The organism is Bartonella sp. TT110JLCBS (genome assembly GCF_042193405.1).
Lineage (GTDB): Bacteria > Pseudomonadota > Alphaproteobacteria > Rhizobiales > Rhizobiaceae > Bartonella.
The window spans coordinates 1-83,565 of sequence record NZ_JBHILT010000010.1; the positions used below are offsets into that span (position 1 = coordinate 1).

General features: G+C 37.9%; 49 protein-coding genes, 1 rRNA gene and 2 pseudogenes. 35 read left to right on the forward strand and 17 right to left on the reverse strand.

Going from position 1 to position 83,565, the window contains the following annotated elements; translation table 11 throughout:
- From ACFILW_RS05470 to ACFILW_RS05480, 3 genes are all read left to right on the forward strand, one after another.
- Nucleotides 1–321: autotransporter outer membrane beta-barrel domain-containing protein (locus ACFILW_RS05470; protein ID WP_375685304.1), on the forward strand; the 321-nt coding region annotated here is incomplete at its 5' end.
- Between the two features lie 627 nt (nt 322–948).
- Nucleotides 949–6,207, forward strand: a complete 5,259-nt coding sequence (locus tag ACFILW_RS05475) for an autotransporter outer membrane beta-barrel domain-containing protein (RefSeq protein ID WP_375685305.1) — start codon at nt 949–951, stop codon at nt 6,205–6,207.
- A 640-nt stretch (nt 6,208–6,847) separates the two neighbouring features.
- Nucleotides 6,848–10,621 (forward strand): autotransporter outer membrane beta-barrel domain-containing protein, encoded by a 3,774-nt coding sequence (locus ACFILW_RS05480; RefSeq protein ID WP_375685306.1) that lies wholly within the window; start codon nt 6,848–6,850, stop codon nt 10,619–10,621.
- Nucleotides 10,622–10,732: 111 nt separating this feature from the next.
- Here the strand turns inward: ACFILW_RS05480 and ACFILW_RS05485 are convergent.
- Nucleotides 10,733–11,319, reverse strand: a pseudogene (locus ACFILW_RS05485) (integrase arm-type DNA-binding domain-containing protein); the annotation flags it as partial.
- 1,868 nt (nt 11,320–13,187) lie between these two features.
- Here ACFILW_RS05485 and ACFILW_RS05490 point away from each other — a divergent pair.
- The 6 genes from ACFILW_RS05490 to rrf all read left to right on the forward strand — a co-directional run bounded on the left by ACFILW_RS05490 (nt 13,188) and on the right by rrf (nt 25,966).
- Nucleotides 13,188–13,310, forward strand: coding sequence for a hypothetical protein (locus ACFILW_RS05490; RefSeq protein ID WP_375646331.1), 123 nt, complete (start codon nt 13,188–13,190; stop codon nt 13,308–13,310).
- Between the two features lie 373 nt (nt 13,311–13,683).
- Nucleotides 13,684–16,200 (forward strand): autotransporter outer membrane beta-barrel domain-containing protein, encoded by a 2,517-nt coding sequence (locus ACFILW_RS05495; protein ID WP_375685307.1) that lies wholly within the window; start codon nt 13,684–13,686, stop codon nt 16,198–16,200.
- Nucleotides 16,201–16,832: 632 nt separating this feature from the next.
- Complete coding sequence (locus ACFILW_RS05500) at nt 16,833–19,181, forward strand: autotransporter outer membrane beta-barrel domain-containing protein (RefSeq protein WP_375623987.1); 2,349 nt, start codon at nt 16,833–16,835, stop codon at nt 19,179–19,181.
- Nucleotides 19,182–19,325: 144 nt separating this feature from the next.
- Nucleotides 19,326–21,404: an autotransporter outer membrane beta-barrel domain-containing protein gene (locus ACFILW_RS05505; RefSeq protein ID WP_375685308.1), complete on the forward strand. Its 2,079-nt coding sequence runs from the start codon at nt 19,326–19,328 to the stop codon at nt 21,402–21,404.
- 133 nt (nt 21,405–21,537) lie between these two features.
- The gene (locus ACFILW_RS05510) at nt 21,538–24,498 is read left to right on the forward strand and encodes an autotransporter outer membrane beta-barrel domain-containing protein (RefSeq protein WP_375685309.1); all 2,961 of its coding nucleotides are present in this window, start codon (nt 21,538–21,540) and stop codon (nt 24,496–24,498) included.
- Nucleotides 24,499–25,851: 1,353 nt separating this feature from the next.
- Nucleotides 25,852–25,966: ribosomal RNA gene (gene rrf, locus ACFILW_RS05515) — 5S ribosomal RNA — on the forward strand.
- A gap of 402 nt (nt 25,967–26,368) precedes the next feature.
- Here rrf and ACFILW_RS05520 read toward each other — a convergent pair.
- The 6 genes from ACFILW_RS05520 to parA form a co-directional block, all read right to left on the reverse strand.
- Nucleotides 26,369–26,773 (reverse strand): flagellar protein FlgN, encoded by a 405-nt coding sequence (locus ACFILW_RS05520; RefSeq protein WP_375623995.1) that lies wholly within the window; start codon nt 26,771–26,773, stop codon nt 26,369–26,371.
- 3,835 nt (nt 26,774–30,608) lie between these two features.
- Complete coding sequence (locus tag ACFILW_RS05525; protein ID WP_375614687.1) at nt 30,609–30,827, reverse strand: EexN family lipoprotein; 219 nt, start codon at nt 30,825–30,827, stop codon at nt 30,609–30,611.
- Nucleotides 30,828–30,830: 3 nt separating this feature from the next.
- Nucleotides 30,831–31,100, reverse strand: coding sequence for an EexN family lipoprotein (locus tag ACFILW_RS05530; RefSeq protein WP_375623754.1), 270 nt, complete (start codon nt 31,098–31,100; stop codon nt 30,831–30,833).
- A 189-nt stretch (nt 31,101–31,289) separates the two neighbouring features.
- Nucleotides 31,290–31,577, reverse strand: a complete 288-nt coding sequence (locus tag ACFILW_RS05535; RefSeq protein WP_375685310.1) for an EexN family lipoprotein — start codon at nt 31,575–31,577, stop codon at nt 31,290–31,292.
- A gap of 995 nt (nt 31,578–32,572) precedes the next feature.
- Nucleotides 32,573–32,803: a plasmid partition protein ParG gene (locus tag ACFILW_RS05540; protein WP_375623750.1), complete on the reverse strand. Its 231-nt coding sequence runs from the start codon at nt 32,801–32,803 to the stop codon at nt 32,573–32,575.
- A complete protein-coding gene (parA, locus tag ACFILW_RS05545; protein WP_375685311.1) occupies nt 32,800–33,429 on the reverse strand; it encodes a ParA family partition ATPase in 630 nt (209 codons plus the stop codon). The genes ACFILW_RS05540 and parA overlap by 4 nt, the downstream gene beginning before the upstream one ends.
- Nucleotides 33,430–34,398: 969 nt before the next feature.
- Here parA and ACFILW_RS05550 point away from each other — a divergent pair.
- Entirely contained in the window at nt 34,399–34,728 is a 330-nt protein-coding gene (locus tag ACFILW_RS05550; protein ID WP_375610590.1) for a TIGR01244 family sulfur transferase, read from the forward strand.
- 2,125 nt (nt 34,729–36,853) lie between these two features.
- Here the strand turns inward: ACFILW_RS05550 and ACFILW_RS05555 are convergent.
- The 3 genes from ACFILW_RS05555 to ACFILW_RS05565 form a co-directional block, all read right to left on the reverse strand.
- The gene (locus ACFILW_RS05555; protein WP_375623747.1) at nt 36,854–37,855 is read right to left on the reverse strand and encodes a bifunctional riboflavin kinase/FAD synthetase; all 1,002 of its coding nucleotides are present in this window, start codon (nt 37,853–37,855) and stop codon (nt 36,854–36,856) included.
- Nucleotides 37,855–38,700 (reverse strand): TIGR01459 family HAD-type hydrolase, encoded by an 846-nt coding sequence (locus ACFILW_RS05560; protein ID WP_375623745.1) that lies wholly within the window; start codon nt 38,698–38,700, stop codon nt 37,855–37,857. Before ACFILW_RS05560 ends, ACFILW_RS05555 begins: the two co-directional genes overlap by 1 nt.
- A 1,976-nt stretch (nt 38,701–40,676) precedes the next feature.
- Nucleotides 40,677–41,402, reverse strand: a complete 726-nt coding sequence (locus tag ACFILW_RS05565; protein WP_375623743.1) for a hypothetical protein — start codon at nt 41,400–41,402, stop codon at nt 40,677–40,679.
- A 398-nt stretch (nt 41,403–41,800) separates the two neighbouring features.
- Here ACFILW_RS05565 and ACFILW_RS05570 point away from each other — a divergent pair, with 398 nt between their 5' ends.
- From ACFILW_RS05570 to ACFILW_RS05680, 23 genes are all read left to right on the forward strand, one after another.
- The gene (locus ACFILW_RS05570) at nt 41,801–42,127 is read left to right on the forward strand and encodes a TrbC/VirB2 family protein (RefSeq protein ID WP_375623741.1); all 327 of its coding nucleotides are present in this window, start codon (nt 41,801–41,803) and stop codon (nt 42,125–42,127) included.
- Nucleotides 42,128–42,436, forward strand: a complete 309-nt coding sequence (locus tag ACFILW_RS05575) for a type IV secretion system protein VirB3 (RefSeq protein WP_212112790.1) — start codon at nt 42,128–42,130, stop codon at nt 42,434–42,436.
- Nucleotides 42,437–42,458: 22 nt separating this feature from the next.
- Nucleotides 42,459–44,813: a VirB4 family type IV secretion/conjugal transfer ATPase gene (locus tag ACFILW_RS05580; protein WP_375623739.1), complete on the forward strand. Its 2,355-nt coding sequence runs from the start codon at nt 42,459–42,461 to the stop codon at nt 44,811–44,813.
- Entirely contained in the window at nt 44,810–45,295 is a 486-nt protein-coding gene (locus ACFILW_RS05585; protein ID WP_375685312.1) for a type IV secretion system protein VirB5, read from the forward strand. Before ACFILW_RS05580 ends, ACFILW_RS05585 begins: the two co-directional genes overlap by 4 nt.
- Nucleotides 45,282–46,268: a type IV secretion system protein gene (locus ACFILW_RS05590; protein ID WP_375623756.1), complete on the forward strand. Its 987-nt coding sequence runs from the start codon at nt 45,282–45,284 to the stop codon at nt 46,266–46,268. Before ACFILW_RS05585 ends, ACFILW_RS05590 begins: the two co-directional genes overlap by 14 nt.
- Before the next feature lie 210 nt (nt 46,269–46,478).
- A complete protein-coding gene (locus tag ACFILW_RS05595) occupies nt 46,479–46,781 on the forward strand; it encodes a type IV secretion system protein VirB7 (protein WP_375623735.1) in 303 nt (100 codons plus the stop codon).
- Complete coding sequence (locus tag ACFILW_RS05600) at nt 46,735–47,439, forward strand: virB8 family protein (RefSeq protein ID WP_375623733.1); 705 nt, start codon at nt 46,735–46,737, stop codon at nt 47,437–47,439. The genes ACFILW_RS05595 and ACFILW_RS05600 overlap by 47 nt, the downstream gene beginning before the upstream one ends.
- A complete protein-coding gene (virB9, locus tag ACFILW_RS05605) occupies nt 47,436–48,302 on the forward strand; it encodes a P-type conjugative transfer protein VirB9 (RefSeq protein ID WP_375646340.1) in 867 nt (288 codons plus the stop codon). Before ACFILW_RS05600 ends, virB9 begins: the two co-directional genes overlap by 4 nt.
- On the forward strand, nt 48,295–49,455 hold the full coding sequence (virB10, locus tag ACFILW_RS05610; RefSeq protein WP_375685313.1) for a type IV secretion system protein VirB10: 1,161 nt from the start codon (nt 48,295–48,297) through the stop codon (nt 49,453–49,455). The genes virB9 and virB10 overlap by 8 nt, the downstream gene beginning before the upstream one ends.
- Nucleotides 49,452–50,522 (forward strand): P-type DNA transfer ATPase VirB11, encoded by a 1,071-nt coding sequence (virB11, locus tag ACFILW_RS05615; RefSeq protein ID WP_375685314.1) that lies wholly within the window; start codon nt 49,452–49,454, stop codon nt 50,520–50,522. The genes virB10 and virB11 overlap by 4 nt, the downstream gene beginning before the upstream one ends.
- Before the next feature lie 65 nt (nt 50,523–50,587).
- Nucleotides 50,588–50,803: an antitoxin VbhA family protein gene (locus ACFILW_RS05620; RefSeq protein WP_375623725.1), complete on the forward strand. Its 216-nt coding sequence runs from the start codon at nt 50,588–50,590 to the stop codon at nt 50,801–50,803.
- A gap of 10 nt (nt 50,804–50,813) precedes the next feature.
- Nucleotides 50,814–52,445: a BID domain-containing T4SS effector gene (locus ACFILW_RS05625; RefSeq protein WP_375685315.1), complete on the forward strand. Its 1,632-nt coding sequence runs from the start codon at nt 50,814–50,816 to the stop codon at nt 52,443–52,445.
- 154 nt (nt 52,446–52,599) lie between these two features.
- Entirely contained in the window at nt 52,600–54,516 is a 1,917-nt protein-coding gene (gene traG / locus ACFILW_RS05630) for a Ti-type conjugative transfer system protein TraG (RefSeq protein WP_375623721.1), read from the forward strand.
- Nucleotides 54,517–55,699: 1,183 nt separating this feature from the next.
- Nucleotides 55,700–57,298 carry a BID domain-containing T4SS effector gene (locus ACFILW_RS05635; RefSeq protein ID WP_375685316.1) on the forward strand — a complete coding sequence of 533 codons (1,599 nt, stop codon included), beginning with the start codon at nt 55,700–55,702 and terminating at the stop codon, nt 57,296–57,298.
- Nucleotides 57,299–57,607: 309 nt separating this feature from the next.
- Nucleotides 57,608–58,879: a BID domain-containing T4SS effector gene (locus tag ACFILW_RS05640; protein WP_375685317.1), complete on the forward strand. Its 1,272-nt coding sequence runs from the start codon at nt 57,608–57,610 to the stop codon at nt 58,877–58,879.
- Nucleotides 58,880–59,222: 343 nt separating this feature from the next.
- A complete protein-coding gene (locus ACFILW_RS05645; protein WP_375685318.1) occupies nt 59,223–60,041 on the forward strand; it encodes a BID domain-containing T4SS effector in 819 nt (272 codons plus the stop codon).
- A 354-nt stretch (nt 60,042–60,395) separates the two neighbouring features.
- The gene (locus ACFILW_RS05650; protein WP_375685319.1) at nt 60,396–61,679 is read left to right on the forward strand and encodes a BID domain-containing T4SS effector; all 1,284 of its coding nucleotides are present in this window, start codon (nt 60,396–60,398) and stop codon (nt 61,677–61,679) included.
- 304 nt (nt 61,680–61,983) lie between these two features.
- Entirely contained in the window at nt 61,984–63,942 is a 1,959-nt protein-coding gene (locus ACFILW_RS05655; protein ID WP_375685320.1) for a BID domain-containing T4SS effector, read from the forward strand.
- Between the two features lie 334 nt (nt 63,943–64,276).
- On the forward strand, nt 64,277–67,507 hold the full coding sequence (locus tag ACFILW_RS05660) for a BID domain-containing T4SS effector (protein ID WP_375685321.1): 3,231 nt from the start codon (nt 64,277–64,279) through the stop codon (nt 67,505–67,507).
- Nucleotides 67,508–68,295: 788 nt separating this feature from the next.
- Nucleotides 68,296–69,867, forward strand: coding sequence for a murein biosynthesis integral membrane protein MurJ (gene murJ / locus ACFILW_RS05665; RefSeq protein WP_375623703.1), 1,572 nt, complete (start codon nt 68,296–68,298; stop codon nt 69,865–69,867).
- 60 nt (nt 69,868–69,927) lie between these two features.
- Nucleotides 69,928–70,998: a tryptophan--tRNA ligase gene (gene trpS, locus ACFILW_RS05670; protein WP_375623701.1), complete on the forward strand. Its 1,071-nt coding sequence runs from the start codon at nt 69,928–69,930 to the stop codon at nt 70,996–70,998.
- 63 nt (nt 70,999–71,061) lie between these two features.
- On the forward strand, nt 71,062–71,553 hold the full coding sequence (locus tag ACFILW_RS05675) for a universal stress protein (RefSeq protein WP_375623699.1): 492 nt from the start codon (nt 71,062–71,064) through the stop codon (nt 71,551–71,553).
- A 59-nt stretch (nt 71,554–71,612) separates the two neighbouring features.
- Nucleotides 71,613–72,191 (forward strand): NifU family protein, encoded by a 579-nt coding sequence (locus ACFILW_RS05680; RefSeq protein WP_375646352.1) that lies wholly within the window; start codon nt 71,613–71,615, stop codon nt 72,189–72,191.
- A 353-nt stretch (nt 72,192–72,544) separates the two neighbouring features.
- Here ACFILW_RS05680 and ACFILW_RS05685 read toward each other — a convergent pair whose 3' ends face one another.
- The 3 genes from ACFILW_RS05685 to ACFILW_RS05695 all read right to left on the reverse strand — a co-directional run bounded on the left by ACFILW_RS05685 (nt 72,545) and on the right by ACFILW_RS05695 (nt 76,950).
- A complete protein-coding gene (locus ACFILW_RS05685; RefSeq protein WP_375646353.1) occupies nt 72,545–72,754 on the reverse strand; it encodes a hypothetical protein in 210 nt (69 codons plus the stop codon).
- 1,116 nt (nt 72,755–73,870) lie between these two features.
- Nucleotides 73,871–74,206 carry a zinc ribbon domain-containing protein YjdM gene (locus tag ACFILW_RS05690; RefSeq protein ID WP_375623695.1) on the reverse strand — a complete coding sequence of 112 codons (336 nt, stop codon included), beginning with the start codon at nt 74,204–74,206 and terminating at the stop codon, nt 73,871–73,873.
- A 1,115-nt stretch (nt 74,207–75,321) separates the two neighbouring features.
- Nucleotides 75,322–76,950 (reverse strand): alpha-D-glucose phosphate-specific phosphoglucomutase, encoded by a 1,629-nt coding sequence (locus ACFILW_RS05695; RefSeq protein ID WP_375685322.1) that lies wholly within the window; start codon nt 76,948–76,950, stop codon nt 75,322–75,324.
- A 217-nt stretch (nt 76,951–77,167) separates the two neighbouring features.
- Between ACFILW_RS05695 and ACFILW_RS05700 the strand changes: the two genes are divergently transcribed.
- Nucleotides 77,168–77,692 carry a peroxiredoxin gene (locus ACFILW_RS05700; protein ID WP_375613588.1) on the forward strand — a complete coding sequence of 175 codons (525 nt, stop codon included), beginning with the start codon at nt 77,168–77,170 and terminating at the stop codon, nt 77,690–77,692.
- Nucleotides 77,693–78,580: 888 nt separating this feature from the next.
- Here ACFILW_RS05700 and ACFILW_RS05705 read toward each other — a convergent pair.
- From ACFILW_RS05705 to pyrF, 4 genes are all read right to left on the reverse strand, one after another.
- Nucleotides 78,581–79,126 (reverse strand): replication protein, encoded by a 546-nt coding sequence (locus ACFILW_RS05705; RefSeq protein ID WP_375685323.1) that lies wholly within the window; start codon nt 79,124–79,126, stop codon nt 78,581–78,583.
- Nucleotides 79,127–79,709: 583 nt separating this feature from the next.
- Entirely contained in the window at nt 79,710–81,194 is a 1,485-nt protein-coding gene (hisS, locus tag ACFILW_RS05710; protein ID WP_375632472.1) for a histidine--tRNA ligase, read from the reverse strand.
- A 42-nt stretch (nt 81,195–81,236) separates the two neighbouring features.
- A complete protein-coding gene (locus ACFILW_RS05715; RefSeq protein ID WP_375685324.1) occupies nt 81,237–81,485 on the reverse strand; it encodes a hypothetical protein in 249 nt (82 codons plus the stop codon).
- 58 nt (nt 81,486–81,543) lie between these two features.
- A complete protein-coding gene (gene pyrF / locus ACFILW_RS05720) occupies nt 81,544–82,389 on the reverse strand; it encodes an orotidine-5'-phosphate decarboxylase (protein WP_375685325.1) in 846 nt (281 codons plus the stop codon).
- Between the two features lie 478 nt (nt 82,390–82,867).
- Between pyrF and ACFILW_RS05725 the strand changes: the two are divergent.
- Nucleotides 82,868–83,565: pseudogene (locus tag ACFILW_RS05725) on the forward strand (DUF3792 domain-containing protein); the annotation flags it as partial.

The window sequence follows — 83,565 nt, forward strand, 5'->3', positions numbered from 1 at the left end:
GTTGATATGAAAAATCCTTCTCAATGGTTGATCCGTGTTGGTGGACGTTTGACAAAAACTATTTCCACTGAAAACAACCGTCCAATGTCTTTCTATGGAAAAGTAAACTTGATCAAAACCTTTGGTGATAATGGTACCATCCAGATTGGCAGAGATTTTGACCTTGATCCTATGGGACCTGCAATTGAAGGCGGCGTTGGCATCAATGCACAACTCTCCCACAATTTCTCCCTTCATGGTGATGTAAGCTATCAGCAAAAGCTTCAAAAAACTGGTATCTCTGGAGCAAGCTTTTCAGGTGGCATGCGCTATCAATTTTAAATCAAGGCTGTAAAAATAGCCTATTCATTCTATTCAATTTAACAAAAGGGCAGCACAATATGCTGCCTTTTTATCTCTCCCCTATTCTTTTCTACCAATACACACCGCCAACATTTTTCTTTAAGAAAATTAGTTAAAAAACTCAAGACAATAAAATATCGCGCTTTTAACTAGTAAAAATATCCCTTGAAAAAACTAAAAGTCGATTGAAAAATCAATGAGCGCTATTTTATCGTAACCGTGTTAAAGAAAAACATGAAAGCTATGGTATCATCTTTGGTTTCATGATGTTGGAAGAGATCCCTATCAGGCTCAAGTATACAGTTTTTTGAAATTTTCTTGCCTATTTCTTTTCTTTAAGCATAAGCAACAAGTTTTATGCAAACATAACACATATCTTGAATAGAAAAACTTATAATACTTACATAATATTAACATAATGTATTCATTTAATACTAAATGAATTTAAATATAATACATTATATGCTAAATGTATAAGTTAATTTATACTTTACAAAAAAATAAAAATATCCTATTCACGTTCCATCTCTAAAATATCCATCCATTTGATATCCTTCTTATAAGCGGGGGAAGAGTGTGTGGCTCTTATAAGTTAGGAAAATCTTGATGTGTAAAAAATCCCTTTTATGCTGCACAGCTGTCATAGCTGTCATGCTATTCAACACCCATCTCAATGTATATGCTGAAACTCTTGAAGTTTCCGGCGAGAAAAAAGAAGTATCTAACACAACGTATGAGATTATTAATGCGAAAGACAACGGGAAAATCACCGGCACACATTTAACTGTGGTTGGGAATAAAGACACGGATATTTATGCTGTAACAGCTGACGGTCTTGGCAGTGCGATTACATTACTGCAAGACACAGCCATTAAAGGAACTGATTTTGACATTCGTCTTGGTCTTAATGCAAAAGATGGTGCTACAATCAAAATGACTGGAGGCATTATTACGGTTTCTGAAATTGGCGCTTTCTTCGAAAACAGTATGAATGATAAAAATAAGCTGGAAGGTGTAACAATATCAAGCGGTAAAGATGGCCACTTCATGGACAAGGGAATAAATGCCGACAACAAAAGCAAAGTTACTTTAGAAAACGTAACAGTTACGCAAGCAAACACCAGTATATTTGCAAATGATCATTCTGAAGTAACGATTTTAGGAGGAGAATTTGATGGAGAACTCAAAGGAATATCTGCTACGGAAGGCAGCGCTATTACTTTAACCTATAGTGAATTAGCCGATAATAAAAAAGGCAGTGTTCAAGTTACATCATCTCATGGTGACGGACTCTATGCAAATGGTGCACAATCCACAATCACAATGATAGGAGGATCAGTCACTGGAGAAAATACAGCATTACTTGCAGAAAATGGCGGACATATTGACGTCACAGATGTTACTTTAAAAAAAGATGGCACCGGAATCGGTGCAATAGCTAATGATGTTGACAGCACAATTGAACTACACGGAAATACGGTAATTAATGACGCTGTAATTGGGCTTTATGCAACAAACGGTAGCACAATCACAATGACTGGAGGAACCATTACGGCTTTTGAAACTGGTGCGTTCTTCAATGAGAGTAAAAGCGATAAAAACAAATTAGAAAATGTAACCATTACTTATGCAAATACCAGCATAAGTGATCAAGACAAGCTAGAAAGTGTGAAAACATCGGACAATGAATTAGACCCTGGATGGGAAAGTGAATTAGAAAATGAAAAAGAAGAGTTTTTATACACAGGAATAACGGCCTTTGCCGGAAGTCATCTCACTTTAGAAAATGTAACCATTACGCAAGCAGACACCAGCATATCGGCAGAAGATGGTTCACAAGTAACGATATTAGGAGGAGCATTTGATGGAGAACACACAGGGCTATACGTAATGAACGGCAGCTTCATTACTTTAGCCAATAGTAAAGAAGGCAGCGTTCAAGTTACATCATCTGATGGTGATGGACTCTATGCAGACGGTTTATTCTCTACAATCATAATGATGGGAGGGACAGTGACTGCGGGAAATAGAGCATTATTTGCACAAAAAGGTGGATATATTAAGGTCACAGATGTTGCTCTAACAACGATGGACGGAAACGGATACGGTGCAGCTTCCACCGATCCTTACAGCTTTATTGAATTGGATGGAGAGACAACGATTACTAATGCTATAAATGGACTTGATGCGGAAAACAGTGGTGTTATCATAATGACGGGAGGAGCTGTAACTGCAAAAAGCGCAGCATTGTTTACCATGAACGGTGGATATATTAAGATCACAGATGTTGCTCTAACAACGATGGACGGAAACGGATACGGTGCAGCTTCCACCGATCCTGAAAGCTTAATTGAATTGGATGGGAAGACAACAATTAATAATGCTCTCATCGGACTTTATACAGAAAATAGTGGTACTATCTCAATGGCGGGTGGAACTGTAACTGGGAAAAGCGCGGCAGTACTTACAAAAAGCGGTGGACATATTAAGGTCACAGATGTTGCTCTAACAACAATGGATGGCAACGGATACGGTGCCGCGACAAGCGATCCTAACAGCTTGATTGAATTGCATGGAAAGACAACAATTAATAATGCTTTCATCGGACTTTATACCGAAAATAGTGGTACTATCACAATGGCGGATGGAACTGTAACCGCAACAAACATGGCACTGTTTGCAGCAAACGGTGGACATATTAAGGTCACAGATGTTGCTCTAACAACAATGGATGGCAACGGATACGGTGCAGCTACCACTGATCCTGACAGCTTGATTGAATTATATGGAAAGACAATAATTGATAATGCTTTCATCGGGCTTAATACAGAAAATAGTGGTACTATCACAATGGCAGGTGGAACTGTAACCGCAACAAACATGGCATTGCTTGCAAAAAGCGGGGGACATATTAAGCTCACAGATGTTGCTCTAACAACGATGTATGGTAACGGATACGGAGCAGCTACCTCCGATCCTGAAAGCTTGATTGAATTGGATGGAAAGACAACGATTAATAATGCTTTCATCGGACTTTATACAGAAAATAGTGGTACTATCACAATGGCAGGTGGAACTGTAACCGCAACAAACATGGCATTGCTTGCAAAAAGCGGGGGACATATTAAGCTCACAGATGTTGCTCTAACAACGATGTATGGTAACGGATACGGAGCAGCTACCTCCGATCCTGAAAGCTTGATTGAATTGGATGGAAAGACAACGATTAATAATGCTTTCATCGGGCTCAATGCAGAAAACAGTGGTGCAATCACAATGACGGGAGGAACTGTAACCGCTGCAAACATGGCATTGCTTGCAAAAAGCGGTGGGCATATTAAAGTCACAGATGTTGCTCTAACAACAATAAATGGTAACTATGGCGCAGCGACCACCGATCCTGATAGCTTGATCGAATTGCATGGAAAGACAACAATTAATAATGCTTTCATCGGGCTTAATGCAGAAAATAGTGGTGCAATCACAATGACGGGAGGAACTGTAACCGCTGCAAACATGGCAGTGTTTGCAAAAAACGGTGGGCATATTAAGGTCACAGATGTTGCTCTAACAACGATGTATGGTAACGGATACGGTGCAGCTACCACCGATCCTAATAGCTTAATTGAATTGTATGGGAAGACAACTATTGATAATGCTGTAACCGGACTTGATGCAGAAAATAGTGGCACAATCATAATGACTGGTGGAACAGTAACTGCGAAAACCATGGCATTGTTTGCAATGAACGGTGGACATATTAAGGTCACAGACGTTGCTCTAACAACAATGGATGGCAACGGATACGGTGCAGCTGCCAGCAATCCTTACAGCTTAATTGAATTGCATGGAAATACAGCGATTAGCAATACTTTCATCGGACTTTATGCAGAAAACGGTGGCACGATTAAAATGAATGGAGGGACCGTAGCAGCAAAAGGATCAGCATTTGTTGTAAAAAATAGCGGATATATTGATGTAACAAATGTTTCTGCAACAGCAGAAAACAGTGGCATAACATTTGATAAATCCGAGGACGATAACGCCTTAGAAATCAACTTGACAAATACAAAGATTCGCACTGAAAATAGTATTGGAATTAACGCAGACCAATCAATCGGTATAGCCAATCTCAAAAATTCAGAAATCAGTGCCGATATTTTATTAGCAGCAAAAGCTTCAACTAAAGAAAATAATTTTGCTTTTACACTAAATGCTAATCACTCGGTATTAAAGGGAAGAGCAAAAATTGCAGAAAACAGAACCGTACGCTTTGATTTGACAAACAAGACAACATGGATATTGAAAACCAGTACAAAAGAAACCGATGATGATGGAAAACTGCTTGCTATTGCTCAAAGGTCACGTTCTGATATTTCTGTGCTCAATCTTAATGATAGTTCTATTGTTTTTAATGGACCGGTAGAAGATCATTATCATACATTGCATGTAGGATCTGGAATACCAACCATTCTAGCAGTCTATAATGCCTTTGGTGAGGCAGAAATTCATTTCAACGCTATATGGAGTGATGGTGTTGCAATAGATGCACAAAAAACCGATAGGCTTCTCATTCACGGTGATGTAGCAGGCACCACAACAGTTTATGTCAAAAGTGTTTCAGGGGATAAAGAGAGTGTAGAAAATGCTTCTCCTCCTTCAAATATAGGTGGACTTTCACTTATTCAAGTTTCTGGAGAAGCAAAAGAAGACTCCTTTAAATTGAAAAATGGCTATACCACCATAGGAGGAACTCCTTATAAATATACGCTAACTTCCTATGGACCAGTATCAAGTTATGGCAAGGCCAATGCTAACCAAAACTTATTCGATGAAAAGGATAAAGATTTCTGGGACTTCCGCTTGCAGCCTGAATTTCTTGACCCCGATTCAAAAGTAAGAGCAGTTGTACCACAAATGGCAAGCTATTTGGTTATGCCAAATGCCCTCTTTTATACTGGATTGGCCGATATGGCCAAGCAAAATGCACTTTTAGCCAATATGAGAACAACAGTCTTGGGAGAGCAGAAAAATCTAAAAAACAGTTTCTTCCTCTCTACCTATGGGGGTACAGGAACCTTATCCTCGAAACGCGGTCCCCTTAAATATGGTTATGGTGCTGATATTCGCTATGCTGCTCTCCAAGCCGGTGTCACATTAGCGGCATTAGAAGGACAAAATACCACGACACATTTCGGTCTTATAGGTACCTATGGGCAGCTGTCTTTCACTCCAAAAGAGATGCAGGATGCAAGTAAAAGCACCCTAGATAAATGGTCTCTCACTGCCTATGGTAGTGTACAACATGACAGTGGTTTCTATATCGATACGCTTTTATCCTATGGGATAATAAAGGGCGATATCACCAATGCTATCATTGGTAAAACCGCGAAATTGAACAATGTAAAGATGTTGAGTATTTCCACCACCGTTGGCAAACAATTTTCTACCGGAATGGAAGGTTTAACCTTCGAGCCCCAAATACAACTTGCTTATCAACATTTGATGTTTGATACCATTGAAGATGCTGATAATTTAAAAATTGATATGAACAATCCTTCTCAATGGTTGATCCGTGTTGGTGGACGTTTAACCAAAACCATTATGACCACTGAAAATGGTCCTGCCATTTCCTTCTATGGAAAAGCAAACTTGATCAAAACCTTTGGTGATGATGGTACCATCCAGATTGGCAGAGATTTTGACCTTGATCCCATGGGAACAGCAATTGAGGGCGGCGTTGGCATCAATGCACAACTGTCTCACAATTTCTCTCTTTACGCTGATGTAAGCTATCGACAAAAGCTTCAGAAAACTGGTATAAGTGGTGCAAGCTTTTCAGGTGGCATACGCTATCAGTTTTAAATCAAGGCTGTAAAAATAGCCTATTCATTCTATTCAATTTAACAAAAAGGGCAGCACAATATACTGCCTTTTTTGTACATTAAAGTCATCCTTTTTCCTTTTAAAGCACCCTTCCCTCTTTATACTTAGTTCTTTACGAAAATCCCCAAGACAAGACACAACAAACGCAACAGAGCACTTCTATCCCCAGTGAATGAAGAGTACTTCCTACTTTGAAAAAAAGAGAAGTCTATTAGAAATAAATTAATACCACTGTGTTGAAAGATGAAAGCCCACTTTAAGCCCAAGTAAGTTAGCTTTTTTACTAGCTTCTTCTACATCCTTTTTTGTTCCCTCATAACCCCAATTTGCGTCATCTACCATCAGGTAAAAGATGTTATGGTACCACTATATCAGTATCTCACAATATTTCTCTGAATAATAATATTCAAAATTATAATTCTTTAAATAAAATCAATTATAAATACATTTTGTATTAGACATAATTAATATCAATTATTTTTTAATTTTGACAAAAAACCAAAAATGTCTTACCAAATAAAGACAATTACTGAAATTAATAACAACTATCCATTTTCACTTCTTCTTATGAAGTTCGCGGGGAAATGAATATTTGGGGGCTATCATAAGGAGAATACTAGTGTATAAAACATCCCTTTTATCATGCACAGCTGCAGCCGCTATCATCCTGTTCAACATCCAGTTCAGTGCACATGCTGAAACCCTCGTAGTTTCTGGGGGAAAACAACAAGAAGTATCCGATAAAACCTACGAAACTATTCACGCAAAAGACGGTGGCAAAATCATTGGAAAACATTTAACCATTGTTACGAATAAAGATATAAACCAAGGCACAAACCAAACCGTCTATGCTGTAACAGCAGAAGGTGCTAACAGTGCGATTGAGTTACTGGATGGCACAACCATTAAAGGCACTGGTTCTGGTATTTTCTTAGGCCTTGAAGCCAAAGACGGTGCTACACTTCAAATGACTAAGGGAACAATTACATATTCTGGAATGGAGGCCTCCTCATCTGGCTTTTTATCTAGCACTGGTGCTTCCTTTTCTGACAGTAAGAGTAAAAAAAACAAGCTGGAAGACGTGGTAATATCGAGTGAAAACGATAACAGTTCACTATCCTTAGGAATAAGTGCTAAAAACAGCACAGTAACCTTGAACAATGTAACCGTTACTCAAGCACTAACAGGCATATCTGCAGATGATCACTCGACAATAACAATCTCTGGAGGATCATTTCGTGCAAAAAATACAGCAATATCTGCTCAAAATGGCAGCATCATTACTTTAAACAACAATGTTACAGTCGCATCACCTAATGGTACTGGACTCCATGCAGATGGTATAGAATCCAAGATCACAATGAAAGGAGGGGCTGTCATAGGAGGAAGTTTGAATGGACATGAAAACGCATTACTTACAAAAAATGGTGGACGTATTGAAATTACGGATGTTACTCTAACAACCGATAACTTCGGAAACGGTGCACTTGCACTTGGTTCTGATAGCATAGTTGAATTAAAAGGCAATACAAAGATTAACAATGCTTTGAACGGTCTTGGAGCATTTGATGGTGGTAAAATCACCAGCGAAAATTTAACACTCATCGGTTCTGGAGCAAAAGAAGAAAGCACTGGTGTAGGAGTTGACCTGCCTAACAGCAAGATCGAACTAAATGGAAAAACAACCATTGAAAAATTCACACATGGGCTTGAGGCACGAAATGGTGGACAGATTGATGTCACGGATATAGCTTTAACAACGAATGACGCGGGAACCGGTGCACTTGCACTTGGTCCTGATAGCAGAATTGAATTGCATGGAACGGCAACGATTAATAATATTTTGAAGGGTCTTAGAGCAATAAATGGTGGCAAAATTACCAGCGAAAATTTAACAGTAGTCGGTGGTAAAGCAATTAATGAAAATCTCGGCAAAATAAGCACTGGTGTACGGACAGAGGATTCTGGTAGTGAAATTCAGTTAACCGGCAAAACAACCATTCAAAATGTCGATGAAGGTTTTTATGCAGACGGTGGAAGTCAAATCATTAGCGGAGATTTAACAATAACCGGTGGTGAGTCCGAAGCAGCAACCGTTGGTGTAAACATTTGGGATGCCGATAGTATAGTTGAATTCAATGGCAAAACAACCATTCAAAATGTTGATGTTGGTCTTTTTGTCATTGAAGGTAGCACAATTAAAACGAGCAATCGTGCTATTGATACTAATTCTAAAAGCCTAGATACCCAATCCGATACTCCTCAGAAGGGGAAGAAAAATACAATAGAAGCAAAAATGGCTGCACTGGTTGTAATAAATGGCGGACATATTGATCTGACAGATGTTTCTGCCACAGCAGAAGTTGCCGGTTTACAATTCGCAACTTTCTCCGATAATAATCCGAATAGCTCGCATGATCCACAAAAATATCATAGTAATGAGATCAATCTGACCAATGCAGAGCTTCATGCTGAAAATGGTACAGGAATTTTCGTTAGAACTGTTGTTGAAAAAAGCATCGAAGATGCTACTGCTCCATCAATCGGCACAGTCAATCTTAAAAAATCAGAAGTCCATGCTGACGTATTATTAGGAGATGGTATTTTTTGGGACAAAACATCATGGAAAGATAAAGATTTGTGGGATGGTAAAGAGGTTAAAACGATCTCCAACGGCACCTTCACATTAAGCGCAGATCAGTCTATTTTAGAGGGCAGAGCAAATATTGCTAAAGACAGAAATGTGCACTTTGATCTAAAAAACAATACAACATGGACGTTGAAAATTAGCAAAAACGAAAAAGATGATGATGGCAATCTCCTTGATATCGCTCAAAGATCTCGTTCTGATATTTCCACGCTTAATCTCGATAACAGCTCCATTATCTTTAATGGACCAACAGAAGATCATTACAATGGACCAACAGAAGATCATTACCAAACATTGCATATAGGTTCTGGTAAACCAGACACGCAAGAAGTCTACAATGCAACGGGAGATGCAAAGATTTACTTCAACACGGCTTGGAGTGATGGTGCTGCAATAAATGACCAAAAAACCGATAGGCTTTTGATCCATGGGGATGTCTCTGGCAACACATCAGTTTATGTCACGGGGCGCTTAGAAGAGAACAATATCGAAGCAAATACCTCTGCTGCTGCCAATGTCCGGGGTCTTTCACTTATTCAAGTTTCTGGAAAAGCAGAGGAAAACTCTTTCAAACTGGTAAATGGCTATACCACAAGAGGTGGCTTACCAGATATGTATACACTACGTGCCTATGGACCAGACTCAAGCCAAGGCAACGCCGATATTGCACAAAACCTCTTTGATGAAAAGAATGAAAATTTCTGGGATTTCCGTTTGCAACCCGAACTGCTTGACTCCAATTCTGGTTCAAATCCTGATCCTGAAACAAATATCCCTACCGTTGCCCCTGTACCACAAACAGCAAGTTATTTGGTCATGCCAAATGCTCTCTTCTATAGTGGATTAACCGATATGGCTAAACAAAATGCACTTTTAGCCAATATCAGAACATCTGTCTTAGGAAAAGAAGAAGAAAAACAAACCGGTTTCTTCCTCTATACTTACGGAAACACAGGAACCTTATCTTCTGAACGCGGACCTCTCAAATATGGTTATGGTGCTGATATCCGCTATGCTGCTCTCCAAGCCGGTGTCACATTAGCAGCAATTGAAGGGCAAAATACCACAACACATTTCGGTCTTGTAGGCACCTATGGGCGGCTGTCTTTCACTCCAAAGGATATGGATGATGCAAGTAAGAGCACATTGGATAAATGGTCACTAACAGCTTATGGCAGCGTACAGCATAACAATGGTTTCTATATGGATACACTGCTATCCTATGGGATAATAAAAGGAGATATCGGCAATGCCATCAGAGGAAATACCGCAAAATTGAAAAACGCCAAAATGTTGAGTATCTCCACCACTGTTGGCAAAGAGTTTGCAACTGGAATGGAAGGCTTAACCTTCGAGCCACAAGCACAAATTGCCTATCAACATTTGATGTTTAATACCATTGAAGATGCTGATAATTTTACCGTTGATATGAAAAATCCTTCTCAATGGTTGATCCGTGTTGGTGGACGTTTGACAAAAACCATTTCCACTGAAAACAACCGTCCTATGTCTTTCTATGGAAAAGTAAACTTGATCAAAACCTTTGGTGATAATGGTACCATCCAGATTGGCAGAAACTTTGACCTTGATCCTATGGGACCTGCAATTGAAGGCGGCGTTGGCATTAGTGCACAACTGTCTCACAATTTCTCCCTTCATGGTGATGTAAGTTATCAACAAAAGCTTCAAAAAACTGGTATAAGTGGTGCAAGCTTTTCAGGTGGCATACGCTATCAGTTTTAAAACAAAACTGTCAAAACAGCGTATTTCTTTTCTATGCATTAACAAAAAAGGCAGCCACAATATGCTGCCTTTTCGCTTTATAAATCCTAATAACACTACACTATCCCTCCTTAAGAGAGCCCTTGCTTTTTCTACTACCTGTAAAATCAACATCCACGCCCAACGCCGCGGCATGTTTAAAACAAAGCTTGAGACGCATCAGTACTGTATTAGCAGCTCCAGCTTTTGTATGACAGATGGGAGCGAGGGTATTGCCTATTTCTGTTTGTGTAATCTCTGAAATAGACAGACAGCCTAATTTGAGGAGAATATGGAGTTTTAAAGGTGAAAACAGTTTCCATCTCCATCATTTTTTAATTCAGCTTTACAACTTTCAAAAGCATCTAAGGCAATGTCTTTTAAGTAATGGAGATTACGCATTGCCTCACGTTTTCGTTTCTCACGTTCTTTAATGGGGGCACGCCCCTCACGTAAAACAGCACGCCACCCAGTTGCCAATTCACGAGCTTGTTTTAAAGAGACATCTCTCAAAGCACCCAAGTCCATTTAGCAACAGCGCCCATGAATGGTATAACGATAAAGCATTGAGCACCCCCATCTTTACGTTTGTGAAGGAGCAAGCCGGCACCATCATTATATTTTCCAGCTCGTGGGTGTTGCTAAAGACCTTAGCTCTTGAGACGATTCATAAGAGCCATTTTAGACCTTTCTTATACATTTTTTACCCACACGCCAGCCCCGCTTGTGGTGTGCAAGAGAATGGTTTTTCTTGATTTAAGACAAACAGGTTTAAAATGAGAGAATCTTACGTTATTCAGAACTCTAACGCAATGAAAGTAACGATAAATTATCATTATAAATCATTACATTATACCATTTTTATCAAGATAAAAGATCAGGTATTTTTATCTAGAATATGTCACAAAGTTATGCAGCCTTTTCGTACATGAAATCCATTTTTTCCTGAAGTGTTTTCTTTTCCACTTAAATACGCTTTTCCTCCTCTTCACATGGGTTGCGCAGCTATTTATCATCGAATTTGCCCATAAAGCTAAGCAAAGTGTATTTTTAGATAATATAAAGATAACAGCATTAAGAATAAATCTTAAAAAATAGAAGATTTCTTGCTTTTTCACTTATGGAAGTACAGAAACTCTACCGTTTGATTATGCTCCTCTTTGAAGGTAGATATGGTGCTAATATGCCCCATGGAGCTATCCAAGCAAAGATGATATTAGAAAAATGAAAAGTTAACCACTGCACATTTGAAATAGATAGGAACCTACAGCCACTCTCATTCACTCCAAAGGATATAGAAAATGCAAAAAAAGCATACCGGATAAATCATCAATTATAGCTACAACATAACAGAGCATAATAGTGTTTTCATATGGCTACACTCTTCCCTTATGATATCTGGCCAGCAAATATCTCTAAAACTTCTATAAAAAAAATACTATTAAAATTATGCTGTAAAAATGTTAATTGCCTCAACAATCATTTGTCAAAAATTTGCAAAAAATCATCAGAGAACTAACCTTTTGAAGCACAAACATAATTTGTGTACTAAGGAATTGATTTTTAATGCCTTTTAACATATTGATGATCTTAAAATTAAATCAGACAGCCTCCCCAGTTAGTCCGGATAGGTAGGTATCTAACAAAAACTATTGTTAGAAGCGTAGAAGATCATACCCCATCCTTATATGAGAAAGTGAACTTCCTTAAAAAACTTTGATATTGATGATACTAAACAGATTGGTATTCATTTTTATCTTAATCCGATAGATTCTGCCGTTAAAGGTGCGTTTAGCACAATACACAATTATCTCACAATTTAACTCTCTATATTGATGTAAACTATCAAAAAATTTTTAAAAGACGTGTAGCCGAGACAAGTTTTTCTGATAGAATACGCTACCAATTTTAATATAAAATTATAAAAAAATAAGCATATTAATCCGTTTACTATTAACAAAAAAACGGACTGTATTTTTTTGTTATTTACAACCTATTATAGCAATAAAATAAATTCTTTCTTTACGATGTGTTGTCGCTATCTATAAAGATTTATTTACACTTCCATTGCTTGTTCTTCTAAACAAACAGTTTTGAGAAAATTAATGCATGAAAAGAAAATCTAACAACAAGCGCTTTATCTTTCATATACAAAAATGCTCAAGAAAGCTAATTTTTTCATTTATAAAATGAAATAACTCAATAAAGTTCTTTTTGTATCAATAAAAGATGTTTTAAATTGAATATTCAAAATATTGATTTATAATCATAATTTAGCGTTATTCCTATTGAATTAAAATCTTGAATATCGTAAATTTCTCTCATTTAAAATCTGTTCCATGTTGAACTAATCAAAATCATTCACTTGCACGTTACAAGCGGGGCTGGCGTGTGAAGCAAAGTTATATAAGAAAAACCTAAAAATTCTTCTCATGAACCGCCTCAAGTGTCAAGAGCTTGTCATAAACATTGAGAGCTAGCAAAGTGCGATGGGCTTGCTCTTTTATTAAGCGTAAAGGTATCGGCTTGCTCCTTCGTAAGCGTAAAGATGATGGGACTCTATAGCTTTAGCGTTATACCCTTCACGGGCCGCCGCCGCGAAATGGATGGTGCTGCCTTAGAAAAATGGACTTTGGTACCCTTAGCCTCTTTAAAGAAAGCCTGTGAATAGCCCCCTCATCTCTTCTTCTTATAGCAGAGAAAATTTGCTGATCGTTTTGGTTAGTGCATCAAATAATACATCTCAACGCTATAGAGCTTTTATAGCGATTATCTTTAATAGACAATTTTTAAATATCATACTTCATAGTGCTTTTAGCATAAGCTTAACCAAGCTAGGTTTTATGAAATCCACTTTTCTCGACTTTTTATGATCATGAAAAAAGTTTTTCTAAAGCAAAACTTCAAATCATAGAGTAGACCACCAATATAATTCGTTTTGTTATTTACAATAAAAACATAATGATATAGAAGCTGTTTGGGTACTTGCGCCATCAGGGGAATGAAGTAAGCATCAAAGCATACCAAATACTAAAGGCATATCTATGTGTAAGAAATATATTTATAAGAAAAATTTTTTGTTATGTACAATTGCTGGAACTTTGATTTTTTCTCATTTCGGTTCAACTTATGCAAACACATCGGCTCCTGAAACTCCTGCAATTTTGGGGAAGATTGAATTAAATAAGGGAGAAGAGAAGACTTTTAATAATGTTCTTGTCCGTGATAAAGGACCTGGAATATTAGCGCATGATAAAGCAGCTATCACAATTGTAAAATCAACAATACACACGGAAATGTCTGCACTTTCTGTATCAACAGGTGGACGCATTCATGCTAAAGAAATTGAAGCAAATACAGTGTACAAAGGTTTAGAAACAAAGAATGGTACAATCAACGTTGAAGATTCAACCATAACCGTCCAACGAGGAGGTGCCGGTGGTATCGTTTTTTATGAAACAAAAGATCGCTCTTTAAAAAATGGAGAAAAAGTTGTCAATAAGGTTGTTCTTAGCAATACAAAACTTCTTGTGAAAAACGGTACCGGTATCCTTGGTCCCTACTGCTCAAAAGCTGTTGTTGAAGTTCAACTTAAAGACTCAGAAATTCGATCTGACGTATTATTGAGAAATAAAACAAAACGTAAATATTATGACAACGATACTCTTCCTGTAACTTTAGCATTAACCGCTGATAATTCAACAATAGAGGGACGAGCAAGAACTTTAAAAGTCAATACAACGGTTTTGACTCTGAATAACAAGAGTAAATGGTACTTAAAGACCTCTCAAGAGGAAGTCGATACTGACTTTAATGCGTTTAACTATGAGCTCAGTGATATTAAACAACGAGCCCTTTCTACCGTTTCAGTACTGAATCTTAATAATAGTTCTATCATATTTAAGGTACCGCAAGGGCGGGAAAAAGATCATTATCATACCTTGTCTGTAGGGCGAACAGCTGAGGTTCGTAGACCTGAGGGAAGTACAATCCCCGATATAGAAAGTACTTACAGTACAGTTTACAATGCCACGGGCAATGCAAAGATTTATTTTAATATTGAATGGAGTGATGGTCTAGCAAAAGAACAGCAAAAAGCTGATCGTCTTCTTATTCATGGTGATGTATCAGGCAGCACAACAGTCCATATCAAGAACCTTGCGAAAGGTGAGATATTAAAAGCTGAAGATTCTGTTTCCCCGAATATGCGTGGTCTTTCACTCATTCAAGTTTCTGGAAATGCAAATGAAGATTCCTTCAAACTTGCACATGGCTACACCACAATGGGGGGCTTGCCCTATAAATATATACTCAAAGCCTATGGTCCAACATCCAGCCATGGGATAGCCGATAGCACACAAAGTCGTTTTAGCGGAATATCACAAGAATCAAAAGAAAATACCCTCAAAGACTACACAATCTACACAATATCCGGAAAAATGATTGAAGGCGTTTCACCAAAAGAGAAAGAAGCGCAAAATACCGGTTCATCATCCCTTGGACAAGCAAACAACGCACAAAACATCTTGGAAAAAAATCAGAATTTCTGGGATTTTCGCTTGCAAAACGCGACTCTCGATGATGAAGGAAAGATCAGAGCCCTTGTTCCTCAAGTGGCAAGCTATTTGTCCATGCCTAACGCACTATTCTCAGCGGGACTGGCTGATGTAAATAATCAAAATATTTTACTAAACTCGATGCAGGAAAACACCTTTGAAACAAAAGATCATAAAAACAAAGGAGTCTTCTTCTCGACTTATGGCAATAAGATGACATTATCCTCTCACCGTACACCATTACAATATGGCTATGGTGCCGATATTCACTATGCAGCTTTACAGGCAGGCATTACATTAGCAGCTCTAGAAGATCAAAACATGACCACCAATTTTGGTCTTTTGGGGACATATGGGAAATTAGCTTTCACCCCAAAAGACATGGAAGGAGCTGACAAGAGTACACTCAATAAATGGTCAATTGCTGCATATAGTGGGCTGCGCCATAATAATGGGATATACATCCATGCACTCTTCTCCTATGGAATGCTCAAGGGAGATATCACCACAGCTCTCATAGGAAAGACTACAGAATTGAAAAATGCTGATACATTCAGTGCATCGGCAACTATTGGACAAAAATTCGAAACCAGTAGGAAAGGATTGGTCATTGAACCACAAGCACAACTTGTTTATCAACGTCTCATGCTTGGCACACTCTCAGATGTCGATGGCTTTGATGTGGATATGGGAAATCCTCATCAATGGTTAGTGCGTTTTGGTGGGCGCTTAACGCAAACGAAGCTTTCTATTGAAAACGGCGGTATTCTTTCTTTCTCTGGTAAATTGAATATTGTTAAAGCTTTTTCTAACAATGGTACGATACAGATTGGTGAACCATTCCACCTTGATTCTATGGGAGTGTCTGTTGAAGGTGGACTTGGTGTAAATGCACAATTGTCACAAAATATCGCCCTTCATGCTGATGTTAACTACCAACATAAGCTTCAAAAAACTGGTATATCTGGAGCAAGCTTTTCAGGCGGAATACGCTATCAGTTTTAAGAAAAAGAAAAAAACAATTTATAGTCTATTCATTTTAATAAAAGGCAGTGCAAATGTGCTGCCTTTTTTACAATCTATCGGAAAGAACCGTCAACAACTATTCTTTCTACCACCTTTCTTGAGCCAATTAATCTCACTCATACCAACTGTAATAAAATCTGTTATCTCTAAATGAATACTGAATTCTCAAGAGAACTGCCTTTTTGATTTATAAAAATCAAATGCTTTTAATAAAATTTTTTGTATTATAAAACACGTAATGAATACTTATCTGTGTAAGAAAATCAATTAAAAGCTTTTTGTAAGCGCACAACAACAGCTTCTCCAAAAACTTTGTAGAGTTTCCATAACAACAGCCTTAAGCAATCAACATTCTTGCAAAATATTTTGTTTCTTAACACTTTTAAACGGAATACTTATCAATCTAGCTTTTCTGCAATTCATAGTTTCTAACTGCAATTTTTATTTTAAAAGCTCTTCTAAAATCATTTTTTTAACGATAAAGAACACGACACAATATTTCGTTTTGTTGTTTACAATAAAAACATAATGATATAGAAGCTGTCTGGGTACTTGCGCCATCAGGGGAATGAAGTAAGCATCAAAGCATACCAAATACTAAAGGCATATCTATGTGTAAGAAATATATTTATAAGAAAAATTTTTTGTTATGTACAATTGCTGGAACTTTGATTTTTTCTCATTTCGGTTCAACTTATGCAAACACATCGGCTCCCACCATGATTATGGCTCGTGCGGATAAAGCAGGAGAAGAAAAGACTTTTAATAACGTTTTTATCCGCGGCACATATACAACAGTGGTTGCTGATGACAAAGCCTTTATCACCATTACAAATTCAACAATGCGTTCGGATTCAAATTTATTTACCGCAACAACAGGTGGACGTATTCATGCTAAAAAAACTGTAGGAAAATCAGATTCTCGTGGTTTAGAAATTTCAAACGGCATCATTCATATTGAAGATTCAATCATAAATGTTTCTGGACATCACAAAAGTCGCGGTATTCTTTTCGATTACATCTCGAGTTCCCAAGTAAAAGAGGGTGAAAAAGTTATCAATAAAGCAATTCTTACCAACACAAAACTTCTTGTTGAAAATGGTATTGGTATTCTAGGACCAGATTATGCAAAATCTGTTGCTGAGGTAGAACTTAAAAGTTCAGAAATTCGTTCTGATATATTATTAAAAAATAAAATCCCAGAAAACTCTAAAGATATCGATCCTCGCACTTTTATATTAAGCGCTGACAATTCGATTATAGAAGGACGAGCAAAGACTTTCCCTCAAAATACAACGATTTTTACTCTCAACAATAACAGCAAATGGTCCCTAAAGATTAGTCAATTTGAAGTAGACAAAGAGTTTGACAGCTCTAAAGGATACTTGCTCACTGATATTAAACAACGTGCACAATCTATTGTCTCAGTATTGAACCTTAATAATAGCTCTATTATATTTAAGGCGCCGCATAAACTAGCAGACAATCAGTATCAAACCTTGCATGTGGGAAAACAGCCAACAGCTGAAGTTGCGAAATCAGAGCAAAACAGAAGCTCCGATGCAACAATGGTTTACAATGCATTGGGCAACGCAAGGATTTACTTTAATACCGAATGGAGTAATGGTCTTATAAAAGAACAACAAAAAACTGACCGTGTTCTCGTTCATGGTGATGTCTCAGGCACCACAACGATCTATTTCAACAATCTTTCAAAATGTGCAGAACCATTCGATGATGATGAAGATTCAATTCCTTTGAACACGCGTGGTCTCTCACTTATTCAAGTGTCTGGAAAAGCAGAAGAAACCGCCTTCACGCTGGCAAATGGCTACACTACAATGGATGGATTGCCCTATAAATATGTATTAAATGGCTATGGACCAACATCCAGCCATGGAAAAGCTGACAAACAGCAAAGTCTCTTGCAAGAAAGTGAAGAGTTTTGGGATTTCCGTCTACAAAATGCGACTCTTGATGATGAAGGAAAAATCAAAGCTCTTGTTCCTCAAATGGCAAGCTATTTGGTTATGCATAATGCAATATTCTCCTCTGGCTTGGCTGATATAAACAATCAAAATACACTGTTAGATAATATGCACTCAACAGTTTTTGGATTAGATGGTCATAAACAGCAAGGGATATTTTTATCGACTTATGGCAACAAGATGACGTTATCTTCCAGCCGTAGTCCATTGGAATATGGTTATGGTGCTAATGTTCACTATACTGCTATACAAGCAGGCATGACATTAACAACGTTAGAAAATCAAAATATAACCGCGAATCTTGGTCTTTTAGGCACATATGGAAAGCTCGCTTTTACGCCAAAGGACATGGAAGGTTCTGACAAAAGCATACTGGATAAATGGTCCTTTACGGCCTATGGGAACCTCCACCATGACAATGGTTTCTATGTTAATGCACTTTTCTCTTACGGCATTTTAAACGGACATATTACAACAGCCCTTATCGGCAACACTACAGAATTAAACAATACGAATACATTAAATATATCAGCTACCGTTGGACAAAAACTAGCAACTGGTGTTGAAGGGGTATCCTTTGAACCACAAGCACAACTTATTTATCAACATATTGCCTTTGGCACTCTTTCAGATATTGATGGCTTCCAAGTTAATATAAAGCCCCCTCATCAATGGTTGGTCCGTATTGGAGGGCGTTTGATAAAAACAAGGCTTCCCATTGAAAAAGATCATATTCTTTCTTTTTATGGTAAATTGAATGTCATCAAAGCTTTTGGTGAGAAGCGCACTATCGATGTTATGGAATCTTTCCATCTCGATTCTATGGGCTCTTCCCTTGAAGGTGGGCTTGGCATTAACGCGCAGCTTTCTAAAAATATCGCACTTCATGCTGACGTTAATTACCAACATAAACTTCAAAAAGCTGGGTTCTCTGGAATTAATTTTTCCGGTGGAATGCGTTATCGCTTTTAGAAATCTTAGCTCTCTATTTGACACATAAGCAGCCTGAGATGAAAACAGTGCTGCTTATATTTTGCTACATTACAAAAAAACGCAATGTGTCAAAAAGTGGTTCATTTTTAGCAAAACAAAGAAAATATCTTAAGGAACATCTCTATGCATAAGAATCTTTTGTTATGTACAGCCGCTTGTGCTTTATTTTTTTCTTCTTTTAATTTCACATCTACCAGCACCGCCTCTGGTCTAAGCCACCAAACACGCCATGCCATTGATTCAATAAGCACACCAACACAAGCAGAAAAAAATCTTGAGAAGATAGCCTCTGGCGCCATGATGCAAAATAATGCGCACTTCAACCAAGCACTTGAAAATCATATGGATCGTGTAAGAGATACGATTAACAACTCTTTTGCAGGTGCAAGTCGTTATGGCTCTGGCGCACATATGAACGTGGTGAAACGTGAAATGGATAATACACGTACCCAAGCCATGGCAAACAAACACCATAAAGATATGCAACACATGCTACAAGCCAATGCGCAGCTTGATCAATTACGTCAAAACAGGTTGATAAAAGCAGAGAATTTATCACGTGGCTATGAGAAAGCACTTTCTGATGCCGCAAAAGCAGCAGCAATCCTTGATGCTGATAACCAACAGCGTGTTAATGAAGCACTCCAACAATGGGTGAGCCAAGACAATCGCAATTGGTCTGAACTGCAAAATAAAGCAGAAATATTACATAAAGCAGCACAAGTGGATAGTGCATTACAAGAACACAACAAGGAACTTTCCAATACTGTACGCAAAGCGGTATTAGAGACTTTGAACACCGATGGAATAACCAACGTGGAGAGAAAAGGAGATATAACCTCTCCTTCATCTGAAGAGAATAAACAACCTCTTATTGTCTCCAGTACAAGACAAAGACGCTCTAGTGATAAATTACCACCCGCTCATGTTGCTGCCCAACACAAGGATAATTCAAAGGACAATTCATTCACAAGAACAGATCATGGAATGAGACAGCCTAAAATAAATGAAAATTCGCAATCTGATATTGATCATAAAACGAACACCACTTCCTCAGCATCGAAAACGACTCTTCCATCCGAAAAAGCGCATATGAATTTGCTCCCAAAGGTTGGAAATATCGCTACCGCGGCTACAGAGAGCACCTCTAAACTTACAGATGATGATGATAAAGCAACTGCAACTTCTACTTCTCTTGATGGGACAGCAAAAAGAACAATTCTTACACCACAAGAAGAAAGCTCTTTAGTCATGCCTATCGCGATGTTTGCTGTTGGGTTTAGTGATGTCAACAATCAAAATATTTTGTTAGACAATATGCAAATAACAATGTTTGAACCCAAAGATCATCTAGAAAGAAGCGTTTTCTTATCCTCTTATGGCAATAAGAGCACGTTTTCTTCCAAGGTTCAAGAAGAACAAGATGGTGTCCAAGCAGATATTCGCTATGCTGCATTGCAAGCAGGAGCAACATTAATAGCGCTAAAAGATGAAAATATCAGCAGCAACTTTGGTCTTTTCGGAACATATGGGAAATTATCTTTTACTCCTAAAAACAAGGAGAGTTTTCAAAAAAATATGTTTGATAAATGGTCACTCACCGCATATGGAAATATTCAGCATGACAGTGGCATCTATGCAAATGCATTTCTCTCTTATGGAATTTTCAAAGAAAATAACGCCACAGCTCTCATAAAACCTACCTCAAAAGTGAAGAATAGTAAAACATTAGGAGCCGCTGCAACTGTTGGTCAAAAACTATCAACCAGTTTGGAAGGTGTAATCCTAGAACCGCAAGCACAACTTGTTTATCAACGTCTCATGCTTGGTTCTTTATCAGATAGGAGCTCTTTCTCAGATGACGATAACTCTAAATCAGATGGCGATAACTCTAAATCAGATGGCGATAACTCTAAAATAGACATAAGCAAACCTCATCAATGGTTGCTCCGTATTGGTGGACGTTTGACACAAAACAAAGGCCATGCCCTTTCCTTCTACGGCAAACTGAACATGATCAAAACTTTTAGTGAAAACTTTCCGTTTGCTGCTATGGAATCTTTAGTTGAAGGTGGTTTTGGTATTCAGGCGCACTTATCGCAAAATATCGAGCTTCATAGTGATCTCAGCTATCAACATAAACTCAAAAAAGATGGCATATCTGCAATAAATATTTCCGCTGGAATGCGCTATCACTTTTAAAAATACTTATATTCCTATCTTGAAATATAACGTGCTCTCATTATGTTTCGTTTTGTCTCTTACAAAATAAACATAATGAGGCCAAGGTTTTATCTTTTATTAAGAGAGGGGAAACATTTAGGAATACATCCATATGAAAAAAAGTTTTTTACTATACACAGTTTCTGGAGTTCTGTTTTGTTCTTCCACCAGCTTGTCTAATGCTCTTCATGATACGAATACACAACCTACGATAGCTCTCTCTTCTCTGCAACCCACTCATCAAATAGGTGCATCCAGAACTTCTAATCCCTATTCAAATGCATCATCTTCGTATCCACCTTCAACATCTAGGTCTACAAGAACGACCAGAAGCTCTTCTCCTACAGGGAGTGAATCTACAACGCCTACTTCCACGAGCACTCTACCTCCAAAAACACAACTTGAAGAAAATACAGAAGATGTACAATCTACCCCTACAGCCACACAAGACACTATTACACAATCTTCAGCGATAGGAACAGCTTCAACGACAGGAATGGAAGCAAAATCTAGAAGACGTTCAGGGGCGCCATCCTCTTCTACAAACTCTTCCAGAAAAAAAACGCCCGAAAATTCTGCTGTATCCTCACAGTCAGAACCTACAAGCACGGAAGCTACAAGACTAACAACAGAGCTATCGCCAACGCCTAAAGAACCAGAACGCGCACAGCCAATATCTTTAAGAGTAGAAACTGGACAACCAGCATTACCGGTACCGCCAAAATCTATAAAACCAGCGCCCGTGCGATCTGCCTCTGCACAAAAAGTATCTGAAAAATCAGAGCTAGAAAAACCAATATCACCAATAAAACAACTTGAAAAGTCTACACAAATTGAGAATATAAACTCTGGAGTTGAGGCTACAAACGGTAAGACCATAACGCTACATAACAAAAAAATTCAAGACAATGGTTTTGCTGTACATGCAGATGGAAATAATTCAAAAGTCAACATGATAGGGGGAACAGTTGATGCGCGTTTTGTTGCACTAAGCGTATCAGATGGTGGAGAAATTGATGCTACAGGTATTACTGCAACAGCAGAAACAGCTGGTTTGGTAAACATGAAGGGCACAATCAAACTTAAGGATTCAAACGTACACGTCACGGGAAATTATGAAGCAGACGGTATTATTTTCCGCAATAATCAATACTATCCCCCTAGAAAAGGATATACACACAATGCTGAAAGGAATAACAATATCGCTCAAGAACAAGCTATTCCTAATAAAGTGACCCTAGAGAATACAAAGCTTTTCGTTGAACATGGTAGCGGTATCAGCCTTTATGGAACAGGCGTAAACGGGGAAGTCAACCTTAAAAATTCAGAAATTCATGCCGATATTTTATTAAAAAATATCAAGAACGAAAGTTCCTCCACAAACACCATTATATTCGTTGCAAACCACTCTTCTTTAGAAGGTCGGGTAAGAACTTCTAAAGATAACAGAACAGTTTTTGATCTAAAAGAGGGGACGAAATGGCTTTTAAAGGCGAATAAAAATGCCATAAATAATGATAATATTTTAAATGACTATAAACAGTTTGGTGTTGATGATAAATCATACTCTAATCTTTCTGAATTGCACCTTACAGACAGTGTCATTATGTTTGACAAGCCAATGGAGGGACATTATCAAACTCTGTTTATAGGACCTAATCTTTCGCAAGAAGACGAAACAACTCACACAGCAGCGATTTATAGTACAGCGGGTCTTGCAGAGATTTATGTAAACACTCAATGGGATAAACATTCTCCTATCACGGAACAACAAACTGATCGCATTGTGATTAATGGTGATGTCTCAGGAAGTACTGTTGTTCACATCAATCTCCAAACCGATAGCTCTGCTGTTTGGGAAGAGAAGATGGCTTCACTTCCTTTAGGGACACATGGGATTTCAATCATTCAAGTTTCCGGACAAGCAAATGAAAATTCCTTCACGTTAGCAGGAAACTATATGACAATAGGGAAACAACCTTATAAGTATGTACTTACAGGCTATAAACCTGGAACATCTCATGAGAGCCAAAATCTTTTTGGTAAAAACAGTAATTTCTGGGATTTTCGCTTACAGAATGCCTACATTGATAAGGATAAAAAGGTTCGAGCCCTTTTACCACAGGTAGCAAACTATTTAACCATATCTAATACTTTGTTTTCTGCTGGATTTACTGATGTAAACAATCAAAACGCGTTGTTAGATAATATGCGCACAACAGTATTTGGGGCAAAAGACAATAAAAAAAATGGTATCTTTTTCTCTTCCTATGGCGAGAAAGTCACCTTATCTTCCAACCGCGATCCATTACATTATGGCTATGGTGCTGATGTAAACTATACTGCTTTACAAATAGGTGTCATATTAGCCGCCTTGGAAGGCAAAGACATAAGCACACATTTTGGTCTTTTAGGAACATACGGAAAACTTGCCTTTACGCCAAAAGAGATGCAAGATTCTGAAAAGACAACTCTTGATAAATGGTCTCTTGCCGCTTACAGCAGCATCCAACATAGCAATGGTATATATCTAAACACACTTCTTTCTTACGGAACCTTAAAAGGAAATATTACCACGGCTCTTGTTGGGAATGCCGCAAAATTGGATGGTACCGAGATGCTTAATATATCTGCAACCATTGGTCAGAAATTAGCAACCAATACAAAAGGGCTGGTCTTTGAACCACAAGCTCAATTCATTTATCAAAATCTCATGTTTGATATTTTTTCAGATGCCGATGGCTTAAAAGTAGATATGGGCAATCCGCGTCAATGGTTGATCCGTTTTGGTGGACGTTTAACAAAAACAATAATGGCTGTTGAAGAAAACAAGGCTGTTTCTTTCTATGGTAAAATGAATATTATCAGAGCTTTTGGTGATGGTAAAACAATAAAAATTTCTGATACCTTTCATGTTGATCCTACCGGCTCTTCAATTGAGGGAGGTATGGGGGTGAATGCATATCTTTCTCAAAATATCGTACTAAACGCCGATATCAGCTATCGGCAAAAACTGCAAAAAGCCGGTGTATCTGGCACCAATTTGTCTGGCGGAATACGTTATCGTTTCTAAAGCAGAAGTTAATTTTAACTTAAATAAAAGGGCAGCACAAAGTGCTGCTTTTTTATTTAAATTTATATATTTTTTAAAATTCTCAAAAATCATTATCACATCACAGAAGATTTTGACTTATAATATTTCTTTTACATATTGAATAAAAAACTAAATACCATAACATTCTCTCATCAAAACACCCCATGCATAAAGTTTTATGTCTTATATCACCACACTCAAGCGATGATGTTTTTACAGCACAACAGAATAAGCATTCATGCAGATTTTTAAAAAAGTCAGCCCCTTCTTCGCTGTGGACACTCCATTTATTTTAGATGATGTGCATTTAATATACCTACTATAAAGACTTAGTATCTGTTATAAATTCTTAAAGGCATGTTTTTCCTCTAAAATCTCAATGCTACAGCAACTCCATCATAAGACAAGAAATTGATTTATAAAGACAATTAATTGTTGTGCATGTTAAATGAGAATCCAGAATATCGTAAGATTCTTTCATTTTAGACCTGTTCTAGGTTGAAACAACCAAAACCATATCTCTTGCAAGTGACAAGGGGGAAGAGCCTTGTGGATAAAAAACTATTAAGAAAGGATTAAAAATGCCTCTAATGAACTATCTCAAGTGCCAAGGGCTGTAGCAACATTGGGATCAAACAAAGAATATGACAGTGTTGAAAAATATAACAATATCAACTTGCTCTTTTATTAAGCATAAAGATGGTCGCGCCCTATAGATTTTATATTATTTCCATGGGGACTTTCTTATTATACCATTCACAAGCGCCGTTGCATCAAAGATGTCGTTGCGCCCCACAACCACCATCACGAAATAGACTTGAAAGCTTAGATATCTCTTTAAAACAAGGCCGTGAATTAGGAATAACAAATCCATTCTATTTTGAGTATTTTGTCGTGCATGAAGGACGTGCCCCCAGTAAAAAACACAATAAAAAAAGCGTGAAACAATACGTAATCTTCATTATTTAACAGATAGTGCTTTAGATACTTTTGAAAGACATAAAGCTAAATTAAAGGATGGCGGGCGGGACAGAGGGAAGCTGATTTCTACCCCTTTATTCTTTCCCAATGAGATTGCCGCCCCATTTCAAATATTACGCCAACAAAGATATACGCAATATATCCACTCAAATCTGGATGCTCTCTCCAATCTGGCATACAAAAACTAAAAACAGCAGAAGAAAATATTAAACCGCCTTAATCTTTGTCTCAAACATGCAGATTTCAGCAACTAACCGCTTCATATCACCACACTTCAAAGGACAGTGCTCCATGAAGCTTATAGGCAATATTCATCACATACTCTTCATCATCATTCATGCTTTTTGCTGATTTGGTGGTTATGGCGGAGTAAACGCACCCGATCCTATCTCGAACTCGGCCGTGAAACGCTCCAGCGCTGATGGTACTTTGCCTTCAGGCACGGGAGAGTAAGTCGCCGCTAGGTCTGCTAAATGCATGCAAAAGACTCAATGTATAAACCTTACATTACCACATTCCCAAGGAAGCTGCTTTTAAGGCAGCACAGGCTGGTCTAAATACCCCCTTGATCGCCTCCCTAAACTAAAGATGAAGCTCCCTACAGACTTAGTCTGCAAACAATTTTCTGTAAATAATCCGCCTTCTCTGAGTTCTCTTTCAGTCAGTTTCCCAAAGCATGTGGTTCACATCACGACACCTTAAAAGAAACTGTTTTAAGAACAGCATTTTACAGTACATCAGGATAATAATTTAAATACAAAAATGCGCTTAAAACAACTCTACTCACTAAACGCACTATTTATCCAAATCAACTGCCCTACCTAATCATTGTCATCACTTAGAACAGTCAACATTAATCAGATTTGAATCATTCCTCTGTTTCTTTTACGCGTCCAGATAGTTGCACAACCCGAGAAAGATCATTAACTGCATTTAAATGCGTTTGAAGTAATTCACTATTACGCTGTAATTTTTCTTGCAAATCAGACAACAAACTTTCAACCTCATGCTCAATATCTTGATTCATGTAGCGCTTCACATCACTCATGGATTTATTAAGATCACGCAAACCACGTATTTTACATAAATTTATTTCTTCGTAATCTGGAACACCACTGCTCTCTAGCATATTGCTTTCATAATCAACAACTTGAGCTAATCCTTTAACAGCAGCAACAAATTTCGTCATCGCCCAATCACGATCAATAAGATTATTATCAAGAACTTTTGCTTTTGCTGCAAAACTATCATCACCATATTGCACTACAGACATTTTTACTTCCCCTTCAACACTATTGTTCAATCTTACTTTCAAATGAGGGAGATTAAACAGGTTCTCTTCAATGCTGATACACTCAACCACGCTCGTGATGCGAACATTGCTACAACAGCACGACAATCCTTCAAAGTGTATACCACTTCAACTTTCAACGCATTCTCTTCAAATATTTTTCTTGCTTTGCTCCAAAACCATCATTGATGGCTATACTAATTCATCAAAACGCTATAAACTCAAACCTTACGGCAATATCGACACTTCCATATTTGCTCTGTCTATTTCGCCTTGCTGATTTTATTTTTGCCTATTTTATCACCAGTACGTCTTCAACAGAAAACAACAATTCTCTCACGAGAACTTCGGCCACAAAACTACCTGCCGACAAAAAACCGCAGCCTATAAAGACGTAAGCCCATTAAAAATTTCAGCATTTTACCGATAGAAGCACTTTACCCTCCATAACCTTATGGCTCTCTCTGCACTTAAACTTGTACACCTTCTGGCACCCCATAAGATGGCACCCGACAAGATCAGTTTGCACCCATTCAAAAGGACACCCCCTCTCCCATGCTCTTTCTGCACACATGCAGTATTTCGCATAAAACACAAAAAGAATGCTCTTTTAAACAGATCAGCCATACAGCAATATAAAAAAGACATCTTAAAATAGCTAAACAGCCATCAATCTTCCTTTTTTAAATTATCATTCGCTTTTCTTTGCAATAAACGACTATATAAGATTTTTTGAACCTTTTCAAGAGTTTCTTAGCCAATCAGTTCGATACGTCTTCAATCGCATATTCACACGCTTGTTTTAAAGAAATATCTCTTAAGTGCACCTAAGCCTATTTCGCGCCGCGACCCATCAATGGTATAATGATAAATCTTCCATGACATGTATAAAATCCATTGAGCACTTTTCATCTTTACGCTTAATAAAAGAAGCAAGCCAGCACCATCATATATTTTTCTAACCCCTTATGTTCTGATACCCTTGACACTTGAGATGGTTCATAAAAGCATACCTTTCTTGTATAGTTTCTCTGCGCATGGGAGCTCCCTGCTTGTAACTGCAAAAGACATGTTTTTTGTTAATTCACCACAAAACAGATTTGGAATGAAAAAATTTCCAGTATTCAGAGCTCTAATTCAAGTTGAATAACGATAGATTATCATTATAAATCAAAATATTATCCAATGCATAATGCTTAACGCTCCCCCATTGATATTTTCAGAATTTTCACAGCATCTTCCTATAGATTATTTCATTCCATAACACAGTTTGCTCTTAATATCGCGACTTTACATGCGCTACTAGTATAGAAACAGAGAAACAATCATTTTATAATCAAGGTGCAATTTTTGTTACAATCTTTCTCTCGTTTTCAACCTTCTAAATGCAGCTCTTCTCTTTCATAATCATCACATTTCAAATCTATTCCATGTTGAATAAATTAAAATCACTTGCTTGCACATCACAAACAACGCCCTGATGTGTTGATAAAATACGCTGAAAGAAAAATGCCTCTTATGAACCTTAGCAAATGCCAAGAACTATAATAAACATTGGAAGCAAGCGTACGATGATTGTGACTTGCTCTTTCATAAGTATAAAGATGATAGCATTCTATAGATTTTTATATTATTCAAATTTTATATTATTTCACGAGAGCTTTACTGTTATACTATTCACATTTACCGTTATACCATTTACGAGTATCATCGTAAAATGTCTGTCGTGTGCGTTGAGAGATGTTTCTTTAAAACAAGTAAATAAATATGCAATACAAATATACTAATATACAACATAAGTATATTTCGTTTGGAGCGTTCTTTACTTTTGTGCAACCCATGCCTCATGAGAGCAGCATTAACCAATCTTTCCATGAGATAAACGTTTAGAAAACCTTTTTGTCTTCCTCCACTCACCTTAAAGGACCAAGACCTTAACTCAATCAGCTCTGTACGCAGTCCGAATTTTTGTCAAAACGATCTTCTCTTGACTTCCACTCATGTGATTCACTTAAACGAAAACCTCAACAAATAAACCTACGAATATTCATCGTACACTAAAAAATACTTAAACGTTCCAAGAAAACTTATATGTCTTATATTACCGTTATAAATGACAGTGCTTTATAGCATAACAGGATAAAAAAGTTTTCAGCAACACAAAAACTACGAAGCCAATCAATAGTCCCTTTAAGGCTTTTCTTTTTACACTTCACAGCGCTCCAAATCCTCGAACTTTTATAAAAAAAGGAGCGACTTTAAGCTTGCCGAATATGTTGTATCAGCATATATTACAGATTGTAATATATTGTTATTCATAAAATCACCTCAAAAAGAACAGAAAGAGGTTTTTATGGCTGATCTCGTAAAAGCCGCTATGCTTTATTCGACCTTAATTATCACCATCAATGCTTTTGTTGTTATTTTAGTTCTCGTAATAGAAATATACTAAGCATACTCTTTTGGCTTTTTATAATCTGTACAAATGGGCATCTTAATTTCACATAAGAGCAAAGCAAAGTTTTAATTCTACAGATAAACCACACACCCAATTTCAAACATCGCTTGCAACTATTTGAGTATAAACTCTGCTTTTTATATGCATTTTTAACCATCAGTGTCCGTCTTTTCACGCTATCTTGAATCTCAACTTCACTCCCACCTTAAAAAACAAAATTTTCTATCAGATCCGATCTGTAAATAATTTATCTCCTTATTGAGTAAGTTCCCCCCTTCAGGGCATATCACAATTCTAAAGGATAATATTTCATGAAGCTTATGATAATCTATTGAACACCATCTTTACCCTTATGAGAGAATAAACCAGCAGCATCACACACTTTTCCAGCCCCAAATGTTGCCAACAAACCTTGAGCACTTGAGATAATTCATAAAAGGCATTTTTACGTCTTTCTTCAACAGTTTTTATCCACACGTCTCTCCCCGCTTGTACCATGCAAGAAAATGGTTTTAATTAATTCAACCGAGAACAGATTTGGAATAAGAGAATCTTACGTTATTCGAGATCCTTATTCAGTATAAAATAATTAAATTATTTTTATAAATCAAAGTGTTATTCAGAAAAACATTCATCACACACTCGAGAACAAAAAACACCTCATACGTAAAGTTTTATATGCGCTCCACCGCTCAACATGATAATATCACGACACAATTAAGATAAAAAAATAACAAGGAAAAACCTTGCAAACTCAGAAAAGAGAGGAGAAAAATAAAAAGATGTGGAGAGCGCTCAATTCCTCACACATCCGGCAAAACCGTCCTAGCAAAACGGCCTCACAACTTAACGAATATTATAATATTCTCAAATCAAAAGCAATTTTTTAAAAATAGTTTGAGAAAAACATTTGAGTATGAAACGATAATAATTCCATTCAGAATGCTTTTCTCTTTATAAAACAGAGAAAAGTAATTTCCAAACAAATGTTTCCTCCCAATTTTTCCGAAATTAGCCGCAACACTAAAAAACGATCTTAGTGTGATGAAACATTTATTTGTGATAAAGGCAAAAAAACACCCCAAATATAGATTTAATCTCATATTTTAAATACATGTAACCAAAACATTAAAAAATTAGCAGTAACACGTAACAACTCATTGGGAGGCAATACTATCTACAATTGGAAGCACTTTTGGGCCAAACAATGACAGTATAGCATCCGTTTACACAAAGAGTACAGATCGTAAACGACTAATTCTTGCAGCCATAACAAGACTCTCTAAAAGTTAGAGAGAGCCTAAAAAACGTAATAGAATCAATAACTAAACAATTCCTTATTTATTGAACTGTATGTTTTTAATTAATGCCGAACATAAGTTCCATATATGCTTGTCTGGCATGTTGGCAATTTTTAGATTTCTCCATAGAAGATTGATCCAGCTTTTCACATTTTTTTGCCCACTCTTCGAGTAATGTTTTATCTTTCTTAAATTCCGCTACGCTGTAGTTTTTTTCACACCCAGCAACAACAAGTCCAGTACAAACCAGCAATGCTGTAATAATAACTTTATTCATGATTTAATTCCCCTCCTTTTTATCTTCAGTTTTTTTCTCGTCATCATGTACAAAGCTTGAACCAGGCCAATCTCGGGCATGAACTTCACGATACGCTTTATCTGCGTTTTTACAATTTTGAGAATCTAAATCCCCTGATATCATGCATTTCATTGCCCATTGCTCGAGTAATTTGGGATCCTTCTTAAATTCCGCTACGCTATAAGTTTTTTCACAACCAGAAACGACAAGTCCAGTACAAACCAGCAATGCTGTAATAATGGCTTTATTCATCAATAAAATTCCCCTTTTTTCAAATTTACAAAGTTTAGGACACAATTTAGCACCCGATTAAAATTGTACATTCGGTTCATTGTGCATTTTCAAAAATTTAAAAATCTACTTCTGTACGCGATTTTTCCCAACCTATGATGATAAATCGCGTACAAAGAAAAATACCGCTATCAATATATTTTTTATGATTTAATTGTTGTCCTGCTTTTTTTCAGTTTCATTCCCCTTTTTGCTACTTTCACGAAGTTCCTTTGCAAGATTTCTATAATGCTCTTGAAAAAGTTCCATATCGGCTTGCATGACATTTTGACAATTCTTGGTTTCAAAAGCAGAGGGGCCCATTTTATCGCATTTCTTTCCCCATTCTTGCATCAATTTTTTATCTTTCTTAAACTCTGCTACGCTATAAGTTTTTTCACAACCAGAAACGATAAGTCCCACGCAAAGCAGCAGCGCTGTTATAATGATCTTGTTCATGATTTAACCCCTCTCTTTGTTTTATATTTTATTAACAATATCTTTGGGTTCACATCCCCTCCTATATTGTGACCTTGCGTCTAATTTTCCTTTGCAAATACGCACATTTTCAACGCAAACATATCAAATCATGAGAGCCGCTTTCATTTATCAGACTTGCATTTGTAACATTATCTGCACGGCTGCTCTTTGTATTTGAAGTGTTAAAACTTCAGCAAAAATACTGATCTCTTGACATTCTCAAAAAGCTTTTAATTATTTTTTTCAAAAATCTCTTGGCAACGAGAAGCAGCACGAATATCTTACCCAAAATTCGTCATGCCTATATCCATTGCAAATTCTCTGCAAATGAAAGAATATACTTTTAAATCCACTAATTACGCTCTTATCATTTCTAAACCACCGGAAAAAAAGAAAACTTTAAGTCCCCCTGCACTTTTTAAGTGCCAATAGAAATGCTAAAAAAGCCTATAAATATAAGAAATACTTTTATAATATGCTCAATGACTTCTTTTGTTTATTAGGAATAACTTATAGCGTGCCAATATCAGTAAATTTTACTTATTTTTATCCCCCCTTTATAAACATGAATATAATTTAATAAAACGGATTGCTGTGTAGCAGAAAAAAATAATCAACGCTACTCTTAATTACATTATTGACGCATGTATTAAGTACAATAAACAAAACCTGATGTTTAAAATCATTATCAAGATAGTTTTTATGGAAGAATAAACTTATCTATTCATCTAGAGATATAAGATCACAAATAGTATGATGATTATCACATTTATAGAGAAAAGTTTGAAGCGGAAAATTTTTCATAAGCTTATAACTCTTTCATGAGATGATATAGAACCTTGTGACAAACAACTTAAATGAAGCAACCATCGTGAAAAAGGAAGGGCGCTTTTATCATTATTAACTTCGTATAAAAACAACCAATATCATCTCTAGAAAAAGCATTCAAAGCAACGAAATTATCGTATCATTTTTTACACTTTTCCGTATTTTTGTGAAAGCAATTCGCGTACCTCATCAGCTATTTTAGTTCCACGACTTGCACAACTTACCTTAATTAACCGATGCAAATTTTCTGGTATATCAATTGTGAGGCGCTTCATACCTCCACTCATGCTCCCTTTGTGGCTTCCTATCCATGCATCCGCTGTTAAAGGAATTGATTTATTGGTTGGTTTTGTGCCAATTTTAATTTTTTTACTCATCGTGCTAACTCCTTGATTTCCGCTGCAACCGCTTCAATCTCTGCCGCTGCGGGTCCTTGCTTATCAACTTCATAAACGGCCTTCCCCTGTGCGGCAGCTTCTGCAAAAATCACGCGCTGCGCAACACTAGAAGAAAGAACATGCACAGGGTATATACCAAGAGCTTCGTTCACATCACGCCCTATCGCTGTATTGACGATTTTACGATTAATAACAAAAGCAGATTTGAGATTCTCTTTATAAACGCGTGCTTCATCAATCAGCTTTACAATTCCATCCGCTGCCCAAATATCATAGGGACTAGGCAAAACAGGGATAAGCACCAAATCCGAAGCCATAAGAGCACTACGAGCAAGATCCGTCACACGCGGAGGGCCATCGATAATAATATGATCATAACCATGACCAATCTGTGTAATCTCTTTGTGAACCGTTGCACGCGGTAAACCAATAACTGAAAACAAAGGAGCATCTTCACGTACAGCAGCCCAATCCAATGCGCTTCCCTGTGGGTCAACATCAATAAGCAATACCCGTGCACCAGTACGTGCAAAACTGGCGGCAAGATTAACACTCAACGTCGTTTTTCCGACACCTCCCTTTTGATTCAAAAGTCCAATGATCATCCATTACGCCTTTCAGTATTATCGTTTTTACGATTATACTGAAAATAACAAAAGAAGCAAGCATTCAACACATGAAAGACAACTACTTCTCCCATTTTTAGGATAAAAACGACACCACCCAATTTTATCTTTATAATATTTTTTTAACTTTTAGCATTGAGCAAAATATTATAAAAATAATATTCTTGAGAATAAGAAAAATTTAAACACGAGATATGCTCTTCTTCCCCACCCTAAAACAAAGATTTTTAAATCCATGTCGATCAGTAAACAATGCTCTGTAAATGATCCTGCTTCTTATCGCGCCTTCCACTTGGGCTTGTCCCCCTTCATGTGGTCCACTTGATACGCCTTTACAAACAGTCTCTACCCAGAATATACAACAAACTATAAGGAGAATTCATTGTTTTGCACGTTGAATGAGAGAGCCGAAATCAGTAAGATTCTCTCATTCCCTCCTCTTCTATGAATCACTTGCTTGCTCATCACAAGCAGAACGAGCATATGAGCAAAAAACACTGAAAAGAAAGGTCTAAAAATGCTTCTTATGCAAAATCTCCAGTACCAAGAACGATTACAATATTGGGGACTAGCAAAGTGTATGATAGTGTCGGCTTGTACCTTTTCTTGAACTAAAAATAGGAGTACATGATGAATTCTATACTCTTTGATGCTCGACAGGGTAAAATGGGCTTAAGAAAAGTAAGGATCCCTCTAGCAAGCGCGTAAACAAGCAATACAACGAATTATCCGCAGGAAAACAAGCTGTTACCTTTCATAAGATCGAATAACAAATATGTTGCAGAATGAGATATTTTGCATCTTACAACTCATTTTTCACCAATAGATCTTCTCGACAAAAAGAATATTTTTGTTAAGATGCCATTGAAAAACTTACCTTCATTATGTTCTTTCTATATACCAGACCAGAGGGTATCGTGAAGATCGTGCAATTGGGAATAAACAAAAATGAATTTACAACAAATTGAACCTGATATTTTTATCAGCGCCCAACTTAGCATAGAAAATATCAAAACATTGGCACAAGCTGGTTTTAAAACAATTATCTGTAACCGCCCCGATCATGAAGAGCTCCATCAACCTGACTTTTCTAGCATTAAAACGGTCGCAAATGAATATGGCATAAAAGCCTATCACATTCCCATTTCTCCTCCAACTATAGAAAAGTCAGCTGTTGAAGCCATGCAAACAATTTTAAAAACTGCCTCTCTGCCTCTTCTTGCCTATTGTCATCACGGATCACGCTCGCTGCATCTTTATCGTTTAGCGCGTCTTTAAACAGAGAGTTCGCACACTTCCTCCTCGCCTTAAAAGACGAAAATTCTTAAATACACATCGATTTGTAAAAAAATAATCAGTCAATAATCTTTGTCTTGCGCCTTTCCCTTGGCTTGCCACTTCATAAAACTCTACAAGCAAGCTTTGCTCCTCAATATACAACAAACATGCACACCCGAAGCCATAAAAATGCATGAAAATTCATATGATGATCAGAGAAAATTATTTTCACCTCACTTTTTATCACTGCTCCACCTTCTTTTTCTCTCCCTTTACCAGTACGAGCTTATTCGTACGCTACAGACACCTAAAACGACAGTAAAACCACTAAGGAAACCCTATATTCCGAATAAAAGGCATGCAAAGTATTTTATAAAAAAAGCCGTAAGCCATAATCTATGGTTAACTACAACATATTGATTTATAACAATTAATTATTTTTCACGTTGAATGATAAATCCTAATACCGTAAGATTCTCTCAAGCCTATTTATATTGAAGCAATCAAAAGCGTGTTTCTTGCATGTCACAAGCAGGAAGTATTCGTGTGAAATAAAACGAGTTAAGAACAAACTCTCATAAACGCTCTCAAATAGCCAAGACTGTACAACACTAAAGGCTTGTCAATATAACTGATGGTGTCGGATTGCTCTTTTATTAGGCATAAAGATGATAGCGCTCAACGAAGCTTGCACGATACCATTTATGAATGTCATCATGAAAATGAATATGGGAAGCGTTGAGAGATATTTCTTCAAAAGAAGCGCATAAATTAGTAAAACAAGGATATTCCAGTATTTTATTTTACCTGTAGGGCGTAATATCCTATTCAAAGAGCAACAAAAGCCTGCAGCTGTTATTTTCATGATTTAAGAGATATTGCTCTGGACCTTTTGAAAGTAGCAACGCCAAATTTAAAAAAGGCAGTCATCTGGACTGATTTTCCCCTTTATAACTTCATATTTTTTTCCAATAAGGCTGTAAACCGGTTTCAGAGATTACACAAATGGATAATGCAATAGGGGGTTCTCCTCATCTAGTATACAAAAGCTGTAACAGCAGAGAGAGCATTAAAGCGCCTTAATCTTTGTCTCAAACATATTTCTGCCATATTGCTGCGTTGGAGATCGCTAAAGAAAAAGTTTTATGAGAAAAATAATACGATAAAGTCACGAATAGACCGAACATAGATTGGAAAAATGTTCCAACTTTTATCCAATACTTCTATCAAAAAAACACACAACATTATTGGCTTTGCGTTTTCATATCCTTATAAGACTGCCTTCCCTTTGCATTATAGGCGTTATATTTGTCAAGGACAAAGGAAATATATGAATAGTTCTTAACTTGAGAATCTAAAAGATTGACATGTTACGACAACAAAATTATGCCTTTATCAATCCACAGCATTAGAAATTTTGAAACAAGTACACCTGCTTTCTCGCAATGATTTCTTTTTATCTGCGATCAATCGTAGTCTCCTTAATGTGAATTCCCCATCACAATATACAAGAGAAATGAGACTTAAAGCATTTTCAAGCAGCTTCATTCTCGTTTACATGATTGGTTAGCACGAAAACTGCTTCTAACCACTGATCTTCTTCACCAGATTCGCCAAACAAACCTTTTTTAAAAATATTCATGACATGATACAAAATATCACATGCGTAAAGTTACACGAACCAACTCTCATCATAAACGGTGATAAGGCATAAATGACATAATAAAACAAATGAGAAAAAAGAAACAATAAACTTTTAAAATAAAAAAGTCATCAATTAAATTTTATCAAACTATAAGCTTAAAATCGCAAGAAATTTTAAAAACAGCCTTTCTCCCTCTTCACGTCTATTATTGCTAAATAGGCTGGTTGCTTATTCTTTACTGCATCTTTTATGATGGGTTTTAACGGATCAGAAAGAAACATGCCGTAAACTTTGGGATGATAATAAAATCCCTCAAATGAACTTTGAAAAAAATGATGCTAAAATCAGATCTTCAGATATTCGATTCTCCCTCTCAACAACGGAAAAAACATATATTCCACGATGTTTTGGAATATATCTTTGTGATTATAATCACTTTAAGTGCTATTTTTACAGCTCTTCTCTCTTTTTCAGATAAGTTTAGGACATATTTTTAAAAGTAAGCAGCTTATCCAACTTTGATAATGGTTGTACTGTCTTTAAAATTTCTTTTGCTTTTTTTTCATCACGATGCATTTGTGCAATCAAAGGCTCAAGCCCATCAAATTTTTCTTGTCCTCGCAAAAACTGGAAAAAAGAAACGGTACAGCTTTCCCCATAAAGGTCATCGTTGAAATCAAACAGATAGGTTTCCAAAAGGGGCGCACCATCCTTAACAACCGTTGGACGACAACCAAAGCTTGCAACACCATCATACAAAACACCGTTCGCACGACGCAAACGTACCGCATAAACACCATGAGCCAAACGAACTTGTGGAGGCAATATTTGATTAGCGGTAGGAAATCCCAAAAGACGTCCAAGTTTTTCACCTTGAATAATATTGGAGCGTACCCGATAGTGATACCCTAACAAATGGGCTGCTTTTTCCACTTTTCCTTGTGAGAGAAGCTGCCGAACAAAACTAGAAGAAATGATCAAAGATTGTGAATCTTGAAAACGAGAAACGCAAGGAACGAGCACAACCTCAAACCCATATTGTTCTCCTCTTTGGCAAAGAAGCTGTGAATTTCCACTTTTCTGATGTCCAAATTGAAAATTTTCCCCTGTCACCACAACTGAAACATCAAAGGCCTGTTTTAAAATAGATTCGATAAATTCGTCCGCTGAAAGAGCAGCAAACTGTGCATCAAAGGGCTGTTCAATCACGCCGTCAAAGCCAAGGGTTTTAAAAATTTCAGCTTTTTCAGCTGCTTCTGTCAAACGATAGACAGGAGCTGAATGTTGAAAAAAACTTCTTGGATGTGGTTCAAAGGTTAAAACAACGGCTGGTTTCTTTTTTATCCGCGCGAAATCAAGCGCTTTTTGCAACACCACCTGATGCCCGCAATGAACACCATCAAAATTTCCAAGTGCCAACACTGCTCCCCGCCAAGCCGAGGGAAACATATGAATCCCCTGAAGACGCAAAAAATTAGTCATTACTGAAGTGCCCACATGATTGCTTGTGGTTTATAACCATGATGTTCAAGAAAAGAATGCAAAGCTTGCTTATCAACCACACCATTTTGCGTATAATCATAATGATGAATCCCCCCCATAATATAAAGGGCATCAAGACCAAAATGAGCCGCCCCCTTAATATCCGTTAAAAGACCATCACCAATAGCTAAAACTCGACTTTTTTCTACTGTTCCCCGTATTCTTTGAAGTTTTTCAAAAGCACATTCATAAATAGGTGCGTGAGGTTTTCCAGCAATGCGTACCTCCCCCCCTAATTGTTGATAAAGACGCGCCAATGCACCAGCGCACCAAAATTCCTTATTTCCATAATGGACAATCACATCTGGGTTCGCACAAATAAAAGGTAAATTCCGCGACCGCATGCGACGAAACATCTCCTCATAAGCAGAGGGTTCTTCATCAAAATCTTCAAGAAAACCGCTACAGACGACAACAGAAGCCTCCCATTCTTCAACAAATTCACACTCTAACCCTTCAAACAGCCTTAAATCATGCTGTGGACCAATGAAAAAAACTTTACGCGGAGCAGTCTGAATGAGATCGCGCGTTACATCCCCAGAAGTGATAATGGCATCATAATAGTCGCTATGAACATTCATGCTTTGTAATTGAGCAGCAACATCTTCCCGTAGCCGAGGGGAATTGGTTAATAAAATGACAGTTTTTCCCATTTGTCGGATTTTATACAACGCCTTCAACGCTGGTTCAAATGCATGTACACCGTTATGCACAACACCCCACACATCACAAAAAACAGCATCATAATGCGCTATAATAGTCTCAATATGGGTAACTTCATTCATGGTGCACCTATCTCTATTTGTCATTTATCAAGCTGTCTTTTACTTCAAAATTACTTATCGGAAGATAATAGTTCTGTCATCTGCTTTCTCAAACCATATTCCAACTTTTTATCGTCTATAGAGATCATAAAAAATCATAAAATAAATTTATCGTTAAGTCATGCAAAATTCTAAAACGCTTTATATCAAAAGCTTATCATTCCCAAATGCTCATTTTTCTCATAAAAATTTTAATTCTAACAACAACGGCATTGATAGAGTTTTTTATCTAAAGTACTCAAATTCTTAACAACGAACAAAAAACGCCTTAAAAAACGCTTCCTTAAGTATATAATAATTTGATTTATAATAATAATTTATTATTCATGCATCATGAAAAAGCCCAATATATTTTCTCATTTCAAATCTGTTTATATTGAATCAATCAAAACTATTCGCTTGCACATTATAAGTGGGGAGCGTACAAATAAAAACACTTGAAAATCAAGGAATAAAAAACTCTTATGCTCCCTTTCAAAGACAAAAACTGTCGTAATATTTTGAACTGGCAGAGAGTATGTGCCATTCGAGCATCTTTTTTTCAGTAAAGATAGGAATATAGCTTTTATCCCATTTACGAACACCGCCATGAAATAGGCTTGGAGCCTTGAGAAATGTTTCTATGAGACAACGCTATCCAGTTCTCTCATGATCATAATCCTCAATCTAACAAAGATGAAACAAACAATATCATTGAAATACAATTTTAGTTGATCATCTAGAATAAAAAATGATAGCAATTGCTTCTATAAAAATGAAAGAAGTCATAATTTGAAACGTACTTTATTGTTGAGAATATGTATTTATTAAAATGCATGACCACGGTCTGTAGAATCAAGCTTTGGCGAAAAAAACATTTCAGTATCTGCTTTTAAGCCATTGACAGTTTTTAGATTCCTTAACAGCTTGTTCTGAAAGAAAGCACTTCTTTCCTTACTCTTCTCTTAATTTTACATCTTTTTTAAAATCTTCTACGCTATAGTTTTTTACACCCCACGACGCATAATAGAGCCATGCATCATAAAATATTTTTTTCATTTTACCCCTCTTTAATACCTTATCTGTTAACATCATCCTCCAAATGGGTGTTGAATTTTCATATCGTATAAGAATACAGCCTTACCATCACTTGCTTGCTTTCAAAGTGAACACTCTGAGTAAAATAACGTAAAGAAGAGCTAACAATAGCCATCGTATGAGTTTGTCATAAAATACAATGAGAAGGAAAAAGCCCAAACTGTATACAAATGATGAAATCAGAAGGCGACGAATGCTTTTGTCCAACTAATTTCAAATAGTGACATTGCAATAGGCATCGCCCCTAGCCCTATAGAAAGTCTATGAGCATGATAATACTTAAGTGTCACGATCATTGCACCACAAAGCCATTACAAAAAAGTATGAGCTCTTTCTACCTATTTGTATGTTGATTATTGTTCCCCATCGAAGGCCTAAATAGAAACGTTTTGTGATATATAGAAAACAATCAGCAATGCAAATCATTTTTACGAAGATTTCTTCGTGTAGAGTCTATTTGAAATACATTCATCATTTGGAAGTCTGAACTTAAAAGCAGATAATTATGAAAGCTTTTCAAGGAACGCACCAGATTGATCACTTTTAAAGAAGTAAAAAACGGGATCCAATCCTAAAAACAAAATTCTGATGAAAAAACTTTTTCTATGAATTCTTTTAAGACATTGTGAAAGATTTTATCCGTTATATCAAACGTTACACCATTTGGAGGTCTGTTTATTTTTTACTTTTATCAACACCGCTTTAGAAATCCGTTTCTTGAGCGTTTTTTATCGTCTCACTTTCTCCTTCAAAAACGAAAATAATCTCACCGTTTATTCAAATTTGCTTTACGATTTGGTACAATTTTATTGATAAAGTTTTCTCTATAAAATTTAAGTAAATATGTTCGTTAAAACCAATCATGGACTAGCAAAGGGGTTGTAGGACCCATTATCTCGCCGCCATTTTAAAGGTTCAGTAAAATCACTTGACCAAAGACCAATCTTGTTGCCACGTGCTTTTTCTTCCGCATGATGATACTGGGCTGGAATAGGATTTTTCCCCTCTTTTGAGAGGACCAACATACCTTCTTTAAGACCTTCCTCAGCTAAATCAACCCCTTGAACAAAACATTGCGCATAATAAACACCATTGTGCATCAAAGCCTGTTTACAGGATAAATCCTGCCCAAGTGTTTTGGTGACAAGCCAAGCCGTTGTAACCGCACCACAGGGCCATTCTTGATCATTTAATCTTGCTTTTTGACGGGGTGCACATGTATCCACACCATAAAGATGAATATCACGGGAGATATGTGAGCGCCAAGATTGTGCAGCAGGTGTCAGTAATTTAAATGTAACCCCACTTGTAACAGAAGCCTTACCATGAAAAACAACAGCATTATGTGCAACATCGTTTAATGGAACACTCTTCTGCAAATCGAAAGCTGGTTCATTTTTTTCTAATTGCTGTTTGGTGATAGATCTACCCAACTTTTTTTCTTCTCGGTAAAGATCGACAATATCTTGGATATCTTGCGTCTCAAATGTTTTAAGAATGCTGAAATCTATTTTATCTTTATATTGGCTTAATCCCCACACTATGGAACCCATAATGTAAATAATAACAATTAATTTAAACAGCATTTCTTAACACGCTCGCTCAAAAAATTCATTGTTTTTCTATCCTTTCACATTATTTATCAGCAATCCCCTTGTTTTTAAAGAAAAAATTCAAATATCTGTGTTGCATATTAACTACACTTTGTAAAGAATAATATTCTTTCTTGCATTGTTTCAATATTGTTGTCTTTACCAAGATATACAACTTAAAATTGCCATTTTCATGTAACACAATCCCAATTTGAAAAGACTTCTGTCTCTTTACGAAGAAGAGCTTGAGAGTGAACAGATCCACTATCAAGGCTTTTAAGACAAACAAACGAGGAGAATTAAACTGTTATCAAATGACAACACTCTCCAGTTTCTTAGAGGCAATGGAATGTCGACATATGAACAAATATTATTTGTTAAAGAGAGGTAAAATGACAGATAATAGATTCCAAAACATCATTTTTATCGTGACCATGCTGCTTTTTACAGCAGTGCTTGTATCAGATCCTTCTTATGCTGCTTCTGCTCCTACTGCTAGTGGAGGTGGTCTGGGAAATCTTGATGGTGTTTTAGGCAACATTGTCACAATGATGACGGGACCAACGGCAAGGCTCATTGCAATTATATGTGTTGCTGCTGTGGGGATTGGCTGGATGTACGGCTTTATTGATTTACGCAAAGCAGCTTACTGTGTTCTTGGTATTGCTATTGTTTTTGGTGCTCCTGCTCTCGTCACTAAATTAGCGGGCACAGCATAAATGAACGAAGATACTCTTTTCCTTGCCTGTACGCGCCCGGCCATGTTTGCTGGTGTTACAATGGAAGCGATGGCGCTCAATGTCATGGCGACATCTATTCTTTTCATTTTGACCAGTGATTTTACCATGTTTGGTCTTGGGATTGGGATGCACTTTATTTTGCGAGAAGTGACAAAGTACGATCACAACCAATTTCGCGTATTATTTGCATGGCTCAATACCCGAGGAAAACAAAAAAACCTCAATCGATGGGGAGGAGGTTCGACCTCCCCTTTACGCCTTATCCGCACTTATAAGGAACTAAGCTGAAGGAACGAAACGGGTGAAACAGATGTCCATAATGAAACGGGAAACTTTGCCTGAAGAATATATTCCCTATATACGCTACATCAACCAACATGTCGTTGCTTTAAATTCACGCTGTTTAATGGTTGTGATGGCTGTTGAGGGTATAAATTTCGACACTGCGGATATTGATCAATTAAATTCTTTACACAACCAATTAAACACCCTTTTAAAAAATATCGCAGACGAGCGGCTTGCTTTATATTCTCACATCATCCGCCGCCGTGAAACGATATACCCAGAAGGTCATTTTCTTTCATCTTTTGCAACAACATTAGATGAAAAATATAAAAAGAAAATGGTTTCACAAGAACTGTATAGAAATGATCTATTTATTTCACTGCTTTGGAATCCGGCCGCGGATAAAACAGAAAAGCTGGTTTCATTTTTTCAGCGCTTGAGCAAAGCGAAGAAAACACAAACTGAACCCGATGAGGAAGCTATTCGTAAACTCGAAGAGTTAAGTCAAGATCTTATGCAAGGTTTGGAAGAGTATGAAGTCCGTCTGCTATCCATCTATGAACATGAAGGACTTTTATTTTCCGAACAAAGTGAATTTCTCCACCAGCTAGTGGGAGGAAGACGTGAGCGTATTCCTCTCACATTTGGAACTATAGCTTCAACAATTTACTCGGATCGTGTTATTTTTGGGAAAGAAATTATCGAAATTCGCCATGAAAGCAATGAACGCTTTGTGGGCATGTTTGGATGGAAAGAGTATCCTTCTAAAACACGCCCAGGCATGACTGATGGTCTGCTTACGGTGCCATTTGAATTTATTTTAACACAATCCTTTGTCTTTAAAAGTAAGGCAGCCGCCAGTGCGATTATGAGCCGCAAACAAAATCAAATGATCAATGCGGCTGACCGTGCGAGCTCACAAATCGATGCATTGGATGAAGCGTTAGATGATTTAGAATCAAACCGTTTTGTTTTGGGAGAACACCACATTTCTTTAGCTGTTTTTGCTGATCATCCCAAAATATTGACTGAAAACTTATCAAAAGCTCGGTCCCATTTAACCAATGGGGGAGCGGTGATTGCCAGAGAAGACTTAGGATTAGAAGCAGCATGGTGGGCACAGCTTCCTGGAAACTTTAGCTATCGTGCGCGTTCAGGCGCCATTACCAGCAGAAATTTTGCCGCTTTATCGCCCTTCCATTCTTTCCCTGTTGGCAAACTGAACGATAATGTTTGGGGAGCTGCTGTCGCATTGCTAAAAACACAGGCTGGTTCACCTTACTATTTTAATTTTCATTATGGCGATCTTGGCAACACATTTGTTTGTGGTCCATCAGGATCTGGTAAAACAGTGATTGTTAATTTTCTTCTTGCACAATTACAAAAACACAATCCAACTATGGTTTTTTTTGATAAAGATCAAGGAGCAGAGATTTTTGTACGGGCTGGAGGAGGAAAATACAAACCTTTAAAAAATGGGCAGCCCACGGGGATTGCTCCCTTAAAGGGCATGGAATACACCGAAAAAAATAAAATCTTTCTTCGTAATTGGATCTTAAAGCTGGTAAGCGCTGAAGGGCAAATCGTAACAGAAGAAGAGCGACAAGATATCGCCAAAGCTATTGATTCCTTGGAAAACTTACCCCCAACCCAGCGCTCTCTTGGTGCCCTTCAACTGTTTTTTGACAACACATCCAAAGAAGGGATTGCCATACGGCTGCAACGCTGGATTAGAGGCAATGATTTAGGATGGGTTTTTGATAATGAGCAAGATGATCTCAATTTAAATGCGCAGTTCATTGGCTATGACATGACCGATTTCTTAGATAATGAAGAAATTCGGCGCCCCTTAATGATGTATCTCTTTCACCGCATTCTTGATTTGATTGATGGGCGGCGTATCATTATCGTCGTTGATGAATTCTGGAAAGCTTTAGAAGATGATTCATTCAAAGCTTTTGCGCAAGATCGGTTAAAAACAATCCGTAAACAAAATGGCATGATGCTCTTTGCAACACAAAGCCCTAAAGATGCTTTGAACTCAACAATCGCACACACAATTATTGAGCAATGCCCCACCCAAATATTTTTTCCAAATCAAAAAGCAAATTACAATGATTATGTCGAAGCTTTCAAACTTACTGAGCGTGAATTTGAACTAATACAGTCAGAGTTAAGCAGAGAATCCCGTCGTTTTCTCATCAAACAAGGGCAAAATTCCGTCGTTGCAGAACTTAACTTACGTGGAATGAATGATGAGATCGCCGTTTTAAGTGGCACCACAAAAAACATTGAACTCATGAATGAAATTATCAACGAATATGGAGCTGACCCTGAAAAATGGCTGCCCATATTTTATCAAAGGAGAAAAAATCAATGAAAAAATATGGCTTAGTTACACTGTTATCTTTTTCTTTTATTTCTCATGCAATAGCGCAAACAGCACCCGATGTAGATGAATATTATAAACAAGCACTCGAAAACACACAAAAATTAGATGCTGCAAAATCAGAAACAGCTGAAAGCATTTATAAAAATGCAACTGAAACTGCAAAAAAAATTAAAGACATAAGTCAAAAATTTGAAAATATTCAATCAAAAAAAGACACTAAACCTGAAGAATTGCAAGCCCTTCGACAAGAGATTCAAGTACAGCTTTCTCTTCTTCAAGCAGGTCTTCAAGTAAGTTCTTTAAAACTTCAGTCTCTTGATATGATTCAAGCAAGAGATACGAAGACAAAAGATGAATTACGTGAAGAAAAGGAACAACAAAAGCATAAATATCTTGAGGCACAATTAAAAGAAAAAGAAAAACAATTAAAAGAAAAACTTGAAAGTACTCGTACAGATGTCAGACTTTAGTTTTTCTCCCTTTGAAAGCGTTTCTGGGTATATTTTAAAACCCCTTGATAATGTGATGGACACGACGGTGAGTGGGCTGTCTTCTGCTATTTCAGCGCCCTTAAATCTCGCCGCAATCATTTTTATCTTTCTTTATGGTTATAATGTTATGACAGGTCGCGTTGCGCTTTCCATGCATAGTCTTCTCAATAATGTTGTTAAAATTGTTGTTGTTACAACAATGGCAACGAATGCGGATACATTTAATACTTATGTTAAGGATATTTTCTTCAATGATTTATCCAATGCTATTGGGAATGCGCTTAACAGCAATCCTGCAAGCTCCAATGTTTTTGATTATATTTTGTTAAAGGCAAGTTCGCGCTATCAAGAAGTCTTATACAATGCTTGGTTTTTTGAAAAGATCGTTGTGGGTCTTCTTGGTTCTATTATGCTTCTTGCCGTTATTCTTTTTTGTATAGGTGGTTTTATTGTGCAAATGTTTGCACAAGTTGCACTGGTCATGATTATAGGTCTTGGGCCTCTCTTCATTAGTTTGTATTTGTTCAATGCAACGCGAAAATACACCGAGGCATGGATTACAACTTTGATCAATTTTACCATTTTACAAGTTCTCGTAATCATGCTTGGAACCATTATATGCCAAGTTATCCTGCAGGTTCTCAAAGTTTCATATGAATCAATTTATGTTCTTTTTCCCCCTGTCATCGTCATTTCGATCATAGGAGTTATTATCTTCCGTGCACTTCCTGGTATTGCAACAGCGCTGGCCTCTGGCGGACCATACTTTAACGCTGGTGTCTCTTCAGGAGGACAGATTTTCACAATGCTTTCCAATGGTGCAAGAACAAGTGGTAATGCAGTAAAAAGTGCTGCTTTCCAATTCTCAGGTATTGCCGGTAACGCTGTTAAAAATGCGGCAAGCGCGGCAGCAAAAGCAGGAAGATCCGGAGGCGGTCGTGGTCGATTTTAAGATAAAGCACTTCTTTAAAAGAATAAGTATTTTTGTTTTTGCCTTGTGTGCGCCCTTTGGCGCATACGCCATGATGCTGTTCCATAAAAGATTTAACATCTTGGGTTTTACAACAAAACCAATCAAAGTCTTGCATCACATAAACTTGTAAAAATGTTCAGAATAAAAGCTCTCATGCATTGTATTCCAAGATATTTGTGAGTTCAAAAAATGAAACGAAAAATAACTTTTGTTATGGTCCTAACAATCGCTCTTACTGGTTGTGCCTCTTTGAGTGGCCCTAAAAAACCACCACGCTGTAATGGCAAACATACACGTGCTTTAAATAAAGATAAGTGGAATTGGGACAATAAAAACATTGTTCAGCCAGAAAAGAGTGTAAAGCCTATTACCACTCCCATCATTCTCAATACTTTGGAAAGTGAAAAGGTAACAGCCAATTCAGCTTCATTAAATCCGGTTATTCATGAAGCACGATCTGATAAAACTGTGGAGGTTATTCGTGAAAAGTGATGCCCTTGAAGAATATATAAAAGAAGCGCGCTCATTTGACATTGATCGCATGCATAGCATGCGCGTGCGGATGAAAATTTCCATGGCTTTAACAGTGCTTTTGGGATTGATGACGATTGCGCTGGCTTTAGCTGTCGCAGCTTTGACGCCTTTGAAAACGGTAGAGCCTTTTGTTATCCGCGTTGATAACTCAACAGGCATTATTGATACTGTAAGCGCCCTAAAAGAATCCCCTAACGACTATGATGAAGCGATAACGCGTTATTTTGCCAGCCAATATGTTCGTGCTCGTGAAGGTTTTCAAACATCAGAAGCAGAAAACAATTTTCGCTTAGTCTCTCTTTTATCTTCTCCAAAAGAACAAAACCGTTTTGCAAAATGGTACGCGGGCAATAATCCAGAAAGTCCGCAAAATATTTATCATAACACGATTGCTACGGTCACAATCAAATCAATCTCTTTTATCAGCAAAGATCTTATCCAAGTTCGTTACTATAAAACGGTCAGAGATTTGAATGAAAAGGAAAATATTTCCCATTGGATTTCAATCTTAAATTTTTCCTATGTGAACGCACACATTTCAACGTCTGATCGTCTTATCAACCCTCTTGGTTTTCAAGTATCGGAATATAGATCTGATCCAGAGGTAACAAAATGATCAGACTTTTACAAACAATCTCTTTAATTTTTACGATCACTTTCAGTTTTCATACAGTTCTCTCACTTGCAGAAACAGCGCCTGTCAGTGCACGTAAAGATAACCGCATCAGATTTGTCAATTATGACCCCTACAACGTCGTACAAATCATTGGCTCCATTCGCTCTTCGGTCCAACTAGAATTTGCCGTTGATGAAGAAGTAACCTATGTAGGCATTGGAAATTCGGTTGCTTGGCAAGTTGCACCGGCTGGACACTTTGTTTTTCTCAAACCGCGGGAAGTTCAACCTGTAACCAATTTACAAATTGTTACAAGTCGCCAAGATGGAACACAACGCTCTTATCAGTTCGAACTACAAGTGCGTGAAGGCGATGTTTCAGCCGGCAATGAGACGTATTTCTTGGTAAAGTTTCGTTATCCAGAAGATGAAGCCTTGCGTAAGAAATTAGCCGAAGCAGAAAAAGAAAAACAACGTGAAGAAAACTTTGTCAATGATATTTTAAATATCCATGAAGATTTTGGACCACGCAATTGGGCTTATGAAGCTCAAGGCTCATCTCTTATTGAACCCGCTTCTGTTTATGATAATGGGAAAACAACAACCTTTACCTTTTTAGGCAACATTGAAATCCCTGCCATTTACATTGTATCGCCTGATGGGCAAGAAGCGCTTATTCCCAAATCGATTAAAGGCAACAAGGTTATTGTTCATGCAACAGCAGCACAATTCACGCTACGACGTGGGAATGAAGTATTGTGCATCTTTAATAAAAGGTTCGTACCAGAAGGAATTAACCCTGAAACAGGTACGACATCACCATCTGTACAACGTAAAGTGAACCTAGGAAGCAGCCATGAATAACACCGTGGATGAAAAAAGCATTAATGATCGTGATACAATAAAAAATGCTCAAGGGAAAAGTCAACAGAACAATGTGGGGAAAGCTATTGCTCTTATTATTCTTTTCAGTGTTTGTCTTTATTTAGCCTATTCAACACTTGTTACAGACAAAAAACAACCCATTGAATCTTCAAAAGAAGGAAAAGTTATAAAACAAACAGAGCTTTTTCGCCCTGCAAAGCCTACCCCTCCCTCCCTTGAACAGCCTCAACGAAATAACGCTCTATTACCAAAAGTCGAGCTACCAACACCAAACATCAATCAATTAAATTCTGATAACTCACTGCTGGAAGCAGCACAACGTGCTCCTGTATTAGCTTATGCAAATACCCAACAAGGCAAAATAGATTCACAAACAAATAACGGTGCTTTGCCTCACCAACTTGAAAGCAAGCCTGATGAAACAATACAACGTTTTAATCATCTTCTCAAACCTACAGTGCTTGAAGGTATTCGTGCTTCAACCCTTGGCAATCGAAACTACATCATCGCGATGGGCACTTCTATCCCTTGTATTTTAGAAACAGCCATCAACAGTGATCAACAAGGTTTTGCCAGTTGTATCGTCTCCAGAGATATCTTATCAGACAATGGTCGTGTTGTGCTTCTTGACAAAGGCACCCAAATTGTTGGTGAATATCGCTCCGGATTGAAAAAAGGCCAAACACGTCTCTTTGTGCTATGGAATAGAGCAAAAACCCCCAATGGTATCATTATATCGTTAGCTTCACCTGCAACGGATGCTTTAGGACGTTCTGGTATGGATGGAGATATTGATAACCATTGGCTCGAGAGGATTGGATCTGCGCTTCTTGTCTCTCTGATAAAAGATGCAACACACTATGCCAATAAACGTTTAGCAAAAAAACAAGAAAAAGAAGAAACTGAAACAATCTCTTCAGGACAAGACATTGCAAATATTCTCGTAGAAAATTACGCCAATATTTCTCCCACATTATCCAAAAACCAAGGGGAAATGGTGAATATCTTTGTTGCCCGCGATTTAGATTTTTCCAGCGTTTATAAATTGAAAGTCATCGAAAACAAAAAACAGATTATCAATCGAGCTGTTTCAAGAAACTTTTACAAAAATTCGGCGGTAACTTTAGAATGAACTCAAACTTACATACCATGTGCGATGAAACCGTTGCGATTGTTCTCACAAAACTTGAACCCATCAATGCTTTTTTGAAAGATGATCGTCTTTTTGAAATTGTTATCAATCGTCCCTATCAAGTCATGACTGAAGGATTTGATGGATGGAAAACAATAGAAGCACCGGCTCTCTCTTTTAATGAGCTTATGGGGATTGCGAAAGTTGTCGCATCCTATTCCAAGCAAAACATATCAGACAAAAACCCAATATTGTCTGCAACGCTACCAGGCAATGAGCGCATTCAAATTGTCATTCCGCCCGCTGTCGAAAAAGACACGATTAGTATGACAATTCGCAAACCATCATCGCGGAGTTTTTCTCTCGAAGAGCTCGCAAATAAGGGTCTCTTCTCGCTCTGTGAACGGGTATCTTTCACGCCCTTGCATGACTATCATTCTCGTTTTAACGAGCTCAAAATCATCGAGCATAACTTAGCTTTTGCCTACTGTAATAAAGACTTTGTCTCCTTTTTAAATCAAGCTGTAGCATGCCAGAAAAATATTTTAATTGCGGGAAAAACAGGTTCGGGGAAAACCACATTATCAAAAGCATTAATTGCCAAAATTCCTCAAGAAGAGCGTATTATCACCATTGAAGACACGCAAGAATTGGTGATACCACACCCTAACCATGTCTCAATGTTCTATTCAAAAGATGGACAAGGCTTAGCCTCCGTTGGCCCCAAAGAGTTGCTTGAATCATCTTTACGGATGCGTCCTGATCGTATTCTTTTGCAAGAGCTTCGAGATGGTACAGCCTTTTATTATATCCGCAATGTCAATTCAGGCCATCCAGGTTCCATTACGACGGTTCACGCATCAACAGCACTTGCAGCCTTTGAGCAGATGACCCTTTTGGTCAAAGAAAGTGAAGGCGGTGGTGATTTAGAGCGTGATGATATTCGAGGACTATTGATTTCAATGATTGATATCATCATCCAATGCAAACGGATTGAAGGAAAATTTAAGGTCACAGAAATTTATTACGATCCCTTCAAACAACGAAACATCTTTGGAGGTGAGTAAAAGAAAATCACACCGGCTACCCAAAGCTCTTTTAAAGCAACGCTTGCACATAAAAGGAAAAATGCATGAAAACCAACACAACGGAAAATAGAGAAAATCTTTTATCGATGACAGAGGAAGAATTAAAAAAACGCCGTGAAGCCGTTGAAGCAGCCATCAGCACCCATGCGATAGAGGGAATAGCGCTTCATCCTACAACACTCAAAATTTTAGAAGAATACGCAAAGGGAAATATTTCACTCGAGGAATTTAACACTCTTATGGACAACGTAAAATTATAAGGAAGCTACAATGCCAAAAGCAAAATTTAAAAAAACAGATGTGACATCCACAGTGCCTTCCCCTGAACATTATATGTATCCTAAAAGCAAAACATTAAAAAATAAATATGGAATAACAAACCTTGACGCTTTTACGGCAAGATGTGCGCACGATTCAGCAAAAGCGATGATTAATCTGCGTGAAGCCCCCTTACCAGAAAAGTTTGATAGCTCCTATCTATGCCTTATTCATCAACGTCTATTTGAAAATACCTTTGAATGGGCTGGACAAACCCGCAATGTTCCCTTTACATTTGAAGATGGTACCATTGCCGTCGCGCCAGTAATGAAAAAAATAACAAGTTTTGCAGTCGGTAGCGAATTACAAGAAGGTTTACAAAAATTAGATCAAACGCTTGCCGAAAAAAATAATTTGCAGGATTTATCATGCAAAGAATTTGCTCATGAAGCAGCCAAAATATTTGCCTCTCTCAACTATACTCACCCCTTTAGAGAAGGCAACGGACGTACACAACGGATCTTTTTTGAAAATCTTGCCAAAGCCGCAGGGCATCAGCTTGATTTTTCACTGGTTACAAAAGAACGCATGTTGGTTGCTAGTGTTGCAGCAATACAAAATGACAATCTAGAACCAATGCAACACCTGTTTGAGGATATCTCCAATCCCAATAAAATACTTCTTTTAAAGGAATTCATGAGCAGCATGAAAGAACTTGGGCGCAATGTGAATGATCGCCCTGTTATGGTCACAAAGGAAGGTGAAACCTACACGGGCACCTATAGAGGTGCTGGTCTTAACAGCTTTGCCTGCAATGTAAAAGGAGCTTACATTATCGGCAATAAAGAACATCTCACACCAGAACAACTCAAAACATTAAAACCCGGTGATAAATTTACCTTTACCGTTCCCAAAACAAAAGAGCTTGAAAGCATTCTCATTCCAGAAGAGAGATTAGCCCCTTTGACAAAAAATGAAACGGCCCAAATGGTTGCAGAAGATTCTTGTGTCCACGTAAGCCTAAAACAGGTCCGGAAACTGTCAAAAATTGTTTATGGTAGTACAAAAACATTAGACAAACAGATGGTAGAAATCATCAAAAATCCAAGCTTAGGCCAACAGCTCGCCAACAAGATTGAAAGGGCACCGCACTCTATTTCTCGTCTTGCAGGTTTCAGTTTATGTGGACTACAAAATCAGGCACGTGCAAACGCTAAAAATCATCTTGAGATGCTTTGTACTGCCGTTGCAAATTTCACGTATGCTGTAAAATATGCTGAAAAGGAAATTACGCAAGAACATGCAACAGAACAAAATCGTCGTGCACAAACGGTAGAAATGCCAAATCAAAGCTTGCAAGACCTCTTCGCCTTGCCAAAAGAATTACAACAAGAAGCTTTAGCAAAAAATCCTTTATGTCAAAAAGAGCTCAGCAACTTTGTAAAAAAGATCAACACCCGTCTCTCACCAAATGAACATCAAGCAGTTCAAAATAATGATTATGAAACATTGGCTCAAAGCATTGGTGTATCAGAAAATAAAGCCAAACAAATTACACAAATTATTAAGCAAACCAAAGAAGTACACCAGCAAGCACAAGTATGCATAACGCACCGTTCCAAAGCATTCGCTATGGCCTGCTAAGAATGGATAAAACCTTCCTCCTTGATGAGAAGGGCTCATAAACGGAAACTATTTGGTGTTATCTGCACCTTTGAAAAAGAGATGAGAGTTCATATCACACACCTGAAAAAGAGCATTTCGTAACATATTCTGACAGAATTGAAAGTAAAATACAATGAAATATACCAAAACACAAATGGTACTTATTTTAATACCGATCGCTTTAGGTGCTTTAACGATATTCCTTGTCCCTCATTTTTTATTGTTTATAACAAATGGACTAAAGAGCGATCAAATTTATTGGACTCTTCGTTCTGAGCCTTTATTAGTCTTAGCACTAATGGCTGTTGTTTTATTGTTGTATAGTCTCTCGCAAAAACTGCACCTGCGTAAAATGATCACTTTTGTCTCGGTTGTCTTTTTTGGAACAACCGCTCTTTATTATATTGGTGGTGAAATAAAACGTTTAAGTCCCTATGTTGGCCAACAAGGAATAACGTGGAGCTATGCTCTTCAATTCATGGACCCCATGGTTGTCTTTGGCATCATCATTGGTGTTTTTTTTTCCATCATTCAATTCGTAACAACCCTTCCCCCTAAAAGTAAGATCAAGCGTGCAAAAAAAGGTATTTTTGGTGAGGCCGCTTGGATGAATTTAAGAGATGCAGCAAAAATCTTTCCTGCCAATGGGCAAATTGTTGTGGGTGAAAGATACCGTGTTGATCAAGATAATGTATGCAAAATTCCCTTTGCACCTGGCAATAAAACAACATGGGGAAAGGGTGGAACAGCTCCTTTGCTAACCTTTAATCTTGATTTTGGTTCAACTCATATGATCTTTTTTGCTGGTTCTGGTGGCTATAAAACAACCAGTACAGTAGTTCCTACGTGTTTAACTTATCCAGGGTCTATTATTTGTCTTGATCCTTCAACAGAAGTTGCCCCAATGGTCAAATTTGCGCGTCAAAAGATGGGGAATAGAAATGTCATTGTTCTCGATCCCAATTCATTGTTAACAAAAAATTTTAATGTCATCGATTGGCTTTTAGACGACAGCGTACCACGCACACAACGTGAAGCGAATATTGTAAGCTTTTCCAAGTTGCTTCTTACAGATAAAAAATCAGACAATTCTTCAGCGGAATATTTCTCGACACAAGCCCATAATCTATTAACAGCTCTTCTTGCCCATGTTGTATTTTCTGATGAATATGAAGACAGCGAGCGCAATTTAAAAACATTGCGTGGTATTCTCTCTCAATCAGAAACAGCTGTTGTTAATCAATTACGCATGATTCAAGAAACAACACTTTCTCCTTTTATTCGTGAAATGGTTGGTATTTTTACAGAAATGGCAGAGCAAACCTTTTCAGGGGTTTATACCACCGCCTCAAAAGACACCCAATGGCTTTCTTTATCCAATTACGCAGATCTTGTCTGCGGAGATGATTTTCTTTCTTCAGATATTACCAATGGCAATACAGATGTTTTTCTCAATCTCCCCGCAAGCATTTTAAACAGTTATCCAGCTATTGGACGTGTGATTATTGGTGCCTTTCTCAATGCCATGATTACAGCAGACGGTAACTATAAAAAGCGTGTTTTATTTGTCTTAGATGAAGTTGATCTTTTAGGCTATATGAATATTTTAGAAGAAGCCCGCGACCGTGGACGTAAATACGGCACATCCTTGATGCTCTTCTATCAATCCTCAGGTCAGTTGGTCAACCACTTTGGAGAAGCAGGAGCACGTTCATGGTTTGAAAGTTGTTCCTTTGTCAGCTATGCTGCCATTAAAGATCTCCAAACTGCCAAAGACATTTCAGAACGCTGTGGTCAAATGACCGTTGAAGTAACCGGAACGAATAAATCAAGAGGTTTATCTTTAGGAAAGAGTTCTTACAACGTCAACTACCAACAAAGAGCTCTCATTTTACCCCACGAGATTATTCAAGAAATGCGTCAAGATGAACAAATTATTCTTATGCAAGGACAACCCCCTTTGCGATGTGGCCGCGCCATCTATTTCAGAAGAAAAGAAATGTTAGCTGCCGCTGCAAAAAACCGCTTTGCCCCACAAAAGAAAACCTAATTTCCTATTATGAGATCTTGACTATGAAAAGACCAACCACAAAAACAACATACATTTCTATTTTTAAAAAATCCGTTAACGAAAAGTTTTTGACCGCTTCCTCACACACATAAGGAAAACATGATAAAAAATCCGTGTTTTTTCCTTTTTGTATTTTGTGTATCGTTTTATCAGTACCCATTGTCTTTACAAGAAAACTGCCCCCTCCTCAAATCACCTATAACTAAACCAACATTTCCACTTGAGAACGTTCTACAAATACATTCCTACAAAGCTTTTTGTTTATAATTTATCCCCTACAAACAACCAAAAACATTTCACAACGCTAATCACCAATATCAAGACTTAAGAAAAAAACGGTTGATCTTTGAGACAACAACTCTCAAAATACCTACACTCAAGAACATCGCTTTTTTCCCAAAAAAAATTAAGATATACATCAAAATGAATAAATCATTCTTATACAAGCTTTCCCCCTTTACGATATCATAAAGTGTTCTATTTTAATGATAAAGCACTGAAAAAAGCTTTTTTTCCAACCAAAGAAAGAGTTTTCTCTCTTATGAAGCTTAAAGCAGCGCGATGTAATAAGAGCAACAATACAAAGTAAAAAACATTTTGTTGCAAAAGTACACAAAAAAGATGTTCATATGGAGCAATAAGAAAAACGTAACGGAGAAAAATTTTTGATGACTGCTTTTGCCCATAGATTCACCGATCTGAGTACTGTGTATGAAAAGTACCAGCGCCATCCGCTAACCAAGAGCAATCACACCTGCGATATCCACGCCCCTCATCAAAGCGCTCTTGCAAACAACTTTGTTAAAGGAAAAAAACAACAATTTTAAGCAACATTTTTCTTTTTGACCTCTTTCTTACACCTTAAAGGACGAAGATTTTGCCCGAAGTCAATTTGTAGAAAATCCATTTTCTGACTGCTTATAGGATTCATATCAGCGCCCTAAATACCGGCATTTTACAGCACAAGAAAATAAATAAAGGAAACATCAGAAAAGCTTTTCAAAAGCATCACAAAACGATTGATACACTCCATACACTTGAGGGAAAAGTGCTCCCTCTCATAACACCCAAAATCTCAAAAGAATACGCGAAGGGGAATTTTTCACATGGCAGCGTTTAAGACGCTCATCAACCACCACCCTACCTACTTAGGAGAGATTACATGTTAGAACAAAATTATCTATATAAAGGAACCAAAACACTCAAAAATAAATATGGCATCAAAGACCCTAAAAAACTGTATCAACGCTGTGCTCATGATACAGCCAGAGAAGCCGTAAATTTTCGCCATGAACCACCCCCACAAAAATTTGATGCTTCCTATCTAAAACTAATCCACTGGAGCCTCTTCTACAAAAGTTTTGAATGGGCGGGCCACACCCGCGATACATCCTTTACATTTGAAGATGGCACCACTGCCCATATGCCAGCGATGCGTCCCAAAGGTTATGAAGTTCCTTTTGCTATCGGTCCACAGATTAAAAAAGAACTCACAAAACTCGAAAAAACACTTAATGAAAAGAACAATTTAAAAGGTTTATCGCGCCAAGAATTTGCTGAAAGTGCCGCTGAAGTTTTTATGGCGCTCGAGCACGCACATCCTTTTAGAAAAGGGAATGGGCGCGTCAATCGAATGTTTATGGAAAAACTTGGACAAGCCGCAGGACATACCATTGACTTTTCTTTCATCACAAAGGAACGCATGACAACAGCTTGTATTGAAGCCATGCAATATAGCAACCCCCAACCGATGAAAGATCTTTTTGAAGATATCACCCATCCGCAAAAATCCCTTGTTTTAAATGAATTCATCTCCCAAATGAGAAACGCTGGACTGGATGAAATTAACGATCGTATTGTTGTTGCCGCAAAGGAAGATGTATCCTATGAAGGCGTCTTTAGAGGTTTTTCAGCAGAAGGTTTTGTCATGGAAGTAGAAGGGGCTTTTGTCGTTGGCCATAAAGATGATCTCACCCCAGAACACGTCAAAACATTACAAAACGGTACTCGCCTCTGCTTTCAAAAAACCAACGTTCAAAATGTAAAAGAAATATTGATCCCAAAAGAAACATTAGAACCTCTCACCCGTGAAGAGTTATTCACAAAGATTTCAAATGACGCTTATGTTGAAGCATGCCGAAAAGAAATCAAAAATTTATCAAAGACTGTTTATGGTAAAATCCACGCCTTAAATACAAAAATGGATATCTTAACGGCTGATCCAAGCTTAGGAAATCAATTTGCTGATGAAATTTTACAAAACCCTCAATCAATTTCTAAACTTGCAGGGAGAAAAATACTTGACATGAAAAGCCCAAATCGCAGACTGGCGGAACAAACTGCTCCACAACTCAGCCAAGCCCTTAAAAATTATGCCACAATAACACAACAAATAAAAGAAGAAATTTTAGAACACCACCAAAGAGAACAAAATCGCCTGAGTCACGCTGTCGAAACACCTGGAAAAAATTTACAAAACCTTTTTGCCTTACCAAGAGAACAACAAAAGGAAGCTTTATTGCATTCTCCAACATTACGACAAGAGCTCCATCACTTTTCGCGCCAACTAAACAATCGTCTATCCTCAGAAGAGCGTAAAGCCATACAAGAAAAAGATCATACCAGACTGGCGTGCCTCCTTGGGACATCGGAAAGCAAAGCAAAAGAAATTACGAATGCTGTAAAGAACACCCAAGAAGCACAATGTCAAGTCCGCAGCTTGAAAGTTAGTCGCTCTTCATCGCTTGCTCTTACCGGCTAAAAACGCGTGAACTTTTGCCTTCCAACTAACTCTTAGCGCCAATCATTTTATCTCCAGCGCGCCCACCAATTGTTTTAAAATATTACAAAAGATAATCCTAAAAATGAATCCTGTAATTTACTATAACTTATTGATAAAATTTCATAAAAAAGCTGTATAAAAAACATAAATGTCCATTACATATAAACATGAATAGCGCGAAATCTTTGGAGATCATTTAATTTGATATCTTACCTTATCCTAAAGTTGTTATCAAAAAATGGGGAATGCGCCAAAGAGGTTTTCTAAAAATATTGAAAGGAAACAGCCATGAAAAAAAGTCACCCACAACCAGCCCCCCAGAACCCACAATCCCAGAGCCAAGACCCCCTCTACGCAAAGGTTAATAAACCACCCAAAGAACAACGCAACCAACAACACTATACACTTCAACAACCACCAGAAACGGTCTTTGCTCCCCAAAAGCCACTTGACCAACAAAACCTAGGAGCTCCTAATGTAGAAGACCTCTACGCAAAGGTTAATAAACCACCCAAAGAACAGCGCAACCCACAACACTATACACTTCAACAACCACCAGAAACGGTCTTTGCTCCCAAAAAGCCACTTGACCAACAAAACCTAGGATCTCCTAATGTAGAAGGCCTCTACGCAAAGGTTAATAAACCACCCAAAGAACAACGCAACCCACAACACTATACACTTCAACAACCAGCAGAAACGATCTATGCTCCCCAAAAGCCACTAGGAAATCCCTATGACAGACTTGGTGGAAAACCAAGTGATGGGCGACGCACCGACAGACTCGTAGACCCCTATAAAGTAACGGATCTGGCGGCGCAAGGTTGGCAAACACCCTATGACACAATTGGTGGAGGTGCACAGGGTGGAGGACATCACCAAGAACCTGAACATGTCTATGCAGAGCTTGAGTTTGGTGAACGTGGTGAGCCCTCTCCCCAAAGACCACTCGAATCTGTCTATACAACGGTTGGCATGGGAGCTGAAGGTGGGCAAGAGTCTGAACAACTAGAAAATCCTATCTACCAAGGTGTTGGCAGAGCAGCAACACCCCCTCCCAGAACCCCAAAAGATGTGGTTACAACAAGGCTTTTAAAAAACGTAGACTTTCAATATGGTGTAAGAGAAACGCAAGAGTGGTGCAGAGTTGTTTATGGTAACGAACATGCTTTGAATCAACAACTTGCTAAAATTCTTGACGATCCTCAAAGTGCAGAGCAAATCTTATGGGGCCTTGCAGAAAATCCTGAAAGCGCTGGTAAGCTTGCAGGTCACAAAATACTTGGTGTAAAGTCTCCAAGCCGCAGAGAAGCTGAAGAGAGTTTTTCTCCCCTTTGCTCAGCTCTTGAGAGGCATATACATACGGCACAAAAGCTCCATAAACAGTTTACACGGGAGCAGGAAAGAGAAAGAGGTCAAAGACAAGAAAGTCCAGAAAGAGATACAGAACACAGACGCCACCATCATCATCGTCATGCAAGAGGACAAGAACAAAATAGTCCAGAGCACAGCCCACAACGACAAAGACATGGAGAAAAAGGAATGGCTTTTGCCATGTAAGTGGACATAAACATAAAAACAGATAGTTTTTGTTTTTCATGTAATCTTTTTTTCAGTGAGTTTCTTGGCGCAAATCGTTTTATCGTGATTGCGCCAAGAGTTGTTTTAAAATATTACAAAAAATAGTCCTAAAAGTGGATCCTGTAATTTATTGTAACTTATTGATAAAATTTCATAAAAAAACTGTATAAAAGACATAAATGTTCATTACATATCAATATTGAATAGCGCAGAATCTTTGGCGGTCATTCGGTTGGATATCTTCCTTTATATCAAAGTTATCAAAACTAAAAGTGGGGAATGCACCAAAGAGGTTTTCTAAAAATATTGAAAGGAAATATGTATGAAAAAACATCATCCACATCCTTCTGCAAATCCAGAAGCCCTCTATGCAACAGTTAATAAACCAAACAGAGGAAACCAGCGCGGACCAAAACCAGAAGAAGACGTTCTATACGCATCAGTTAGCAGTGTTTCTCCTTCAAGAGGGAGACACCATAATCAAAGGCAGCGAGAAACTGAAACCGATTACACAACGGTTGCTCCCCCAAAACGCGAAGAGGAAGTTCTATACGCATCAGTGAGCAGCGTTTCTCCTCTTTCAAGAGGGAGACATCCTGATCGGGGAAGAGAAAGTCCTGAAACCGACTATACAACGGTTGCTCCACAACAAAAAGGAAGATCATCTTCACCTTCTCTCACAACTGACCAAAAGAGTGTAATGCTTTTAAAAAATCCACAGGTCCAAGCACGTGCAGAAGAGGTCATACATTGGAGTAAAATTGTTTATGGCGATGATACGATTTTCCAGCAGCACTTGCAAGGAATACTTACAGATCCCACTAAAGGAAAAGACCTTTCAAATCAACTTGCTGAAAATCCTGAATCTATACATAAACTCGCTGGCCATTCCACACTTGGCTTAAAAAATCAAACACGCAAAGCAGCTGAAGAGGGTTTTCAACCGCTTATTGACGCCATTGATGATTATACAAAGGCTGTAGAAAGAGCCACAGAGAGGCTATCGCAAACCCCTCTAGCAGAACAAAGACGCCATCATCACCATCATCATCATCACACAAGAGGACAAGAACAAAATAGTCCAGAGCACAGCCCTCAACGACAAAGACACGGAGAAAAAGGACTTTCTTATGCCATGTAAGGGGGCATAAACATAAAAACAGATAGTTTTTGTTTTTCATTTAATCTTTTTTTCAGTGAGTTTCTTGGCGCAAATCGTTTCATCGCGATTGCGCCAAGAATTGTTTTAGAATGTTACAAAAAATAGCCCTAAAAATGGCGCCTGTAATTCACGACGACTATTGATAACTTATTGATAATATTTCACAAAAAAACTGTATAAAAGACACAAATGTCCATTAAGCTGATTGCAAATAGCGCAGATCTTTGGAAGCTCATTCAGCTCGATATTTCTTTTGTCTCAAAGCGACCCAAGCATAAAAGGCAAGAATGCACCAAAGAGGTTTTCTAAAACAATTTTTGAAAGGAAACATGCATGAAAAAAAACCACCCTCATCCTTTTCCATCCTCTTCAATACAAGAACTTATAAAGCTCTATGAACAAGCAGCGGCAGAGGTCTCAGGCGCAGCAGCCCCCCTTCCTAAAGAAACGCCTTCAAAAAGCAAAAGACTGTCATCCATACCGGAAGAAGATGAGGAAAGACAATCTCTTTTAAGCGAAGAAACTGTATATGCATCAACAAATCCAACAGCTTCGTTAACAAAAGGCGGCTCGACCAAAAGACCGCAAGAAGCTGAAACGACACACGCAACAGTTACTTCACAAGTTACCCAGAGGGCAACAAGAGTTATCTCAGAGGAAGAGATCATTCTATTGCTTCCACACCATTCATTGGTTCGAACCTATCAAGAAGAAATCCAACGTTTATCCGCAAATGCCTATGGTAACCCAAATATTTTGCAAGAACAAATGCAGGAAATTCAAAGAGATCCCGCTGCAGGAGAAGAGCTCTCATGGCGCATGGCAGCCTATCCTGAAAGTATCGCTAAACTTTCTGGTACCAGCATGTTGGGCTTTAAAAATCGAGCACGTAGACAAGCGGAAGAGAGTTATTCCGCTCTCAGTATCACCATTGATTGTTATACAGAAGCTGTACAACAGGCAAGAGAGAGCCTCGTAAAATCTCCAGAGCAAGAACTCAAAAACTATGAACGCTTCATGGGGAAGGAAGCCGTCGCTAAACTTCTGCAAAAACCGGATCATCGTGAAAAAGAAACGCTTTCAGAGACAGAAATTTCTACCCAAATTCAACAACATTCAAAAGTTAAAAGACACCATGCCCAAATCCAATATTGGTGTAAAGTTGTTTTTGGTAACGCAAACATTTTGCAATCACAAACAGACGAGCTTTTCCAAACCCCTGAAACAATAGAAGCACTCGCACAACAACTTGCCGGAAATCCTCAATCTTTTCACAAGTACGCTGGTCGTAACTTTTGTGGCTTCAAAAATAAAGCACGCAGACATGCTGAAGCGGGTCTTTCTCACCTCATTGACGCCGCTGACAATTATGCAACAGCTGTAGTACAAGTAAGAGAGAGCCTTTCAAAAACTCAGCAGGCAAAACAAGAACACAATGAAGTATCTTCTGACAGAGCGCAAAATTTGCATCAACAACAAAGCGTCTCACAGTCTGCTCAACGCCCTGAGCCTTCAATAGTAACGCATGAAGGAGCAACACCCTCTACGCAACAAAGAGAAACAGATATTCGTCCTCGCAAAACTGCCGCCCCAAAAGCGATGGCTTTTGCCAGCTAAACAGACATAAGTTTTCACGTTGAATCTAACGTCTTGGCGCAACACAGGAAAGAGGTGTTTGCGCCAAGAAAGAGAGAAAATTGAAACACAATTTATTTTTCCGTCCCTTAACCCAAACACTGGAGAAAATAGTCTTTAGAGAATGATTATGATCTGAGCCAAGAGAGTCAAATCATGCGAGACCATTCAGTTTCATATCCTCTCTCATAAAAGCAAATGAAAAAGCATAAAACAGAATAAAAACCAACGTACATTTTTAATTAGTATTTAAAAACAATATTGGAAGAGTTTGAAAGGAACATGCATGAAAAAAAGAAATCCCTCCCCTTTTATCACCGAAATGATGGAAAAATTTCAACAACCGGCTGAACAATCCCCCACTAGAACCCCTCCTTCCCAAGTTTCTCAAAATTTGCCAAAACCAACTGTAGAAAAACGCCCAGAAAATTTATCACACCACCCAAAGGTTGCGCCACCACCTCCCCCCCGTACGAAAAGCCCAGTGCAAACCAACACAATGCCTCTTAACGCCCAAAACCAAGAGACGCCTCCCCCACAAAAAAAAGCAGCTCCACCAAAACCTCCGCGTGTAAAAGAGAGACAACAACATAAACAAACAGTTCAAGAGTCCCCTTCCCTACAGACAAAAGTGGCTCCGCCCCCTCCTCCACGCATGAGAGGAAAAGCACAAACCGGCACAACAATCTCCCACTCAAAAAACCAAGAAAGCTCCTCCACACACACAAAAGCAGCTCCACAAAGACCCCCACGTGCAAAAGAGAGGCAACAACATAAACCAACAGTTCAAGAGTCCCCCTCCCTACAAACAAAAGTGGCTCCGCCCCCTCCTCCACGCATGAGAGAAAAAGCACAAATCGGCACAAAAATCACCAGCTCACAAATCCAAGAACATTCCTCTCCGCACCCAGCTCCACAAAGACCTCCACGCGCAAAAGATAGGCAACAAAACAAAACAACAGCTCAAGAGGAAAAACACCTCTATGCAACGCCTACTTCGCAAACACCGCCACGCATGGGAGACAGAGTGCAAAACGGTATAAAAATCCAAAATCCTGAAACACACGAACCAAGTGTTAGACCCAAAACACAATTACATAAGAAAGTCAGGCAGCAAAACAGTTCATCATCACAAGACAGTGGAACATATGCCGTCCCGACTTCAAGAAAACCGCACCGTATGGGAAACAGAAAACAAAGCGATACTGTCGTCCAAAAACCTTCCTCTCCACACACAGCAATTGAACAACCAAGATCATCTCATGGACAAAAACCATCTATTAATACAATGGAAAAAGAGCTATTGCTCGTAGCATATCAAGAAGAGATACGATTTTTGTGTGAAAAGGTTTATGGCGAACGGCTTATTTTAAATGAAAGAATAGCAGAAATTAAAGAAAACCCTGATATGGGAGAACAGCTCTTATGGGATGTTACAGAACAGCCTAGGTCTATTTCTAAGCTTGCCGGTAGAAAAGTTCTTGGCATAAAAAATCATGCGCGCAAACAAGCTGAAGAAACTCTTCCTACCCTATGTGCTGCCATTAACGGTTATGTGTATACTGCAAAATATACAAAAAGTGAAAATATTTTACAAGATTCTCACACGGAACAACAACATCAGCGACAAGCACAAGAGGAAGAGCTAACAAATCAACATTTACAAAATCCGCTCAATTCAGAAAAGAAAATAAAGCCTCTCTCAAATGAGGAAATTGCCCGCAGAGTTCAACAAGATCCATCGGTTCAATATGGTCAAAGAGAAATCCAATATTGGTGCCAAATTGTTTATGATGATCCATTTATTTTGCAATATAGACTAGAAGATATGCACAAAATTCCAAGTATGGGAGAAGAGCTTGTATTTCAAATTGAAAAGGATTCTACATCTTTTGCTCCACTTGCTGGTAGAAAAACCCTTGGCATAAAAAACGGAGCACGCAAAGCCGCTGAAGAAAATATCCCTACCCTTTGTACCGCCATTAAAGATTATGCTGATACAATAAAACAGTTAAGAGAAACCATTGTGCAAAACCATCAGGCAGAACAACAAAAACGTCATCAACCGCTTAACGATCTCGATAAAAAATTGCAACAGCAGCAAAACTTATCGCACCCCCCAAAGCTACCTGAGCGCTCAACAATAAAGCAACATCAAGAAGTTGCTGCAACCTCTAGACAAGAAGACCAACAGCATGTTCGACCGCGCAGAGCCGAAACATCAAAAGCCATAGCTTTGTCGTAATAAATTTCCTAATTGTTGGCTTTTTATCCAAAACTTTGGTGCAATTATCTTGCCAAGATTGCATCAAAGACGGTGTATGAAATACAGAAAACTTTGAATAAGACACTTCATTATTTTACAGAATTCATTGATAAAATTTCACGATAATACTTCAAAATTATAAACTTTAACTTTGTTCCATGATTAACTTGGTTCCATGCGAATAAGATCAATTTTTTCAATCATTCAAATAAGCATTCTTCTTTGAAGAAAACGCTATGAAAATAACATAAGGCAAAAAATGTAAACAAAGAAGATTTCAAAAAATAATGTTAGCATTTGAAAGGAAATATGCATGAAAGAAAACACAGAACATTGTGCCTCCTCTACACCGGAAGAATTGCAAGAACAACACTCTGCAATTAATGCAGCCATTACAAAGCAAATCAATGAAGAAGCGCAAAAATTTTTCTACCCCAATAGCAAAGTGCTTAAAAATAAATACCGCATCAAAGATAACGAAATATTAAAAGAACGCTGTTCTAATGATGTAAAAGAAGAAATGATAAAACTGCACCAAGAACCTCTACCAGAGCAGTTTAATGCCTCTTATCTAAAATACCTTCATCAACGCCTCTTTTCCCGCACATTTGAATGGGCCGGACAAACGCGCGAAGAGCCTTTTACATTTGAAGATGGCACTGTTGCTTCTATGCCCATTTTGAAAAGAAAAGAATTTACAAAACCTTTTGCGATTGGCAAAAAAATACAGGAGGGACTAGAAAAGTTAGATAAAACGCTTGCTGAAAAGAATAATTTACAAGGCTTAACGCGCGAAGAATTCGTTGAACAAGCAGCTGGTATAATGATAGATTTGCACCACTTGCATCCTTTCAGAGAGGGCAATAGGCGCACAAAGAGACTGTTTGTTGAAAAACTCGCTCAAGCAGCAGGACATGAGCTAGACTTTTCTCTTGTGAGCAAAAAACGTAAAGACTTTGTCCGCGCCGCTGCCATGGAACATGGCGATCCAGAGCCTATGAAGCATCTGCTTGAGGATATCTCAAATCCAGAAAAATTGCTCATTTTACAAGAATTTACCAACTCTATGAGAAAGCTTGGATTGGATGAAAAAAATTATTATCTCACTGTCGTCGCAAAAGAAGGAGAAACCTATCATGGTACCTACAGAGGCAGTGGACCCAATGGCTTCATGCTTGATGCCAACGGCATTTTCATCTTGGGAAATAAAAAAGATCTCACCCCAGAGCAAATACAGACATTAAAAATCGGTGACGCCCTCTCCTTTACAGCGCCCAAAACTCAAAACCCAGAAAAAAACCAGAAAAAAACCTTGCTTCCAGAAGAAAAAGAAGAAAAAAGAGCCACTCTCAAAAACGATGAAATAACTGAAAAGAGCAAAGACAAAACATCCATTCAAACAAAGAAAAAGGGAAAATCCTATTTTGCACCATGGAGTGCCTCTCATGTTTTACATGACAGCGTTGCAGTTATACCCAAAAGTTTGCAAGAACAAGAAAAAGAACAAATGGCACACCCAATTGCTCAATCGGCTTCCGCTACGAGGAAAATGCAAAAAGATTTCCCAAAAAACATTTTACAGAGCAGTAATACAGCAACAAATGATCCACTATCTGTCAAAATGACAAAGGAAACACGCTCTGATCATCAAGAAAGAACAAAACAGCCCCCCAAAAAAGCAATGGCATACTGGGATACTGGTACAAGAAAAACGAACACCGTCCCTCTCACCTTACAGGAGACATTATCCTCACCGCCTGAAACCGAAGAAAATAAGACAATACACCGTAATTTCTTTTATCCCAATAGTATCACCTTAAAAAATAAATATGGAATAAAAGACTATGGAAAATTAAAAGTGCAATGTGCCCATGATACAACAAAAGCAATCATTCATCTGCGCCAAGAAGCGCCACCACAAAAACTAACCTCCACATATCTCCAATATATTCATCACACCCTATTTAAAAATACTTTTGAATGGGCCGGACAAACACGCGAAAAACCATTTACATTTGAAGATGGTACCGTTGCTTATATGCCAATGATGAAAAAAGATGGTATTTCTTTTGCCTCAGCAAAACAGATACAGGAGGGACTAGAAAATTTAGATAAAATACTTGCTGAAACGAATAGTTTAAAAGGCTTAACCCGCGAAACATTTATTGAACATGTCACTGAAATGTTGATACAGCTCAACTATACACATCCTTTCAGAGAAGGCAATGGACGCACGCAACGGACGTTTTTTGAAAAACTTGGGCAAGTTGCTGGCCACACACTCGACTTTTCTCTTGTAACAGAAAAACGTATGAATCTTGCCAGCATTGCATCGCTAAAACATAACGATAAAGAAGAGATGAAGCATCTGCTTGAAGATATCTCAAATCCAGAAAAAATACTTATTTTAAAAGAATTCATGGACAATATGAAACATATCGGATTTGAGAGTCTTCATAATTATCTTATTATAACAGCAAAAGAAGGTCATACCTATAAAGGCTTTTACAGAGGCTGTGGACCCAATGGCTTCATGCTTGATGCCAACGGGATTTTCATCTTGGGAAATAAAAAAGATCTCACCCCAGAGCAAATACAGACATTAAAAATCGGTGACGCCCTCTCCTTTACAGCACCAAAAATTCAAAACCAGCAAGAAGTGCTTATCCCCGCACAAACAATAGTCCCCCTTACCAGCAATGAAATTGCCACAAGGATAAAAAACAACGCATCCATTCAAGCAAGAAGAAAAGAAATCGAAACTTTGTGCCAAATCATTTATGGCAATCGTCATATTTTGCGGGAAAGAATAGAGATGATCCATGAAAATCATACTGAAGGAGAACAGCTCACCTATCAAATTGCCACCTCTCCCCAATCGATTTCTAAGCTTTCTGGTAGCAATGTATTTGGCATAAAAAACAACGCGCGTGCCCATGCTGAAGCAAATATTTTGCCCCTCTGTAGAGCCATTGATCGTTATATCAATATTTCTAAACAAACAGAAAGAGACATTCTCCATACCCATCATGTAAAACAAAGGCGGTGTGAACAGTCGGTAGAAATGCCTAAGGCTTGGATGAAAAATCTCCTTTCCGTGTCAAAAGCACAACAGCAAGAAACGTTATCAAACTCTCCTGAATTAAGGGGTGAGATAAGGGCTTATATCAAAAAAATCAATGAGCGCTTATCCTCAAGCGAGCATGAAGCTATAAAAGAACATAATCCTGAAAACCTTGCGAAGAGTCTTGGTACATCAACCGTTAAAGCAAAAGAGATTATGGAAATAATCAAGCAGATAAAAGAGATAGAACAGCATATACAACCCATGTATTTTTATAACCATAAATTCGATGAGCGCTTCGCACCAAACCAGCATCAATCTATAAAGAAAAACAATGAAAAAAAATGTTCCAACACTCTCGATAAAGAATCAATTAAAGTGCAAAAAATGACAGAAAACGTCAATCAGAATCCTAAAAGACAAGAAAATATTCAACCTCACAAAACAGAGCACGCAAAAGCAACGGCAATGAATGTCTAAAAGGTTCATAAACTTTAACTTTTTCGCCCCCTCTGGTAAAAATGATAGCCTTTATTCCCCTTGCCTTCATCGGCAAATCAATCGCACCTCAACGAGAATGGAAACCATGAGAGAGCAAATTTATCCTATTTCCTCAGATTTTATCCTCATCAACTGTGAAAAGAAACCTGAACAAGAAAAATGCTGTTGAAAGATCATATCTTCCTATCCTCTTGTTTATGTAATCTCTAAAATGGGAAGGCAGCCACATTTGGGGAGAACATAAAGTCGTAAAAGTAAAAACCAATCACCAGCTTTACCATCACCTTTTAGCTCAGCCTTACGACTTTTTAAAACATCTAAAGCGCTATTTTTAAAATCATGAATAAATAATGGAAATTGCCCATTGCTCCACGCTTTTATTTTATTTGCGTTCTTTAAATAGGGTCACACCCCTCACGTAAAACAAAACGGCATTGGGTTGCACTATTCACGACATCAAAACATAAAGAGAAATTATCATTATATATCCCTACATATCCCTTCAAATTGTTATGATATCACTCCCATATTTCAGTTTGAAAAAGAAATTTTAATTATTTTATGGCAACAATAAAAATTTTAATGCAACAGTAAACAAGGAGCATAAAAAAAGTCTTCAAGCACCATTGTTGACAGAAAGATAAACACCGTCGTAAAACGCTTTCAAAAAGTATCCTTGATTAGGATAGAGATCAGATTTTTACGATTTAAAACGCTTTATTTCTCCTGTCATCGCTTCTCTTTTACAACAAAGTTGATATATCTTTATGACATTGATTAAAAAAATTGCAACAGTTGCTTCCGGAACCCTCATGAGCCGTATTTTTGGCTTCGTACGCGAAATGTTGATGGCCGCAGCCCTAGGGACTGGTCCTGTTTCTGATGCGTTTAATGCTGCTTTCCGTTTTCCCAACACATTCCGCCGTTTTTTTGCTGAAGGTGCCTTTAATGCTGCTTTCATTCCTCTTTTTGCCAAAAAAATCACTGAAGATGGTCACGAAACGGCATGCAAGTTTGCAGAAGAGGTGTTTGGCGTTCTCTTTTCACTGCTCTTACTGTTAACGATTGCGATGGAACTCAGTATGCCTTTTTTGGTACGAACCATTATTGCTCCAGGTTTTACCGAAGATGCAACAAAGCTTAACGCCACAATTCATTTTACGGCGATCATGTTTCCCTATTTAACCTGCATGTCGCTTGCTGCCATGATGGGGGGCATGCTTAATGCGCTGCGACGCTATTTTATTGCCGCCATTGCCCCACTCTTTTTAAACATTATTCTGATTGGTGTGCTTGCCTATGCTTGGATCTATAAACTTGACGCTTGGCATATCGGTTTAAATCTCTCTTGGGGTGTATTGGCAGCAGGTCTTATTCAACTCACCTTAATTGCCCTTGCTTTGCGTCAAAGTGGCATGAAAATTTCCTTCCGCCAGCCCCATTTAAGTCCTAATGTTCGTAAGCTATTAACTTTAGCATTCCCCGCAGCCATCACAGGTGGCATCACGCAAATTAATTTGCTCATTAATACCAATATTGCTTCTAGTCAATCGGGTGCTGTCTCTTCTTTGATGTACGCTGATCGCCTTTACCAATTGCCTTTAGGCGTAATCGCCATAGCCGTTGCAACCGTTCTTTTACCAGAATTAACACGCGCTTTGCGAAGTAAAAAGCATGAAGAAACCCACCATTTACAAAACCGCTCTATTGAATTAACGCTATTTTTAACACTTCCAGCATCCATCGCTTTTTTGCTGCTCTCCACTCCCATAGTCAGTTTGCTCTTTGAGCGAGGACAATTTACCAGTCAATCAACACACCATGTTGCACAATTACTAGAGCTTTATGGACTAGGACTTCCAGCTTTTGTTCTTATTAAGGTCTTTATTCCTAATTTTTTTGCCCATGAAGATACCAAAACACCGATGATTTTTACAGGTATTTGCGTTTTTATCAATATCGGTCTCGCCTTAACATTATTTCCTATTCTATCTGCACGAGGCATTGTTATTGCTGAAATTACCTCTGGATGGGTCAACACACTGTTGCTTTGGGGTGTCCTTATCAAACGTGGTTATTGGAAATACGACTTCCAACTGATAAAGCGAATATTATGTCTCATGATGGCAACTCTTTTGAGTGCACTAGCCCTCTATTACGGATTGAATATGCTTGGTTTTTTGTCTTTTCCTTTATCCTCACAAGCATCCTTTTTCTTGCGCGCGATCACCTTAGCAGGGATTATGCTCGGCATATTCTTGATCTATTTTAGTGCCTATTTTTTATTCAACACCCGTTCCTTTTTTCACACGCTTAAAAATTTGAAAAAACGCTCATAATATCTATACTTTGTCAAAAACAATAAAATGAATAACCTTAATTGAAGAAAGAGCACTCCTATGGATACCTTCACACCACTTGTCTTTTCCGGCGTACAACCGAGTGGTCACTTACATCTTGGCAATTATCTTGGAGCCATTCAGCATTGGGTTGAACTGCAAAACTCTCATCACTGTCTCTATTGTGTTGTGGATATGCATGCGCTCACCGTCAACCCAGATCCCCTTACTTTACGCGAATCCACCAGAACAGTGACAGCAGCCTTTTTAGCCGCCGGTATTGATCCTCAAAAACATATTATTTTTAATCAATCACGTGTTTTTCAACATGCTGAACTCGCCTGGATTTTAAATTGTGTTGCCCGCATTGGCTGGCTTCAACGCATGACACAATTTAAAGATAAAGCGGGAAAAGATCGTGAAAAAGCATCCCTCGGGCTTTTTGCTTATCCCACTTTGATGGCTGCTGATATTTTAGTCTATCGTGCAACGCATGTTCCAGTAGGCGAAGATCAAAAACAGCATGTTGAACTCACACGCGATATTGCACAAAAATTTAACAACGACTATGCACAGCGTATTGCCGAATTAAATTTTGGCGTCTCTATGCAAACGGATGAAGAAAAAAGACAAGGCTTTTTTCCTCTTCCAGAAGCACTGATTGGAACAACAGCCACACGCGTTATGTCTTTGCGCGATGGGACGAAAAAAATGTCAAAATCAGATCCTTCAGATTTTTCACGCATTAATTTGACCGATGATGCTGATCTTATCGCAAAAAAAATACGCAAAGCCAAAACAGATTCAGCTCCTCTTCCCGATACCCTCACCGCTTTAAAAGAACGACCAGAAGTTGATAACCTGCTTGGTATTTATGCCGCCTTTGCCAAAGTTAGCAAAGAAAAGATTCTTTTAGAATTTTCTGGTCAACAATTTTCGCATTTTAAAACAGCTCTAGCCGACCTTGCCGTCCATAAGCTTGCCCCTATAACAGAGGAGTTACGTCGACTTCATCAAGAAAATGATTATATCGACTCTGTTTTGCATGATGGCGCTAAACGTGCTAGTATGCTCGCAGAAGAAAATATGAAAAAAATTCGTGAAATTATTGGATTTTTGCACGATACATAAAAACAATAACACTAACAACTGTAGAGAGCCCCCAAAATCATTTGTACAAAATAGAGAAAGTGCATGATTTCCAAGCCCCAAACTCTTAAAAAAGAGCCCAAGAAAAAAAACTTAGTTATCATCGATGAAACACCGGAGTGTCGGCGTGCCGTTGCATTTGCCACCCAGCATGCTCAAAATACCAATAGAACATTAGTATTGCTTTGTGTCGTTGATAGTGTAGAATTTCAACATTTTCTAGGTGTAAACAACGTTATGCGCACAGAATCAAAGCAAAGTGCTCATAAAATATTAGGAGACATTGCCAGTGAAATCCGCACCACCCATGCGCTTGAAACAGAAATAGTGGTGCGAGAAGGAAAAAAAATTGATGAGATTTCCAAACTGATCGACGAAGATAAAAGGATTGCACTGATTGTTTTAGCAGCCAGTGGACATACAGAAGGACCAGGCCCCCTTATTCAATTAATCGGGAATAAAGGGACAGCTTTTTCAATCCCTGTCATTGTTATTCCTAGCAATCTTGCCGATGAAGATATTAGATCTATTGCCTAAAAAATATAATATTCTACAATGTAAGATCTTCCCAATCCTTCATTATAAAAGGAGAATCTATGTTTATTCAAACTGAAACCACCCCAAACCCTGCAACACTTAAATTCTTGCCAGGACGCGTGGTTCTTTCTGAGGGCGTATTAGAATTTCGTAACCGTGAAGAAGCAGCTAAAAACTCACCTTTAGCGGCTAAACTATTTAATATTCCCAATGTCAATGGTGTTTTTTTAGGCTATGATTTTATCACCGTAAGCAAAAAAGAAGGAGAATGGCAACACCTTAAGCCCGTCATTTTAGGCACAATTATGGAGCATTTTCTGTCCAATGAGCCAGTGATCACCACCAACGCCACAACACAAGCACAAACCCACGCTCTCAACGAAGAATTTTATGACGAAAAAGATGCTGATATTGTCTTAACTATTAAGGAGCTCCTTGAAACACGTATTCGCCCAGCGGTTGCCAATGACGGTGGAGATATTACTTTTCGTGGATTTGAAAATGGTATTGTTTATCTCAATATGCGCGGCGCCTGTGCTGGATGTCCCTCTTCAACAGCAACACTCAAACATGGTATTGAAAATCTTTTACGTCATTTTATCCCTGAAGTTTTAGGCGTTGAAGCCATGCCACAATAAATATTGGCCTCAATAGGCAAAACGCCCCCCACCAACCTCACCAGTTATCCCTCTTCAACGGCAACGTTCAAATATGGGTATCGAAAATCTTACACCTTTTTATTCCAGAAATTTCAAACATAAGTCATGCTGCCATAAAAATACAGTACTGTTAAAAAAATCTGTACACTGATCCCTTCGCTCACCTTTCACCTCCACATATGCCTTAAAAAGGTTTCTGCTCCTTTAAGAGGCATAAGTTGTTTCAATAAACCAATCGCATAGACAGAAATAGAACACATAGGGATGTGCATTTTAAATTTATTTTATCTCATCATCTTGTCATGCAATTTTAACCAAGAAAACACGCCCCGTTACAAAAAAGAAAACCCAAAAAAGAAAACATTGTAAGATAGAGTACCCATTTGCTTCATCTTTCTCAGCTCTCCCAACGATAAAATCACGCAAAATACTTCTTGTAGCAAGTCGGCACCATCATTATATTTGCCAGTCCCCAATGTTGCGATAGCCCTTGGCACTTGAGAGGGTTTATAAGAAGCCTTTTTACTGCTTTCCTGTACCATGTCACTCCACACGGATCTCCCCGCTTGTAACATGCAAGAGACATAATTTTGATTGATTCAACATAGAACAGATTTGGAATAAGAAAATCCTACGTTATTCGGGGTTCTAATTCAATATGAATAACGCTAACTTATTATTATAAATCAATATGTTGTTTCATCAAATCGACAAAGATCATATTTTGCAACTTGAATGAGAATTCTGACATTCTTCTTATTTCAATTCTGTTTTTATTGCATCAATCAAAATCGTCCGCTTACACAGCACAAACTGGATAATAACAAAAACTATTTTTAATAGCGCTTATAAACACTTTTAAATATAAGAACTGTTGCAACATTGAGAGCTGAAAAAAATGCATAATGATGCTACCTTATCAGTATCTCGTACCGATCTTTTTCTATTTTTGAGTCAAAAATTCCCCTCTAGCACCTTGAATCTGATCTCCATAAATATAGCAAGGAAGGTGTGTACAAATACTTGTAAAAATAAATAAATGTAAAACCAGATCTATTCTATTATGGTTGTTTTGGAAGTCATTTGATAAAAAGTGGGAATATTTTTTCAATTCAGCAGAAATAAGTTTGTTACTTTACGGCATTGTTCTCCTCATAAAGCGCGTACCTTTATTGTTGCTTGTAAATCAACATCCAATCCTTCTCATAACAGTATGTTTAAAAGAAAAGACAGTGTCAGTATTTCTTTACGATATAATATTTTTTCCAACCCTCAAGATGCGATAGCCCTTGGCACTTGAGAGGGTTTATAAGAAGCCTTTTTACTACTTTCCTGTACCATGTCACTCCACACGGATCTCCCCGCTTGTAACATGCAAGAAACATAATTTTGATTGATTCAACATAGAACAGATTTGGAATAAGAAAATCTTAAGATATTCATTTGGATCTCTCATTCAACATGGGAAAAAGTGAATTATCTTTATAAATCAATATATTGCGATACGTAGCTTTTATCTTCTGATAAAAGCAAACATATTGCCTCTATCTGATTGGCATAATCTGTAAAATAAGAAAAGAACCCTATTGGAAAAAACTATGAAAGTGTCAAAATAGAAAACAAACGAAATGCAAAAACAATTGCAAGAAGATAAATGCCTAAACTTTTTTCACAAACTCCGACTTTAAACTCATCTGCCCAATCCCAGGAATTTTGCAATCGATATTATGATCCCCATCTACCAAGCGAATATTCTTTACCTTCGTCCCTCCTTTTAAAACAGATGAAGCACCTTTTACCTTCAGATCTTTTATCACCATAACAGTATCACCGTTTGTTAAAATCTGACCATTGGCATCATAAACAATATCGGAAAGAGCAGTATCATCATTTTTTTGTGGCCATTCATGTGCACATTCAGGACACACAAAATTTTCACCCTCTTCATAAGTATAAAGACCATCACAACGAGGACATTTGGGATATTGGGTCATAAATTCCCCTTTTAAAAGAAAAATCATTCATTATGACTGGTCATAAAGCAAGAAGTGCTTATTGTCCATTATTTTAGAAAAACATTTCCCTTTGTTTCACCCCTCATCTGCCAACTGTGTTCATGAATGCTATCATCACATACTATACACAAGTTTATAAAAATGATTGGTCATTATACAACTTAAATAAGCCCCCCGCATATCATAAAATTTACGCACTTCATTCTCTCTAATAAATTAATCAAAATCATTTTCTTATACATCACCAATGCAATTAACGAATGAATAAAAAACAATTAGAAAAGGAACATCTCTGAATAAAACGTTCTCAAAGAGCTAAAAACTCTTGCTGCATTGAGAAATAAGAACATGATGTCCCCAACTTAACCTTTTATTTAAGTAAAGATAATAGTCATAATGTTAGAGGACAGACTGATTTATGATCATAGTTAATGGTTTTGTATATTGAATGAGAGCCGATCAATAAGCTGAGGTTTTTTCAACCCCTTTTACATTGAATTAACCAAAGCCTTTCGCTTGCATGTTACAAGTAGGAAGAGCCGTATAAAACGATTAAGAAAAGACTCAAAAGACGAAATGCTCTCAAATACAAGAGCCAACATTGAGAGCAGACCTAAATGTATATGATGATATCACGTTGTTCCTTCATAAGCATAAAAATGGTCGTGCTCAATGAATAGCTGGTTATCCCTTTCAAAGCAACACGCATAAGATGCGTTTTTAGTGTCTGAGAGAGAAGCTTCTTTAAAACAAACATATGAAATGTGCAACAATGATCGTATTTTGTTTTGCATGAGAAACATTCCCCTATTAAACAAAAATTTCTATCAAACCATCAGAACTCCTTGGGCATTAATGCTCCCATTATGCTTGATTATTATGACCTACAGCCTTCGGTTTTAAAAAGTCAGCAGTTTTTAAGAAACCAGCCGATATGTAAACGTAGAAAGAACCAAACGAACCTGAAAATGGAGAAGCTCCCTTAGGGCAAATAAAATCACGCCCCCTAAAATCATGATCCCAAAATCATAATCCCAAAATCATAATCTATGTGATCAATCATCATACTTTTACAAAAAAACATTCCCATGATCTTAGGTAATAATATCAGGTCGGTCTCGCCCCAATTCTTGTTGTATATTTAACAGTTTTAATGCCACCTGTTGCAAAGGTTTAAGCACGTCTTGCGGATTAAAATTGTGTTTGTGCGGATCACCTTCATACTGTTCAAAATAAAGCCGTAAGGTAGCACCGAGAGTCCCTGTTCCCGATAAACGGACCACCAACCGTGCGCCATTCTCGAAAAAAATACGGATACCTTGCTGCGTACTAACGCTCTGATCAACGGGATCACGATACGTAAAATCGTCTGCTTTTTTGACCAAAAAACCAGCAATTTCGGTTCCTTCTTGTGGTAAATGCCCACGCAAATGCTCTATAAGTGCCAAAGCTTTGTCTGCTTCGACTTCTTCATAATCATGCCGTAACGTGTAAAAACGCCCATAGGTGTGCCAATGCTGTTGAACAATTTGTGCGACAGTTTTTTCTGTTACCGCTAAAAGATTTAACCAAAATAATACAGCCCATAAACCATCTTTTTCGCGGATGTGATGAGAGCCCGTTCCAAAGCTTTCTTCACCACAAAAGGTTACTTTTCCCGCATCCAAAAGGGTTCCAAAAAACTTCCATCCCGTTGGCGTTTCAAAAAAGTTTAGTCCTTTTTTTTCAGCAACCAGATCAGCGGCACGCCCCGTCGGCATAGAGCGCGCTATCCCCACCACGCCTTTTCGATATCCTTTAATAAGATGTGCATGTTCAGCCATAATAGCCAAAGAATCCGAAGGCGAGACAAATTGTTGACGACCAATAATGAGGTTACGATCTCCATCACCATCAGAGGCTGCCCCAAGATCTGGTCCTTGCTCAGACATCAACAATTCATAAAGGTCCTTGGCATAAACCAAATTGGGATCTGGATGACCGCCTCCAAAATCTGGCAAAGGAATACCATTAACCACTGTCCCTTCAGAAAATCCTAAGCATTTTTCAAAAATTTCATGAGCATAAGGCCCTGTTACCGCATGCATGGCATCAAACCGTAAAGTAAGACCTCGAGCAACGGCCTTAGCAATACAGTCAAAATCAAAAAGCTCCTGCATCAAAGCAACATAATCAGCGACAGGATCGATAATATCAATCCGCATGGCTCCCATAAAGACCGTACCTTGCCTATCTAAATCAATATCTGGTGCTTCAAGAATTTTATAAAAGGAAAGCCGTTGCGATGTTGCAAAAATAGCATCACATAAAGAATTAGGAGCCGGTCCACCATTGGAAACATTGTATTTGATACCACAATCTCCCTCTGGACCACCAGGATTATGGCTTGCAGAAAGAATAAGTCCACCATGGGCATGAGTTTTACGAATAAGATGCGAAACAGCAGGTGTAGAAAGAATACCGCCCCTTCCCATTTTAATAAGAGAGACACCATGCGCCGCCGCCATCTTCAACACAATCTGAAGAAGAGTACGATTAAAAGTGCGCCCATCCCCCCCAAGAATCAACATTTTTCCTTCAAGAGGCCCAATGTTATCAAAAAGAGACTGTATAAAGTTTTCTACATAATGGGGTTGTTGAAAAACAGACACTTTTTTGCGCAAACCAGATGTTCCCGGTTTTTGCCCCTCAAAAGCCGTGGTTAAAACTGTCTTTACGGTCATATCCATACCTTTATATTCTTTCCTATAATTTTAAGGTGAAGAGTATCCAAAGTCGACCATTAATTCTACTTGACGGAAGTGTGAAATATTTGCACACTCACCAGAAGTAAGAATTTTTAAAGAAGCCCTTTTATTTAAAACGCTTTTTGCCATATGTTTTTAAATACAAAGGCTGTTTTAAAACAAAATTTTCGTAAAAGAATACAGGAGCATCATGATGATGAAAAAAACAGTTCCCAATGTAACATTCCACACACGCGTACGCGATGAATCAGTGGCTGGAGACAATCCTTATCGGTGGCAAGAAGTTAACAGTGATGCTTACTTTAAAGGAAAGCGTGTTATTCTTTTTTCTCTTCCTGGAGCTTTTACCCCTACTTGTTCAACCTTTCAACTGCCTGATTTTGAAAAACTCTATGATGAATTTAAACAAGCGGGTATTGATGAAATTTATTGTCTTTCCGTCAATGATGCTTTTGTCATGAATGCTTGGGGAAAAGCACAAAATATCAAAAATGTGAAATTAATTCCCGATGGCTCTGGTGAATTCACGCGCAAAATGGGTATGCTGGTTGCAAAAGACAATGTTGGTTTCGGCATGCGATCATGGCGCTATGCTGCTGTTATTAACGATGGAGTGGTTGAACAATGGTTCGAAGAAGCGGGTTTTTCAGATAATTGTGCAACAGATCCTTATGAAGTTTCTTCACCACAACATGTTTTAAAAGCCTTGAAAAGCTAATTCCCCCAATCGTCTATTTAAACAAAACTTTACGACACACATTTCCTTACTAAGGGAATATGTGTCGTTTATTTTTTGCAACCTCTATTCGTGAAAGCAGACACGATAAGTTGATTGTGTGCCTTCTGTGAGAAAATATTCCAGCAATAATTTTTCAATAAATCTTTCATGTTTTAACGGCTTTGCAAAAGCTTGAAAAATTGCTGATGAAAAATCTGGACCCGTTGTGGAGCTAAAAAATCAAAGAGCTAAAAGCTGTTGCACGCTCTCAAAAAATGGGGATACAATTGCCAAATGCGCAAATTCATGCAAAATTCTCTCGGAAACATCAAGGATTAACGTATTGATGAAATATGCAAGATCAATGCTAAATTTCTCATACTGAGAAAAACTTTGTGTCAAATAATAATTTGATTTATAAAGATAATTTATAATTTTGCATATTGAATGAGAGGAGCCGAATATCATAAGATTGTTTTATTTTATCCCTTCTTATATTGCAACCATCAAAACCATTTTCTTGCCCACGACATGTGAAATTGGCATCTGAATAAACGATTAAAAAGAGTGAAAATGCTTCTCGTAAATGCTTTCAAAGGCGAAAGCTGTGAATATCAAGACGCAAGGTACACAAAAGTATCAAGAGGGAAAATACAGATCAAACATTTGTTTGAAGAGCTGCACACTTCAAATTGACTTATGTCCCATAAAAATAATCAAACACAGCATAAAAACAGCTCTGCATAAAGAACCGTTTATAAAGAAGATTCACTCAAAATAAATCTCGCAAACATTCCAATTCACATACCCTAAACAGACTCATTACTGTTCTTATAGCCATTGATTCTAAGCTTTTATTTTTCTCTAAGAGAAAAACGGTTAAAGAAGTTATTGTTTCAAGTATTCTGCCATAAACTGTGCCTTTATTTCTTCCTCATCTAACTCTTCCTCTTCATCGAACTCAAAATCTTCATCACATTCAGGAAGACCAAAAATATCTGGATTGATGAAATAACCTTCTTCTTTTGTCCCCTTCGCTACAATTTTATTTGTTTCCAATTCGCTGATACCTTCTTTAAAACTTTCAAAATTAAGATATTCTGGTCTTTGAATTGAAAGATCACAAATCAAAAATTCCTCAAGAATATCATGATCTAATATTATCTGATCAAACCATAAATCCACCTCGCCCTCCTCTTCTAACATTTTCCCTATTTGCCACAACATCACCAAAAAAGCTTTCATACCATTAAATGATAACTCAAAAATCATACTTCGACACGACGAGGCGCCTGAAAAAGTGATTTGCGGAAGATCTTCAAATCCGAAATTTGAAGGAGGAAGTTTAAATGATTTTCCAATATTCTCAGGTCTTTCAAGAATAAAGGGATTTCGTTCATAGAGCAGAGTAAAATCATATTGGACCATTTTCATTTCTCCGTTAAAGAATTGACTTTATGAAAAATGCATATTATTAGTAAGTTACCATCATGGCAGCTTACAATTCATCCAAACATGCTCCTGTAAAAAATTGTTCGATTTAAGTCATTCCATTGTTTTTTGAAGCTTAAAAAGTCTTTTAGGATAAAACGCTCTAGTTCTCCTTCCTTTTGCAATAAGGCTAGATTTTGTAATGTCCAAGAAGAAAACATCAAAGGATTTGATACTCATAGATGAGAATTCAAAGATGAAGCCAATATGAACTTGTCAATATTTTTATAAACTTTTGCAGAAGCGTTACGTGAAACCCTTTAATTTTCTCAGAGTTTTTGTTCGTTACAATTTTTTTTCTCATTTTAACGCATTATCATCGCATCCTCAGAAGGGCACGTTTTATAGCAAATAGCGCTTATTTATCTCTTAAAAAATCTCTCTTTTATGCCGCACGCACTTCAAAACCCCGCTTTTGAACGCGTGCACCAACACGTATAAACGAGCAAAGCACAAATTTTAAAAATTGAATTTCAAATTTCCAAAATATTTCGAACAATCACTTCGATAAAGACTTTTACCATTATCATTTTTGGGCGGCTAAAATATCCTGTACTGTTTTGACCAATTGATCTTCATCAACCGTCACTTGTGCTGGTCGACTTTCACGCCATGTTTGATTATCCTTAATTTCATGAGACAAACGCGCCCCTTCAATCAAATCTTTAATCTGTATTTTTCCGCTCTCACGTTCTTGTGAACCTTGGATAACCACACAAGGCGCTTGGCGTCGATCTGCATATTTCATCTGCGCTTTTATCCCCGATGCCCCCAAATAGAGCTCAGCACGAATTCCCGCACCACGCAACTGCATCACCATTTTTTGATAACCAGCAACCGCCTCTGGCTCTTTATCCATCATCAGCACCACAACCGGCCCTGTTGTCTCCTTCATAGGCAACTTTCCAAGATTTTGCAAAGCAGCGATCAAGCGCGAGACCCCGATTGAAAAACCTGTTGCTGGAATGTTTTCACCACGAAAGCGTGCCACCAATCCATCATAGCGCCCACCACCACCAACGGAGCCAAAAACAACTTTCTGCCCATCATCATTGAAAACATCAAAAAGCAACGTAGCCTCAAAAACAGGACCTGTATAATAATCCAGTCCACGCACCACCGATGGATCAATCTTGATACGATTCTGAAAGCCATTTGCGGCAAAAATTGCTTGCATTTCCTCAAGCTCACGAATTCCCTCACGCCCTTGAACATGATCACCAACCACTTCTTTAAGAGCCTCAAGCGTTTCTTCTGCTGTTTCAGCTCCAGCAGCAGTTAAGGTAAGAATACACTCAATCTCTTTATCCTTAAGCTCCGCCCCTTTTGTAAAGTCACCACTTTCATCCAAACGCCCTTTTCCCAAAAGCAGACACACCCCTTCAGAACCAAATTTATCCAGTTTATCAATTGCTCTTAAGACAGTTAAGCGCTTTTCAACCTGCTCATTTCCCCCCAAACCAATTTTCTCTAAAACGCAATCGAGAATTTTTCTGTTGTTCAGACGAATGGCATATTCATGATGCTGAAACCCTAGTTTTTCCAAACTATCAGCTGCCATCATACAAATTTCGGCATCAGCTGCTACCGTTGGTGTTCCAACAATATCCGCATCAAACTGCATAAATTGCCGAAACCGCCCTGGACCTGGTTTTTCATTGCGAAAAACAAAGCCAAGACGATAACTGCGATAAGGCTTTGGCAAAATTTCAAAATTCTCGGCAAAATAACGAGCAAGAGGCGCGGTAAGATCATAGCGCAAAGACATCCATTGCTCATCATCATCTTGTAGCGAAAAAACGCCCGCATTTGGACGATCTGAATCCGGTAAAAACTTACCCAGCACATCTGTATATTCAAAAATTGGAGTTTCTAGCGCTTCAAAACCGTAAAGTTCATAAACTTCACGAATTTGCGCAATCATTGTTTCAGTTGCATACAACTGTGCACTTGTACGATCAACAAACCCACGGGGTAAACGGGCTTTGGTTTTTTCTTGTTTTGATGACATGTTTTTCTCTAACAACAATATATATTCACCGATAACGTGTGTCTATCTTATAGAAACAAACGCTGCAATAACTTTATCAACTGGAAACTGGTAACAATATGCATAAGCTTTTGCTTTTAAAAGATGCAAACCTTTACCCTTAAGGCAATCTACTGAAAATATTTGTACTTTCAATAGGAACATAGCCTCCCGCTCAACATGAAATGCCCGCTTAACATTCAATGAAAAGACATCTGTGCTTGTTGAAAGAAACCTCAAAGCGACAGTTGATTCTGGATAAATCGGAAACATTCCCCTCAAAAGCCCTCCCTCTCAAAATTCTTCAGATTTATTACAGATGCAAAAATCCTCAAGACATCAGTGTGCTTTGCGCTTGTTCTGCAAAATGATTGATAACATTTTTTAAATCAACAATATTTCGTCCAGCATCTGTAATAGAGCGTGATACAGAGGGAATAACATTCTGCAAAAGTCTTTGTGGAAATTGATTTGCTAGTTGTGTCATTGTTCCACCTTGAGCGCCAATACCCGGAACGAGAAACAGACTATTTTTTAACTGCTCGATTGTGTCTTTTGATTCAGATCCTAATGTCGCTCCTATAACCGCACCTATGGGGCCAATATTATGATGGAGAACCGAAGACTGACTATTATAATCACAAATACACTGTGCAAGATGAAGAGAGAGTGTCTGGTCACCAATAAGCGCATTTCGTATTTGTTTCCCCTCTGGATTAGAAGACTGAACAACCACAAAAACCCCTGCTCCTGTTTCTTCTGCAACCTTTATCAGAGGAATAAGAGCATCAAAACCCAAAAAAGGATTAACTGTCATGGCATCCACCTTGAACGCACTACTTGGACCAAGCCAAGCCTTACCATAGGCTTCAGCAGTAGAGCCAATATCCCCCCTTTTTGCATCCGCCAGAACCAATATGCCTTGTTCGTGTGCATTTTCAATCAGTTCTTTGAGAGCTTGAAGACCTTCCACACCATATAATTCAAAAAATGCGACTTGCGGCTTTATAATACCTACTTTACCAACAACTGCTGTTAAGAGAATATCACAAAAATCTTTTAGACCTTTATAATCAAAGCTTAGTTTCCACGATTGCAAAACTTTATGGCTCGGATCAAATCCAATACAAAGAGGTCCATAGATTTCACGATTTTTAAAAAAAGTTGAACGAAACATTTTATATCCTAACAAGGTCTCTCTTTAAACTTTTTGATACAATCAAAAAGAAAAGCATTTGTCAAAAGAATACAATAGCTAAAACACAAAGAAAGAGCTCTCTATACAAAATGTGCTTTTATTTATGAAACATAAATATATTCCCATTCGTAACGCTTATCATATGTTTATCGACCAAGACGTTGTCATGAGATAAAAATTCAAATTTATGAAAGAATATAAACAAAACAGCATCCATATAATGACCTCATAAAGCCCTATAGGCATGCCTTGTCGTTTTCACCCCCCTTTTTTATGATCAACAAAAACTCTCTATGAACGCGCTTTAAACAAAAGTTTCAAAAGAAAATGCCCCACCATGATGATCTCGATCTTAGCTTTAGATTTTTCCTATTCCTTTTTGGCGCATATCTATTCACTTTTGGAACATAATTAGCAAAAAGGCATTGTATCTCCAGCATATTCAAGGAGATAAAACATGGAAACTCGCATTCCTGAAAACACACCATTTGAGACGAATTTTCTAGGAGAAACATCTCTAGAAGAAAAATATTCACTCTTTCACACACCCATTTCATGGTCCGCAATCTTTGCGGGACTGGTGACGGCTCTTGCCACCTCAATCTGCCTCTCTTTTCTGGTCGCCGCTTTAGGCTTAAGCCAAATGGATTTCACCTCTTCAACCCCATTTGAAGGCTCTTTCCTCTCCTTTGGCGTGGGTTCTGTTATCGTTACACTGATTAGCCTAGCCTTGGGAGGCTTTGTAGCTGGACGTTTTGCTGAAACCTCAGGGATTCTTCATGGCTTTCTCACCTGGGCTCTCATAACATTGCTGATGACCCTCCAAGCCATCCACGTGGTTTCTAGTACAGCAAAGATAGGAGCTAAAACGGCTCTAGAAAACAGCTCCATGGTCCAACAAACCGTAGACAGCCTAAAAAACAATATTTCCCCTATACTTGCAAACTTAAACAGCGAAAGTCTTGAACAGTTTTTTGCAAAAAATAGTGACAATGATATCAATTTTGACCAACTTAGGAGTGAATTGCACTCCCTTCTCAATAAAAGTGACATTCCTGCTCTCAACCCTGATCGCTTAAAACAAACCTATCAAGCTGCACTCAATGATATTGGTTCTGCGATAACAGCTTTCAAAAATGATCCTTCTTACTATCG

Bases quoted from the DNA above. Each gene is read 5' to 3' on its own strand.
- ACFILW_RS05475 (WP_375685305.1), top strand. From the start codon at position 949: ATGTGTAAAAAATCCCTTTTATGCTGCACAGCTGTCATAGCTGTCATG.
- ACFILW_RS05490 (WP_375646331.1), top strand. From the start codon at position 13,188: ATGATGGGACTCTATAGCTTTAGCGTTATACCCTTCACGGGCCGCCGC.
- ACFILW_RS05495 (WP_375685307.1), top strand. From the start codon at position 13,684: ATGTGTAAGAAATATATTTATAAGAAAAATTTTTTGTTATGTACAATT.
- ACFILW_RS05500 (WP_375623987.1), top strand. From the start codon at position 16,833: ATGTGTAAGAAATATATTTATAAGAAAAATTTTTTGTTATGTACAATT.
- ACFILW_RS05505 (WP_375685308.1), top strand. From the start codon at position 19,326: ATGCATAAGAATCTTTTGTTATGTACAGCCGCTTGTGCTTTATTTTTT.
- ACFILW_RS05510 (WP_375685309.1), top strand. From the start codon at position 21,538: ATGAAAAAAAGTTTTTTACTATACACAGTTTCTGGAGTTCTGTTTTGT.
- ACFILW_RS05520 (WP_375623995.1), bottom strand. From the start codon at position 26,773: ATGTCTGTAGTGCAATATGGTGATGATAGTTTTGCAGCAAAAGCAAAA.
- ACFILW_RS05525 (WP_375614687.1), bottom strand. From the start codon at position 30,827: ATGAATAAAGTTATTATTACAGCATTGCTGGTTTGTACTGGACTTGTT.
- ACFILW_RS05530 (WP_375623754.1), bottom strand. From the start codon at position 31,100: ATGAATAAAGCCATTATTACAGCATTGCTGGTTTGTACTGGACTTGTC.
- ACFILW_RS05535 (WP_375685310.1), bottom strand. From the start codon at position 31,577: ATGAACAAGATCATTATAACAGCGCTGCTGCTTTGCGTGGGACTTATC.
- ACFILW_RS05540 (WP_375623750.1), bottom strand. From the start codon at position 32,803: ATGAGTAAAAAAATTAAAATTGGCACAAAACCAACCAATAAATCAATT.
- parA (WP_375685311.1), bottom strand. From the start codon at position 33,429: ATGATCATTGGACTTTTGAATCAAAAGGGAGGTGTCGGAAAAACGACG.
- ACFILW_RS05550 (WP_375610590.1), top strand. From the start codon at position 34,399: ATGAATTTACAACAAATTGAACCTGATATTTTTATCAGCGCCCAACTT.
- ACFILW_RS05555 (WP_375623747.1), bottom strand. From the start codon at position 37,855: ATGACTAATTTTTTGCGTCTTCAGGGGATTCATATGTTTCCCTCGGCT.
- ACFILW_RS05560 (WP_375623745.1), bottom strand. From the start codon at position 38,700: ATGAATGAAGTTACCCATATTGAGACTATTATAGCGCATTATGATGCT.
- ACFILW_RS05565 (WP_375623743.1), bottom strand. From the start codon at position 41,402: ATGCTGTTTAAATTAATTGTTATTATTTACATTATGGGTTCCATAGTG.
- ACFILW_RS05570 (WP_375623741.1), top strand. From the start codon at position 41,801: ATGACAGATAATAGATTCCAAAACATCATTTTTATCGTGACCATGCTG.
- ACFILW_RS05575 (WP_212112790.1), top strand. From the start codon at position 42,128: ATGAACGAAGATACTCTTTTCCTTGCCTGTACGCGCCCGGCCATGTTT.
- ACFILW_RS05580 (WP_375623739.1), top strand. From the start codon at position 42,459: ATGTCCATAATGAAACGGGAAACTTTGCCTGAAGAATATATTCCCTAT.
- ACFILW_RS05585 (WP_375685312.1), top strand. From the start codon at position 44,810: ATGAAAAAATATGGCTTAGTTACACTGTTATCTTTTTCTTTTATTTCT.
- ACFILW_RS05590 (WP_375623756.1), top strand. From the start codon at position 45,282: ATGTCAGACTTTAGTTTTTCTCCCTTTGAAAGCGTTTCTGGGTATATT.
- ACFILW_RS05595 (WP_375623735.1), top strand. From the start codon at position 46,479: ATGAAACGAAAAATAACTTTTGTTATGGTCCTAACAATCGCTCTTACT.
- ACFILW_RS05600 (WP_375623733.1), top strand. From the start codon at position 46,735: ATGAAGCACGATCTGATAAAACTGTGGAGGTTATTCGTGAAAAGTGAT.
- virB9 (WP_375646340.1), top strand. From the start codon at position 47,436: ATGATCAGACTTTTACAAACAATCTCTTTAATTTTTACGATCACTTTC.
- virB10 (WP_375685313.1), top strand. From the start codon at position 48,295: ATGAATAACACCGTGGATGAAAAAAGCATTAATGATCGTGATACAATA.
- virB11 (WP_375685314.1), top strand. From the start codon at position 49,452: ATGAACTCAAACTTACATACCATGTGCGATGAAACCGTTGCGATTGTT.
- ACFILW_RS05620 (WP_375623725.1), top strand. From the start codon at position 50,588: ATGAAAACCAACACAACGGAAAATAGAGAAAATCTTTTATCGATGACA.
- ACFILW_RS05625 (WP_375685315.1), top strand. From the start codon at position 50,814: ATGCCAAAAGCAAAATTTAAAAAAACAGATGTGACATCCACAGTGCCT.
- traG (WP_375623721.1), top strand. From the start codon at position 52,600: ATGAAATATACCAAAACACAAATGGTACTTATTTTAATACCGATCGCT.
- ACFILW_RS05635 (WP_375685316.1), top strand. From the start codon at position 55,700: ATGTTAGAACAAAATTATCTATATAAAGGAACCAAAACACTCAAAAAT.
- ACFILW_RS05640 (WP_375685317.1), top strand. From the start codon at position 57,608: ATGAAAAAAAGTCACCCACAACCAGCCCCCCAGAACCCACAATCCCAG.
- ACFILW_RS05645 (WP_375685318.1), top strand. From the start codon at position 59,223: ATGAAAAAACATCATCCACATCCTTCTGCAAATCCAGAAGCCCTCTAT.
- ACFILW_RS05650 (WP_375685319.1), top strand. From the start codon at position 60,396: ATGAAAAAAAACCACCCTCATCCTTTTCCATCCTCTTCAATACAAGAA.
- ACFILW_RS05655 (WP_375685320.1), top strand. From the start codon at position 61,984: ATGAAAAAAAGAAATCCCTCCCCTTTTATCACCGAAATGATGGAAAAA.
- ACFILW_RS05660 (WP_375685321.1), top strand. From the start codon at position 64,277: ATGAAAGAAAACACAGAACATTGTGCCTCCTCTACACCGGAAGAATTG.
- murJ (WP_375623703.1), top strand. From the start codon at position 68,296: ATGACATTGATTAAAAAAATTGCAACAGTTGCTTCCGGAACCCTCATG.
- trpS (WP_375623701.1), top strand. From the start codon at position 69,928: ATGGATACCTTCACACCACTTGTCTTTTCCGGCGTACAACCGAGTGGT.
- ACFILW_RS05675 (WP_375623699.1), top strand. From the start codon at position 71,062: ATGATTTCCAAGCCCCAAACTCTTAAAAAAGAGCCCAAGAAAAAAAAC.
- ACFILW_RS05680 (WP_375646352.1), top strand. From the start codon at position 71,613: ATGTTTATTCAAACTGAAACCACCCCAAACCCTGCAACACTTAAATTC.
- ACFILW_RS05685 (WP_375646353.1), bottom strand. From the start codon at position 72,754: ATGGTACAGGAAAGCAGTAAAAAGGCTTCTTATAAACCCTCTCAAGTG.
- ACFILW_RS05690 (WP_375623695.1), bottom strand. From the start codon at position 74,206: ATGACCCAATATCCCAAATGTCCTCGTTGTGATGGTCTTTATACTTAT.
- ACFILW_RS05695 (WP_375685322.1), bottom strand. From the start codon at position 76,950: ATGACCGTAAAGACAGTTTTAACCACGGCTTTTGAGGGGCAAAAACCG.
- ACFILW_RS05700 (WP_375613588.1), top strand. From the start codon at position 77,168: ATGATGAAAAAAACAGTTCCCAATGTAACATTCCACACACGCGTACGC.
- ACFILW_RS05705 (WP_375685323.1), bottom strand. From the start codon at position 79,126: ATGAAAATGGTCCAATATGATTTTACTCTGCTCTATGAACGAAATCCC.
- hisS (WP_375632472.1), bottom strand. From the start codon at position 81,194: ATGTCATCAAAACAAGAAAAAACCAAAGCCCGTTTACCCCGTGGGTTT.
- ACFILW_RS05715 (WP_375685324.1), bottom strand. From the start codon at position 81,485: ATGTTTCCGATTTATCCAGAATCAACTGTCGCTTTGAGGTTTCTTTCA.
- pyrF (WP_375685325.1), bottom strand. From the start codon at position 82,389: ATGTTTCGTTCAACTTTTTTTAAAAATCGTGAAATCTATGGACCTCTT.